The following is a 115,343-nucleotide window of genomic DNA, read 5'->3' as shown; positions in this document are numbered from 1 at the left end:
CGACTAAACGCTGCTCTGGCCCACCGGTAGTATGTGCAACGCCGTGATAAATCAGACGTGCTTCTTCTTCACCACTGATGACCTGAATCGGGCAACCGAGGATTTCGGTCGCAGTTTGCAGGAATTCTTCGGCATTTGAAGCCAGACGCAGGGTTGCAGTTGCCACCACGCGGATCTGATCCAAAGGAATGTCCTGCAAACGCTCTGAAAAAAGTTTCAGACATTGCCAACCACGCTCCATCGCTTCTTGCGATAGATGATTTTGGGTATCCAGACCCGCAGCCAGGCGGACTTTCCGCTTGATCCGGGCCAGCGTTTGGATACTGCCAGCCACCTCACGTACTACCAACATATGAAAACTGTTGGAGCCAAGATCGATGGCAGCATAAAGTGAGGTGGAACTTAGCATCATTTATCAGCTCGGTCGCTTACGGTTATTCCGTGGTGCACCACTGCGACGTGGGGCAGAGTTACGGCGTGGGCCATTCCCGGTGCGGGTACGAGCCAGACGTTTTGGCGCCGGCAAATCAGTTAATAGCGCATCGCTATTATATTTGCTTACCGGAATGCTATGACCGGTATAGGTCTCAATAGCCGGTAAGTTTAATGCGTATTCTTCACAGGCCAGGCTGATGGAATGACCACTTTCGCCAGCACGACCGGTACGGCCAATGCGGTGAACATAGTCTTCGCAATCATCAGGCAGGTCATAGTTGAAGACGTGGGTTACCAGTGGAATATGCAAACCACGAGCAGCAACATCAGTTGCAACCAGGATATCCAAATCACCTTTGGTAAAATCTTCTAAAATCCGCAGGCGTTTTTTCTGTGCGACATCACCGGTCAACAGACCGACACGATGACCATCGGCAGCCAGGTGGCCCCAGATTTCTTCACAACGGTGCTTGGTATTGGCAAAAATAATGCAGCGATCTGGCCACTCTTCTTCAATTAATGTCTGAAGCAGGCGCATTTTTTCTTCATTTGAAGGGTAGAACAGTTCTTCCTGAATGCGGTGGCCGGTTTTTTGTAACGGTTCCACTTCAACATATTCGGCGTTGTTCATTTGTTCGAAGGCCAATTCACGTACGCGGTACGAAAGTGTGGCAGAGAACAGCATGTTCAAACGCTTATCAACGGAAGGCATACGGCGGAACAGCCAGCGGATATCTTTAATAAAGCCTAAATCGTACATCCGATCAGCTTCATCCAATACCACAACCTGAATCGCACCGAGGTTAATATAATTTTGTTTTGCGTAATCGATTAAACGGCCAGTTGTCCCGATAAGAATATCTACGCCACTTTCCAGCACTTTAAGCTGTTTGTCGTAGCCGTCACCACCATAAGCCAAGCCCAATTTCAGACCCGTTATCTGGGAAAGTGACTCTGCATCGGAGTGAATTTGCACAGCTAATTCACGCGTTGGTGCCATAATCAATGCGCGCGGTTGATTAGTCTGACGACCCTCTTCTGCGGGGTGAGAAAGCAAATAATGGAAAGTAGACGCTAAGAATGCCAGCGTCTTGCCGGTTCCTGTTTGCGCCTGACCCGCTACATCACGCCCAGAGAGGGTGAGTGGCAATGCTAACGCCTGGATCGGCGTACAATACTGAAATCCTTTGTTTTCAAGGGCTTCAATAACTAGCGGGTGCAGGGCGAAGTCGGAAAACTTCTGTTCGGTCAAGTGTGTTTTGCTCATAGTGTGGTAGAATATCAGCTAACTATTGCTTTACGAAAGCGTATCCGGTGAAATAAAGTCATCCTATTGTTGGTTAATGCTACACCAACGAGGTAGACACAATCCTTTGGAGTAGAACATGAGCGATAAAATTATTCACCTGAGTGACGACAGCTTCGACACTGACGTGCTGAAAGCCAGCGGCCTGGTTCTGGTCGATTTCTGGGCTGAATGGTGTGGTCCGTGCAAGATGATTGCTCCGATTTTGGATGAAATTGCTGAAGAGTATGAAGGCAGACTGACTATCACTAAATTGAATATTGATGACAACCAGGGCACGGCACCTAAATACGGTATCCGTGGCATCCCTACGCTGTTGTTGTTCCGTGATGGTGAAGTTGTGGCAACCAAGGTTGGTGCCTTGTCTAAGGGTCAGCTTAAAGAATTCTTGGATGCGAATCTGTAAGCGGCGTTAGCCGTCACAATACCCAAAGTCATTGAAGTTGCAGCAAGGCAGCAAACGAGCGAATCCCGATGAGCTGACTCAGGTCAGTGATTCGGGTGAGTAAGAGTTGCTAACACAGCAGTGGCTTCAAGGCTGTAGGGTATGTTTAGCGGCAGTTGTGATTTCTCACACTGACCGCTAGACGCCTGCAAAGAAGCGTGTTAAGTTTACTCCACTGCATATAGAACATTCCTGTGTATTGAGACCGGGTTTGTAGCATCTAGCTTAATTCTTTAGTACCTAATAAATAGTCTGTAGCATCTAAATAGTTTGAATCTAAAGTTTTACTCTATGTCGAAATAATTTGTGTTGAGAATATGTATGAACTCAATCGGTTTTTGACAGTCTAGTGTTTTACTAAATCAGTCTAAGGCACCTTCAATCTTTACACCGTTGTGTCGCGCAATCTCGCGTAAGTCATTACTTGCGTAGTTTGGCCAAGGCCGGTGATTGAATGTCCCATTAAACAGGCACGGATGACGCTGCCATACCATTCACGACCATAGTTCGAGACATACCCCGAGTTTAAGAACCCACCATTATGAATCTTACCGAATTAAAGAACACGCCGGTTTCTGATCTGATAACACTTGGCGAAAATATGGGGCTGGAAAACCTGGCCCGGATGCGTAAACAAGATATTATTTTCTCTATCCTTAAGCAGCACGCGAAAAGTGGAGAAGATATCTTCGGTGACGGTGTGTTGGAGATATTGCAGGATGGATTTGGTTTCCTCCGTTCTGCAGACAGCTCCTACCTCGCCGGTCCCGACGACATCTACGTATCCCCAAGCCAAATTCGCCGTTTCAACCTCCGCACCGGTGACACCGTTGCCGGTAAGATTCGCCCACCTAAAGAAGGTGAGCGTTACTTTGCATTGTTGAAAGTTAACGAAGTTAACTATGACAAACCGGAAAATGCCCGTAACAAAATCCTCTTCGAAAACTTAACCCCATTACATGCCAATTCTCGTCTGCGCATGGAACGTGGTAACGGTTCGACTGAAGATTTAACTGCCCGTGTCCTTGATTTGGCATCGCCAATCGGTCGTGGTCAGCGTGGGCTGATTGTGGCTCCGCCAAAAGCGGGTAAAACTATGCTATTGCAGAATATCGCTACCAGCATTGCTTACAATCACCCTGATTGCGTATTGATGGTACTGCTGATTGACGAGCGCCCGGAAGAAGTGACCGAGATGCAACGTCTGGTTAAAGGTGAAGTCATTGCTTCCACCTTCGACGAACCAGCATCCCGTCACGTACAGGTCGCTGAAATGGTTATCGAGAAAGCGAAACGTCTGGTTGAGCATAAAAAAGACGTTATCATCTTACTTGATTCGATTACTCGTTTGGCCCGCGCATACAACACCGTAGTACCCGCTTCAGGCAAGGTACTGACTGGTGGTGTGGATGCTAATGCCTTGCATCGTCCTAAGCGTTTCTTTGGTGCCGCTCGTAATGTTGAAGAGGGCGGTAGCCTGACCATCATTGCGACCGCATTGGTTGATACCGGTTCTAAAATGGATGAAGTTATCTATGAAGAATTTAAAGGAACCGGCAACATGGAACTGCATCTGTCGCGCAAAATTGCAGAGAAGCGCGTGTTCCCTGCCATTGATTTCAACCGCTCTGGTACGCGTAAAGAAGAGTTGCTGACAACCACTGAAGAGCTGCAAAAAATGTGGATCTTACGTCGTATTCTTCATCCAATGGGTGAAATCGATGCAATGGAGTTCCTCATCAGCAAACTGGCAACAGCGAAAACTAACGATCAGTTCTTCGATAACATGAGACGTTCGTAAGTTTGACCCAAAGAATTTGGTGTCGCAGTTAACTCACTGTAGCTTCATATTTGAAAGGGTAGCAAAATCAATCAAAACGCCACGCACAGTCGTGGCGTTTTTTGTATTTGGAATATACGATAGGCGAGATTGTTATCTATAAATGGATGATGCAATCAAACCAACCTATATTTTTAGTACTTATTCATCATTACTGATGAAAAAATACTAAAAATAGAGTTGGGAATAGCAAGTAAGGCTGTCATCATATTCAGAAATAACTGAAAGCGTGGGGAAGGTATAGTTTATGCCATGCCGCATGCTAAGCTGTTGTATCTTTTTGCAGAGAGCGGTTAAACGTGAACTTACTCACCATGAGTACTGAAATATTTGTTATTTTCCTGTTTTCTCTGGCATTTTTATTTGTTGCTCGCAAAGTTGCCAAGAAAATTGGATTAGTTGATAAACCTAACTATCGCAAACGGCACCAAGGGTTGATCCCATTAGTGGGCGGAATATCCGTGTTTGCAGGTATTTGTTTTACTTTTCTGATTACCAATCAGCAAATCCCCCATTTTCGTTTATACCTCGGTTGTGCTGGTTTATTGGTGTTCGTTGGTGCTTTAGATGATCGTTTCGATATCAGTGTAAAAATTCGAGCCTTTGTACAAGCATTGGTCGGTATTGCCATGATGACAGTGGCAGGGCTTTATTTACGCAGCCTGGGGCACGCTTTTGGCCCATGGGAAATGATATTAGGGCCGTTCGGTTATGTCGTCACATTGTTTGCAGTATGGGCGGCGATAAATGCTTTCAATATGGTGGATGGTATTGATGGTTTACTCGGCGGACTGTCCTGCGTCTCTTTCGGTGCTATGGGGATTTTGCTGTATCAAAGTGGGCAAATGGCATTAGCACTGTGGTGTTTTGCGATGATCGCCGCCATCTTGCCTTATATTTTGCTAAACCTTGGGTTATTAGGCCGCCGCTATAAAGTTTTTATGGGGGACGCGGGCAGTACGCTCATTGGTTTCACCGCAATTTGGATACTGCTACAAACCACTCAAGGCAATACTCACCCGATTAACCCTGTTACCGCGTTGTGGATTATTGCCATTCCTTTGATGGATATGATTGCCATCATGTATCGGCGCTTACGCAAAGGGATGAGCCCTTTCTCACCCGACCGCCAGCACATCCATCATTTGATCATGCGTGCCGGTTTTACCTCACGGCAGGCTTTTGTCCTGATTACTCTGGCTGCGGCGTTGTTAGCCGCAGTGGGTGTTATCGGCGAACGACTGACATTTATCCCTGAATGGGTCATGTTGGCACTATTTTTGCTTGCATTTATATTGTATGGCTATTGCATTAAACGAGCATGGCGAGTGGCGCGTTTTATCAAGCGTACTAAGCGCCGGATGCGCCGTGCATCGCAAAATAAGCATGAATCTTAACCAGAGGCTTTTAGGCAGTGATGAAACCAGAATCTATGTCGACTGATAAAACAGGGTCTACCCATAATGAGCCTTCTGTGGATAACGAGTTAGATATCCGCAGTCTGTGCCGTACTCTTTGGCGCGGTAAAGTGTGGATTATCGGTATGGCAATTCTTTTTGCTGCTATTGCGCTGGGTGTTTCCTATCTGGTGAAACAACAGTGGAGCGCAACAGCCATTACAGACAAGCCAACCGTCAATAATTTGGGCGGCTATTATTCCCAGCAGCAATTCTTACGCAACCTGGATACTCGAATTAATAGCACTGCCATCAGTGAACAGCCTGGAATCTCGGACGAAGCGTACAGTGAGTTTATTACTCAGTTAGCCGCTTACGATACCCGCCGTGATTTTTGGCTACAAACTGATTATTACAAACAACGGCTGGAAGGTGATGCTAAAGCCGACGCAGCATTATTGGATGAACTGGTGAACAATATTGTGTTCACGCCACGTGATGACAAAAAAGTGCTGAATGACAGCATCAAATTGACGGCAGAAACCGCCTCAGATTCAAATAAGTTGCTGCGCAGTTACATTGATTTTGCCAGCCAACGTGCAGCGAGTCATTTGAATGATGAAATTCAAGGTGCTTGGGCTGCCAGAACTCAATCAATGAAAGCGCAAGTCAAGCGGCAGGAAGCAGTGGCAAAAGCCGTATTCGACCGTGAAGTCGCCGCCGCGACTCAAGCATTGAAAGTGGCCAGCCAGCAAGGGATTACCCGTAATCAAACGGATACCCCAGCTGAACAATTACCTGATTCAAAAATGTTTATGTTGGGTAAGCCGATGCTTGAAGCTCGGCTGGAAACATTACAGGCTACTGGGCCTAGTTTTGATATTGATTACGATCAGAACCGTGCAATGCTGGCAACATTGAACGTTGGTCCGACACTGGATAAAACATTCCAGACTTACCGCTACTTACGTACGCCAGAAGATCCGGTTACCCGTGATAGTCCACGTCGTGTATTCCTGCTGATTATGTGGGGTGCGATAGGGGCATTGGTGGGGGCTGGCGTGGTGTTGGTTCGTCGCACCAGTCGCACTGAGTAGTAGATTAAAGTAATGGGCGCATTGTGCGTCCAACTTGCAGGCGTTGTCTGCGGCTAACTGACCTTAAAGAGATTCACTGTGAAAGTGTTAACTGTTTTTGGCACCCGGCCTGAAGCCATTAAAATGGCTCCTCTGGTGCATGCCTTGGCTCAGGATGAAGCCTTTGAATCAAGAGTCTGTGTCACTGCTCAACATCGTGAAATGTTGGATCAAGTGCTGCGTTTATTTGAGATTCAACCGGATTATGATTTGAACATCATGAAGCCGGGACAGGGATTAACGGAAATAACCTGCCGTATTCTGGAAGGGCTAAAGCCTGTGCTGGCTGAGTTTAAGCCGGACGTTATTTTGGTACATGGTGACACCACGACGACGTTATCGACCAGCCTTGCTGCATTCTATCATCGTATTCCTGTCGGTCATGTCGAAGCGGGTTTACGAACTGGGAACCTCTATTCTCCGTGGCCAGAAGAAGCTAACCGTCAACTGACAGGCCATCTGGCCATGTATCACTTTGCACCGACGGAAAACTCGCGACAAAATTTGTTACGTGAAATGGTGCCGGATAATCGCATCTTTGTGACGGGTAATACCGTGATTGATGCGCTGTTCTGGGTGCGGGATCGGGTGATGAATAATCCGGAATTACGCGCCAGTCTCGCAGATCGCTATCCATTCATCGATACCAATAAAAAAATGATTCTGGTTACTGGCCATCGTCGTGAGAGTTTTGGTGGTGGTTTTGAGCGGATTTGCAGTGCATTAGCTGAAATTGCGCGTAAACATCCTGAAGTGCAGGTGGTTTATCCGGTGCATCTCAACCCGAATGTCAGCGAACCGGTCAACCGTATTTTGAAAGGGATTGATAATATCATCCTGATCGACCCGCAAGATTATCTGCCGTTTGTTTATCTCATGAACCATGCTTATCTGATCCTGACAGACTCCGGCGGTATTCAGGAAGAAGCGCCTTCATTAGGTAAACCGGTATTAGTCATGCGGGATACCACTGAGCGCCCGGAAGCAGTCGATTCTGGTACGGTTTTGTTGGTTGGCACTAATATTAATAAAATTGTCGATGCAGTGACCCGCTTGCTGACTGATGAAACTGCCTATCATCAAATGACACGGGCGCATAATCCTTACGGTGACGGGCATGCCTGTCAACGCATCCTTGAAGCCTTAAAGAATCATCAGGTGACGCTATGAGTTTTGAAACTATTTCTGTTATCGGTCTTGGGTATATTGGCCTGCCAACTGCTGCTGCTTTCGCGTCGCGTAAAAAGAAAGTAATTGGTGTGGACGTCAATGCCCATGCGGTTGAAACCATTAATCGCGGTGCTATCCATATCGTGGAGCCGGATTTAGATAAAGTGGTCAAGATTGCTGTCGAAGGCGGTTACCTGCAAGCCGTAACCAAACCACTGGCAGCAGATGCGTTTCTTATTGCCGTACCGACACCGTTTAAAGGCGATCATGAGCCGGATATGGTTTATGTCGAGTCAGCCGCTAAATCTATCGCACCGGTATTGAAAAAAGGCGACCTGGTCATTTTAGAGTCCACCTCTCCTGTCGGTGCCACTGAACAAATGGCACAATGGTTGGCTGAAGCTCGCCCTGATTTAAGTTTCCCCCAGAATGCTGGCGAAGAGGCCGACATTAACATTGCTTATTGCCCTGAGCGCGTATTGCCGGGTCAAGTGATGGTAGAACTGATTCAAAACGACCGCGTTATTGGCGGTATGACACCGAAGTGCTCTGCCCGCGCCAGTGAATTGTACAAAATCTTCCTGGAAGGCGAATGTGTGGTGACTAATTCCCGCACCGCAGAAATGTGCAAGCTGACCGAAAATAGCTTCCGCGACGTTAACATTGCTTTTGCCAATGAGCTGTCGCTGATTTGTGATGAGCAGGGAATTAATGTATGGGAGCTGATTCGCCTGGCGAACCGTCATCCACGCGTTAATATTTTGCAGCCAGGCCCAGGTGTCGGCGGCCACTGTATCGCGGTTGATCCTTGGTTTATCGTTTCGCAAAATCCACAACTGGCCCGGCTGATTCACACCGCCCGTCTGGTGAATGATGGCAAACCGCTATGGGTTGTTGATCGTGTTAAAGCGGCAGTTGCTGATTGTTTGGCGGCAACAGATAAACGCGCTTCTGAAGTGAAGATCGCCTGTTTCGGTCTGGCATTTAAGCCCAATATTGATGACCTGCGTGAAAGCCCGGCGGTTGAAGTCGCCCATCTGATCGCACAATGGCACACTGGTGAAACGTTAGTGGTTGAACCTAATGTTGAACAATTGCCGAAGTCGCTGACAGGCCATGTCACCTTGAAAGACACTGCAACTGCCTTGCAGCAAGCAGACGTGCTGGTGATGCTGGTAGACCATAGCCAATTCAAAGCAATCAAACCTGAAGATGTGAAGCAATCCTGGATTGTTGACACCAAAGGAGTATGGCGTTGAGACGTATTCTGGTCACAGGCGGAGCCGGTTTTATCGGTTCCGCAGTGGTAAGACATATTATCGATGGCACCTCAGATAGCGTGGTGGTGGTGGATAAACTCACCTATGCCGGCAATTTGGAGTCATTGGCGGTTGTTGCTCACAGTGAGCGCTACGCTTTTGAACAGGTTGATATCTGCGATCGTGTTGAGCTGGATCGTGTTTTTGCGCAATATCAGCCAGATGTGGTAATGCATCTGGCAGCAGAAAGTCATGTTGACCGTTCTATAGATGGCCCCGCTGCTTTTATCGAAACCAACGTAGTGGGCACTTACCAGATGTTGGAGGCCGCGCGCCACTATTGGCAAGTGCTGGATGCTGAGAAAAAGTTGGCGTTTCGCTTCCATCATATCTCAACTGATGAAGTGTATGGCGACCTGCACGGAACCGATGATTTATTCACCGAAACAACACCTTATGCACCCAGTAGCCCATATTCCGCATCCAAGGCATCCAGCGATCATTTAGTTCGCGCCTGGTTGCGGACCTACGGCTTACCGACTTTGGTGACCAATTGCTCTAATAACTACGGCCCGTATCATTTCCCTGAGAAATTGATCCCGCTGGTTATTTTGAATGCGCTGGCGGGCAAACCGCTGCCAGTCTATGGCAATGGTGCGCAGGTTCGCGATTGGCTGTTTGTTGAAGATCACGCCCGCGCCTTGTATCAAGTGGTTACCGAAGGTGTGGTGGGCGAAACCTACAATATTGGCGGCCATAACGAGCGCAAGAATATTGAAGTGGTGGAAACCATCTGCGCGTTATTGGATGAACTGGTTCCGGAAAAACCGGCAGGCATTGCTCACTACCGTGACTTGATTACCTTTGTCAAAGACCGGCCAGGCCACGATATGCGTTATGCCATTGATGCCAGCAAAATTGAGCGAGAATTGGGCTGGCGGCCACAGGAAACCTTCGAAAGTGGCATCCGCAAGACCGTATTATGGTATTTGAATAATAAATCTTGGTGGCAGCGTGTTCAGAATGGTTCTTACGCCGGTGAGCGTCTGGGCTTGAGTGACTAATACTCTTCATCTTTCAAGTTGCAGATGTGTTGGCTGCGCTCGGTCACCCGAATCACTGACTTATGTCAGCTCATCGGGATTTCCTTGCTTGCCGCCTTCCTGCACCTTGAAATCTATAGAGTATTTCGCTGAGTGATTGACGATCGGTTCGAAGTTTATTAATCATTGGGATGGCATCATTCAATATTTTGCATGATGTTTTCAAGACATTGTATGTCTTAGGAGATCGAATGAAAGGCATAATTCTGGCAGGTGGCTCCGGTACGAGGCTGCACCCCATCACCCGTGGCGTCTCTAAGCAACTGCTTCCCGTGTATGATAAACCGATGATTTACTATCCGCTGTCAGTACTGATGCTGGCCGGAATCCGTGACATTCTGATTATCTCTACCCCTGAAGATTTGCCGTCTTTCCAACGCTTGCTGGGTAATGGTGATGAGTTTGGTATCAATCTGAGCTATGCCGCGCAACCAAGTCCAGATGGGCTGGCACAAGCATTTATTATTGGTGAAGAATTTATCGGCAATGAGCCTTGCTGTCTGGTGCTGGGCGATAATATTTACTTTGGTCAGGGCTTTAGCCCGAAATTGAAAGCCGTCGCAGCGCGTGAGCACGGTGCGACTGTCTTCGGTTATCAAGTCATGGACCCAGAGCGCTTTGGTGTGGTGGAGTTCGATGACAACTTCCGCGCGTTATCTATCGAAGAAAAACCGACTCAGCCAAAGTCTAATTGGGCGGTGACTGGGCTTTATTTTTACGACAGTCAAGTTGTTGATTTTGCTAAACAAGTCAAGCCATCTTCCCGTGGTGAGCTGGAAATAACCAGCATCAATCAGATGTATTTAGAGCGCGGTGAACTGACGGTTGAATTATTGGGCCGTGGTTTTGCCTGGCTGGATACCGGCACCCATGACAGCTTGATTGAAGCCAGTACTTTTGTGCAAACCGTTGAAAAACGGCAAGGTTTCAAAATTGCCTGTCTGGAGGAGATCTCCTGGCGCAATGGTTGGTTGGACGACGACGGTGTAAGACGTGCAGCAACGGCATTGGCGAAAACCGGTTATGGCAAATATCTGTTGGACTTGCTCCATGCCCGTCCACGCCAATATTGAGCCGCTGGTCTGGGAAAGTGAATTTTTCCAGCGCCAAAGTGCAAAACTTAACTTCTCCGACTCAGCCCCGCAACTTAACCCGGCTGAGTTGGATGCTTTTACCCTGACCCAAGCTAAAGTCCCTACCCATCGTCTTGATCTTATTGATTCCCTCGGTCAGCTTGGTTTCAAGTTAGTTGAAGGTGAGGTTGATCTGGCCCTGTTAGTTGAGGGAAAAGATGAGGTTGGCACGGAAAATGCTTCATCTGCGCTAGATACTGGAACCTATCAACAGCGGCTGGCAACAACCGACGATATCCCGCTATTGCGCAGTGTCGCTGCCCGAGCCTTTGCATTGAGCCGTTTTCGCGCTCCGTGGTATGACCCACAGGACAGCGGGCGATTTTATGCATTATGGGCTGAAAAGGCCGTGCTTGGCACTTTTGACCATCAATGTTTATTGGTGATAGATACACTTGGTCAGCCTGTGGGGTTCGTGACATTACGCGATTTGCAAGATGGCAGCGCGCGTATTGGCCTGTTAGCGGTATTTCCCGATGCGCAGGGTAAAGGTATAGGTTCATTATTAATGTCGGCGGCAAAGCAGTGGTGCCAGAGTCATGGGTTACACCGGTTACGGGTAGCCACGCAGATGAGCAATGTTGCTGCTTTACGTCTTTATATTCGCAGTGGTGCCTCGATTGAGAGCACCGCGTATTGGTTATGCAGGGGATGAAATGATTCCATTTAACGCTCCACCGGTAGTCGGCACTGAACTGGGTTATATGCAGGCAGCAATCACCAGCGGCAAATTATGTGGCGATGGTGGCTTTACCCGTCGCTGCCAGCAGTGGATGGAGAAACGCTTCGATTGCCCGAAAGTCTTGCTAACACCTTCTTGTACCGCCTCACTGGAAATGGCCGCGTTGCTGTTGGATATCAAGCCCGGCGATGAAGTTATCATGCCAAGTTTCACTTTCGTGTCTACCGCCAATGCCTTTGTGCTGCGCGGCGCAAAAATGGTGTTTGTCGATATTCGTCCAGATACCATGAATATCGATGAAACTAAGATTGAAGCCGCCATTACTGACAAAACCAAGGTTATCGTGCCGGTTCATTATGCAGGCGTAGCTTGTGAGATGGACACCATCATGGCACTGGCGAAAAAGCATAATTTGTTTGTGGTTGAAGATGCTGCGCAGGGCGTGATGTCGACTTACAAAGGTAAAGCTCTGGGCACTATCGGCCATATTGGTTGCTTTAGCTTCCATGAAACCAAAAACTACACCGCGGGTGGTGAAGGTGGTGCGACGCTTATCAATGACCCGTCACTGATTGATCGTGCAGAAATTATCCGCGAGAAAGGCACTAACCGCAGCCAGTTCTTCCGTGGTCAGGTCGACAAATATACTTGGCGTGATATTGGTTCCAGCTATTTGATGTCTGATTTACAAGCCGCCTATCTCTGGGGGCAGTTGGAAGCAGCAGAGCAAATCAACCAACGTCGTTTGGCGCTGTGGCACACCTACTATGATGCTTTCAAACCATTGGCAGAAGCCGGGCGTATAGATTTGCCGGTTATTCCTGACAATCTGGCACAAAACGCACATATGTTTTATATCAAACTGCGTGATATCGAAGAGCGTTCAGCTTTCATCAGTTACTTAAAAGAAGCTGAGATCATGGCGGTATTCCACTACATTCCATTGCATGCCTGCCCGGCAGGTGAAGAGTTTGGTCGTATGGACGGTGAAGACCGCTTCACCACCAAAGAAAGTGAACGCCTGGTGCGCTTGCCTATCTTCTATAACCTGACTGATGTGAATCAGAGTACGGTCATTAATACTGTTCTGAGTTTCTTCGCCTGATATGTCTCTGGCAAAAGCATCGATTTGGACTGCTGGCTCTACGCTGATTAAGATCGGCGTAGGGTTGTTAGTGGTTAAACTGCTGGCGGTGACCTTTGGCCCTAGCGGTGTTGGGCAGGCGGGTAACTTCCGCCAGCTAATTACGGTATTAGGCGTGTTGTCTGGCGCGGGTATCTTTAACGGCATTACTAAATATGTTGCTGAATACCATCAGCAACCTGAACGTTTGCGTGCCGTGCTGGGGACTTCATCAGCGATTGTGCTGGGTTTCTCAACCCTGCTGGCACTGATCTTCCTGCTGGCGGCCAAGCCGGTCAGCATCGCATTATTTGGCCATGCTGATTACCAGAATGTGGTGCGGGCGGTAGCGTTTATCCAAATGGGGATAGCCTACGCCAATCTATTCCTGGCTATTCTCAAAGGTTATCGCGATGCGATGGGGAATGCGCTGGCGGTGATTGGTGGCAGCCTGATTGGGGTGGTCGCGTACTATATTTGTTTCCGCATCGGGGGTTATCCCGGCGCGCTGGTGGGCCTGGCATTAGTTCCTGCGCTGGTGGTTATCCCTGCGGCAGCGATGCTAATTCGGCGCAAAACCATTCCGTTAAGCTACCTTAAACTAAGCTGGGACAAAGCATTAGCGAGCCATTTGGGTAAATTTACCATCATGGCGTTGATTACCTCGGTGACCTTACCGGTTGCTTATGTGATGATGCGTAACTTGCTTGCTGACCGCTATGGTTGGGATGCCGTCGGAATTTGGCAAGGGGTAAGCAGTATTTCAGATGCTTATCTACAATTTATCACAGCATCATTTACGGTTTATTTACTGCCGACACTCTCAAGGCTCAAAGCGAAAGCAGATATTTCCCGTGAAATTCTGCGCTCCCTGAAATTTGTATTACCGGCAGTGGCAACCGCCAGTTTGATAGTCTGGTTATTACGTGATTTTGCTATCTGGCTGCTATTTTCTCACCAGTTCACGGCAATGCGCGACCTGTTTGCCTGGCAGTTAGTTGGCGATGTATTGAAGGTCGGTTCTTACGTATTCGGCTATCTGGTCATTGCCAAAGCCTCTTTACGCTTTTACATTTTGACGGAAGTCAGCCAGTTCTTACTGTTGACCGGGTTTGCCCATTGGTTAATCCCAATGAATGGCTCTTTGGGTGCGGCACAGGCTTATATGGCAACTTATATCGTCTATTTTGCACTCTGTAGCTGCGTGTTCCTTATGTATCGTAGACATTCATCACCGTAAACACTCTTTACAGTAGAAAAAAATGACAACCCTGATTCATGTACTGGGATCTGATATCCCGCACCATAATCTGACTGTATTGCGCTTCTTTAATGATGTGCTGAGCACTCGTGTACCTGCTGAGCAGGCTCGGCACTTTATGGTTGCGGCAAAAGAGACCGCCCCGTTCTCATCATTCCCTCAATTAGAAATCGAGACGCACAGCAATAAGAAAGCCTTGGCTGAATCGGTAATTGCTCGCGCGCAGGCCTCCCGCGAGACCCGTTTTTTCTGGCATGGGCAGTTTAATGCCACTTTGTGGCTGGCGTTGCTGAGTGGGAAAATCAAACCGCACCAGGTCTATTGGCATATTTGGGGCGCAGATTTATACGAAGATGCCAAAAGCTGGAAGTTTCGCCTATTTTATCTGCTGCGCCGCATTGCGCAGGGGCGGGTGGGGCACGTTTTTGCCACTCGGGGGGATTTAATTCATTTCCAACAGCGCCACCCGCGCGTACCAGCGTCACTGCTCTATTTTCCGACCCGAATGGACCCGGCGTTAACTGGTGTCAATATTGACAAGCCATTGGCGGGGCCAATGACTATTCTGGTAGGGAATTCAGGTGATACCACGAATCGTCATATTGAGGCGCTAAAGGCTATTCATCAGCAATTTGGCCCTGATGCCAGAGTGATTCTACCGATGGGATATCCGGCCAATAATGAGCTGTATATTGAGCAGGTTAGGCAGGCGGGTCTGGCGTTGTTTGCGCAAGATAATCTGCGCATTCTGACGGAACAGATCCCGTTTGACGATTATCTGAATATCCTACGTGAATGCGATTTAGGCTATTTTATTTTTAATCGTCAACAAGGTATTGGCACTCTGTGTTTATTGACTCAGTTTGGCGTGCCCTTTGTTTTGAGCCGTAAGAATCCGTTCTGGCAAGATTTAGCAGAGCAGCATATTCCGGTGCTTTTCTACGGTGATTCGTTGGATGAGCCATTGATCCGCGAGGCGCAGCGCCAGTTAGCTGGGCTGGATAAGCACGCTATTGCATTCTTTAACCCTAATTATATTGAAGGTTGGCAACAGGCGCTGGCGCTTGCCGCGGGAGAACACCCATGACGCTGGGGCAATTTGGCGGTCTTTTCAGCGTCTATCTGATAGCTGTTATTTTTATCCTGATATTGACGTATCAGGAGTTCAGACGGGTACGCTTCAATTTCAACGTTCTGTTTTCAATGCTTTATTTGCTAACGTTCTATTTTGGTTTCCCACTGACATGCATGCTGGTGTTCCAGTTTGATGTCGCGGTGGTGCCGGTTGAGTACTTACTGTATGCCATGCTGTCGGCTACGGCCTTTTATGGCATTTACTATGTGAGCTATAAAACGCGCCTCCGCAAGCCGCGCAGCCAGCCTAGGGCACCGGTATTTACGATGAATCGGGTAGAAACCAATCTGACCTGGATCCTGCTGGCGCTGGTGGCTATCGGCACGGTTGGGATCTTCTTTATGCAGAATGGGTTCCTGCTATTTAAACTCGACTCTTACAGTAAGATCTTCTCCAGCGATGTCTCTGGCGTGGCATTGAAGCGATTTTTCTACTTCTTCATCCCGGCGATGTTGGTGGTCTATTTCCTCAAGCAGGATATGCGCGCCTGGTTCTTCTTCCTGGCAAGCACGGTGGCATTTGGCATCCTGACCTATGTTATTGTCGGCGGCACCCGTGCGAATATCATCATCGCATTCTCATTATTCCTGTTTATTGGCATTGTTCGCGGCTGGATAACGCTGTGGATGCTGGCAGCAGCGGGCATTTTTGGCATTATCGGCATGTTCTGGTTAGCCCTGAAGCGCTACGGTTTAGATGTGAATGGCGCAGAGGCGTTTTATACATTCCTTTATCTGACACGCGATACTTTCTCTCCATGGGAAAATCTTGGGTTGCTACTTCAGAATTACGACAAAATCGATTTTCAGGGATTGGCACCGATTATCCGTGATTTCTACGTATTTATTCCCAGTTCCTTATGGCCGGCTCGCCCAGACTTAGTATTGAATACCGCGAATTACTTTACCTGGGACGTGCTTGATAACCACTCTGGGCTGGCTATTTCCCCAACCCTGATTGGATCTCTGGTGGTGATGGGCGGAGTGCTGTTTATTCCGCTGGGGGCCATTGTGGTGGGGCTAATTATTAAATGGTTCGACTGGTTGTATGAACAAGGTAAGGCTGAGAAGAATCGTTACAAAGCCGCCATTTTGCAGAGTTTCTGTTTTGGGGCAGTATTTAACATCATCGTGTTAGCGCGAGAAGGGTTAGATTCCTTTGTTTCACGAGTGGTGTTTTTCTGTGTGATTTTTGGTGCCTGTTTGATACTGGCGAAATTGTTGTATTGGCTGTTCGATACGGCGGGTTTAATCAAACAACGGGTGCAGCGCCATATTGGTAAGCCGAAGCCGTTATCCGTGTCGCACGAGAACAGCCAACTGTAAGGGTTATGATGGAACAGAATACTGAGATTCCAAAATCTATTGATATTCCAAAATACCGTATCCGCGGTTTCGACATTTGGGGTTTTCGTGACATGACTCAGACACTGGATCATCTGTTGAGCAGTGGCCCGGTGAAAACGGGCACGTTGGTGGCCATGAATGCAGAGAAACTACTGAAAGCAGAAGATGATGCGCCATTGCGTGAGTTGATCACTGAGGCTGAGTACTTGTACGCCGATGGTATCAGTATGGTGCGCGCTATCCGCCGTAAATATCCACAGGCGAAATTGTCACGAGTGGCTGGGGCTGACTTGTGGGAAGCATTGATGCAGCGCGCGGGTCAGCAAGGGATACCGGTATTTTTAGTCGGTGGTAAACCTGATGTGCTGGCAGAAACTGAAGCTAAATTGCGTGCGCAATGGAATGTGAATCTGGTCGGGAGTCAGGACGGTTATTTCACACCAGAACAACGCGAAGCACTGTTTGCCCGGATTGCTGCCAGTGGTGCGGCAATTGTCACTGTTGCCATGGGATCGCCTAAACAGGAAATGTTTATGCGTGATTGCCGTAAAGTCTACCCTGACGCGCTTTATATGGGGGTTGGCGGGACTTACGACGTCTTTACCGGCCATGTTAAACGTGCGCCTAAGATATGGCAGAACATGGGATTGGAGTGGCTCTATCGCCTTCTGGCTCAACCCAGCCGTATTCGCCGTCAATTCAAATTGCTGAAATTTGTTGGTTATTATTATAGCGGCCGCTTGTAATAACCCTCTTAGGATCGGGGTCGATAAGGCCCTGATGCTATGAAATCTTTCCTATATATTCCTCTGATTAATACCTCTATTTCTTAATTCCATTTTGGAATCAATTTAATTTCATTTATTCCATAAAGTTTTAGTTTCTTGTTTGCTTATCTGGCTCAGATACGGAACGATACCGGCCGGTTACGGTTCTGTGGTGAGCACCGCGTTTTTCTATGGGCCGTTTTCCTATTCTTTAATCTGTATTAATAATTAAGCTAAATATTTCATTTGGTCGTTAATCTTATATTGAATAACAACAACAACCGGGACATCCGGAGCAGACACACCAGTCGGTTTATAGAGGATATATGGCAGACAACGAAGAGAAGAAAGGATTACACCGTGGGCTGGAAGCCCGGCATATCGAACTGATAGCGTTGGGCGGTACTATTGGAGTTGGGTTATTTATGGGCTCCGCCAGTACATTAAAATGGGCTGGGCCGTCGGTATTACTGGCTTATATCATTGCCGGTTTGTTTGTATTTTTCATTATGCGATCCATGGGCGAAATGCTCTATCTGGAGCCAGTTGCAGGCTCTTTTGCCGTTTATGCACATAAATATCTTAGCCCCTATTTTGGCTACCTGACGGCTTGGGGTTATTGGTTTATGTGGATAGCGGTGGGAATATCTGAAATTACCGCAATTGGTGTATATGTCCAGTTTTGGTTCCCGGAAATCCCCCAATGGTTACCGGCTATTGCTGGGGTGGCGATAGTCGCACTTGCTAACCTCGCGGCGGTCAGGTTGTATGGCGAGCTGGAGTTTTGGTTTGCGATGATCAAAGTGACCACCATCATTGTGATGATTTTGGTGGGGTTAGGGGTTATTTTCTTCGGTTTTGGTAATCATGGCCAACCTATCGGATTTGATAACCTGACGGCCCACGGAGGTTTCTTCGCCGGGGGATGGAAAGGCTTCATGTTTGCGCTGTGTATTGTGGTGGCATCTTACCAGGGGGTTGAATTAGTCGGAATTACGGCTGGCGAAGCCAGAAATCCTCAGGTCACACTAAAGCGTGCTATCAATAATATCCTCTGGCGCATCCTGATATTCTATGTCGGGGCGATTTTCGTGATTGTCACTATCTTCCCGTGGGACGGTATTGGTACTGGGGGCAGCCCGTTTGTACTGACCTTTGCCAAAATAGGGATAGTTTCAGCTGCGGGGATTATCAACTTTGTGGTGCTCACAGCGGCGCTGTCGGGTTGTAATAGTGGCATGTATAGCGGCGGGCGTATGCTATATGCCTTGGCGAAGAACCGTCAGTTACCTGCTTGCTTGACCAAGCTGTCTGCCAGCGGTGTTCCGGTTTATTGCATTGCCGTCACTATCTTATGTTTGATGGTGGGTTCTAGCCTTAACTACATCATTCCCAATCCACAGCAGGTGTTTGTGTATGTTTACAGTGCCAGTGTGTTGCCGGGCATGGTGCCGTGGTTCGTGGTGTTGGTGAGTCAACTACGTTTTCGTCAGGCGCATGTTGAGGCACTAAAACAGCATCCGTTTAAATCCATCATGTTCCCCTATGTAAACTATCTCACCATTGCTTTCCTGATTTGTGTGCTGGTAGGAATGGGGCTTAATCCGGATACCCGGCTATCTTTGTTGGTTGGGGTGATTTTCCTTGGCTTGGTGACAGCCTGCTATTTTTGCCTGGGAATGCATAAAAAGGTAGCAGCCGAAATTTAACGGCTATAAAACCAGTGAATAAGGCGGGGTGAGGGCTATCAATGGCTGACTTTTGCGGCAGAGTGTGCAAAGCGTAAGCAAACACACCATTTCTTCTAAAAAAGCACTAGACAGCCAAGTATTAAAACCGTAGTATCCTCACCCGCAACGGCGCTAAGCGCCCGTAGCTCAGCTGGATAGAGCGCTGCCCTCCGGAGGCAGAGGTCTCAGGTTCGAATCCTGTCGGGCGCACCATTAATTTTGTGTGCAAGAGCTGCGGTGGTAAGATTGCCGCGTACGACGAAGTCGAAGTAGGCTGTAAGTAGTAGGAAGTTATGGTGGCTATAGCTCAGTTGGTAGAGCCCTGGATTGTGATTCCAGTTGTCGTGGGTTCGAGCCCCATTAGCCACCCCAAATTTTGTGGAACATGCGATGGTGGCGGAATTGGTAGACGCGCTAGCTTCAGGTGTTAGTGTCCTTACGGACGTGAGGGTTCAAGTCCCTCCCTTCGCACCACACAAAACATGTAGATTTTATTAAGATTTACATGGACATAGGTCGAAAGACCATGTAGAGTGAGCAGTACGAAATCGGCGAGTAGCGCAGCTTGGTAGCGCAACTGGTTTGGGACCAGTGGGTCGGAGGTTCGAATCCTCTCTCGCCGACCAATTTCAGAAGAAACCCCGCAATGCGGGGTTTTTTTTCGTCTGTATTTTGTCTCCGACTTGCTCGTATCAAATCGATTTCCATATTATCCCCTCTCCTGTTTTTCATTCTGCTATCCATCGTTGTATCGGTTCCACTTGCATAAGAAAGCGTTGTTGGCGCTCTTTGATCAAATTTGCCTGATGGCAGGAGCCGATCTTCTTTTTATGAGATGAAGTGCAGGGTGTTGGTTTTTTGCGACAAAAGACAAATGCTTTGTCTCTAAATGGAGACGTATAAAATATTGATAAATATAAAGAAAAAAATTGATAGCTTATACCGTCGTTTTGTAGCGACAGATCACGTTGGTAGGATTAAACCCAGGATAGTGGAAGTGAGATTTTGTTCTATGAGTGAGCAAGAAAATAAAATTATTAATTATCAGTTAATTATAAGTCTACTTCAGGGTGAATGAGTAAAAAATTGACCTGTTGTAAAACTTGGCACGCTAACTGCATTATCTACTCTGTAGATGCTCATCCCACTTATTATGATAGCTGGTTTTTATAGCCAATTTAGCTTCATAAACCCAGGGATGACGCAGAGCCGATTTTAGGGTGCCTATTGTCCATGTAAACGATGTTGAATATCTTCATCACATACCGGGCATAACGTTGAGTGAGGCACCGACATTGTTGTCTGTAGACCTGAAAATTTCAGACGCTTGCCCTTATCGGCAAGCGTTTTTTTTTGCATACCCTTCGTCCTTGAAGCTGCAGGGTTGTTAGCTGCGCGCACTTACCCGAATCACTTACTTGAGTAAGCTCAGCGGGATGCGTTTGCTGGCTGCCTACCTGCAACTCCAATGACTTTGGGTACTGTTTGCTACTTGAAGCCGTAGGGTTGTTAGCTGCGCGCACTTACCAGAATCGCTTACTTAAGTAAGCTCAGCGGGGTGCGTTTACTGGCTGCCTACCTGCAACTCCAATGACTTTGGGTACTGTTTGCTACTTGAAGCTGCAGGGGTGTTAGCTGCGCGCACTTACCCGAATCAGGGGTAAAGAAAAGGCCCCCGAAGGAGCCTCTGACTGCTGACAAACCTCGACACCTCATCTTACAAGGTGAAGATAGGTAGAAGAGTAAAGCGTCCGCGCTAGGGAAGGGCTTGTTTTAACAAAAGAAATGTGGCGTCTTTACGATCTGCCTGTTTTCACCGATACGAGCACTTTGTTATAAACCTCAGGCTCCCACAGGAGCCTTCAGATGACGAATAAAGCTGAACCAAGGGGAAACGGCCGTAGGGGTCACTTTTAGTTTTAAACACAAGTAAGTCGCCTAAGCGCCCCTAGGTGCGGTAAACCCTTCACTCACTGAGCTACTCGCGTACCATCAAAGTGACTCGCCATTCTGCCGCAGTGTGAGCAATAACCCCTCGCGGCGAGCCTGAGCAGCATCCTCAGGGCGGTGTAGCTTATCCAGAGCATCAGCCAGCCATGCATAATCATAGCCGTCTGGGCGCTGCACAAGTGCGGCTTTAAAGGCCTCACTGGCTTTCTCCCATTCGCCGTGTTTCAGCATCAACTGACCCAACGTGCTATTGAGCAACGGTGTGGCTCCGTGCTGTTTGATGTGCTGGCGTAATGATTTCTCTATGGGTTCTGGGTTGCCCGACTTCAAGCGCGGGATCAACAACACCAGCCGTTCATCATACTGGCGTTTCAGACCATCCAAAATGATCTGCTGGGCCACATCACTATCATCACATTCAATCAAATGCTCCGCCAAGGCGACTTGCAGTGGGATCTCATTGCGTACTTTGCGGCTTTGATCTTTCCACCAGCGCTTCAGGCCATCACTTCCTTCTTCTGCCATACACTGATTCATCATGCCAATGTATGCCTGCTGTTCCAGCGCAGCGATTTCCTCGGCGGTATGCACCTGTACTTTGCTCATCGCGGGTAAAATTTCCAACAACGAACTGTACGCACCGGAACGCAGGTAAGCCTGCTCAGCCAGACGTAATACCTCCGGATGGCGTGGTGCTTGATCGAGGAGCCGATCAACACCATGGCGTGCGGCATGAACATGCCCTTGTGCCAATTGAATTCGCACCCGGGTAATATCGACCGGTAATTGGTCGGTATCAGCCACTTCAGCCGCCCGTTCCAGATACTGATTGGTACGGAATTCATCACCGCGTTGTTGAGCGGCTTCTGCTGCCAGTAGGTAGTTCACCATGGGTTGTTCGGCGTGATCGGCATTGCGAGTCAATAACTTCTCAACTTGCTTGAAATCACCTTCCGCCAATTTGATCAGCGCCGCTTTGGTTTGCTTACGGGCACGGGTGCGTTTACGGCCGAGGAACCAGCCACGGGTACGTGCGCCAGTACGGAAAATCCGGCGCAATATCCATTCCACTATCAGGAATGCCACCAACACCAAGACCAACATAATGACTAAACCGGTCACACTGGTTTCGACGTTATAGTTGTCAGTTTGGATCAATACATAACCCTGATGACCGGCCAGCATGGGGCCAAGGACGATCCCAGCGGTCAGAATGAGGAATAACAGTAATACTCGCAGCATACTTATTCCTCCTGAGCGGCAACGGGTGCTTGTGCCAATAAGTTACGAACCCGAGTTTGCATCAATTTTTCCAGCATCGGCTGGCTCTTCAATTGATCAGGCACGTCCATTGAAATTGACTGCTGACTCAGGCTCTCCAATTCATCCAGAAATGCCTTGGTATTCGGGTCATTAACATCAAAATAGGCGCGAACCCAGGTAGAAATCGTTTCTAGCGACTGTTTATACACTTCATCCTGATGGCGAGGCACTGCCTGAGCAGCAACCAGCAAGCGGGATCGGATATTTTCACGTAAATAAACGTCCTGATTGGGTGCTAACAGTGGCTCCGCACTGCTATCGCGGCGGCGGATAGTGATAAAATCTGACATAAAGCTGTGCCAGCTTTTGGTGAGATTCTGACGCCATTCGGCTAATGAACTGGACAGCTCATCGCTATTGGCATCCATCGGGGAATCATCAATATTGTTATCGGCGAGACGCAGGTTATCGACCTGATTCGACAATTGATTCAATTTGAGAATAATACCGTCGAAATCGACCTGCGTGACTGCCGAAAGGGTACTGATATCTTCGGTTAAGGCCCGACGCACGTCGATAAGGCTTGGGTCATTCATATCGGCCAGGCTGGCATCGGCGCTTTTCAGTAATGTGGCGGCAGTGGTGACGTCCTGATCGCTCCAGAGTTTACGCCCTGCCATTTTCACCAGAAAATCAGCTTGTGCCAGTAACCAGGTTTTGGCATCACTTCCTGAAATAGTCGCGACTTTTTCTTGTAACTCGTTTAGTTGGCGCGTCAGCGAGGTTTGTTGGCGGTCAGCCGCTTCCAACGCTTTACCTTGTTGTTGCAATAGAGACTCAAGCTGCTGTTTTTCCTGCAACTGACTCTGTTTCAATGCGGCTAACTGATCTTGCAGCGCACTATTTGCTGCTGCTTGTAATTGAGCCTGCTGGTATCCGTGATAATAAAGCCCGGCACCAAGCGCGATGGCCAATGCAATAGCAATGGCACCCAGAATAGGGCCGGTTTTTTTCTCCCGGCGGATTTCTGGTTCTGGCTGTTGGTGCCTCTCCGCCGCGGTGGTTGTCTCTTCCACTGGTGCGGATGGGGTATTTTGTTCCGTCATATTGGGCATCCCATAGTCAGGTTTCAGGTTTATTGAAAATCGTGCAGTGCGCGGATCAGCGCATCATTATCAGCATTCTCGGCGACCCGGATCTTGCTCCAGCCCATTTGGGCTGCTAAGGCCGCCAAACGATCGCTCACGACCACTAACCGGCAGCGGAGCAACCAGGAAGAACGATAATAATCAGGAACTAAAGTATAGATCTGTTGCAGCATTTCACCGCTGGTAACGACCAGAATATTGACCCCGGAACGCTGCCAGTGTGCACTTTGTTCACTGCCATCATAAAAAATAGGACTGCGTTGATAACACTCGCAAAAAGTCACTGTTGCTCCCCGCTCGGTCAGGCTTTCACCAAGCAGCTCACGCCCGCCATTACCGCGCAATAACAATGCCTTCTTACCTGTCAGTTGTTGCAGGTCGGGCAATGATAATAGCATCTCGCTAGTTTCTCCCGTTGGGGGGAAGGTGACGTGCAAGCGGCTGGCAGTATGTAGTGCTAATGCAGTGTTACGACCAATAGCATAATAAGATAACTGCGTAGGCCATGACAGGTTATTTCTTTTTAACAGCGGGTTAGCGTAGCGAATTGCGTTTTGTGATAAAGCAAAAACCAAATCACCCGCCTGCATATCTTGCAGTAATGCAGGCAGTTTGGGCAGGTCATCGCCGGGTGAGAAATCAATCAAGGGTGCATGATAGGCAACCCGGCCCAGCGCACGCAGGCGGCTGACTAACTGCTCCCCGGCAGGAGATGGACGGGTGACCAGAATCGTCATAGCGGTGGATTATCCTGATAAACCTCAGCCAGTATCTCTCTGGCACCCCGTGATAGCAGCTCATCGGCCAGTTCAACACCCATTTGCTCTGCATTTTCAGCCGGCCCTCGGCGTTCACCGCGAATAATTTCACTGCCATCAGGGGCACCGACCAACGCGCGAAGCCACAGTGTATCGCCGTCCAATTCAGCATAACTGCCGATAGGCACCTGGCAGCCTCCTTCAAGGCGGGTATTCATGGCGCGCTCTGCGCACACGCGCAATTCAGTCTCGCGATGATTCAAGGGAGCCAGTAGTTGACGGGTAAAATCATCATCGAGACGGCATTCAATACCGACAGCACCTTGACCGACCGCAGGCAATGATTCCTCAGCAGGCATGGCATAACGAATTCGTGTTTCCAGCCCGAGGCGCTTGAGGCCAGCCACGGCTAAAATAATGGCGTGGTATTCACCTTTATCTAACTTGGCAAGACGTGTGCCGACGTTACCGCGCAGGTCACGGATAATCAGATCAGGGCGGCGTTCGCGTAACTGGCATTGGCGGCGCAAACTTGAAGTACCGACAATACTGCCTGCGGGCAGATCATCCAGATGGGCATAATTTATTGATACGAAAGCATCGCGAGGGTCATCACGTTCACAAATGGTGACCAGACCCAACCCTTCAGGGAAGGCAATCGGGACATCTTTCATAGAATGAACAGCAATATCTGCCCGACCTTCCAATAGTGCTAGCTCTAATTCTTTAACGAACAAACCTTTACCACCGACCTTTGCCAGTGGCGTGTCCAGAATGATGTCCCCACGAGTCACCATTGGCACCAATTCGACTTGCAGGCCTGGGTGGTTGGCTTGCAGTAAATGTTGAACATAATGTGCTTGCCATAAGGCGAGCGGGCTTTGTCGCGTGGCAATTCGAATAATTTTGTCTAACATTGCTTGTTACCGTTTTTATATTTTACGGCCCATCCTACCATTGACCGGCGAAGACTGTCAGTGCGATAGCTACAGGCCTTAAAGGTTTTTTGCCTGATATCGGGCCATTGCGGTCATGACTTTGGTAAAAGATAGGCGTTATAATTGTGGGGATAGCTTTACTTTCTTTACGGTCAATCGGCAAGGTGTTAGATTGATCACGTTTCCAGCAATAATTCGTTAACTGTTATTCAAACAATATGTCTTCAAACAAAATGTTTTTTGGTCAGTTCAACAAAAACCACATTTTCGCTGAAAGTCAAAAAAAGCCATAAGCGAATCTGGAACACGGTTTTTTTTCTAAGCACCGGAACAATTCTAAGCACCGGAACAACCAGGCGAGACGTCTTGTACCTCTACATCGAGACACTAAAACAGCGACTGGATGCGATCAACCAATTACGAGTCGATCGCGCCTTGGCGGCCATGGGGCCAGCCTTCCAAAAGGTCTACAGTCTGCTACCGACCCTATTACATTGTCATCATCCACTGATGCCGGGCTACCTTGATGGTAACGTTCCCCATGGCATCTGTCTTTTCACGCCCAATGAAACGCAACAGGATTATCTCTCTGAGGTTGAAGCCAAATGGGGCCAACCTTTGCAGCAGAGTGTGGGCGGTGAACTGCCGATTACCGGCGTCTACTCAATGGGCAGCACTTCATCTATTGGTCAGTGCCATACATCTGATCTGGATATCTGGGTGTGTCACCAAGCCTGGCTTGATGCTGAAGAGCGCAACCGCCTGCAAAAGAAATGTAGTCTGCTGGAAAAATGGGCTGCATCAATGGGTGTTGAAGTTAGCTTCTTCCTGATAGATGAAAACCGTTTCCGCCATAACGCCAGTGGTAGTCTGGGGGGCGAGGATTGCGGCTCAACCCAACATATTTTATTGCTGGATGAATTTTACCGCAGTGCGGTTCGTCTGGCTGGGAAACGTATTCTGTGGAATATGGTTCCGGTTGAAGAAGAAAATAATTACGATGATTACGTGCTGTCGCTGTACGCGCAGGGCGTATTAACGCCGAATGAATGGCTGGATCTGGGCGGTTTGAGCACCCTGTCAGCGGAAGAGTATTTCGGGGCCAGTTTGTGGCAATTGTACAAAAGTATCGATTCGCCTTATAAAGCGGTGCTGAAAACGGTTCTGCTCGAAGCCTATTCTTGGGAATACCCTAATTCCCAACTGTTGGCGATGGAAATCAAACAGCGCTTGCATGCCGGTGAGATTGTGGCATTTGGCCTCGATGCTTACTGCATGATGCTCGATCGTGTCACCCGCTACCTGACCCAAATTAATGACACCACCCGTTTGAACCTGGTGCGTCGTTGTTTCTATCTGAAAGTGTGTGAGAAATTATCCCGAACCCCCGCAAGTGTGGGCTGGCGGCGTGAAATTCTCAGCCAATTGGTCAGTGAATGGGGCTGGAGTGATGAGAGTCTGGCGGTGTTGGATAACCGTGCGAACTGGAAGATTGAACGGGTGCGTGAAGCACATAACGAGCTGTTAGATGCCATGATGCAAAGCTATCGTAATTTGATTCGCTTTGCTCGGCGCAACAACTTGAGCGTTAGCGCCAGCCCGCAGGATATCGGCGTTCTGACCCGTAAACTGTATGCGGCATTTGAAGCCCTGCCGGGTAAAGTGACTCTGGTTAACCCGCAAATTTCACCGGATCTTTCCGAAGAACACCTGACCTTTATTCATGTGCCTGCGGGCCGTGCTAATCGTCCGGGCTGGTATCTGTATAACCAAGCGCCGTCGATGGAGACGATTGTCAGTCATCAGCCGCTGGAATATAACCGTTATCTGAATAAATTGGTGTCATGGGCCTATTTCAACGGCTTATTGACCAGCAAAACGCGCTTGCATATTAAAAGTGCCAATCTGTGCGATACCGTCAAACTGCAAGAGTTGGTGACGGATATCTCTCACCACTTCCCATTGCGTCTGCCAGCGCCGACACCGAAAGCGCTATATAGCCCGTGCGAGATTCGCCATTTAGCGATTATCGTCAATCTGGAACATGACCCAACTGCCGCTTTCCGTAATCAAGTAGTGCATTTTGATTTCCGTAAACTGGATGTTTTCAGTTTTGGCGAGCAGCAGCAGTGCTTGGTTGGCAGTATTGATTTGTTGTACCGCAATTCATGGAATGAAGTGCGGACGCTGCATTTCAGCGGTGAACAGGCGGTATTGGAAGCACTGAAAACTATTTTAGGCAAAATGCATCAGGATGCGGCTCCGCCAGAATCCGTGGATGTGTTCTGCTATAGCCAACACTTACGTGGCTTGATTCGTACCCGTATCCAGCAATTGGTTTCTGAATGTATTGAACTGCGCTTGTCCAGTACCCGCCAGGAACCAGGCCGTTTCAAAGCGGTGCGAGTTTCCGGTCAAACATGGGGCTTGTTCTTTGAGCGCCTGAGTGTCTCGGTGCAGAAATTGGAAAATGCTGTCGAATTCTATGGCGCGATATCCAATAACAAGTTGCATGGGTTATCGATTCAGGTCGAAACCGATCAAATTCATCTGCCACCGGTTGTGGACGGTTTTGCCAGCGAAGGGATTATTCAGTTCTTCTTCGAAGGCACCGCAGATGAGAAAGGATTTAATATTTATATCCTGGATGAGACAAACCGCGTTGAGGTTTATCATCATTGTGAGGGCAGTAAAGAGGAGTTAGTGCGGGATGTTAGCCGTTTCTATTCATCTTCCCACGACCGCTTTACTTACGGCTCCAGCTTTATCAACTTCAACTTGCCGCAGTTCTACCAAATTGTGCAGTTAGATGGTCGAACTCAGGTGATTCCTTTCCGCAGCAATGCGTTGTCTCATCTGCATATTGCTGATAAAGAAACCTCCGCGCCAGCACAGCAATTTCAGCTACATTAATTTCCCCTGTGGCCTTGACGCCGCAGGGGTGTTAGCTGCGCGCTTCTATCCGAATCACTGACTGTGACTAGCTAAAACTCACGACTTCGCCAGCTTGCGCGGTCGCTGCTTCGGATAGCTTGGTAAAGAACTCTTCGCCGCTGCGCGAGCAATACCAGTGCCCTTCGCGGTAATCAAAATGATAACCGCCCGCTTTAGTTGCCAACCATACCTGATGTAATGGCTCCTGGCGGTTGATAACAATCTTGCTGCCATTCTCAAAAGTCAGGGTCATCACCCCGCCATTGGTTTCATAATCGATATCGCTATCGCCACTAAAACCATCCAGTGTTTCTTCAATGCAAAGCATCAATTGATCGGCTAACTGATGAAACTCGCTGTCGTTCATATTCAATTCCTATTGCTTTTCATGATCCACCTGCGATTATAGAGGCCTTGGACGCCTGAATCACAGGCAATAACACATTTACCGGCGTCAAAACAATTTACAGGCGTTAAAAAATGAAAAAGAAACTATGTTGGCCACTGACTGCGATGATGGTGTTCGCGCTGAGCGGTTGTGGTCTGAAAGGCCCGTTATATTTCCCACCGGCAGATAAACCAAAAGTCGAAACAACCAAACAAGACAGTGGCCAGGTCGATAAAAATCAGCAAGGTTTACCGGATGAACAGAAGCCGACCCAAAGTATCGCAGGGCCACAGTGAAAATCCTTTACGCCGCCAGATTGAGTCAGTACCGAATGTAGCCAGTACCGAAAATTTAGCCGGTCAATAAAAGTCAGCGGAGTATGAAATGCAGTTCTCCAAAATGCACGGTCTTGGCAACGACTTTATGGTTGTCGATGCAGTTACCCAAAATGTTTACTTTTCGCCGGAGTTGATCCGCCGATTAGCAGACCGGCACACTGGCGTGGGCTTTGATCAAATGTTGGTGGTTGAACCACCTTATGATCCTGAGCTGGATTTTCACTACCGTATTTTTAATGCCGATGGCAGCGAAGTCTCTCAGTGTGGCAATGGCGCGCGCTGTTTTGCCCGTTTTGTCCGACTGAAAGGGCTGACCAATAAACGCGACATCAGTGTCAGCACCCAAACTGGTCGCATGATATTGAGTGTGACTGAAGACGAACTGGTGTGCGTCAATATGGGCGAACCCAATTTCGAGCCGCAGAGTGTTCCTTTCCGTGCGGCTAAAGCTGAAAAAACCTACATTTTGCGAGCCGCCGAGCACACCGTGTTATGTGGTGTCGTTTCGATGGGCAATCCTCATTGTGTGATGCAGGTTGATGATGTTTCGGTTGCCAATGTTGCCTTGCTAGGCCCAGTATTAGAAAGCCATGAGCGCTTTCCCGAACGGGCTAATATCGGCTTTATGCAGGTTGTGAGCCGTGAACATATCCGCTTGCGAGTGTATGAGCGCGGAGCCGGTGAAACTCAGGCTTGTGGTAGCGGGGCTTGTGCCGCCGTGGCGATTGGCATTCAGCAAGAGTTGTTGGATGAAGATGTGCATGTTGAATTGCCGGGTGGCAGTTTGCATATCAGTTGGAAAGGGCCGGGTCATCCGCTGTATATGACCGGGCCAGCCACTCATGTGTATGATGGCTTCATTCATTTATAATATCCTTCGTACTTGAAACTGCAGGGTTGTTAGCTGCGCGCACTCACCCGAATCACTTACTTAAGTAAGCTCATCGGGATTCGCTTGCTGGCTGCCTACCTGCAATTCCAATTACTTTGGCTATAGGAACGGGTGTGACATGAAAAGTTCTGAGGAGCAGGCGCTGGCGGGTATCGAGTTAGACGACGATGCCGTTATGCAGTATTTATTGCAAAATCCCGACTTCTTTATCCGCAATGCTCGTTTAGTTGAACAGATGCATATTCCCCATCCGGTGAGAGGCACTGTCTCGCTGGTGGAGTGGCAGCTGGGGCGTCAGCGTAACCAGATAGGTCAGTTGGAAGAAGAGATTACGTTACTGATGGAGCAGGCGGGCTTGAATGAAGTGTTATTCAACCGGTTACTGCAACTGCAAGGCAATCTTGCCGCCGCCAGTAGCTTGCTAGATATGCTCAATCGTTTGCAGCGCTGGGCCAGAGATTTCGGGCTGGCCGGTGCAAATGTCAGATTGTTTACTGACCGTTGGCAAATCGGCGCGCCATCTGATTTCACCCATTTGGGTTTGTCTCGCCACGCTTTTGAGCCAATGCGCATTCAGCGGTTGGGGAATGATCGCCATTATCTCGGTAGCCTGAATGGGCCGGAGCTGTTGCTGTTATTGCCGCAAGCCAAGCAAGTCGGGTCTGTGGCATTGTCGTTGCTGGGCAAAGAGGGTGATCTGGGGGTTATCATTTTCAGCAGTCGTGATATCCAGCATTATCAGCAAGGCATGGGCACCGTGATGCTGAATCAATTATCCATGTTATTGCCGAGCCTGTTGGAGCGCTGGATAGAGCCGGTATGACTGAGTTCAGTACTTCGCTTGCCCCGCAGGTAGAGGCTTTTCTGCGTTACCTCAAAGTTGAGCGCCAACTTAGCCCGCTGACTGTCACCAGCTATCGACGTCAGTTGCAAGCGCTGATGGAAATGGGCGAGCAGATGGGGTTGGCACACTGGCAAACACTGGATGCCGCGCAAGTGCGCTCGTTGGTTTCGCGTAGCAAACGCGCCGGTTTGCACTCATCCAGCCTGGCTTTGCGGCTCTCGGCTTTGCGCAGTTTCCTCAACTGGCTGGTCAGTCAGGGCGTACTGCAAGCCAATCCGGCTAAAGGGGTCAGTACCCCGCGTTCTGGCCGCCATCTGCCGAAAAATATTGATGTCGATGAGGTCGATAAACTGCTGGATATCGACCTGAATGACCCACTGGCAGTGCGTGACCGGGCGATGCTGGAAGTCATGTATGGCGCGGGCTTGCGTTTATCTGAACTGGTCGGAATGAACTGCAAACATGTCGATCTGGCGAGCGGCGAAGTGTGGGTGATGGGTAAGGGTAGCAAAGAGCGCAAAGTCCCTATCGGCAAGACGGCAGTCAAGTGGCTGGAGCATTGGCTGGAACTACGTGAATTGTTTGAACCGCAGGATGACGCCATCTTTTTAGCCAATACCGGGAAGCGGATTTCAGCGCGAAATGTGCAAAAACGCTTTGCCGAATGGGGTGTCAAGCAAGGGGTCAGTAGCCATATTCACCCGCATAAACTACGCCACTCTTTCGCCACCCACATGCTGGAATCCAGCGGCGACCTGCGTGCAGTGCAGGAGTTACTCGGCCACGCCAATCTGACCACCACACAAATTTATACTCATCTAGACTTTCAACATCTGGCAACAGTGTATGATGCTGCTCATCCACGGGCCAAACGAGGCAAATCCTGATGCATTTTTATCGTCCACTTGAACGTATTTCCGCCATTACCTTCGATTTGGATGACACCTTGTATGACAATCGGCCGGTGATATCCCGTACAGAACAAGAGTCTGTCGCATTTTTACAGCAGTACCACCCCAATTTGACGCAGTTACAAGCCGCAGATTTACACCGCTTTCGTCGTGAATTACTGGAGCAAGATCCGGACATTTACCACGATGTCACTCAGTGGCGCTGGCATGCTATTGAGCTGGGGTTGATGCGTCATGGTTTGAGTAAGTCAGAAGCGCAATGTGGGGCTGATGCTGCAATGGAAAACTTTGCCCTATGGCGAAGCCGTATTTATGTGCCGCCGGCGACACACGATACCTTAAGCGCGCTGGCTGAGCATTATCCGCTGGTGGCTATCACCAATGGCAATGCGGATCCTAAAGCCTGTGGTCTGGATAATTATTTTCAGTTTGTCTTGCGCTCCGGCCCGCATGGCCGCGCCAAGCCCTTCCGCGATATGTACCATAAAGCGGCGAATCATCTGGATATTCCGCTGAAAAATATTTTACATGTCGGTGATGACCTGACCACTGATGTAGCCGGCTCGCTACGTTGTGGCATGCAAGCATGCTGGATTAACGACCGCCAACAGAGCCTGATGACGGCCAGTGACAGCCGGTTATTGCCACATATTGAGATTTCGCAGTTGGCTTCCCTGACAGCATTGCTATAATCCTCTGCAATAACTCTGTATAAATTCACAGTGAAATGATGTTAAAATCGCCGGATAGCTGGCGATTTAGCTATTTTCCCTTACCCGATAAACGGTGCCTATGGACGTTTCTGATCTGCTCGACAGCCTGAATGAAAAACAACGTGAAGCCGTGGCCGCGCCACGTTGCAACCTGTTGGTACTGGCCGGTGCGGGCAGTGGCAAAACACGGGTGCTGGTTCATCGTATTGCCTGGCTGCTGTCGGTAGAAAATGCCTCCCCGTATTCGATTATCGCGGTGACCTTTACCAATAAAGCGGCGGCCGAAATGCGCCACCGTATTGAGCATTTGATTGGTACCAGTCAGGGCGGCATGTGGATTGGCACTTTCCACGGGTTGGCGCACCGGTTGCTGCGTGCTCACCATATGGATGCCAATCTGCCGCAAGATTTCCAAATCCTCGACAGCGACGACCAACTGCGATTATTGAAACGCTTGGTTAAGGCATTGAATTTAGATGAAAAACAATGGCCACCGCGTCAGGCAATGTGGTACATCAACGGCAAAAAAGACGAAGGGCTACGTCCGCAGCATATTGAGAGCTACGGTAACCCGGTTGAAGCCACTTGGTTGCGTATCTATCAGGCCTATCAGGAAGCCTGTGACCGCGCGGGCCTGGTGGATTTTGCCGAGCTATTATTGCGCGCGCATGAGTTGTGGCTGAATAAGCCCCACATTCTGAATCACTATCGCGAGCGCTTTACCAACATTCTGGTGGATGAGTTCCAGGATACCAACAACATTCAATATGCCTGGATTCGCCTGCTGGCGGGGGATCGCTCCAATGTGATGATTGTCGGCGATGATGACCAGTCAATTTATGGCTGGCGCGGGGCGCAGGTGGAGAATATCCAGCGCTTCCTGAAAGATTTTCCCGGCGCTGAAACTATCCGATTGGAGCAGAATTATCGTTCGACCAGCAATATTCTGACGGCGGCAAACACCCTGATTGCTAATAATGACGGCCGCATGGGTAAGAACTTGTGGACTGATGGGGCGCAAGGCGAGCCTATCTCACTCTATTGTGCCTTTAACGAGTTGGATGAAGCCCGGTTTGTGGTGAATCGCATCAAAGCCTGGCAAGACAACGGCGGTGCACTGAATGATTGCGCCATCTTGTATCGTAGTAATGCCCAATCGCGTGTTTTGGAAGAGGCCTTGTTACAAACGGCGATGCCGTACCGTATTTATGGTGGTCAGCGCTTCTTCGAACGTCAGGAAATCAAAGACGCACTGGCTTATCTGCGCCTGATTTCCAATCGTAACGATGATGCTGCTTTTGAGCGGGTGGTGAATACGCCGACCCGTGGGATTGGTGATCGCACATTAGATGTGATTCGCCAAACCGCGCGTGACCGTCAGTTAACCTTGTGGCAGTCAACCCGTGCCATGTTGCAGGAAAAAGTGCTGGCAGGCCGTGCGGCTTCTGCACTGCAACGTTTTGTCGAACTGGTAGATTCACTGGCGCATGAAACAGCTGATATGCCGCTGCATGTCCAAACTGATCGAGTCATTCGCGATTCTGGCTTGTGGTCGATGTACGAGCAGGAAAAGGGCGAAAAAGGTCAGGCGCGTGTTGAAAACCTTGAAGAACTGGTCAATGCGACCCGCCAATACAGCTATCAGGATGAAGATCAGGATCTGATGCCATTACAGGCATTTCTTTCTCATGCGGCGCTGGAAGCCGGTGAGGGGCAAGCAGATGCCTATCAGGATGCAGTGCAATTGATGACTCTCCATTCAGCAAAAGGGCTGGAGTTCCCGCAGGTATTTATCGTGGGTATGGAAGAGGGCATGTTCCCAAGTCAGATGTCACTGGATGAAGGTGGGCGTCTGGAAGAAGAACGGCGGCTGGCCTATGTTGGGGTCACGCGCGCGATGCAGAAACTGACACTCTGTTATGCCGAGAGCCGCCGTTTGTACGGCAAAGAAGTGAATCATCGGCCATCACGTTTTATCGGCGAATTGCCGCAAGAGTGCGTCGAAGAAGTGCGGCTACGCGCGACGGTCTCTCGCCCGGTAAACCACCGTAGAATGGGGACGCCGATGAACGAAAATGACAGCGGCTTCTCACTGGGCCAGCGGGTGCGACATCCTAAGTTTGGTGAAGGCACTATCGTCAATTTAGAAGGCAGCGGTGAGCACAGTCGATTGCAAGTAGCTTTCCCCGGTGAAGGGATTAAGTGGCTGGTGGCGGCTTACGCACGGCTGGAAGCCGTCTAAATTTACCCTGTGACCTTGACGCCGCAGCGGTGTTAGCGGCATTCACTCACCCGAATCACTGACTCATGTCAGCTCATCGGGATGTGTTCATTTGCTGCCTTGCCGCAACGCCAATGACTTTGGGTAAACCCTGCGGCCTTGACGCCGCAGCGGTGTTAGCGGCATTCACTCACCTGAATCACTTATCCATGCAGCTCTCATCCTGAGCCGTCTGCATTGCATCGGTTTCCGCTTGTAGCAGAATGGCTTTGCCCATCCACTGGGTAACATCCTGAATTCCGGCGTCATCCAAATGCCAAATATCTTTCAGCACCATAAACACTTCTGACCCATAAATTAACGAGAAAGCATGGATCACTCGTTGCAGTGCTTCTGGCGGTAACTTTCCTTCCAATGGCTCGACTGCCAGTTTTAACAACCGCTTACGGTTACCACGAATCAACTTTTCTTCATTATTTGGATTACTACGGTTGTCGGCCCATTGTTGTAACGATAAATGCAACGCGGCTCGCAGCACACCTTCGTGTTGCAACATCCGTGGATAAGCAAAAGACAATAATTCAGCAATTCGCTGGCGAGCATCAGGTTGAGTCGGTTGCCACGCCAATATCGGCCCGAGGCTCTCATCAACCATGGCAGAAACCAAGGCACTTTGCGTTGGGAAATAGCGATAAGCCGTTGCACGAGAAAGCTGGGCGGCGTTTGCCACTTCGGTTATTGATGGAAATGCGCCTTGTTCATACATCGACATCGCTGTATCGATAAGTAACCGCCGGGTTCTGGCCCTGATGGTGGTTAGTGATGGAGAGGCCTGCTCTGGTTTATCTTGATGGCTCACGGTCACTCCATAGTCTTGAGATCGTATTTGCGCCCACTATAACAAACCGCCCGCACAAATCGCCATGAATGCCCTTCACATTCAGATTGTTTTTGAGACGACAGTCTCACATTTAAATAATGCCCTTTGCGATAATGATACTGCAGTCTCAATATGATTCTATCTTAACCAACGCGCTTCATTTTTTGTGACATTCCGCATTCACAGAAGGATGTTCAGATGCCCCGTCATATTTTTATCGCGACTACGACAGATACCAAAGGCGACGAGCTGGCCTATGTCAGTGAATTGATTAAAGCAACCGGCCTGAAGACAGTTACGGTTGATTTGTCGACTAAAGAAGGCCAGCGCGCGGGTGGCGCTGATATCACGGCTGAAACGGTGGCAAGCCACCATCCCGATGGGCGTCAGGCCGTCTTCTGTGGTGACAGAGGGCGGGCGATAAGTGCGATGGCGGTGGCTTTTGAACGTTTTATTGCCAGCCGTGATGATGTGGCTGCATTGTTAGGTTTGGGAGGCTCCGGTGGTACGGCGCTGATAACACCTGCTATGCAAGGTTTACCTATCGGCATTCCTAAGCTAATGGTATCAACCATGGCTTCTGGTGATGTTTCCGGTTACATCGGAGCTAGTGATATCGCCATGATGTATTCGGTCACGGATATTGCAGGGCTTAATCGTATTTCCCGCCGTGTGTTGAGTAATGCGGCCCATCAAATTGCCGGTGCAGTTTATTTTGCCAAAGAAGCATTTGCCAAAGAAAAGTTAGCCACCGATGACAAACCTGCGCTGGGTTTGACCATGTTTGGTGTGACAACCCCGTGTATTCAGGCTGTCAGTGCTGCGTTATCGGCAGAATATGATTGCCTGGTGTTCCACGCGACCGGCAGTGGCGGCAAAGCCATGGAAAAATTAGCGGAAAGTGGCTTACTGGCAGGGGCGTTGGATTTGACCACCACTGAAGTCTGCGACCTGTTATTTGATGGTGTCTTAGCCTGCGGGCCAGAAAGGTTCGATGCCATTGCTCACAGCCAAATCCCTTATGTCGGTTCTTGTGGTGCATTAGATATGGTCAATTTCGGTAGCCCAGCTACTATTCCGACGAAATATGCGGGCCGCTTGTTCTATGAGCACAATGCGCAAGTCACACTGATGCGCACCACCGAGCAAGAGAATATTGAGATGGCGCGCTGGATTGGCGAGAAGCTCAATCGCTGTGAAGGTGAAGTGCGTTTCTTGATTCCAGAGGGCGGATTTTCAGCGCTGGATGCTCCGGGTCAACCCTTCTGGGACGAAAAAGCACTGAAAGCCTTTATCCGTACGTTGGAAGAAACGGTGATTCAAACTGACAAACGCCGTCTGGTGCATTATCCGTTTAATATTAATGATCCACAATTAGCCCAGGCAGCAGTCGAAAACTTTAAAGAAATAGCAAAGAGCCCATCCCATTAAACCCTAAATAATTCAAGTTGCAGGAAGGCGGCAACTGAGTAAATCCCCAGGAGCTTACACGAGGAAGTAACTGGGGTGAGCGAAGGCAGCCAACGCACATGCAGTTTGAAGTATGACGGGTTTAGGGCCATTTTATTCGTGGAGAAGTGACATGCCAAAATTTCAACGCCAGGCCATATTAGCTAAATTTCGGGAAATGATTGCCCGCCGTGAGCCGATTATCGGTGGCGGTGCGGGTACGGGGCTATCGGCCAAATGTGAAGAGGCGGGTGGTATTGATTTAATCGTCATCTATAATTCTGGCCGCTACCGCATGGCTGGTCGTGGTTCGCTGGCAGGTCTGTTGGCCTACGGCAATGCCAATGAGATTGTGGTCGATATGGCAAAAGAAGTGCTGCCAGTAGTCAAGAGTACACCGGTGCTGGCGGGGGTGAATGGTACAGATCCATTCTGCCAGTTCGACCAATTCCTGGATCAACTGAAAGCATTAGGCTTTTCTGGCGTGCAGAATTTCCCAACAGTTGGGTTAATCGACGGGAACTTCCGCGCCAACCTTGAAGAGACCGGCATGGGTTATGGTTTGGAAGTAGACATGATCCGCCTTGCTCACGAGAAAGATTTACTCACCACACCTTATGTTTTCAGTGCCGAAGATGCTGTCGCCATGACCCAAGCGGGGGCCGATATTATTGTTCCTCACATGGGATTAACCACCGGCGGTAATATTGGTGCTGACACTGCATTGAAGCTGGCAGATTGCGTTCCTTTGATTAATGAATGGGCTGCTGCCGCAAAAGAAGTACGTGAAGATGTGATTGTATTGTGTCATGGCGGGCCGATTTCTACCCCGCAAGATGCGCAATACATCATGGATAATTGCCCGCAATGCGATGGTTTCTACGGTGCCAGCTCAATGGAAAGGCTGCCGACAGAAATTGCACTGACGGACACGACTAAGCAGTTTAAAAATATAAAGCGTTGATTATTCTTGCCAATACCAAGGGAAAGCCTGTTTGTAAGTTTTGCTGAGTTATCGGCTTAATAAACATTCAGGATACACAAAACCGAAGTCGAAGCTGGCTTCGGTTTTTTACTTTTTGCCGCTATTAACCCTGCGTGTTCTTATCAGCTTCTGCTATTGATGAGTTTATCGGCAAAAACTGAAATTTGTGCTCATGAATTAACATCTTTTAACCGGTTGACAGACTTTTTCTTCTCGGCGTAACATGCGCGCACTATTCTTGATGAGGACATTCGCCTTGGACACACCCAGTAGATACTGGCTCAATAACCTGTTCATATGGTGCAACTTCTAAGGCTATCCTCATAATTGCTGATAGCCTTCGTGGTTGTCAGCGGCCCCGCTAAACCGTCGCTGTGAGTCAGATCTCCTAAAGGTCTGAAACAAACGGTACTTCAATACCCATCTGTTTCTGTGCTTCAATGCGTTTTCCCTATCCATCACCGCAAGGGAGTTTTGGCACATGCTGAGCGCATTTAAATTAAGTAATAATCGCTTATCCCGTTTGGAGCTGGATGAATCAGATGACCTGACAACCTCACTTTGGGTCGATTTAGTCGAGCCAGAAGAGGGAGAGCGGGAACGCGTCCAGAATGAGTTAGGGCAAAGCCTGGCGACCCGGCCAGAGTTGGATGATATCGAGGCTTCCGCACGATTCTTTGAAGATGAGGATGGTCTGCATATCCACTCCTTCTTCTATTATGAAGATGCTGAAGACCACGCCGGTAACTCAACGGTGGCATTCACTATTCGGGATGGTCGCCTGTATACCCTGCGCGAACGTGAATTACCGGCATTCCGTTTATATCGCATGCGTGCGCGTAACCAGACACTGGTTGATGGTAATGCCTATGAGTTGCTGCTGGACTTGTTTGAAACCAAAATCGAACAGCTGGCAGATGAAATCGAGAATATTTACAGCGATTTAGAAGCATTGAGCCGAGTTATCATGGAAGGCCAGCAGGGCGATGAATATGATGCTGCGCTTTCCACATTGGCGGAACAGGAAGATATCGGCTGGAAAGTGCGGCTATGTCTGATGGATACCCAGCGGGCGCTGAATTTCCTGGTACGTAAAGCACGTTTGCCAAGTGGCCAACTGGAACAAGCTCGTGAGGTGCTGCGCGATATCGAATCCCTGTTGCCACACAATGAATCCTTGTTCCAGAAAGTTAACTTCCTGATGCAAGCGGCGATGGGTTTTATCAACATCGAACAGAACCGTATCATCAAGATCTTCTCGGTGGTATCGGTTGTCTTCCTGCCGCCTACGCTGGTGGCATCCAGTTACGGGATGAACTTTGAGTTTATGCCGGAGCTACGTTGGTCATTTGGTTATCCGGCGGCGATTGGTTTAATGATTATTGCCGGCTTGGCACCATATCTCTATTTCAAACGCAAAAACTGGCTCTAAAGCCTTCGCCCCTGAAGTTGCAGGGGTGTTAGCTGCGTTCACGCACCCGAATAACTTACTTATGTCAGCTCATCGGGATGAGTTCGCTTGCTGCTTACCTGCAACTTCAAGTTCTTTGGTTATCAATTCATAACTCAATGAGTTTTAGCATTTTAACTGTTAGCCGCGCAACTTGCGTTGGGTATAGAGCGCATCCAGTGTGAACAACAACAGTGCTGCCCAGATAAAGATGAAAGTGACCATCTTATCGTTGCCGATAGTCTCACCATAGAAAGTGACCGCCAGAATAAACATCAGCGTTGGCCCCAGATACTGGAAGAAGCCCAGCGTCGACAGCCGTAAACGTGTGGCAGCAGCGGTGAAGAACAGCAGTGGAATAGTAGTAATCACCCCTGCGGCGGCTAATAGCACATTTAGCGACCAGGCATTGGCCCCCATGTGGCTGGTTGGGCTATCGGCAATAAAGAACAGATAAACTGCCGCAATCGGTAATAGCCACATTGTTTCAACCAACATGCCGGTCTGGGCATCAATCCCCAGTTTTTTGCGAATCAAGCCATATAACGCAAAGGTAATCGCCAGACCCAAACCAATCACCGGCAGCGAACCAAATTGCCACAGCTGAATGAGCACACCGCCGAACGCCAGTGCCACCGCAACCCATTGCATGCGGCGAAAACGCTCGCCGAGAAATAGCATGCCAAATAACACGTTGACCAGTGGGTTAATAAAGTACCCCAAACTGGCTTCCAGCATGTGGTTGTGGTTGACCGCCCAAATAAATAATAGCCAGTTGCTGGCAATTAACACCGCAGTTACCGCCAGTAATAGCAGGCGCTTACGGTTTTTAATGGCGCTGCGGACTTGTGGCCAATTACGGCTAACAGTCAGCAGAATCAGCATAAAGAAAAATGACCAGATAATCCGATGAGTCAAAATTTCATCAGCCGGCACCTGTTGGATGAGCTTGAAATAAGCAGGGGCGATACCCCAAATAAAATAAGCAGCCAGAGCAAAGAAAATGCCCTGACGGGTTCGTTGTTTATCCATGGTGTGGCTCAGAACAAGAAAGGAGATGCGGTGAGTGTACTTAACTTCACGTTATTATTCATCACCGCAATAGGCCGCATCAGCCAACCAGATAGGTCGCAGTCGCGCTGGCGATATGCATTTGGCTTTCATTATGCAACTCAACTCTGGCAACAGACACCTTGTTACCACTGCGTAAAATGCGGCTGCTGGCAATAAAATGTTCGCCGCGGCCAGGGCGCAAATAATCGACACGCAGGTCGATGGTCCCCATTTTGGCCAGCTTCATTTGCAGTTGTTCCTGAATCAGCGGTTCATGACGAACCAGACTGTTCCCAACACACACCAGACCCGCCGCAACATCCAGCACCGCGGCAATAACACCACCGTGTAAAATTCGCTGTGCAATATTACCGACCAGTTTGTCATTGTTATCAAAAGTAATTTCGGCGAAATCTTGCTCAAATCGGGTTAATTTTAATCCTAATTCGCGATTAAAAGGCATGTGATAAACGAAGATTTCACCGATGAGGTTGCGGGCACTCTCCAGGGTTAACGGTGTTACAGGCATTAGTTTTCTCTTAAAAGATAATTTCTCATGTTATTAATTTGTGTATTTTATGCTCCTGTTTTGTTGTTTTCCAGTCGTTAAATCATAAATATAAACAACACTAATATCAGATAACATTTGTGTGTAGAATGAGCTGTTTTCATTACAAATAGAAATAATTCGTAAGGTGATGGGGGAATGATGGGTAGACTTTGGCAGATTTTAATCGCTTTATTACTGGTGCCAACTTTGGCACAGGCAGAAGAAGCAACGGTTGAGAAGATTCATGACGCACCGACAGTGCGTGGCAGTATTATTGCGGCAATGTTGCAAGATCACGATAATCCGTTCTTGCTTTATCCGTATGAAACCAACTACTTACTCTATACCTATACCAGCGATATCAATAAAGATGCGATAAGCTCTTATGATTGGGCTGAGAATGCCAAGAAAGACGAAGTTAAGTTCCAACTGAGTTTGGGCTTCCCTATCTGGCGCGGTATTGCCGGTGATAACTCGTTGCTGGGCGCATCCTATACTCAGCGTTCCTGGTGGCAAGCATCAAACAGCGATGAGTCCTCACCCTTCCGTGAAACCAACTATGAACCGCAGATATTCCTGGCCTGGGCAACGGATTATGAGTTGGCTGGTTGGACATTCCGCGAAGTAGAATTTGGTTATAATCACCAGTCTAACGGTAAAGCTGATCCTACCTCACGTAGCTGGGATCGTGTTTATACCCGCCTGATGGCCCAACGTGGCAACTTGGAAATCGACCTGAAGCCTTGGTATCGTATCCCTGAAAGCGACAGCAAAGATGACAACCCGGATATCAATAAATACATGGGTTATTATCGGTTGAAAGTGGGCTATGCCCTGGGGGACAGTGTGTTCAGTCTGGATGGGCGCTATAACTGGAATACCGGTTATGGTGGTGCTGAAATGGGCTGGAGCTACCCAATCACCAAGCATGTTCGTTTCTATACCCAAGTGTTCAGTGGCTATGGCGAGTCAATGATTGACTATAACTTTAGGCAAACACGGGTGGGTGTGGGTATCATGTTGAATGATGTCCTTTAACGTCATCCGGCGTTAGAAAAGTTTCAGACACAGGCCGGTTAACCGGCCTGTGCAGATCTCATAGTTGGGGAAAAGTGTGTCAACCGCAGCAGTGATAAATAGGGAGTTACTGGCAGAGCAGGTATTGCGAGATACTTTCGGCTACCAGCAATTCCGGCCCGGACAACAAGAAATTATCAACGCCACCCTATCAGGGCAAGATTGTCTGGTAGTGATGCCAACGGGCGGCGGTAAATCCTTGTGTTATCAGATCCCGGCACTGGTGACGGATGGCTTAACGCTGGTGGTCTCCCCCTTAATTTCCCTGATGAAAGACCAGGTTGACCAACTGCTGGCCTATGGCGTGGGTGCGGGGTGCTTAAACTCATCACAAACACGCGAGCAGCAATTGGCAGTGATGGACGGCTGCCGCAGCGGTCAGATTAAGCTGCTGTATATCGCGCCTGAACGGTTGGTGATGGAGAGTTTCCTTGATCAATTACACCAGTGGCGTCCTGCGCTGTTGGCGGTGGATGAAGCACACTGTATCTCTCAATGGGGTCATGATTTCCGCCCGGAATACCGTGCCCTTGGTCAGTTAAAGCAGCGTTTCCCTAATTTACCGGTGATAGCACTGACCGCGACGGCTGATGAAGCGACGCGCGGCGATATCGTGCGGTTACTTAATCTGGATCAGCCATTAATTCAGGTCAGCAGCTTTGATCGCCCCAATATTCGTTACACCCTGGTTGAGAAGTTCAAACCGCTTGATCAACTGTGGCGTTTTGTTCAAGACCAGCGTGGCAAAAGTGGCATTATTTACTGCAATAGCCGGGCTAAGGTAGAAGACACCACCGCGCGCCTACAAAGCCGTGGGTTAAGTGTGGCGGCTTATCATGCCGGGCTGGACAATGAACGCCGTGCACAGGTGCAGGAAGCGTTTCAGCGTGATGATTTGCAAGTAGTGGTCGCCACCGTGGCTTTCGGCATGGGGATTAACAAGCCTAACGTTCGTTTTGTGGTGCATTTTGATATTCCGCGCACTATTGAATCTTACTATCAGGAAACTGGCCGTGCTGGTCGTGATGGTTTGCCCGCCGAGGCGATGTTGCTGTATGACCCGGCTGACATGGCGTGGTTGCGCCGTTGTCTGGAAGAGAAACCCGCTGGTGCGCAACAAGATATTGAGCGGCATAAACTCAATGCGATGGGGGCTTTTGCTGAAGCGCAAACCTGCCGCCGATTAGTCTTGCTGAACTATTTTGGTGAAGGCAAACAGCAGTCATGCGGTAACTGTGATATCTGCCTCGACCCACCTAAGCGCTACGATGGACTGGCCGATGCGCAAAAAGCGCTGTCATGTGTGTATCGCGTCGGGCAGCGGTTTGGCTTGGGGTATATTGTCGAGGTGCTGCGCGGGGCCAATAACCAGCGTATTCGTGAATTTGGTCATGACAAACTATCAGTGTACGGCATTGGTCGTGAACAGAGTCATGAGCATTGGGTCAGCGTTTTACGTCAATTGATTCACCTCGGATTACTGAGCCAGAATATTGCCATGTTCTCCGCCTTGCAGTTGACCGAGGCGGCACGCCCGATATTACGTGCTGAATTGCCATTGCAACTGGCAGTGCCGCGAATCCAAAGTTTGAAAGTGCGCAGCAGCGCCAATCAAAAATCCTATGGTGGCAATTACGATCGCAAGTTGTTCGCCAAATTGCGAAAATTGCGCAAATCTATCGCCGACGAAGGCAATATTCCGCCTTATGTCGTGTTTAACGATGCCACCTTGCTGGAGATGGCGGAGCAGATGCCAATTACTGCCAGTGAACTGTTGAGTGTCAATGGCGTCGGGCAACGTAAGCTGGAGCGCTTTGGCGCACCGTTTATGGCGATGATCCGCGACCATGTGGATAACAACGATGATTAACTCGCCGCTTATTTGTTAACGACTTATTTATTAAAGACTTATTTATTAAAGAGAAACGCCCCATGCTAATGCTATTTCTGACCGTCGCGCTGGTGCACTTGGTTGCTCTGATGAGCCCAGGGCCTGATTTCTTTTTTGTTTCGCAAACCGCGGCCAGCCGCTCACGCCGCGAAGCGATGATGGGAGTGACTGGTATTTCTTTGGGGATCGTAGTTTGGGCTGGCGTCGCTCTGATGGGGCTAAATCTTATCTTGCAGAAAATGGCGTGGTTGCATCAGATTATTATGGTCGGTGGTGGGCTATACCTGTGCTGGATGGGGTGGCAATTGCTGAAATCGGCCCGTTCCAAACGGGACACTTCAGAAGCTGAAGTGCAAGTCGCACTTCCTGCACGTGGCCGGACTTTCTTGCGTGGCTTTCTAACGAATTTATCGAACCCCAAAGCGGTTATCTATTTCGGCAGCGTATTTTCATTGTTTGTTGGTGATAATGTGACTGCTGGCGCGCGCTGGGGGTTATTTGTGCTGATAGTGGCGGAAACTTTTGTATGGTTTAGCATTGTGGCCTGTGTCTTTGCTTTGCCGGTAATGCGCCGTGGTTATCAACGATTATCCAAATGGATTGATGGGCTGGCTGGGGTACTCTTCGCTGGTTTTGGTATCCATCTGATATTGTCTCGCTAGCGAGTTCCCCAACCGGTGAGTTACCCGGTCGGGGCATATCAATGTGTTTTATACTTTGCGCGCGGTGGCTAATAATGCGCCTACCAGCATGAATAAACCGCCAAATATCCGATTCAATAATTTCATTTGCTGTGGTGATTTAATCCAGCTAGCAATTCGTGTGGCAAGTGTCGCGTAACCAATCATCACGATAATATCGACTATCACACTGGTGCTGCCGAGAATCAGATATTGCGCCACCTGTGGTTGGTGCGGCAGAACAAATTGTGGGAACAATGCGGCCAGGAAAACAATGCTTTTCGGGTTGGTCAGATTAACAAACACCGCGCGTTTAAACAGTTTTCGCCGTGGCATGCTGTTGGCCAATGCATGCAGATCCAGCGCACCGGCTGCGCGCCACTGTTGAATACCAAGCCAGATTAAGTAAGCCGCCCCGAGCCATTTTAGTATTTCAAATGCCAGAAGCGATTGTGAAATCAGTGCGCCCAGGCCGACACCGACCAGTACAATGTGCACGGCCAGCCCTAATTGTAATCCGCAAATGGAGGCAATCACTCCGCGCGTACCGTGGCTGATGGCGGTGCTCATAGTATTAATAGCACCCGAACCGGGGGACAAACTGAGGATTAGTGTCGTCAGTAGATAAGTTAACCACCAGTCTAAGGTCATCGGCAAAGTTCCCTGAATGTGTAATTTTATGCCACAATACTCCATTGCTAATAGTTGTGCTATGGCTCACAGAATACCGAGCAATTCAGGCCAGAAGCTGTAATCAGCTCTGTTTTATAACACCATGATTTACAACGTCATGATTTATAAACTCATGATTTACAACTCACGTTATATCGAGCTACGCGATGCCGTTAGATAATCATATGAATAACTGGTTGACCCGCGAAGAGCAGTTTGCTGCTTTTGTTAACGGCCCATTGTTAGATTTCTGGCAGCAGCGGGATGAAGATGAGTTTATGGGGGTTGATAATATTCCCATTCGCTATGTCCGTTTTTGTTCACCGCAACATACCCGCGTGGTGGTGGTGGTGCCTGGCCGCATTGAAAGTTACGTTAAATATCCCGAAGTGGCTTATGATCTATTCCAGCAAGGCTATGATGTTATCGTGTTGGATCATCGTGGGCAGGGTCGATCCGGGCGAATACTTGATGATCGTAACCGCGGGCATGTGATCAAATTTGATGATTACATTGAAGATTTTGCGCAGCTGGTGCAGCGTGAGATAACCGGAAGCCATTATCAGCAGTGTTTTGCATTGGCCCACTCTATGGGGGGGGCGATTCTGACCCGTTATCTGGCGAGAGAACCGACAGTGTTTAATGCTGTAGCGCTCTGCGCACCCATGTTTGGTATCCATTTGCCGATGCCGGGCTGGCTGGCTCATCGGATTGTCGATTGGGCTGAGAAACATCAAAAGCTGCGGGATTACTATGCAATAGGCACCGGGCAGTGGCGGCCATTGCCCTATGTGGTCAATATGCTGACTCACAGCCGCGAGCGCTATCGCCGTTATTTGCGCCAATATGCTGATACCCCAGAAATCCGTGTCGGCGGGCCAACCTATCATTGGATCCGTGAAAGTCTGTTGGTAGGCGAGCAAATTATCGCTCAGGCAGACAAAATTACTACACCGGTTCTGTTGCTACAGGCCAGTGAGGATCGGGTGGTACATAACCCGGCCCACAATGCATTTTCTCAGGCAATGACTCTGGCGGGGCACCCCTGCGAAGGGGGGCAGCCTAAGTTAATTAAAGGCGCACGCCATGAGATCCTGTTCGAACGGGACACCCTGCGTGCCGAGGCGTTAAGCGCCATATTGCGCTTCTTTGCGCAACATCAATCATCAGTCGGCTCTCAAGACCCCGACACCACCAGAGGTTAGAACATACCGCTATGTATCATGTTGTTGCTTCCGATTTAGATGGCACGCTGCTATCACCTGACCACATACTGACGCCTTATACCAAAGAGACACTTAAGTTGCTGACGCAGCGTGATGTGCACTTTGTGTTTGCGACCGGCCGCCACCATATTGATGTGGCGCAAATCCGCGACAATCTGGAGATCAGTGCTTTTATGATAACCTCCAATGGCGCGCGCGTGCACAACACGGCAGGGGAGCTGATTTTCAGCCATAACCTCGATGCGGATATCGCCCGTGACTTGTACAATATCGAGCATCACAATCCAGATATTCTGACCAACGTCTATTTGAATGACGAATGGTACATGAACCGCGAAAGCCCGGCGCAGGAAGAGTTCTTCCGCGAGTCGGTGTTCAAATATCAAGTGTTCGAACCGGCTTTACTGCCGACCGACGGGGTATGTAAGGTCTACTTTACCTGCGACGATCACGATAAGTTATTGATTTTGGAAGAGGCCATCAACGCACGTTGGGGCGATCGAGTGAATGTCAGTTTCTCTTTCCCAACTTGTCTGGAAGTGATGGGCGGTGGTGTTTCCAAGGGCCACGCACTTGAGCAAGTCGCTAAAATCATTGGTTATTCATTGAAAGAATGTATCGCGTTTGGCGATGGCATGAATGATTTGGAAATGCTCTCAATGTCGGGCAAGGGCTGCATTATGCGCGATGCTCATCAGCGCCTAAAAGATATGTTGCCGAATCTGGAAGTGATTGGTTCTAATGCTGATGACGCTGTGCCGCATTATTTGCGCAAAATGTTCTTAGGTACTGATAAATAATGGGAAATTATTGGTAAAGGGTTGATAGATCAGTGAGTGAAGGGGTTACCGCACCTAGGGGCACTTCGGTGGCTTACGCGCTTATATTTGAAACAAAGAGAGACCCCAACGGCACGATTCCCCTTCATTTAACTTTGTAATCAGTCTGAGGGGGGACGATAACCCTTATCGTTCCCCCTTTTGATTTCAGTTTTTAACTTCTGATTTTTAACTGACGGTAGCTAACTTACTGGTGCTGTCCCTGTTTTTGCAGGAATTGCACACCTTTATCTGGGAAATCGGTAAATACCCCGTCAACCCCGGCCTGATTGTAGATAATATCAAACAGTTGGTTCACGTCAGTGGCGTATTTAGGCAACTTGTCAGCACGGATGGTGAAAGGGTGAACCATCATATTGTTGGCATGCGCTTCTTTGACCATATTGGTCAGCTTGATATTATTTGGCGTAGAAGTTTCAACCACCAACATGTGATAGTCAGGGCCGATACCGTCGGCATATTGCGCGACTTGCTTCATTGCTCCCGGCTTGAACATCCAGTCATAGCTGTAATTAACCCACTTGCCATCAGGTTTCTGTTCGTAGGTCTCATTCCAGTCAGTATAAGCCACCAGTTGAACCAGTTTCAGGTCCATGCCCATCTTCGGTTCCAGCTCATTCTTGATACGTTTTAATTCATTGGCATCAAAGCATTGCAGATAGACTTTATCGGCTTTGGTGGTGTAACCATACTGCTTCAATACTTCCAACACCTTGGTGGAAATGTCTTTCCCTTCCTGTTTATGGAACCACGGCGCTTTGATTTCAGGATAGATACCGATGTTCTTGCCGGTCGAATGATTCAGCCCCTGAACAAATTCAATCTCTTCCTGGAAGGTATGTACACGGAAGTCAGATTTGCCCATCGGGAAGCGTCCCGGATAGCTCTGTACTTTTTTGCCCTCTTTATCAATATCAAAGCCTTCGGTAAATTTCAGTGACTTAATTTCCGGTAAAGTGAAGTCAATGGCGTAATAGCGACCATCTTTGCGGGCGCGGTCTGGGAAGCGCTCAGCGACATCGGTCACGCGATCCAGATAATGATCGTGCAGAACTACCAACTCATTATCTTTGGTCATCACCAAATCTTGTTCAAGATAATCAGCGCCTTGTGCATACGCCATGGCTTTGGCTGGCAGTGAGTGCTCAGGCAAGTAGCCACTGGCTCCACGATGCGCGATAACCACTTTATCGGCTGATTTATCTTTGGCTACGGGTTCTGCCGCATGCGCCATGCCGGCGACTGAGGATGCCAGAATCATACTTGCTACCAGTGACTTCAGATGGGTTTTCATTGATATTGCTCCATTTATCAATTTCAGGGTATAAAAAAGGCTGTGTCGCTATTAATCCATAGATAACGGCACAGCCTGTAAGCTACTTAATCATTAGGATAAAAATTTATCGATCCTATTTTTTATCCATCTCGGCCTGTCTTGCCAGCTCTTCGTGATGTCTTTTCTCGCTGAACATCACCACAATCAATAACAGAACCGCCAGGATGCTACCGCCAATCATGACCATAAAGCCGCCATCCCAACCGAAGTAGTCAACGGTGTAACCGACGATGGCACTGGCCGCGACTGAACCGCCCAGATAGCCGAACAAGCCGGTGAAGCCTGCTGCAGTACCTGCTGCTTTTTTCGGTGCTAATTCAAGGGCATGTAAGCCAATTAACATCACCGGGCCGTAAATCAGGAAGCCGATGGTGATCATACAGGCCATATCGATACCAGGGTTACCCACTGGGTTTAGCCAGTAAATGATGGTTGCAATAGTTACCAGAGTCATAAAGAACACGCCGGTAGCACCACGGTTACCTTTAAACACTTTGTCGGACATCCAACCACACAGCAGCGTCCCTGGAATACCAGCGTATTCATACAGGAAATAAGCCCATGAGGATTTATCCAGCGCGAAATGTTTCACTTCTTTCAGGTAGGTAGGTGACCAGTCGAGGATGCCGTAACGCAGCAAATAAACAAAAACGTTAGCGATCGCGATATACCATAACAGCTTGTTTGGCAAAATGTATTGCATGAAGATTTGCTTCGCCGTCAGCTCTTCTTCCGCTTCTTCGCTATAGTCATCCGGATAGTCGTTTTTGTACTCTTCAATCGGAGGTAAGCCCACAGATTGTGGGGTGTCACGCATTAAACCAAAGACAATCAATGCCACCAAAATGGCACCGAACGCTGGCATATAGAGCGCCGCTTTCCAGTCGTTAAACCATGCCATGCCCAACAAGAACAGTAATGGTGGCAAGCCACCACCCACGTTATGGGCGCAGTTCCAGATAGAAACAATTCCACCACGTTCTTTCTTCGACCACCAGTGCACCATGGTACGGCCACATGGCGGCCACCCCATGCCCTGGAACCAGCCGCATAAGAACAACAGCACGAACATAACTGCGATACTGGATGTCGCCCAAGGCACAAAGCCCATAAACAGCATTACGGCAGCGGCGAGAATCAAACCGGCGGAGAGGAACACCCGTGGGTTAGACCGGTCAGAAACCGAACCCATGATGAATTTTGAGAAGCCGTAAGCAATAGAAATACCGGATAGCGCGAAGCCCAGATCTCCACGAGAGAACCCTTGTTCGATCAAATACGGCATGGCCAGAGTAAAGTTTTTACGCACCAAATAGTAGGCAGCGTAACCGAAAAAGATGCCCATGAAGATTTGCCAGCGTAAGCGGCGGTAAGTGGGGTCGACCTGGTCTGCGGGAAGCCGTGCCACATGTGGCGCGGGCTTAAAAATACTCAACATAAGTGCCTCCGATGGCTTTTTGTTGTTTTTGACTCCGGTATAGCCTGATATCTATCCGTTTGTTAAGGGCTGCCGGTAGTTAAACGGTGAAGCTACAGTCGTTTATGTTCCATAACGAGCGCCATGCTAGATAAATTCGCCAAACTTATCTGTGAGTAATGGCGCATTTGTTACAGTTATATGAAAGCGGCGGCAATTTTGAGCGATTGGTTAACATTTTGAAACCGGCAATGACAAATTACCTGTGACTTTGATCACAATCATGGTTTTTAAACACCATATTGCTTTCGTTTTTCGTTCGTTTTTGTTCCTTATCAAACAATAACCATAAAGACTGTGGCTCAATAGACTCATAATTAGCCGCCAGGCGGCTGTCTGATAATGTGGGGTCTTTCATGACGAACAGTTCTCCTTACACAGAAACGGATGTCATCATCATTGGTGGTGGTGCGACCGGTGCCGGGATTGCCCGAGACTGCGCCCGACGGGGTTTGGCTTGTACGCTCTTGGAGCGGCACGACATTGCCACCGGCGCTACCGGTCGCAATCATGGCTTATTACACAGTGGTGCGCGTTATGCTGTGACTGACGGTGAGTCTGCGCGTGAATGTATTGAAGAAAACCGGATTCTCAAACGCATTGCCCGCCATTGTATTGAGCAAACCGATGGCTTGTTTATCACCTTGCCGGAAGACTCCCTCGACTATCAGGAACAATTTATTGCTCGCTGCCAGGAGGCGGGAATCGAGGCTGAAGCCATTGATCCTAAACAAGCATTACGGCTCGAACCTGCCGCAAACCCCGCGCTGATTGCTGCTGTGCGCGTACCTGATGGCACTGTTGACCCCTTCCGCTTAACCGCCGCCAATATGTTGGATGCCCGTGAGCACGGAGCCAATGTACTGACTTATCACGAAGTTATCGGCTTATTGCGCCATGGTGACCGGGTCAGTGGCGTGTGCGTTTTCGATCATAAAAATCAGCGGCAATATGATATTCATGCGCAAATCGTCGTGAATGCGGCGGGGATCTGGGGGCAGCACATTGCTGAATACGCCGATCTTCGTATTCGCATGTTCCCCGCTAAAGGCGCGCTGTTGATTCTGGGGCATCGGATCAACAACATGGTGATCAACCGCTGCCGTAAACCCGCAGATGCCGATATTCTGGTGCCGGGCGATACCATTTCACTGATTGGCACCACCTCCACCCATATTGAATACGACCAGATAGACAATATGGTCGTAACGGCACAAGAGGTGGATACCTTAATTCGCGAAGGCTCCAAATTGTCGCCGCAACTGGCGCAAACGCGCATTTTGCGTGCTTACGCCGGGGTTCGACCGCTGGTTGCCAGTGATGATGATCCTTCAGGGCGCAATGTGAGTCGCGGCATTGTATTGCTCGATCACGCCAGCCGCGATGGGCTGGAAGGCTTTATCACTATCACCGGTGGCAAGTTGATGACCTACCGGCTGATGGCAGAATGGGCAACGGATAAAGTGTGTGAAAAGCTGGGCGTGACAGCAGCTTGCACTACAGCCCAAGAGCCACTTCCCGGCTCACAACAATCAGCGGAGCAAACGCTCAGCAAAGTGATTTCTTTACCTGCCAGCATTCGCGGCTCGGCGGTTTATCGTCATGGTGACCGTGCGACACAGTTATTGGCAGGAAACCGTCTGGACAACAGTTTGGTGTGTGAATGTGAAGCGGTGACTGCTGGCGAAGTGCGCTATGCCATTGAATCATTGTCGGTTAATAACCTGCTGGATTTACGTCGCCGCACCCGGGTTGGCATGGGGACTTGTCAGGGTGAGCTTTGTGCTTGCCGGGCTGCGGGTTTACTCAGCCGCTTTAAAGTAACCACACCGCAGCAATCTCGTGAACAGCTTAGGCAGTTTTTGAATGAGCGCTGGAAAGGTGTGCGCCCGATAGCATGGGGTGACGCCTTGCGGGAAAGCGAGTTTACCCATTGGGTTTATCAAGGGCTTTGTGGCTTGGATGACAGCCCGAATACGGCCAATGTTCAGGAGAAACCAGATGAAATTTGATGTGATTATCATCGGTGGTGGATTAGCTGGGCTGGTGTGCGGTATCCGCCTCGCCGAACAAGGTAAATATTGCGCGATTGTCAGCGCCGGTCAAAATGCATTGCATTTCTCCTCTGGCTCTTTGGATCTATTGGCGAAATTACCTAATGGGCAGGCGGTCAGCCAGCCACTCTCAGCACTTGAAACGTTGGCGGAGTTAGCGCCGGAGCACCCTTACAGCAAAATGGGGCAAACAGGTCAGGTGGGTGAGTTGGCCCAACAAGCCGAGTCTCTGCTAAGCCGCTGCGGCCTGAATCTGGTTGGCAGTGCGGTCAAAAATCACTTGCGCCTGACACCGCTGGGCAACTGTCGACCTACATGGCTCAGCCCTGCGGATATTCCGGTTGCGCCATTAGAAGGCCCGTTACCCTGGCAAAAAGTGGCAGTGATTGGTATTGAAGGATTCCTCGATTTTCAGCCGCAGATGGTCGCCAGTGCCTTGCAGGAACAGGGGGTTGAAGTCACTGCGGACTATCTGCATTTGCCGGCGCTGGACCGTTTACGCGATAACCCTAGCGAATTCCGCGCGGTGAATATTGCGCGTGTATTGGACTTACCCGAAAACTTGCAACCGCTGGCCGATGAGCTGGCTCGTTTGTCATCTACCGCAGAAATGATTTTACTGCCAGCGTGCATCGGGCTGGATGAATCCGCGCCATTGGACGCACTACGCGCAGCGGTAGGTAAACCGATTCAATTGTTGCCCACACTGCCGCCGTCATTACTCGGCATGCGCTTACATCAAGCTCTACGCCACCGTTTCCAGCAATTAGGCGGCATTGTCATGCCGGGTGATGCGGTATTGCGTGCCGAACTGGTGGGGAACCGAATTACCGGACTGTATAGCCGTAATCATGGTGATATTCCACTGCGTGCGGCTCAGATGGTGCTGGCGAGTGGCAGTTTCTTCAGTAATGGGCTGGTAGCAACCTTTGAGCATGTCTATGAGCCAATACTGGATCTGGATATTTTATCGCTACCCAACCGGGCAGATTGGAGCAACAGCAATATGTTTGCGCCGCAACCTTATCTGCAATTTGGCGTCAACACCGATAACCGGCTACGGGCGCTGCGCGGGGGAGTAGCACTGGATAACCTGCATGTTATTGGCGCGGTGCTCGGAGGATACGATCCGCTGCAACAGGGCTGTGGCGCAGGCGTTTCTCTCACCAGTGCCTTGTTTGTGGCAGAGCAGATTGTCAGCGCTATGGAGGTGACATTATGACGTGGTTACCACAGCACGAAGACACTCAGGATACACATTTGGCACGGGATAAGAGTTTTGAAAGTTGTATCAAATGCACGGTATGCACCACTTATTGCCCGGTGGCGAAAGTTAACCCACTTTATCCGGGGCCAAAACAGGCTGGCCCTGATGGCGAGCGGCTGCGCCTAAAAGATCCGGCATTATATGATGACGCACTGAAGTATTGTACTAACTGTAAACGTTGCGAAGTGGCCTGCCCGTCAGATGTCAAAATTGGCGACATCATCCAGCGTGCGAAAGCCAGTTACAGCAGCAATAAGCCTAAGCTGCGCGATGCTATCCTCAGTCATACCGATCTCATGGGAACCCTCTCAACACCATTTGCTCCGGTCATCAATGCGGTCACGGGTTTAAAGCCGGTGCGGGTCTTGCTGGATAAAGCGCTGAAAATTGACCATCGACGCGAGTTACCCAAATACTCGTTTGGCACATTCCGCCGCTGGTATCACAAGCAAGCTGAGAAACAGCAGCAATATGCCGAGCAGGTGGCGTTTTTCCATGGTTGTTTTGTTAACTACAACCATCCGCAATTGGGCAAAGATTTAGTCAGTGTATTCAATGCGATGAATATCGGCGTTCAATTACTTAAACGCGAGAAATGCTGCGGTGTACCGCTGATTGCGAATGGATTTATCGAACAGGCGAAAAAACAGGCGCAGGTGAATCTGGAGTCCCTGACTGATGCTGTGATTGATCGGGATATTCCGGTGGTCGCCACCTCATCAAGCTGTACTTTTACCTTGCGCGATGAATATCCACACTTGCTGGATGTCGATACCGCACCGGTGCGCGATAGAGTGGAACTGGCGACTCGCTACCTTTACCGATTATTGGATCAAGGGCGCGAATTGCCGTTAAAACCGTTGCTCTCAAATCAAAATAAACCGCTGCGCATTGCCTATCACACACCTTGCCATATGGAAAAAATGGGCTGGACGGCTTATACCCTGGCGTTATTACAGCGCATTCCGGGTATTGAGCTGGTGGTATTGGACTCCCAATGTTGTGGGATTGCCGGTACATATGGTTTTAAATCAGAGAACTACGCAACATCACAAGGGATTGGCGCATCGTTATTCCAACAAATCGAAGAAAGTGGTGTTGATTTGGTGATTACCGACTGCGAAACCTGTAAATGGCAGATAGAAATGTCGACCAGCAAGAAGTGCGAGCATCCGATTACCTTATTGGCACAAGCACTAAATCCCCTTCGTCCTTGAAGCCACAGGGGTGTTAGCTGCGCGCACTCACCCGAATCACTGACTGATGTCAGCTCATCGGGATTAATGAGCCTCATCCTTGAGGCTCACCCTACGGGCTAGCATAAATGCTGTTCAAATCGGTTCCCGACCGATTTGTTGTTTGCTGGCTGCCTACCTGTGGTTCCAATGACTTTGTGGATTTTCTTTGGTCCTTGAAGGGGTTACCAATAACCTCCTTCAAGGAATTCTATTTCAGCTTCAAGGTACTGATAATAGATTCAGCTTCTGTTTGTGCTTGCTGCTGATTGTCGGCTGGCAGAGTAATTTGTATTGTCATCAAATGGTTATCAACTTGACCCATCAACACGGATGAATAGGCTTTTTGACCACCGCTGGTAATAATGCTATCCAATTGCTGGAAAGGATGCCCATCGATCTTAATCGCTTTATTTGTCACGACTTGTAGATTGGCATCGCGGGCACGCTGCTGCTCGGCCAGGCGATCAGTCAACACATTCAAAGCCTCGTTGGTATCATCACCTAAAATCACAATAACCGCTTTATCGCCAGTTTTGTTGGCATAAACGTGCATGTTGTTAGCCTGACTACCCATTTTCCCGCTTTGGTCAGATAAATCTGCTGGCAAACTAAATGCGACTTTACCTTCCAACAAGCTGACTGGCTGGCCCACATTGTTATCGCTGCCGCTATCGCAGGCACTTAATCCTACAACCAGCAGGCCAACAGCAAGAAACTTGGTTATTTTATGCATGGGAATCCCTTATCAATGATGAATAGCATTATCGCACCTTATTCAGACGCCAAAAGCAATCTATTGTTCAGCGGTGTTCACCTGTATTAGCGTTTGTTGCTCGGTCTTCCGGGCGAAGTATTTCAGTAATACATTGAGCATTACACCATAAGCAGGTAAGAAGAATAACATGCAAATCAGTAGCTTGAAGCTATAATCTACCAGGGCGATTTCCACCCAGTTTGCCGCCATAAAAGGATCTGTACTGCGATAGAAAGCAATAAAGAAGAACGCCATAGTGTCGCTGATATTGCCAAAGAACATGGCGGCGGTTGGGGCAACCCACCATGCACTGCGCTGACGAAGGCGGTTAAATACTTGAACATCAAGAATTTGACCCAGTACATAGGCCATAAAGCTGGCAGCGGCGATGCGCGCAACAAATAGGTTAAAACTGGTTAATGCCGGGAACCCTTGCCAGCTTCCCTGATAGAACAGGGCTGAAATCAGATACGAAATAAGTAAAGCAGGCACCATGACGGACAGAATAATCCGGCGCGCCAAGGGAGCACCAAAAATCCGCACGGTCAGGTCGGTAGCTAAAAAGATAAACGGAAAGGTAAACGCCCCCCACGTAGTGTGAAAACCGAAGATAGATATCGGTAATTGCACCAGATAGTTGCTGGAGGTGATGATGACAATATGGAATAGCGACAGCCATACCAAAGCGGTCATCCGCTGTTGGGCAGTAAACGAAAACATAAATGTGACCTTTTTGGTTATTGGGGTGAGGGAACCCAAACATAATGTGCCGCAATTTCTGCGACGCGCGGCATAATACGCGTTTGCGCAACGAATGCAATGGTTAATTTTAGCGCAAACGATGGCCTTTTCACGCAAGCGATCGTGCTACTTGCACCTAAAAACCGGCGGAGTAAACTATCTCGCTTCGTAAGCCTGCTTACATTTTTGCTATTAGCCTGTTGACTGACATACAAGAGAACCGCAATGACCGATATTTTTGCCAATCCGGATAAAACACTTGATGCACTAGGTTTGCGCTGCCCCGAGCCAGTGATGATGGTGCGTAAAACCGTCCGGCATATGGAGGACGGTCAAACTCTGCTTATTATTGCTGACGATCCCGCCACAACCCGTGACATTCCCGGTTTTTGCCGCTTTATGGACCATCAGTTGCTGGCACAAGATACCGGGCAGACGCCTTACCGCTATCTGGTCAAAAAAGGGACAAAAGCGGAGTAGAAAGCCGCTTTGCCCTTGTCGTCAAATATCCCGCTTGCGCAATAACCTCAGCGCGTTTGCTGTCACCAAGGCGGTTGCGCCAGAGTCGGCTAATACGGCTAGCCATAAACCGGTCAAACCCAGCAATGTGGTCACCAGGAAAATACCTTTTAGCCCTAATGCGATAGTAATGTTCTGGCGAATATTGGCGTTGGCAGCTCGTGATAACAAAATGATTTCTGCCAGCCCGGTCAACCGATTATGAGTCAATGCCGCATCGGCTGTTTCCAGGGCCACATCAGTACCGCTGCCCATCGCAATGCCGATGCTAGCTGCTTTCATGGCGGGAGCATCATTAATGCCATCGCCAACCATCACTGTCGGGTGTGTGGCATTCAGTGCCATAACGGCCTGCACTTTATCAGCCGGTAACAACCCAGCGCGGTAATCAATTCCCAGTTCACCGGCTATGGCCGCCGCTGCACGAGGGTTATCACCCGTTAACATCACACCTTGAATCCCCAGCTTTTTCAGGGCATCAATGGCTTGTTTGGCATCGGTACGCAAAGTGTCTCGCAGCGCCACGACACCAATGAATTTCTCATTTTCCAGTACGGCGACAGCCGTTTTACCACTGCTTTCCAGTTCATCGAACTGCGCGAGCCACTCGGCGGTTAATAACTCTGGCGATATTTTACTGGGAGCACTGACACGAACTACTAACCCGTTAACTATGCCTTCAACGCCAATGCCAGCCAGCGCACGCCGTTCTTCGGCGAGTGGCAGCATCGGGGTATTTTGCTGCGCTCGCTGCATGATCGCGACAGCCAGAGGATGGTGTGAACCTGCTTCGACCGCTGCGGCCAATGACAACAGGCGGGTTTCACTCACACCGGAAACGGGCAAAATATCAGTGACTTGTGGCTTACCCTCAGTCAGCGTGCCAGTTTTATCAAAAGCGACAGTTTGAATGCGGCCAAGCTGCTCAAGTGCGGCACCACCTTTAATCAACGCTCCGCGCCGTGTTGCTGCAGCCAGTGCTGAGGTGATGGCTGCCGGAGTGGAAATGACCAATGCGCATGGGCAGCCGATCAACAGTAATGTCAAGCCACGGTATATCCAGGTTTCCCAAGACTCGGCGAAAGCCAAAGGCGGAACCAGTATCACCAGTGCTGAGAGAAACATAATGGCAGGGGTATAAATGCGGCTGAAACGGTCAATAAAGCGCTCAATAGGCGCACGGCGTTCTTCTGCTAACTCAATGAGTTGTAGGATGCGATCAATAGCATTATTACCCGGCTCAGAGATAACCCGCATCTCAGTCGCGCGATCAACCGACAAGCTCCCCGCTGCGACTTTTTCACCTTGCATGCGTTCAACAGGAACAGATTCGCCAGTGAGAGCACTTTCATCGAAACTGGCAAATGGAGTCATTAATTCAGCATCCGCGGGCAAGCGCCCCCCCGGTGAGACTTCAATGATATCGCCAGGGCGCAAGCTGGCAACGGAAACCTGTCGCCGCTCACCATCCTTGAGTAGTAAGGCTTCTTCAGGAACTAACGCCATTAGTGCTGTCACGCCACGACGTGCGCGGTTTGCTGCATAGGATTCGAGTAACTCGCCGACCATAAACAGCAGCAATACCATTGCTGCTTCAGCGGTTGCGCCAATAAACATCGCGCCAATAGCCGCGACGCTCATCAAGGTTTCAATCGCAAATGGTGTGCCGGAGCGAATAAGTTTCCAGGCTTTAGTGACAATCGGAATCAAGCCGACAATTGTGGTCACGGTAAAGGCTAATTCGCTCAGCTCTACACTGAATAAAGAGATTCCCCAACTAAGGAGCATCAGCGTGGTTAATAATGCAATTGGTAGATATTCGCGAAAGCGTGTTTCTGACTCACTATTTTTGCCCGCGATAGGGGATTGAGTATCGACCAGACTGAACCCTGCCTGTATGACGGCCTGATGAACTTGGGGACGAATGTCTGAACGGGCATCGACTACCAGCTTTTCTGTAGCAAACAGCACTTTTACATTTTCAATTCCGACCAGGTTACTGACTGCATTTTCAATTTTATGCGCGCAGCTTGGGCAATCCATCCCTTTCACTTGCCAACTAAAACGCTGGCTACCCGCCGGTGTTGCGTTAGCTAGCCTGTCGCTTTCCTCATCGCCGTCATCGGTATGGCTGCTCTGACTACAGCATCCCCCTTCCTGGTGTGAATGCTCACTCACTGAATTCGAGCTGTCATAGCTAATATTGGCTGCGGGCTGGCTGCTGCAACCTGTTTGTTTTTTCGCATGATCATGACCACAGCCACAGTGATTGTGTGTATCTGTTGAGTGTCGATGTTCGGAATGTGAATGCATGTTACCTCCTGGACAGAATGTAAAAGATATACAGGATTTAGCCGGTATGGTTGCACTCTACACCTTAGAGTTAACTCCAGAGTCAAGGGGGTGAATGAGAGTAATTGCTAAAAAGAACTGATGCCAAGAGAAAGGTATATCGGAAAGGAGTACATGCCGCGTTTAATGTTCAGGTTCCATCCTTGGAATCCTATAGTCGCATTACTATCGTAAAATGAGACTTCGAAAAATGATGTTGCGCAGTAATAGGTTAGTTACAAATATAGTGACCTGACAATCAGGAAATGCCCGACAAAATAACATCCAGCGACGATGGCATCTGAAGCCCGGAAAGAGAAACGGTAGCGATTCAGTAGCCAGATGCTGTGGGATATCAACAACAGCACCGTCCCGGTCAACAATGAGAAGCTCATGTCCGTGCTACGCGCAAAGTATTGTTCGCCTGCCATCCATACCATAAGCAATGTCATTCCGACGAAAGCAACGACAGGCCAGCGCATTTCATCCAGCCGGGTCCAAATAGTGGCTAACAGCAACACACCCACAATAATGAGTACCAAGGGAAGCGGCCAGAATAGGGTGAATGTCATCTGGCTGGCAAAACTGATGGTATACAGTAAATGAGAGAGGAAGAATGCACCCAGAGCATAAAGTAAGCGCTCACTGGGTAGCAGCAATAAGGCGTCAGCAACCAGCGTTGCCAATAGGCCTAAAACAATCAGATAGCCCGCAGGGCCAAGAATAGGTGCTTGCCATGCAAGTAACAACAACAGTAACAGAGTGACGGGTTTGAATACCCAGCGTTGCCAGCGTGGGCCTCGGTAAGTTGCATCGACAAACAACCAACCAGAAAAGAATACGGCAAGGAATGGCCAGCTCATTATTTATCCTTTTTTCTATACAGGTTTCAGTGAAAATACCTGTGTTGTAATGATAATCCGTAATGCCAACAACTCTGATAATACATTAACTAAGTGTAAGGGATGGAGCACAAGAGTGATAGCAACACTACAGCGAATTGCATGATTTGTACCACTTAATGCGTAGCAGTGCGCATAATCAGATTTAGCGCAGGGATCCGTTGGTTGAAGCCTTGGTCTTGTTTGACCCACATGTTATGTTAACGCCGGTTTCCGTTCGCTAAATTAAGGGATAGAGGCAATAGCATATGGCCAATGAACAATTGCTTTATCGCATTCAGTTTATAAATAACGGTAAGAATTATCAGCTTTATGTTCGTGAGGTTGGCCCAAGTACTTTATTTGGGTTTATTGAAATTGCTGATTTTGTCTTTGATAGCCAATCAACCTTGTTGGTTGACCCTTCAACCGAGAAATTGAAGACCGAATTTTCCGGTGTTAACCGTAGCTATATTCCTCTTCATTCAGTGATTCGCATTGATGCGGTAACTGAAAAGGGCAGCGCCCGAATTTCCGAGTTGGGCAGTAACGTGATGAGTTTCCCTTATCTACCAGGTAATAAACCTTAAATCTTTCTTTTGAGTAAGATTTAGCGGGTAAGATTTTATGAATAAACCTCCATTATTATTTATTGCTGTGGTGGTACTGATTGTGGTGCTGGCAACACGTCAGTACTGGCAGAAGAAACGGCAAGACGCGGAAAATGACCGCTCACCTGTGCGCAGTTTACAAGTTGAAGTCATCAATAAACGTGAAGTCTTAGCCCCGAATCGTCGTTCACGGCAGCGTGAAGAGATTGTAGCGGAAGAAAAACGCTATGAAGTTTATTTTCAACCGTTGCTGAACGGGATAGAAGTAAAAAAAAGCAACGAAATCAAAATAGTACTTCCACAGCAGGAATATAATCGCATCGAACAAGGCGCAAAGGGCACTCTACGCCTTCAGGGGACTCGCTATATTGGCTTTACCCCAAATTCAGTTGCTAAATAAATAACCTATTTTCATGGGAAAATAATATATATCGATAACGATTATTATTTTTTAGGCAATGGCGGTTGTTTCTTTTGCCAGGCCAACAGTTCGAAAACCCCGAACACAAAAATTTTAAATTGTTGTAATCCACTGATTGGCTGGTCTTTGGGCTGTGTAGACTTAAGTAATATCAGTTGTAAACCATGCATTAAAACCATGAAGATCATTGCGACATCAATAAAGTATCTCAAAGGCTTAGGGAACGGCTGGAATAGATTCAGCAGTAGGAAAAACCATACCCCCAACATCAACAACCGGCCGATATTAATCCACATGATGTTGCTCCTGTTCTTCAATTGATACCCGGTCTTGGGGAATATCTTTGTTACGAATATAGAGGCGGTAGGCAACCTGCCCGGCAATTTTCTCTCGATGTAACTGCCAACTGGCAGGGACATCTGCGGCGGTACTTTCGGCTTCAGCTTCAACATAAATCCAGGCATCAGCTGTCAACCAATTGAATTGCTCTAATAAATTGACGGTTTCCGCTAGCAAACCTTGACGAAAAGGGGGATCAAGGAAAACCAGATCAAAAGGCTGCCCTGGCTGGGCTAACCATTGTAAAGAGTTGGTATTGACCACTTGGCCATTGTCGGCACTCAATAACGTCAGGTTGCTGCTCAATTGCTTAGCCACATGCCTGTCAGCTTCTAACAGAACGGCAAAACCGGCATAGCGGGATAGAGCCTCCAGCCCTAAGGCACCGCTGCCCGCAAAGCAATCCAGGCATCGGGCACCTTGAATCATGGGGGCGAGCCAGTTGAATAGAGTTTCTCTGACACGGTCGGTGGTAGGGCGTAGCCCAGGGCTAACTGGCACCGGTAATTTGCGCCCACGCCATTTACCGCCGATGATGCGGATTTGGCCTGCCGACTGTTGTGGCGCTTGTTTTGCCGTTGTTATTGATCGCTCGGTTGTAGATCGCTTTGCTAAAGGTCGCTTTGCCATAGATTGCTTTACTTGAAAGTTGCCCAGTATTGCAGCACTGAATAAAAAAGTTAGCCCTCATTCTACCTATGTGTGCAGTGTGGGGGAAACGTTAAACCTTTGTTGATTGAATTCACAATAGAAAGCAGTATCGTGTGCGTGTTGCTGTTCAGGGGAAAGTGATAGACTTGCGAACTATTATCTTATTTATGCAAACCCAAAGTAATTAGAGTCCAAAAATGGCAAAAGAAAAAAAACGTGGATTTTTTTCCTGGCTGGGCTTAGGCCGTCAGAATGAAGAACACACCGCAGAGCCATTGGCTACTGAGAAAGAAGAAACATCTGAGCAAGTTGTTGAAAATCAATCTATTGAAGAGCATGTTCTCAGCGAAAAACAGGCTGAAATAGCGCCTGAGAACACCTCTGTCGAGGCAGAAAAGCGCGAGCCTGTGGCTGAGCACTCGACACTGGCTCCAGGTGAATGGGATAGCGCCGCGATCAGTGAAGCAGCGGCTGAAACCCTGCCAGAAGTGGGAGTTGAACCAGCTGCACAGGTTATTGACGAACCTATAGACTTCGCTGAAGACCCCCAGTATTTACAGCATCATTTCTCACAAAATCAGAATGATAAAGACAATGTTGACTCATGGGATGAAGGCACCGTCAGTGCACCAGAATTACCGTTGACGGAACACAATGTCGTTATTGATACACCAGCACCGCAAACTATTGTGGAAGAGTCTCCGGCTGAGGTTATTGAAGAACCGGTTGTTCTTGAAGAAGAAATTGAAGCTGAAGAGGAAGTCGTAGCGGTTGTGGCTCAAGAACAAGAGCGGCCAACCAAAGAAGGCTTTTTTGCCCGTTTAAAACGCAGCCTAATCAAAACCAAGCAGAATCTTGGCTCCGGTTTTATGGGGCTGTTCAGCGGTAAGAAAATCGACGACGATCTGTTTGAAGAACTGGAAGAACAGCTCCTGATCGCCGACGTTGGCGTCGAAACAACCCGCAAAATTATTACCTCTCTGACAGAACATGCCAGCCGTAAGCAGCTAAAAGATGCCGAAGCTCTGTATGGCAAGCTCAAAGAGGAAATGTCTGAAATTTTGTCCAAAGTAGATAAGCCATTGGATGTCAGTGGTAAAAATCCGTTTGTCATCTTAATGGTTGGCGTCAATGGGGTGGGTAAAACAACCACCATCGGTAAGTTGGCACGCCAATTCCAGGCTGAAGGGAAATCCGTCATGCTGGCTGCGGGGGATACTTTCCGTGCAGCGGCAGTAGAGCAGCTACAAGTCTGGGGTGATCGCAACAAGATTGCTGTCGTCGCACAGCATACTGGTGCAGACTCAGCGTCAGTTATTTTCGATGCTATTCAGGCTGCTAAAGCGCGTGGTATCGACGTGCTGTTGGCTGATACTGCCGGGCGTTTGCAAAATAAAGCCCACTTGATGGAAGAGCTGAAGAAGATTGTCCGCGTGATGAAAAAGCTGGACGGCGATGCCCCTCATGAGGTTATGCTGACGTTGGATGCCAGTACCGGACAAAATGCGGTTAGTCAGGCAAAACTGTTTAATGAAGCAGTGGGTCTGACCGGAATCACCCTGACTAAACTTGATGGTACTGCCAAGGGCGGGGTGATTTTTGCCATCGCAGATCAGTTCGGTATCCCAATCCGTTATATCGGTGTTGGGGAAGGTATAGAGGATTTACGGCCATTTAAGGCTGACGATTTTATTGAGGCTCTTTTTGCCCGAGAGGATTAATACGGATGATTCGCTTTGAACAGGTCAGTAAAGCTTATCTGGGCGGACGACAGGCGCTGCAAGGAGTAGATTTTCATCTGCGTCCGGCGGAAATGGCGTTTTTGACCGGTCATTCCGGCGCAGGGAAAAGTACTCTGCTGAAACTGATTTGTGGCATTGAGCGCCCCAGTGCCGGCCATATCTGGTTTGGTGGTCACGACATCAGCCGCCTGAAAAACCGCGAAGTGCCTTTTTTGCGCCGCCAGATCGGGATGATCTTCCAAGATCACCATTTGCTGTTGGATAGAACGGTATATGACAATGTCGCTATGCCATTGATTATTGCTGGTGCCAGTACCGAAGATATTCGCCGCAGGGTGTCAGCCGCTCTGGATAAAGTCGGATTATTGGATAAGGCAAAGAATTTCCCAATTCAGCTTTCTGGTGGTGAGCAACAGCGTGTCGGTATTGCTCGCGCGGTGGTAAACAAGCCTGCGGTATTACTGGCAGATGAACCGACTGGTAACCTGGATGATGCGTTATCCGAAGGTATTTTGCGTTTGTTTGAAGAATTTAACCGTGTGGGCGTTACTGTATTAATGGCAACTCACGACACGTCGTTAATTGCCCGGCGTCGCTACCCGATTCTGACATTAAGTCAGGGGCGGATGTCAGGAGCGCATCATGGCGAATAATAGTGCGCAGAAAGCAAAAACCAAGGCACTGAAAGGCGGCTGGCGTGAGCAGTGGCGCTATTCGTGGGTCAATGCTATTGCCGATATGATGCGCCAACCATTGGCGACATTGTTAACCGTGATGGTGATTGCCATCTCACTGACCTTGCCAAGCGTGTGTTATATCGTGTGGAAAAACGTCAGTCAGGCGGCGGATCAATGGTATCCAACCCCGCAATTGACGGTCTATCTGGATAAAGCGCTGGATGATAACGCGGCTGAAAATGTCGTGACTACGCTGAAAGCAGAAGCCGGTGTGGAGAAAGTTAATTATCTGTCGCGGGAAGAAGCGATGGGTGAGTTCCGCAATTGGTCTGGTTTTGGCGGTGCTCTGGATATGTTGGAAGAAAACCCGTTGCCCGCAGTGGCCATCATCACGCCTAAGCTGGATTTCCAAAGCTCTGGCACTCTCGATACTCTGCGCGACCGGGTGAGTAAGGTTGAAGGGGTCGCGGAAGTTCGTATGGATGACAGCTGGTTTGCTCGTTTAGCGGCATTAACCGGCTTGGTTGGACAAGTTGCGGCCATGATTGGTGTATTGATGGTGGTTGCCGTATTCCTTGTCATTGGTAACAGTGTGCGTCTAAGCATCTTTAGCCGCCGCGATACAATCAATGTCATGAAGCTGATCGGTGCAACCGATGGGTTTATTCTGCGCCCATTCTTGAATGGTGGCGCGATGCTGGGCTTTGGTGGGGCAGTACTATCACTGATTCTTTCAGAAGCGCTGGTATGGAAACTCGGCTCCGTTGTGACGCAGGTAGCGACCGTGTTTGGCACCAGCTTTACCCTACATGGTTTGAGCTGGGATGAATGCCTGTTGTTGGTGTTAATCTCGGCGATGATCGGCTGGATCGCCGCCTGGCTGGCAACGGTTCAACATTTACGCCGATTTACACCGCAGTAAAAAATGTTTGTTATACTCTTTCCCTGCGGTGTTCATTTAAGGCAGGGAAAGAGTCGTTGTTATCGGTTAATCCCATGAGTTCTCCCTGACACGCACAGCGATTTATCTGCTAAGATCATCAGTTGAAATTGTGATCCAGTTTGAACTTTTACGGCAATAATCGGTCGAACAACACAGTGAAATGATAAGGTGCCCAGCGCTTGAATCTGCTTAAGCAGGTGATAAAATATCGGCGCTGAGAGAAATCTGCACTAAACATGCAATGAGAGGGTTTCGAATGACCAAAGAAATGCAAACTTTAGCCTTAGTACCCCAAGGTAGTCTGGAAGCCTATATTCGGGCTGCCAATGCCTATCCAATGCTGACAGCAGAGGAAGAGCGGGAACTGGCTGAACGGCTGCATTACCAGGGCGATCTGGAGGCGGCTAAACAGCTAATCCTGTCTCACCTGCGCTTTGTTGCTCATGTTGCCCGTAACTATTCTGGGTATGGTTTGCCACAGGCTGACCTTATTCAGGAAGGTAATATTGGCTTGATGAAAGCTGTTCGCCGTTTTAACCCGGAAGTCGGGGTACGTCTGGTGTCTTTCGCGGTACACTGGATCAAAGCAGAAATTCATGAATATGTTCTGCGTAACTGGCGGATTGTTAAAGTCGCAACCACTAAAGCTCAGCGTAAATTGTTCTTTAACCTGCGGAAAACCAAGCAGCGTCTGGGCTGGTTCAATCAGGATGAAGTCGAGCTGGTTGCCAAAGAACTGGGTGTGACCAGTAAAGATGTTCGCGAGATGGAGTCACGCATGTCTGCGCAAGACATGACTTTTGATCCAACTCCAGATGATGAAGTACGTGATGGTCAATCTATGGCTCCTGTTCTGTATTTGCAGGATAAAACCTCAGACTTTGCCGATGGCATCGAAGAGGATAACTGGGATAACCATGCGGCAGACAAATTGACATATGCCCTGGAAGGGCTGGACGAGCGGAGTCAGCATATTATTCGTGCTCGTTGGCTGGACGATGACAACAAGTCTACTCTGCAGGAGTTGGCTGATCAGTACGGTGTGTCTGCTGAACGTGTTCGTCAGCTTGAAAAGAATGCGATGAAAAAATTACGTATGGCGATTGAAGCCTAATACAGCGACATAACGCTGTGTGATACGAAAAGAGGGCGATATTTTATATCGCCCTTTTGCTTTTGTGGCATTTGCCGCCAAAAATTTACCGCTGCCAGCCTTGCGTATTACGGCTAAAACCACAGGCAAGCATAAAGCCATCCATTGCCTCGCGGTTTGCGGCCACCACGTGCTTATCACTCAGATACCACTGTTGAATAGTGGGTAACTGCCGCAACGTTTCTTCAATAAGATAAAGTCCTACCCCGCGCCGGCGCGTCACTTCCCTAACACATAAATCCTCAAGCTCGGCCTGGTGGCCATCCCTCCTGACTTTCACTGCGCCGAGCAAGCGCTCATTAAATCGTGCCGCAAAGAGTGGATTACCGTCATTAACCCATTGCAGCCAAGTGGTTTGTTGCTGTTCGGGCCAAATTTTAGCTAAATCGATAAGATCCTGATGAGTAAGGTTTGTTAAACGTTCAATAGTCAGTTTCATCGTCAATAGACCGCAAAGATGTAAGGGTTATAGGGCTGTGGTTTATTGTACTAGATCACTGGTCAGAGAGTTGTGTAAGTTTTTCTGTACGTTCACGGGGGAAAATGTTTTTTCACTACTGCATTTTCCGAGTTTTAACAGAGTAAATGATCACATAACCAGCACAACTCACTAGCATTTGTGCAAAACCCATTCAATTTAATCCTAATTTTATGCTGTTTACACCGCTTGTTTCTGCTTGTCTCAGTTGATTTACAGCATAAAACTCCTGTTTAATGGTATGAAAAATAAAGTCTTATTATAAAAAAGTGTTATTTTTAAGACTAAATCATTATTACTTATGAATAAAACGTTACGGCGCTATAAAACGTTAAGACCAACACAACAAGCACGTTCACAATGACAGATGGGGAATTCGCGGATGAAATTAACAAAAGGTAAAGTGTTGCTGGCTGGGTGTATAGCAATGGCGATGAGCCATTCTGTGTTGGCGAAAGACATTAAAGTTGCCATTGTTGGCGCGATGTCTGGCCCGGTTGCCCAATATGGTGACATGGAGTTTACCGGTGCACGTCAGGCTATTGCTGATATCAATGCCAAAGGCGGAATTAAAGGCGATAAACTGGTCGGCGTGGAATACGATGATGCCTGCGACCCGAAACAAGCTGTAGCTGTGGCTAACAAAGTCATTAACGATGGTATTCGTTACGTTATCGGCCACTTGTGCTCCTCTTCAACTCAGCCTGCTTCAGATATTTATGAAGATGAAGGCGTGATTATGATCACCCCTGCTGCGACCAATGCTGATCTAACCACTCGTGGTTACAAAATGATTATGCGAACCACTGGTCTGGACTCGGATCAAGGCCCAACTGCGGCTAAATATATTCTTGAAACCATCAAACCGAAACGCATTGCTGTGGTACACGATAAGCAGCAATACGGTGAAGGTTTGGCGCGCTCTGTGCGCGATAGTTTGAAAAAACAAGGTACAGAACCTGTGTTGTTTGAAGGTGTGACCGCAGGTGATAAAGATTTCTCTACCTTGGTGGCTCGCCTGAAGAAAGAGAACGTCGATTTTGTTTATTTCGGCGGTTACTACCCAGAGATGGGGCAAATCCTACGTCAGGCTAAGCAGGCTGGTCTGACAGCTCGCTTTATGGGTCCAGAGGGCGTAGGTAACTCCTCACTGTCAAATATCGCAGGTGATGCTTCTGAAGGCATGCTGGTAACTTTGCCAAAACGCTATGATCAGGTTCCTGCTAACCAACCTATCGTTGATGCGTTGAAAGCGAAGAAACTGGACCCAACCGGCCCGTTCGTTTGGACAACTTATGCCGCATTACAATCGCTGACCACCGCGATGGAACGTAGTGGTAGCCAGGAACCTGCTGATTTGGTCAAAGACCTGAAAACCGGTAAGCCGGTGGAAACAGTGATGGGGCCATTGAGCTGGGATGAAAAAGGCGATTTGAAAGGGTTTGAATTCGGTATTTTTGAATGGCACGCGGATGGTTCATCAACCGCAGTCAAATAATATTAGAATCAATAAGTTGTAGGGTTGCTGTTGCAGCAACCCGGCCCCTTTTACCAACTGCATCCCCCCACGTTCCGGGGGGATTTTTCCTCTACACAGTAGATTAGGTGCAGTTGGCTAGGGCAGCCAGGCAAGTGAATCAAAGGGTTAGGGTATGTCAGAGCAGTTTCTTTATTTCCTGCAACAGATGTTCAACGGAGTGACGTTGGGCAGTACTTATGCGCTGATCGCCATCGGTTACACCATGGTGTACGGCATTATCGGCATGATCAACTTCGCTCACGGCGAAGTGTATATGATCAGTAGCTACGTCTCTTTTATTGTGATCGCCGCATTGATGATGGTGGGGATTGACGCCAGTTGGTTATTGATAGGCTCTGCTTTCCTCGTCTCAATTGTTATTGCCAGCACTTATGGTTGGAGTATTGAGCGAGTTGCGTATAAACCGGTTCGCAGCTCTAAACGCTTGATCGCACTGATCTCGGCGATCGGGATGTCTATTTTCCTGCAAAACTACGTCAGTCTTAACCAAGGTTCACGGGATCTGGCTTTACCGAGTTTGGTGACCGGTCAGTGGACACTGGCAGAAACCAATGGCTTTGCAGCGACTATTAGCACCATGCAGTTGACCATTTGGATTGTGACCTTCCTGGCAATGTTGGCGCTGACACTCTTTATTCGTTATTCCCGTATGGGCCGCGCTTGTCGTGCCTGTGCCGAAGATTTAAAAATGGCCAGTTTGCTGGGCATTAATACTGACCGGGTTATCTCGCTGACTTTCGTTATCGGTGCGCTGATGGCAGCAGTCGCTGGGGTCTTGCTGGGGCAGTTTTATGGTGTCATTAACCCATACATCGGCTTTATGGCTGGCATGAAAGCGTTCACCGCCGCTGTACTTGGTGGTATCGGAAGTATTCCAGGCGCGATGATCGGTGGCTTGATTTTGGGGATCGCGGAAGCATTAACTTCTGCTTATCTCAGCACAGAATACAAAGATGCAGTTTCATTTGCACTGCTGATTGTTGTGCTGTTAGTGATGCCTACCGGGATTTTAGGCCGTCCGGAGGTTGAAAAAGTATGAAACAACTCAATTTCCTTAACGCCATTATTTCCAGTTTTGTTTTGCTCGTCCTCGCTTCGTTTGTAATGGGATTACAGTTGCAGTTAGACGGCACCAAACTCATTGTACAAGGGGCGTCAGAAGTGCGCTGGCTGTGGATTGGCGCGGCTTGTATCGTGGTGTTTTTCTTCCAATTGGTGCGACCATTCATCCAACAAGGGATAAAAAAAGTCTCTGGCCCGGCATGGGTATTGCCCAGCTTTGATGGCACTACCCCACGCCAGAAACTACTGGCGGCCGCGATTATTATCGCCGCAATAGCCTGGCCATTTTTGGTCTCCCGAGGTTCCGTTGATATCGCGACTCTGACACTGATTTACGTCATGTTGGGTCTGGGATTAAACGTCGTGGTTGGGCTATCAGGCTTGCTCGTCCTGGGCTACGGTGGCTTTTATGCTATCGGTGCTTATACCTATGCTTTGCTGAATCACTATTACGGTTTGGGTTTCTGGGAGAGTTTACCGCTGGCGGGGATTGTCGCTGCACTGTCGGGCTTCCTGTTGGGCTTCCCGGTTTTACGTCTGCGTGGGGATTATTTAGCGATCGTGACATTGGGCTTCGGTGAGATTGTGCGTATTTTGCTGCTCAATAATACGGAAATTACCGGTGGGCCGAATGGAATTAGCCAAATTCCTAAACCGACACTATTTGGCCTGGAGTTTAGCCGCACGGCAAAAGACGGGGGTTGGGATACTTTCCATAATTTCTTTGGCCTGACTTATGATCCAAGTGACCGCATCATTTTCCTGTATATGGTGGCGCTGTTACTGGTGATCCTGACCTTGTTTGTGATTAATCGGTTATTGCGTATGCCGCTGGGACGGGCCTGGGAAGCACTGCGTGAAGACGAAATTGCCTGCCGTTCATTGGGGTTAAGCCCAACCAAAATCAAGCTGACTGCGTTTACCATTAGTGCTGCTTTTGCCGGTTTTGCGGGCACGCTATTTGCTGCGCGACAAGGGTTTGTCAGCCCTGAGTCCTTCACCTTTGTGGAGTCAGCTTTTGTATTGGCGATTGTGGTCTTAGGCGGGATGGGGTCGCAGTTCGCCGTTATCCTGGCAGCTATATTGCTGGTGGTATCACGTGAATTAATGCGTGATCTCAATGCGTACAGCATGCTGTTGCTGGGGGCATTGATGGTATTGATGATGATTTGGCGTCCACAGGGGTTACTGCCGATGAAACGACCACAATTGAAGCTGAAAGTCGCTGATATCAAAGCTAAACAGGGGGAACAAGCATGAGTGCGCAACCTTTGTTAGCGGTTGAAGGACTGTCGATGCGCTTTGGTGGGTTATTGGCGGTGAACAATGTTGGCTTGAATCTCAATCAGGGGGAGATTGTCTCGCTGATTGGCCCCAATGGTGCGGGTAAAACCACAATCTTTAACTGCCTGACTGGTTTCTATCGGCCGACGGGCGGCACAATTAAATTACGTGATCGCCATATCGAAGGGTTACCTGGACAAGTTATTGCGCGTATGGGGGTGATTCGTACTTTCCAGCATGTACGCTTGTTCCGCGAGATGACGGTGGTAGAGAACCTACTGGTGGCACAACATCAGCACCTTAAAAGTGGTGTGTTTGCCGGTTTGTTGAAAACGCCAGGCTTTCGGCGGGCAGAGGCTGACGCATTGGAACGAGCAGCAACCTGGCTAGAGCGTGTCGGATTATTGGAGCTGGCCAACCGCCAGGCGGGGAATTTGGCTTATGGTCAGCAACGTCGCTTGGAAATTGCCCGCTGTATGGTGACGCGCCCTGAGCTATTGATGCTGGATGAACCCGCTGCTGGCTTGAACCCGAAAGAAACTGATGAACTGAATCAGTTGATTATGGAATTACGCGACCAACACCAAGTCTCGGTCTTGTTAATTGAACATGATATGAAACTGGTGATGGGGATTTCTGATCGCATTTATGTGGTGAATCAGGGAACGCCGTTGGCACAAGGCTCACCAGTAGAAATTCGTAATAATCCGGATGTGATCCGGGCCTATTTGGGCGAATAAAAGTGGGCGAGGCATAAAGATAACATGTTGTCATTTAATCAAGTTTCAGCCCATTACGGCAAAATTCAGGCATTGCATCAGGTTAGCTTGCACATCCAACAGGGCGAAATTGTTACGTTGATAGGTGCTAATGGTGCGGGTAAAACCACCCTGTTGGGCACATTGTGTGGCGAACCGCGTGCCACCGAAGGCAGTATTATTTTCGGCGAGCAGGATATTACCGGCTGGCAGACGGCACGTATTATGCGTGAGGCGATTGCCATTGTGCCGGAAGGGCGCAGGGTGTTTTCTCGCATGACGGTGGAAGAGAACCTGGCAATGGGTGGTTTCTTTGCTGATCGCCAGCAATATCAACAGCGTATCGAGCGTGTTTACGACTTATTCCCTCGGTTGTTCGAACGCCGAGTTCAGCGCGCTGGAACCATGTCAGGCGGCGAACAACAAATGTTGGCGATTGGTCGTGCTCTGATGAGTCAGCCTAAACTATTGCTACTCGATGAGCCGTCTCTGGGGCTAGCCCCGATTATTATTCTGCAAATATTCGATACTATTCAACAACTAAGAGAAGAGGGGATGACCATTTTTCTGGTTGAACAAAACGCAAATCAGGCGCTGAAGTTGGCCGATCGTGGTTATGTGTTGGAGAATGGGCGTATCGTTTTGGAGGATACGGGAGCTGCCTTGTTAGCAAATGAAGCGGTGCGTTCAGCTTATTTGGGCGGTTAAATATTTAACTCTTTTGTATTATTATTTTTTAAGGCCCAAGTCTGGGCCTTATTAATTTCTTTATGCCAGAGGTGTGATAGTAAAATTCAATATATCGCTATAACTGCCTTTACCTGTGGTATCCGTACTGAATAGCTCTATTTTTGGTGTCCAGCACATATCTGACATCACTTGATTATTATCACTCTTTAACTGAATATATTTTGTGTCTTTGGGAAGCTCAAAATCTGCTCCAGTATTCTCATTACTGCTTAGCTTTACTTTGTAGTTAATAAAACTACTCCCTTCTTGTTCTTTTAACTGAAAATATTTATTTTTTGACGCTAATCCATTGATATTGGTGGCGCTAATCATATATTGAGTGTTTCGTGTGGCAATTGAACGATAATTGATACAAAAGCGATTATTTCCTGCATCGATAATTTGAGTGAGCAAACCACGATTATTGGTGGTTTTATCGAGTAGTTCATCCAGATCGAGTGTTTTTAATTGCCAGACGGCTGAGCCCATCCGGAATTTAGGATCAATTTTCAGCGCTTCTGGTGCAACATCTGCCTGAGGATCGAAGTCTCTGCATTGTTTGCCATCAGGGCTAAAAGAAACGCCCTGTGAGGAAAGCACTGAGTAAGATTGCCCTTTGTAACTAAATTCCCCCCCCACAGTTGCTGCGATACTGATATTATTCAGTTTATTAGCGGCAATTTTGAAAGATACATTATAATAATCGCTCGGTAATAGTGATCTACGATTAAACTGTATTCCTTGAGTATTTTCATTAGAACCTGAAGGAGAAATTCCATTAAGTGAAATATCGCTGATGTTACTTAGCTGAATGGTTAAATCTCTCGTACCATCTGCGTGATAAAAATAAAGCGAGAGCAGTGCGCGATGAAGATTAAATTTAATATCCTTAGTATCGTTCGATGAAATATTTAGTTCTTCACCCAGGCCACGCAAAGCCAGATCCAGGTTACCCCGGTCGTCATCCTGATGAGCCAGGCTAGGGTCTGTTGCTATTACCCATAGAGTATTGGTCGGAGATAGACTCGCATTAAAAGAAACTTCTACGCTATTGTCATCTAATAGCTTTACCGAGCACTGCTGATAATCTCCCACGTAATTAGGAGTGTAAAGTATATTTTCACCATCTGCGTTGGCGGCTGGGAATTGCACTAATAGCAATAATCCTATTAGTAATTGCTTATAGTTAACCTTCACTTGATTGTCTCTCCATGACTGTCAGTTATTAATCTCAGCTATTTGTTTCAAACAATAATGTTAGCTGGCCATGATATTTCCCGACTGTATCTGGCCCCTTGGGTGCCAGAGCGGTAATCTGTAATAGATAATCCGTACTGGTCTGGTTTGATGTATTTTTACTAATGCTGAAAATTTCTGGTTTATGCGATAGCGGACGCATATTGGCATGATCCGTTCCCCAACTTATTTCAGCAGGTGAAAACTTCTGAGCCGGGGTGTACATCACTCCGGAGTGGCGGGCGAGTATCAGCGGTTGCTTCACTGAAACACGGTAGCTTTCTTGTCGGCGTAGTTTTATTGTTACCGGAATTTCTGCCTGATAAATCGAAGGATTCTCTGGGTTATTTCTTAGTTTGATGCTGCTGTACCAGCCGCCCTGCGGTTTTTCGACCTCAATTCTGGGTTGTGCGGTTACCTCCAGTGTGATGTCAATATCCCCCAATGGGATCACATCTGCTTTGGCCAGCAAGGGGAGTAGGAATAATATCAGTGCAATTTTCAATGTGTTCATCGTGTTCCTTATTTCTAGTCATTAGGGCAACGCAAGCTGACAGCCTTATCCTCGACGATTCCCTTTAGGTTACTGACGACCAACTGCCGCTGTTGACCGGGATACAGATTAAAATCATTGATAACTCGGCCCTGAGTTTCTAATTGATACCATTGCAGGCGAGTATTACCGGTATTGTGTAATACCAGCGTGTCGTTGAGACAGCGGTGTGTCCATTGGAGCTGTTGTGATGCAGGCAAGTGCCTGATCAACCCCATATAACTGAGCTGCACACCCAGAACTGCACCATTTCCTCTCACTTTTCGATTATTTAAAGGTCTGACCGCTAATCGATAAACTTGCTCTTTATCAGGCGTACTAAGCGCTTTAAGTAATATCTTCCCACTCTGTTTCGGCCCAAGAGTCATTTTTGCTGGAGCAGCAAACAATTCGGGTTGTACTTGTTCACCGACCGGGGTTAATAACTCCTGCTCAGGTAATTCACCGGGGTTATTGAGTTTATACAGTTGTACGGTGATGTATTCAGATTCAGTACCATGATTAGTGACTGTGACTACTGCACTTTCCAGCTGCACTTTCTGTACATGTGGCTGAATATCTATGACTGCAAAAGCAGCAAGAGGTATGAAACTAGTCACAACGAATAGTAAAGGTTTCATTATCTGCCTCACCAATAAGTTGTTTAACTGACAGGGTGGCGGGGGTGCCGGGGTAGAGATTCAAGCTATCTGTTAGTGTTGGGTTATCACTGGATTTCAACTGATTGAATTTACTGTGAACGGTGCCGATAGAATTGAGTGTAATTGTGCCATCAGGTGAACATTGATGTTGCCAGTGACGAGTTTGTACGGCCAGAGAAGGAACATGATGAATAAGTATCCCATAGCCAATACTGATGGTTACGGGGGCATGAATTTTCTTATCATCCTCTTTATTGTTGACCGCTTTGATATCGACTACTGGATTGATATTCAAGCGATAAAGTGTTTCCTGAGTAGGTGCCTTCAGCGGTAATAGCTTAATGTCGCGCTTTTGCTTTGGCCCTAAGGTGATGCGGTTGGGATTAAAAATCATTTCAGGTTGAGCGATATCGCTGATCAGTGTTTTCTGCTCAGGGCTGACTCCTGGGTTATTGATGTGCTGTAACGTGATATCCAGATAAAGTGGCTTATCTCCGCTGTTATAAACCTGCACAGTGCGCTGCTGATCCAAAGCCTCTACTGTGGTTCGAGTCGGTATGGCCACTAACTGCGCAAAAGTGGTTGTAATAGGTGTAACCAATAAAGCAATTATGGAGAATAAGTAAGCGTATTTCATAACCATTCCTGTGGTATTAATCCATATGACAAAGATAAATGTGATTGTGTTGCTGGCGCATATCACAGCGGTAACGGGCAGAAGTGCTTTGAACCGTGATATTTTTTAGTATCACGCCCGACTGAATGGAAAACAGCCCATTAGGGTGAACGCTATCACCGGTTCCCTGAATAACCCCACTCACAGGCTGCCCCTGTGAGTCTTTAAGAAAACCGTTGTAAAGCAGATCTAAAGTGATGTTTGCTTTGCTGGAAAAGACCTGACCCGGATGAGCGCGCACGATATTGACTGGTAACCGAATGTTCATATCCAGATCACTACGGTTGCTGTGGGTGCGGATGAATAAACTGTCCTGATAGCGGGGAATAGGTATTGCGTAAGTACCGCTGCCAGTTATTGGGTGGCCTTCTACATTGAAGCTATAAGGAGTATCCGCCAGGTCCGGTGTTTCTATCAGCAATGCAGTTCCGCTATAACTGCTGCGCCCAAGTGCAATACCCTGGGGACCGACGGCCAGCATGCCGTTATAGCTAAGGCCACCATTGGCTATCTTATTATCAATACCAAAGCGGGCTGCGATATCTCCACGGCTACCAGCGCGATGAACAAAGCTACCAATGCTATTGTGATTCCCGCTGGTGCTACCATCGACTCCCAAAATGCTGGTGCCGTAGTTATCACTAAACTCGTTCTGATAGCTGGCACTGGTTGTCAACTGCTGCCTGACGTAGGCACTGTTGATACTGGTGCTACTTTTGAGGAACGATAGGGTGGTATTGAGAAATACGCCGTAATTATTTTGGCTGTTCCATTGGCCACCCTTTTGCACGCCGAGTGATAGAGCAATACCATATTGAGGCCGCCGCCAGTTCCAGCGACTTTGAATACGGTGTTGCCTGCTATTTTTGTATTGATTGAATTGATAACTAAGCTGAGTAGGCCCAAAGCGACGACTATAAGAAGCCGAGGTGCTACCGGCGTTAGGTGCATATATTGAGATGTCCGGCGTCTGATAACGAGCGATCGAGGCATACCCCAAACTAGAGTTTCCTCCCGTTAAGCGTAAATACCCGCCACTGCGTTTTTCACCTGACATTAGCCCCAATGTTGGGGTGATATCCAGATTGGGAATTCCTAAAGGATGTGAGGCATTACCTTCGGCAGCCCAGTGATGGGCTGTGTCTTTGAGTAGTGTGATATTGGTTTGTAGGCTTTTTAGATTTATGCTGCGGCCAAATTGCATCAAATGAGGGTGACTATCGTTACGTACAGCACCTTTGCCCAGGGTCAAGAACCAGCCATTATTGGTTTGTGTACCAATATTACTGATGGTTTGGCTTTCCTGATTAATGATTTTTCCGGTGCGATCCACTAAATGAATCTCAATGGTGTAATAGCCGCCGGGGAGTTGGCTGTAATCAATTTCGTTACGACCCAGTTGGGCTGGTATGCGGCGGATCAGTTGACCATCACGGTAAATTTCAAAATCACCCTCGCTGATAGCATATAACACTAAACTGCCTGCTGAGGGCTTATCAATCGCTAAGTAGCTTTGGCTACCCAGTGTGACGAATTGGTCCAGAGACGGATTGATTAGGGTATGAATACTCCCCGCGCTGTTATCGAGATTGTTTTGCCGACCAGCGCGCAAATAGTGCGCCTGAAAGTTTTTTTGCAGATACCAGCTGCCAATGCCCATCTGGGTTTGTTGTCGGTATTGTGATTGATCTGCGAATACGTAATTATTTTTGGTTCGAGTGGTGTTATAAAACCAATGGGCAAAGCCAAATGATTGAAAAGGCAAACCAATATATCCTTGCCCACGTGCAGAAACAGCGCGGTAATTCTTTGCTGTCATGCGCAGATCAAAGGATTGGTTATGCACCAACCCCCAAGTGGTAACCGGTATAAGGTAGCGGTTCTTGCTATGGGTTATGGTGATAACATGATTGATTTTATCTACGGTGACGTGATGTTCCGATAAGATATAGTCACAACCATTTTGGCATTGCAAATAAGGAATTTTCGGTAAGATATCGGCCAATAATGTAATGGATGACTCATCAATATGGTTATCGCGATACTGTTGTTGGTTAAATATTAGTTGTTGTTTCTCTTCTGAGAAGAACAACGGACTTGGCAAGGTTTTCCCGTCTAATATGCCCAATAACTGTCGTGTATTATGTTCTTCGACGGCAGAAAAACCAGCAGGAACTAAATGTTCAATAGTTATATCTTCGTTACTGGATGAATTAAATGAAACAAGCGATAACGCAAGTACGGCAGCCTTATTAATGATTAGCGATTTTTCCATGGGATTCCATTCCATAACTTGCTGTGTATAACAATATTCTTTTCCAATAAATGGGTTTTTATATTAGTGTTTCTGGCAACGCCATTTTATATATGTATTTAGTTGAAAGTAGCATGCAGCCAGGAGTGCACCCCTGACTGTATGTATTAAAAATAAGGAAATTTTATTATCTTATTGATTACGCTTCAGCTTCTATAGCAAACTTAAGAACACCGTTATATACCTCACCATCTGCAGCATTTTTAGGTTGTTTAGCTTGGATATTTAAATCGCCAGAGTACTCCTTATTCACTAGATCGAAAAATTGTTCACCACTAGCATGTTTTAACTCTTGACCATCTATATCTATTTTGTAATCTGTAAATTTCTTAGTGTTGCTAGTGTCATTCATTTCAAAAGCCTCTCTTAATGAGACTTTAATTTTAGTTCCACCGACAGAAACAAATTTAATCTTTTCGCTATGGCTAAAATGACCATCATTTTTTATAGTGTCATATGCCATTTTTATAGAATCAAGTGTGCGACCATTGTCTTTACTGACTTTTATAGCTGTAACAATCTTTGCTTCAACAGCAATGTCTTTTTCTACAGGTTCTGCATTAGCACTACCGCTAACCAAAATAGCCATAGTTATAACTGAAAGTAGTGTTTTTTTCATCGTAAATACCCGATAGTCCGTTATATAAAATCCTTATCCATTAATGGAAAGGCATTAATAGTACGAGTGGCTTATATGTGTATGTGGCAATGATAACGAGGGCGTTAAATAGTTGCGTTAATACACCATTCTGTAAGCCGGAAAGAACACTATCATTTTAAATAGCACTATTTCAAGTAAGAGTTAGTCCTATTCTATTTGGTTTCGGTTATTCTATTATCTAATATTATAAATAATCTATCATTATACTTAATTAATGTTATTAATGATTGAGTAGTGTTTAAGTTAAATTAATTTTTCGATTATCTTCATTGTGGGTTGTTTTTTAAGGGGATAAACAGTCATTGCTGACTAATAAGTGTTATTTAAAAGATTAACTCGTTTGACACATATCTGACCCGACACTTTCATTGTTTTGTCACTTTTCTGTCATGTGGGAGTTATATTTCTGTCATCAAAAGGTGTCATGTTTGCTTCCGAACAAAAACTGATTTATTTCGCTCATCCATAGAAATTCATTGAGATGGGCCATACAGATTTATTCAGGGGCCAGATATGTTTAACAATGCTATTCGTAAAACGTCGATTGGTGTCGCACTGACCTTGGCATTTAGTGCCAATGCGATGGCGGTAACTGAAATTCCTTTCTGGCATTCAATGGAAGGAGAGTTAGGCGTAGAAGTTAACTCGTTAGCTGATCGCTTTAACCAGTCGCATAGCGATTATAAAATTGTGCCGGTCTATAAAGGCAACTACGAACAAAGTCTGGCGGCGGGCATTGCTGCTTTCCGTTCAGGGAAAGCGCCGGCTATTTTGCAGGTTTATGAAGTTGGCACCGCCACCATGATGGCGAGTAAGGCGATTAAGCCGGTATTCCAGGTATTTAAAGACGCCAATATTAATTTTGATGAATCCGTTTTCGTCCCGACGGTTGCGGGTTATTACACTGATGCTAAAACTGGCCACTTATTATCTCAGCCATTTAACAGCTCCACGCCGGTGTTGTATTACAACAAAGATGCTTTCAAAAAAGCGGGTTTGAATCCAGATCAACCGCCTAAAACCTGGCAAGAATTGGCCGAAGATACTGCTAAATTACGTGCCGCAGGATCAAGTTGTGGTTATGCCAGCGGCTGGCAGGGGTGGATTCAAATTGAAAACTTCAGTGCCTGGCATGGTCAGCCAATTGCCAGCCGTAATAATGGTTTTGATGGCACCGATGCGGTATTGGAATTCAATAAGCCTTTGCAAGTTAAGCATATTCAATTGCTGTCTGATATGAACAAGAAAGGTGATTTCACCTATTTTGGTCGTAAAGATGAATCGACTGCCAAGTTCTATAACGGTGATTGTGCTATTACCACGGCCTCTTCCGGATCTCTTGCGGATATTCGTCATTACGCCAAATTTAATTACGGTGTGGGCATGATGCCTTATGATGCTGATGCCAAGGATGCACCACAAAATGCCATTATTGGCGGTGCCAGCCTGTGGGTGATGGATGGGAAAGACAAAGATACTTATAAGGGCGTAGCTGAATTCCTACAATTCCTGACCCAGCCGGAAATTGCTGCTGAATGGCACCAGAAAACAGGCTACTTGCCTATCACCACCGCCGCTTATGAGCTGACCAAGCAACAGGGTTTCTATGACAAGAATCCAGGTGCTGATGTCGCCACTCGCCAGATGCTGAACAAGCCGCCATTGCCGTATACCAAAGGCTTGCGTCTGGGCAATATGCCACAGATTCGCACGGTGGTAGATGAAGAGCTGGAAGGTGTTTGGACTGGCAAGAAAACGCCACAGCAAGCATTAGATACCGCTGTGTCACGAGGTGATGTGTTGCTGCGTCGTTTCGAGCAAACCAACAAGTAATATTATTTGGCTACTTTACTTGCCAGTTTGAGCTAGCGATTTTCGCACTCAAACTGGCCGTATTCATCAGGCCAATGACTCTGTGTTGCCATTAGCATCTTGTTCGATAAACGGTTAATTTTATGTCATCTTCCCGTCCCGGTTTTTCCTGTAGTTGGTTACCTTACCTGCTGGTATTACCGCAACTGGCTATCACCGCCGTTTTCTTCCTGTGGCCTGCCGGTGAAGCACTGTGGTATTCGGTACAAATGCTCGATCCATTCGGCCTTTCCAGCGAATTTGTTGGGCTGAGTAACTTTATTGCGCTGTTTCACGATGAATACTATTTAGCCTCGTTTTACACCACACTGATTTTCAGCTCACTGGTGGCGGGAATTGGCTTAGTGGTGTCGCTATTTCTGGCGGCGATGGTGGATTATGTGCTGCGCGGCAGCCGTATCTATCAAACTTTAATGATTTTGCCTTATGCCGTAGCTCCTGCCGTGGCGGCAGTGCTGTGGATCTTTTTGTTCAATCCCGGTCTGGGGTTGATCACTCATTTTCTGGCCTCACTCGGCTACAACTGGAATCACGCCCAAAATAGTGGGCAGGCGATGTTTCTGGTGGTGTTGGCGTCGGTGTGGAAGCAAATCAGTTATAACTTCTTGTTTTTCCTTGCTGCGCTGCAATCCATCCCGCGCTCATTAGTTGAAGCCGCAGCCATTGACGGAGCCGGGCCGGTGCGCCGCTTCTTCAATCTGGTGTTGCCGTTGATTTCACCGGTGAGCTTCTTCCTGCTGGTGGTGAATCTGGTCTATGCCTTCTTCGATACTTTCCCGGTCATTGATGCTGCAACAGGTGGAGGCCCGATGCAGGCAACCACCACCCTGATTTATAAAATTTACCGCGAAGGTTTTGCCGGGTTGGATTTATCCAGTTCCGCCGCTCAGTCGGTTGTGCTGATGTTGCTGGTGATTGGCCTGACGGTTATCCAGTTCCGCTTTGTTGAGCGTAAGGTGCGTTACCAATGATTGAGAATCGCCGAGGGCTGGATATCTTTTGCCACGTCATGCTGATTATCGGCGTGCTGTTGATTCTGTTCCCGCTGTATGTGGCTTTTGTCGCGGCATCTCTGGACGACACCCAGGTGTTCCAGGTGCCAATGACGCTGATTCCTGGGCCGCATTTATGGCAGAACATCAGCCATATTTGGCATGCTGGTGTGGGTAATAACAGCGCACCTTTTGGGTTGATGCTGTTTAATAGCTTTGTGATGGCATTGGCGATTACCGTCGGCAAAATCACGGTATCGATGCTGTCCGCTTATGCCATCGTCTATTTCCGCTTCCCGCTACGTAATCTATTTTTCTGGCTAATTTTCCTCACTCTGATGTTGCCGGTGGAAGTACGAATTTTCCCGACGATTCAGGTGATTGCCAACCTAAATATGTTGGATAGCTACACCGGTCTGACTCTGCCGCTGATGGCATCCGCTACCGCCACTTTCTTATTCCGCCAGTTCTTTATGACCTTGCCAGATGAGCTATTGGAAGCGGCGCGCATTGATGGGGCAGGGGCTATGCGTTTTTTCTGGGATATCGTTTTGCCTCTGTCTAAAACCAATTTGGCAGCGTTGTTTGTTATCACTTTTATCTATGGTTGGAATCAATATCTCTGGCCAATCCTAATTACCAGCGATGCTTCGATGGGCACGGCGGTGGCGGGGATAAGAAGCATGATTTCTACATCGGGCGCTCCAACCCAGTGGAATCAGGTGATGGCTGCGATGATTTTGACTTTAATTCCACCGGTTGCGGTGGTCCTTTTGATGCAGCGTTGGTTTGTACGCGGTCTGGTAGACAGTGAGAAGTAATCTGATATGGCATGTTTAAAACTTCAGGCAGTAACCAAATCTTATGATGGCGTCACGCCAGTGATAAAGCAGATTGATTTAGATGTCGCTGATGGCGAATTCATCGTGATGGTCGGCCCGTCCGGTTGTGGTAAATCGACACTGCTGCGTATGGTCGCAGGGCTGGAACGCACCACCAGCGGAGATATCTATATCGATAATCTGCGGGTGACGGATATGGAACCCAAAGATCGTGGTATCGCCATGGTGTTTCAGAACTATGCGCTATATCCCCATATGAGCGTGTTTGACAATATGGCTTATGGCCTGAAAATCCGTGGTTTTGGCAAAGAGCAAATTCGCCAGCGCGTAGATGAAGCGGCTCGAATACTGGAGCTGCAACCGTTGCTCAAACGCAAACCGCGCGAGTTATCCGGCGGTCAGCGCCAGCGGGTTGCGATGGGCCGCGCGATTGTGCGCGAACCGGCGGTGTTCCTATTCGACGAACCCTTGTCTAATCTCGATGCCAAGCTGCGGGTACAGATGCGCCTTGAGCTGCAACAGTTACATCGGCGATTAAAAACCACCAGTTTGTATGTCACTCATGATCAGGTTGAAGCCATGACGCTGGCCCAGCGGGTGATTGTTATGAATAAAGGCGTGGCGGAGCAAATTGGCACGCCAAGTGAAGTGTATCAACGACCTGCGACTCTATTTGTTGCCAGCTTTATCGGTTCACCGGCGATGAACCTGTTAGCCGGCACCGTCAGCCCGGATGGGCGAGCCTTTATTTTAGCGGATGGCATGACTTTGCCGCTGGAGGTTCCACGGCCACAATGGGCAGATCGGCGCTTGACCCTGGGTATCCGTCCGGAGCATATTCAGCAAACGGTATCTCAGCCAACGGTATCTCAGCAAAAAAACTCAGCGCAGGGGGTGCCTATGACTTTATTAACGCTCGAATTGTTGGGCGCGGATAATTTAGCGCACGGGCAGTGGGGTGGGCAGAGTGTGATCGCCCGTTTATCCCATGAAGAGATGCCCGCGGCGGGCAGTATATTGCATTTGTATCTGCCACCTGCGGCGCTGCACTTTTTTGATTCAGAAAGCGGACTACGGATGGAATCATGAGTAAAAACTGGCCTTATCCAACTATTGTTGCTCATCGAGGTGGCGGTTCATTAGCGCCAGAAAATACTCTGGCGGCGATTGATGTCGGCGCGCATCACGGCCACAAGATGATTGAGTTTGATGCCAAGTTATCGCAAGACGGCCAGATATTTTTGCTGCATGACGACACTCTGGAGCGCACCAGCAATGGTTGGGGCGTGGCCGGAGAGTTACCCTGGGAAAAGCTGATTCAGCTGGATGCCGGTGATTGGTATAGCACAGCATTTCGTGGTGAGCGCCTGCCATTGCTCTCTGAGGTGGCGGTCCGTTGTGCCCAGTATGGTATGGCGGTAAATATTGAAATTAAACCGACCACCGGGACTGAAACCCCGACCGGCCGTGCTATTGCTTTGGCTGCTCGCTTATTATGGCAAGGCCAGGCGATTCCACCGTTATTATCCTCTTTTTCATATGAGGCATTAGTGGCGGCGCAGCAGGCAGCACCTGAGTTGCCGCGTGGCTTATTGCTGGATAAATGGGATGACAACTGGCAGGCGATGACGCGCGATTTGGATTGCGTTTCTTTGCATATTAACCACAAACAACTGACAGCCGAGCGGGTGGCGTTACTCAAAGCCGCCGGGCTGCGTATTTTGGTTTATACCGTCAACCAACCCGCGCGGGCGCAGGAATTGTTAAATTGGGGCGTTGACTGTGTCTGTACTGACCGTATAGATTTGATATATCCTCGTCCTTGAAGCTACAGGGGCGTTAGCTGCGCTCACTCACCCGAATCACATACTTGTGTATGCTCATCGGGATGTACTCGTTTGCTGCCTACCTGTAACGCCAATGAATTTGATATAGTATCCTCGTCCTTGAAGCTACAGGGGCGTTAGCTTGCTGCCTACCTGTAACTCCAATGACTTTGATATAAACAGAAAAGGAAACAGAGCGGTCAGTCATTCTTACATTTACGGGCTGACCTGGCCCGGCTTGACAGGAAGTGAACCATGCCCGCCTTTGTTATTTCGCTCTGGCACCAGATTGTTTTGTCTTCTCCGCTGTTTGTTCTACTCGCACTGGGCTACGGTTTGGTTCGATTTGGTAAATGGCCATCCACCATCACTGATGGCCTGACCCGCTTTGTCTTCTCCCTCGCGTTACCTGCCATGCTGTTTCGTATGATGTGCGATTTCTCTGAACGCCCTGCGGTGGATGCTCGCTTGCTGATTGCCTTTTTTGGCAGTTGTCTGGTGGTATTTGTTATCGGGCGAATCATCGCCAGCCGGGTATTTCATCTGGATGGTGTATCCGGCTCGGTCTTTGCCCTCGGGGGGATTTTTTCCAATAACGTGATGCTGGGGCTACCTATCGCCACCCTGATGTTGGGGGAAAAATCTATTCCGGCAGTGGCGTTGGTTTTGGTATTTAACGGATTGATCTTGTGGACATTAGTCACTATCTCCGTGGAGTGGGCGCGCAATGGTTCGCCAACATTAGCCGGGTTTGCGAAAACCGCCCGTAGTGTACTGACTAACCCACTGATTATTGGGATTATATCCGGTACTTTATTTAGTCTGACCGGTTTGCAATTGCCGCAATTTATCGACCAACCAGTCACTATGCTGGGGCAGGTTGCTCCGCCGTTGTCATTGATCGTGCTGGGCATGGGGTTGGCGGAATATCGTGTGAGTGAGGGCTGGCAAATCAGCAGTGCTATCTGCTTTCTGAAATTGATAGTGCAGCCGATGGTGATATGGGCACTGGCGTGGGCAATGAATTTACCCGTGCTGGAAACGCAAGTGGTGGTATTGCTCGGGTCAATGGCAACGGGTGTAAACGTTTATCTGATGTCGCGCCAATTTAATGTGTTGACCGGCCCTGCTGCTGCCAGTCTGGTTATGTCCACGGTACTTGCAGCTGTCACGACCCCACTGATTCTGACCATTATTGGCGTCGGGATGTCTTAACCGCAGAAAATGAGTTTTCTCCAACGAATGGTATTTCTGACAGCGGATATCATTCGTTTGGCTTATTATTGATCAAATGTAAACCTAGTTCGCTAATAATTAGTGTCCAACATCCGTTACAATTGCGCTTTATCACCTCAAAGAGCCAACTATTGTGTTGTTACTGGTTATTACCACTATCTTGTGGGCGTTCTCTTTTAGCCTGATTGGCGAATATCTGGCAGGCCAGGTAGATAGCTGGTTCTCTGTGCTGATGCGTGTCGGGCTGGCGGCACTGGTCTTCCTGCCTTTCCTGCGTTGGCGCAATATCAATTGGCGGGTGATTCTGCTGTACATGACGGTGGGCGCAATTCAACTGGGTATCATGTATTTGTTCAGCTTCCGCGCGTATCTCTATTTGACTGTGCCGGAGTTTCTGTTGTTCACCGTTATGACGCCGCTGTATGTCACCTTAATCTATGATTTGCTGCGCCGTCAGCGGTTGCGGTGGGGCTATGCCCTCAGTGCTTTGCTGGCTGTAGCTGGGGCGGCAATCATCCGTTATGACCATCTCAGTGAACACTTTTGGTGGGGATTGGTTCTGGTTCAGGCGGCAAATATCTGTTTTGCCATTGGGCAGGTGGGCTACAAACGTCTGATGGAGGTTCATCCTATCCCGCAGCATGTGGCATTTTCATGGTTCTACGTCGGCGCTTTGATTGTTGCTGTCATTGCCTGGTTTGTTTTCGGCAATCCACAAAAACTGCCCACCACGCCGTTGCAGTGGGGCGTGCTGGTTTGGCTGGGTGTTGGGGCTTCGGCCTTGGGCTACTTCATGTGGAACTATGGTGCGACACAAGTTGATGCTGGCACCTTGGGTATCATGAATAACGTGCATGTTCCGGCTGGGTTACTGGTGAATCTGGCTATTTGGCAAGAAAAACCCCATTGGCCCAGCTTTATCATTGGGGCAATTGTGATAATGGCCTCGCTATGGGTACACCGGCGTTGGGTCGCTCCGCATTCTTTACAAACGGCAGACTCTCGCAAGCGTGTTGCCGGGCCGAACGAATAAAGGCTTCAGTGACCGGTTGACGCTGTTCTCCATCTCGGACGGCAGCGTATAACCGGCTCCACAAACCATTTCCCAGTGTTTTCGTCACCACCAGCCCCTGACGTTCGAAGCTCTCTACCACCCAGTGTGGCAGGGCGGCGATCCCCATTCGTGCTGAGACCATTTGAATCAGCAGCAAGGTGTTATCAACATTTTTCAATGCGGGATTGATCCCCGCCGGTTGCAGAAAATGCCGCCAGATATCCAACCGTTGGCGCTGCACCGGATAAATCATTAACACTTCTTGTGCCAAATCTTCCGGCTCGATACGAGCTTTATTAGCTAATGGATGGTCAGGTGCCAATACTAAACGCACCTCAAAATCAAACATCGGCGAATAGTGCAGGCCACTGCGCGGCAAAATATCTGATGTCAGCACCAGATCCAACTCCCCTTGCTGCAAGGCTGGTTGTGGATCGAAAGTCACGCCTGATTTGAAGTCCATCGCCACTTGCGGCCAGCTTTTGTGGAAATTATCCAGCGCGGGTGTCAGCCATTGAATACAGCTATGGCATTCGATGGCGATACGCAGCGCAGTTTGGTGTGGTTCGTTGCAGGTTTGCAGCGCTTGCTTGATTTGCGGCAGCACTTGTTCCGCCAACTGCAACAGGATCTCACCTTGCGTTGTGAAACGTAACGGCTGGCTTTTACGCACAAACAGACGAAAACCCAGGCGCTGCTCCAGATCACTGAATTGATGGGACAACGCCGATTGGGTCTGATGAAGTTGTGTTGCCGCCGCAGCCAGTGAGCCGGTATTACGCAGAGCTTGCAGGGTGCGTAAGTGTTTCAGTTCGATCATGAGAGTCCTTCACAGTGACAGTGAGCAAATTGCGCTTGTGATTAATACAGTACCTGCTGATTATGGATGTGTAAACATCTGGATGGCTAAATGGGAAATAAGACGATGACAATTTTAAATCACACACTGGGTTTTCCGCGTGTAGGTCTGAAACGTGAACTGAAAAAAGCACAAGAAAGTTACTGGGCAGGCAACTCCACGCAAGAAGAATTGCTCAATGTGGGTCGTGAATTGCGCGCCCGCCATTGGCAACAGCAACAGCAAGCTGGCGTTGATTTAGTGCCAGTTGGTGATTTCGCCTGGTATGACCATGTCCTGACCACCAGCTTGCTGCTGGGTAACGTCCCGGAGCGCCATCAGAATGCCGATGGTTCGATTGATTTAGATACCTTATTCCGCATTGGCCGTGGCCGGGCACCAACCGGTACACCGGCCGCTGCGGCAGAAATGACCAAATGGTTTAACACCAATTATCACTACATGGTGCCAGAGTTCCAACAAGGCCAGCAGTTCAAACTGGGCTGGACTCAGTTGTTAGATGAAGTGGATGAAGCACTGGCATTAGGTCACAAAATCAAGCCGGTATTGCTTGGCCCGGTAACCTATCTGTGGCTGGGTAAAGTGAAAGGTGAGCAGTTTGATCGCTTGTCATTATTGCAAGACATTCTGCCGGTGTACCAGCAAGTGCTGGGCGAATTGGCCAAACGCGGCATCGAGTGGGTGCAAATTGACGAACCGGCATTGGTGCTGGAATTGCCACAAGAGTGGTTGGATGCTTACCAACCGGCTTATCAGGTGCTGCAAGGCCAGGTTAAATTGTTGCTGACCACCTATTTCGACAGTATTGGTCATAACCTCGACACTATCCGCGCTCTGCCAGTGCAAGGGCTGCATGTTGATGTGGTTGCCGGTCAGGATGATATTGCTGAGCTGAATGCAACATTGCCGCAAGAGTGGTTGCTATCACTGGGCGTTATCAATGGTCGTAACGTATGGCGTGCCGATCTGAGTCACTGGTTTGAGCGCTTGCAACCGCTGGTGAATAGCCGCCCGCTGTGGCTGGGGAGTTCTTGTTCCTTATTGCATAGCCCAATTGATTTAAGTGAAGAAACGCGTCTTGATGCCGAAGTGAAGAGCTGGTTTGCCTTTGCCCTGCAAAAATGTGCTGAACTGGCGTTGTTGACTCAAGCATTGAATGCACCAAGTGAAGCCAAACTGGCTGAACTAGCGGCTTACAGTGCACCAATTCGTGCTCGTCGCGCTTCCAGCCGTGTGCATAATCCGCAAGTAGAACAGCGTTTGGCGGCGATCACTGCGCAAGATATTGAACGCCAACTGCCTTATGAGGCGCGTGCAACTGCCCAACGTAAGCGCTTTAACTTGCCAGCCTGGCCGACCACCACCATCGGTTCATTCCCACAAACCACCGAGATCCGTGGCTTGCGTTTGGACTTCAAGCAAGGCCGCCTGGATGGTAAAAACTACCGCACCGGTATTAGCGAACACATCAAACAAGCTATTGCTGAGCAGGAACGTTTGGGGCTGGATGTGTTGGTTCATGGTGAAGCTGAACGTAATGACATGGTGGAATATTTCGGCGAGCATCTGGACGGCTTTGTCTTTACGCAAAATGGTTGGGTTCAGAGCTACGGTTCACGTTGCGTTAAGCCACCAGTGATTATTGGTGATATCAGCCGCCCTGAAGCCATCACCGTTGAATGGGCGAAATATGCTCAATCATTGACCGATAAACCGGTAAAAGGCATGTTGACTGGGCCGGTGACTATTCTGTGTTGGTCATTCCCACGCGAAGATGTCAGCCGCGAAACCATCGCTAAGCAAATTGCGTTGGCACTGCGTGATGAAGTGGAGGATCTGGAAAAAGCTGGTATTGGTATTATTCAGATTGATGAGCCAGCGCTGCGCGAGGGCCTACCTCTACGCCGCGCTGACTGGCAGGCTTACCTACAGTGGGCCGTCGATGCTTTTAAATTGAATGCTGCAGTCGCGCAAAACGATACTCAGATTCACACCCATATGTGTTATTGCGAATTCAATGACATCATGGATTCTATTGCTGCGCTGGATGCTGATGTTATTACTATCGAAACCTCTCGTTCAGATATGGAGTTGTTGGAATCATTTGAAGATTTCTCTTATCCGAATGAGATTGGCCCCGGCGTTTATGATATTCACTCGCCGAATGTGCCAAGTGTGGAATGGATTGAGGCTTTACTGCGCAAAGCGGCTCAGCGTATCCCGGCGGAACGTCTGTGGGTCAATCCGGATTGTGGCCTGAAAACTCGTGGTTGGCCGGAAACCCGCCAGGCTCTGGCAAACATGGTGTTGGCTGCACAACGTCTGCGCGAAGAACAGGTCTGATTAATAACGGTTTACTCTGTGTTGTGGGACTTTGGGCGCATATATTGCGCCCTTTTTTGTGACTGCTATTTATCATCTTCGTTAACAGGATTGGCTGCGACTCCGTGCTGCGCAAACCAGTCAAGCATGCGCTGCCAGCCATCGAGAGCCGATTCTTCATGGTAGCTTGGGCGGTAATCAGCGTTAAAGGCATGCCCTGCATCTGGATAAACAATGATTTCAGCATCGGCATTAGCTGCTCGCAATGCCTGACGCATGGTATCGATATGCTCTTGCGTGATACTTCCGTCTTTACCGCCATACAGCCCCAGCACGGGGGCGCTGAGATCGACGGCAACATCAACCGGATATCTTGGTAACAGTAAAGTTTTTTCTCCTACCAGTTTGCCATACCAGGCCACTGCGGCTTTTAATTGTGGATTATGGGCGGCATATAGCCATGCAATACGCCCACCCCAGCAAAAACCAGTAATGGCTAATTTGCTGGTATCGCCGCCATGGCGCGATGCCCAGTGGGCGGTATGGTCAAGATCCACCATCACCTGTCGATCGGGTACTTTACTGACCAGATTTTTAACTAGCGCGTTGATATCATCATATTCTTTGGCATCCCCTTGGCGGAAAAACAGCTCAGGAGCAATGGCCAGATAACCCTGCTTTGCCAATCTGCGGCAGATATCTTGAATGTGCTCATGCACACCAAAGATTTCCTGCACAACAATCACCACAGGATATGGCCCCGAGTGTTGGGCCGGTTTAGCAATATAAGCTGGCAACTCATCGCCTTGAGATGGAATGGTCGTTTCTGTGCAGTGAATCCCTTGTTGATCGGTATGGCGGATCGTTGGAGCCAGAGGGTCTACTGCGGGTGTGAATCCGCTTGTCGCCTGCCTGAGAGTCATAGATTGATCAGTTTTCACGGTGGTCTCCTTATGAAATGAGGAAAGTATGACTCGGTAAAGTCTTATTGGGTTGAGCTATCCATTGCCCTTGGTATTTGCTGTTGACGACTTTAACTATAGGTAATCTTTGGGATTAATGAGATGAGGTTTACAGTAATTAAGCATGTTATCGCGGCATGAGTACGGTAGATAAATAAGCTACTGGTAAGAAGATATTCATCCAACATTGCTCAATGAGTCCTACTATTGTTATTCATATATAAAATCATTACTGCAGTGGACGGTGTTTGTATGAATTTCAGGCTAGATAGTTTTAATTTGTGACTAATATCACAATTTTAATGTATTTGTATTTATCATTTCTTTTGTCAAAGTGACTGCTATCACGAAATTATGCGATGATTTTGAGTAAAGTATTCCTTTGTACCTCCCTATATTCCTAAATAATTCGAGTTGCAGGAAGGCGGCAAGTGAATGACAACTCGGTAAAAACCGATTTGAACAGCATTTATGCTAGCCCGCAGGGTGAGCCTTTTTGAGGCTCATTAATCCCGATGATTTTACATAAGTAACTGATTATTTGGATTAAAAATAGCTAACGCACATGCAGCTTGAAGTATGACGGACATAACATCTCTCATGAAAGAGGAGTCTCACACATGGCTAAATCCGACGTTTTTCACTTGGGCCTGACTAAAAATGATTTGCAAGGGGCGACTCTGGCGATCGTTCCGGGTGACCCACAGCGTGTTGAGAAAATCGCTAAATTGATGGATAACCCAGTACATCTGGCTTCACATCGCGAATTTACCTCATGGCGTGCCGAACTCGATGGCAAAGCTGTGATTGTCTGCTCAACGGGTATCGGTGGCCCCTCAACTTCTATTGCGGTTGAAGAATTGGCACAACTTGGTGTGCGGACGTTCCTACGTATTGGTACTACAGGTGCGATTCAGCCACATATTAATGTTGGTGATGTATTGGTCACCACCGCAGCGGTACGTTTAGACGGTGCCAGCTTGCACTTTGCACCAATGGAATTCCCGGCGGTGGCTGATTTTGATTGCACCACGGCATTAGTTAACGCGGCTAAATCAGTCGGTGCGACGACTCATATTGGCGTTACTGCGTCTTCAGATACTTTCTATCCAGGGCAGGAACGTTACGATACTTACTCTGGACGTGTTGTTCGCCGCTTTAAAGGTTCTATGGAAGAATGGCAATCTATGGGTGTGATGAATTATGAAATGGAATCTGCCACCCTGCTGACAATGTGTGCCAGCCAAGGCTTGCGTGCCGGTATGGTCGCAGGGGTGATTGTTAACCGCACCCAGCAAGAGATCCCGAACGAAGAAACCATGAAAGCGACTGAAAGCCACGCAGTAAAAATCGTCGTTGAGGCGGCTCGTCACCTGCTGTAATACAGGCGGCTTATGGGTAAACCCGCAATAAGCGAATCAATGAATACCAAATGAGCGGGTCAGTTTACTGGCCCGTTCTTTTTTTCGGCTGATTATCTGTTAATGTCGTAGCTCTTATAATGGACAGTAAAATAAGAGGAAAACATGACGACACCTGCTCTATCTCATCCTTCCCTATTACCACTGGATGGTGGTATTAACTTCCGCGATCTCGGTGGTAACGTCGTTGCAGATGGCCGGCGTATTAAGCGCGGGTTATTGTTTCGTTCAGGATCACTTGACCGTTTGAGCACCAAAGATTGTGCTGTTCTTAGCAGCAGCTCTGTCGCTCAAATCCTTGATTACCGCGATGCGGATGAAGTCCAGGCTAAGCCCGATATTGTGTGGCAAGGTGCCAGTTATCACAATATTCCAGCCAATCCCCTCAGCAGTGAAGTTAACGCCAATCTGGAAAAACTGACTAACGAGACGTTAGCAACATTTGATGCCAGAGCTTTCATGTTAGAGCTGTACCGTCGCCTGCCATTTAATAATCCAGCTTATAAACAGTTAGTCAGTTTGCTACAAAATAGTGCCTCACCAGAGTATGCAGCTGCTGGTGTGGTACAGCATTGTGCCGTCGGGAAAGACCGTACTGGAGTGGGTTCGGCTTTGGTATTGTTTGCCTTAGGCGCTGATGAATCGACTGTATTGGAAGATTACCTGTTGACTGAAACAACATTGGCACCTTTCCGTGAACACATGCTGGCGGAATTGGCATTAAAACTAAATTCTCAGGCGCTAGGGCAGTTTGCATTTGTATTGTCGGCTCGAGAAGAGTTTATTCAAACTGCACTGCGATGTATTCAAGAGCGTTACGGGAGCCGCGAGCAATGGCTACAGCAGGAATTTGGTCTTGGTAGTATTGAGCGCGAAAAGTTGCAGTCATATTTCCTGGAGTAATGGTTTCCTAAGAGAGTGATATTCTCATTTCTCCTGTATTGAGCCACCATTAAGCCACCATTAAGTGGCTGAGGTTAATGACAAAGTGCCAGTAACGGTGAAAACAGGCAGATCGTAAAGACGCCGTAAACCCCTCCCTGGGGGCTCGAGCCGCGCCATCCCTGGCGCGGACGCTTTACTCTTCTATCTGCCTTCACCTTGCAAGATCGAGTTATCGAAGTTTGTCAGCAGTCTGCGCCACTAAGTGGCTCTTTTTAACCGCTTAATGATGCAAACTACCGCTTAACCAGTTCGCTGATATTTCTCTTGGGGAGCAGGCGTATGTTAACGCCTGACAAATTCCCTGGAGAGAATGCTCATGCAACATGCGATTACCTTTGTTATCGCCTCCGCGTGTGTCCTTGTGATCTGCTACCGTTTATACGGTATCTTTTTTGTTCGCAAGGTTCTGCGCGTCGATGACAGTGAAGTAACACCTTCCCACACCTTTGAAGATGGCAAAGATTACGTTCCAACTAAAAAATGGGTGAACTTTGGTAGCCACTTTGCAGCCATTGCTGCGGCTGGTCCCTTAGTTGGCCCTGTATTGGCGGCCCAGTATGGTTATTTACCCGGCTTCCTATGGTTATTGATTGGTTGTGTTATCGGCGGTGCCGTTCACGATACCGTTGTTCTGTTTGCTTCGATGAAACATCAGGGTAAATCTCTATCTGAAGTGGCTAAATCAGAACTCGGGCCAGTCGCAGGTTGGTGTACCGGTCTGGCAATGCTATTTATCATTACTATTACTATGGCCGGGTTATCAATGGTTGTAGTACATGCGCTGGAACGTAACCCTTGGGGTACTTTCGCGGTGTTCATGACAATCCCTATCGCGATCTGTGTTGGCTTATGGGAACGCATGACCGGCAGCATGAAAGGGGCTTCTTATGTGGGTATTGCCGCCATTATGGTGTGCGTGTTCGTCGGCCCTTATATTGAACATACTTGGCTTGGCGAATGGCTCATGCTGAAAGCAGATACCGTCAGTATCATTCTTCCAATGTATGCTTTCTTCGCGACAGCCCTACCTGTCTGGATGTTATTGACCCCTCGCGGTTATCTCTCCAGCTTTATGAAAATCGGCGTATTCGGTGCACTGATTGTTGGCGTTGTATTTATTAACCCTGAAATTCAATTCCCAGCAGTAACACAGTTTATCCACGGCGGTGGCCCCGTACTGGCTGGCCCAGTCTGGCCATTTATCTCTATTACCATTGCTTGTGGCGCTATTTCTGGTTTCCACGCCTTTATTGGTTCAGGTACTACACCAAAACAAATCGATAAATGGAGTGACATCTTACCTGTTGGTTTTGGTGCGATGTTGGCCGAGTGTATGGTCGGGGTAATGGCCTTGATCGCTGCAACATCTCTGCATCCTGCTGACTACTTTGCTATTAACTCTTCAGCCGAAGCCTGGAGTGTGTTGGGCATGGAAGTGGTTAACCTACCAAAACTGAGTCAGGAAATTGGCTTAGATTTGTATGGCCGTACCGGCGGCGCAGTCACCTTAGCTGTGGGTATGACTGATATCTTCATTCGTGTGCCGTGGTTTAGTAGTTTGGCCGCTTACTTCTTCCAATTTGTTGTGATGTTTGAAGCGGTATTCATTCTGACAGCAGTTGACTCTGGTACTCGTGTTGCTCGTTACCTGCTGCAAGATTTCCTGGGCGATATTTGGGCTCCACTAAAACGTACTGATTGGTTACCGGGCACATTAGCATGCAGTGTTATTGCTTGTGCGCTGTGGGGTTACCTCCTTAACTCCGGTGATATCAACTCGGTCTGGGCGCTGTTCGGTGTATCAAATCAGCTAATGGCTTCTGTTGGTTTGATTATCGGTGCGACTATCATTCTGCGTTTGGCAACCAAACGAATTTACATGCTGACTTGTGTGATTCCATTGGCTTACCTGTTTGTCACCGTAAACTATGCTGGTTACTGGATGATCACCCACGTGTACTTCAATTCAGCAGCGAAAGGTTACAACCTGTTTAATGGCATCATCTCTATTATTATGATGACATTGGGTGTCATTATTCTGATATCAGCACTGAAAAAATGGCGTGAATTGTGGATCCGCAGATCAGCCGAGATGGCTGGCAATAAGGTGGTTACTGCCAACGCCTGATATCCCAAATCGATAGCTTTAGTCTTATTAAACGGTCGGAACCTTCCGGCCGTTTATTTTTTGTTAAGTTAAAATGTCGACACATTGAGTATGCTAACGGCTACTTTATTGATAACAGGAAAATGCCTGTGACCTTAAATGATGTCATTACTGTCGTTATTGATTTTGTTCGTGTACATGAAACATGGGCAATGCCTATCGTGTTTATTCTCGCTTTTGGTGAGTCATTAGCCTTTCTTTCCTTACTGTTACCCGCCACGGTTATCTTGCTTGGATTGGGTGCATTAATCGGTGAAAGTGGAATTTCCTTCTGGCCGATTTGGGCCGCCGCAGTAGCTGGGGCTTTTTTTGGTGACTGGCTCTCCTATTGGATTGGCGATCATTATAAAGATCGCGTCGGTACACTGTGGCCTCTTTCTCGCAACCCTCAACTACTCGTCCGCGGCCATGCTTTCTTTGAGCGCTGGGGGTTCTTTGGTGCTTTTATTGGCCGCTTCTTTGGCCCATTGCGAGCAGTTGTCCCGCTAGTCGCTGGAATATGTGCTATGCCAAAATTCTATTTCCAGTTGGCTAATATCACATCTGCCATCATTTGGGCATTCGGTATTCTTGCCCCTGGTACTTTTGGTATTCAGTGGCTATCTCACTGGATAGATTAACTTTGTATGGGCTCTGAGGCAGCTCCATATTTTGTGGCTGACAGTTTTAACCCATTTCTTTGTCGCAAAGTAAGCGGTTTTTTATCTGCTTATTATTTATGCGCACAGCTTCGCAATATGGGATGTAACGGAAAAACACTCTGGACATCCATACAGTATCCCCTTACCTTGACTGACATTAGGTTAATGGGGAGATAACCGTGGATATCAGTTTATTTTATGGGCTGGGAGGCAGCCTGCTTGGTGGGCTTATAGGTTGGCTAATTGCCAGTTTGTCTCAGCAACGTAATAAGGCACAGCAGGATATTGAGCGGCGGTTACTGGAGCAGTCATTACAGCAGGCTCAGCAAAACACTCTAGAATTACAGACCTTGTTGCAACGTAATGAGCAGCAATTAAGGCAAAGCGAATTAGAACAGCGTAATTTGCACAGCCAACTCGCGGCAAATGCTGAAAAACTGCAACAATTAGCTCATTGGCGCAATGAATGTGAGCAGCTCAATCAAGAATTACGGGCGCAAAGAGAAGTGAATAGCGCGCAAGAAGCTGAACTGCGTGAAGTGACTATTCGTTTGGAAGAAACACGGCTGACCTCAGAAGAAAAGCAACGCCTACTCCTTAATAGTGAGCAACGGCTAACCACTCAGTTTGAAAATCTGGCAAATCGCATCTTTGAACAAACTGGCCGCCGAGCTGATGAACAAAATAAGCAAAGCCTGGATCGCTTATTGTTACCTCTACGGGAACAGCTAGATGGTTTTCGCAAGCAGGTTCAGGACAGTTTTGGGCAAGAGGCTCGAGAACGCCATACTCTGACCCATGAAATCCGTAGCTTACAGCAGCTCAATGCTCAAATGGCGCGCGAAGCTCTAAACCTGACCAAGGCCCTCAAAGGGGATAATAAAACCCAAGGGAACTGGGGTGAAGTGGTTTTAGCGAAAGTACTTGAGGCTTCAGGGTTACGCGAGGGTTATGAATATCAAACCCAGGTTAGCGTAAAAATTGATAGCAACAGTCGCATGCAGCCGGATGTCATTGTGCGCTTGCCGCAGGGTAAAGATGTCGTTATTGACGCTAAAATGTCGCTAGTAGCCTATGAGCGCTATTTTAATAGTGAAGATGAGATTGAACGCGAAGCGGCATTAAGCGAACATTTATCGTCACTACGTGCACATATCAGGATGCTGGGCCGTAAGGATTATCAGCAACTTCCTGGTTTACGTTCGCTTGACTATGTATTGATGTTTATTCCCGTTGAGCCTGCGTTTTTGGTGGCTATCGACCGTCAGCCTGAATTGATCAGTGAAGCGCTACAGCACAATATTATGTTGGTTAGTCCGACAACATTGCTGGTGGCTTTACGAACTATTACCAATTTATGGCGCTACGAGCATCAAAGCCAAAATGCGCAACGTATTGCGGAAAGAGCCGCCAAACTCTATGACAAATTACGTTTATTTGTTGATGATATGGAGACGTTGGGGCAAAGCCTCGATAAAGCACAGTTAAGTTATCGTCAGGCAATGAACAAACTGTCGCAAGGCCGTGGTAACCTGATAGGGCAAGTTGAAGGTTTTCGTACTCTGGGGGTCGAGGTAAAACGGCCTATTAGTCCAACACTGGCAGAGAAAGCCAGTCTGGAAGATCAACCTGAGGGCGATTTAGCGCTATCCGATGATGCAGAATCCGAGATAAGTGATTCTGCACCGCTGAAGTATCAGGGTTAGTTGCATGTTCCTCTTCTGTATGATGTTGAGAAAGCTGCGATTAAGCAGTTGCCTTAATACCAGGTGAGGTGGGGCTTTCATCGGAGTTCTGGTACACTTCCTCGAAAGATTGACTGAAAAGCAGGCACAGAAAATGGTAGATCAGGAGAAGGAAACCACTCATTTTGGTTTTCGCACCGTAGCCAAAGAACAAAAAGAAGGCATGGTGGCAGAAGTTTTTCATTCCGTAGCCGCTAAATACGATCTGATGAATGACCTGATGTCGTTCGGTGTTCACCGTATTTGGAAGCGTTTTACTATTGACTGTAGCGGTGTTCGGCGCGGTCAACGGGTATTGGATCTGGCAGGTGGTACCGGCGATTTAACCGCCAAGTTTTCTCGTTTGGTGGGTGAACAGGGTGAGGTTGTCCTGGCTGATATCAATGAGTCAATGTTGCGTATGGGCCGTGAAAAGCTGCGCGATAAAGGTATTGTTGGTAATGTCAGCTATGTTCAGGCGAATGCTGAGGCGTTACCTTTCCCTGATAATTACTTTGATTGCATTACCATTTCATTCGGCTTGAGAAACGTAACTGAAAAAGAAAAGGCGCTGCGCTCGATGTTTCGGGTATTAAAGCCCGGTGGTCGCTTACTGGTTCTTGAGTTCTCTAAGCCACTTCTGGAGCCTTTGAGTAAAGCCTATGATGCTTACTCCTTCCATATTTTGCCTAAGATTGGTGAACTTGTGGCGCAGGACTCTGAAAGCTACCGTTATTTAGCTGAGTCTATTCGGATGCACCCTGACCAAGAAACACTGAAGGGCATGATGATGGATGCCGGGTTTGAAAACGTAACCTATTCCAATTTAACCGGTGGCATTGTTGCGTTACATCGGGGCTTCAAGTTCTAACAGGAATCTGGTTATGCCGCTAAAATCACTGATATTTAAATCCTTGTCACTGAAACCAGCTTTGCTATCGCCACTAATAACTGCCGCTATAGAAACATCACTAAATAGTGTGTTATTTCGTGATAAAAGTTTGAAAGCTGCACGTTTACGCTTAGCGGGAAAAGTACTGAGTATCGAGTTGCGTGAGGTGAGCTTTCCTCTGCTATTAGTATTTAGCGAGCGGCAGGTTGATGTTTTAAGTCAATGGGATGGTGATGCGGATTGCACAGTGAAAACGAACGTTGCTGTGCTGGCAAAGTTGCGGGACCGTCAACAGCTTTCACCTTTGATGCGTAGTGGTGAATTGATTGTCGAAGGTGATATCCAAGTAGTTCAGCAACTTATCACCTTACTTGATCTTGCTGAATGGGAACCAGCTGAATGGCTGGCTCCCTATATTGGTGATATTGCAGCGGAAACCATTGGGCAGGTCATCCATAAAAGTAACCGTTTTCTCAGTAAGCAGTTTCAACAGCAACAGCATTATGTTGCTGAAGCCATAACTGAAGAATGGAAAATAGCGCCAGCGCCGCTGGAGGTGGTGTGGTTTAACGAAGAGGTTGATGCTACCGCTCGTGCAACCGAGGCTTTGACTGCCAGATTGGCAACCATGGAGACAAAACAATGACGCCAGGAGAACTTCGGCGCCTGTATCTTATCATTCGGGTTTTCTTGAGCTACGGGCTGGATGAGTTAATTCCGAATATACGTTTGACGTTGCCATTACGTGTTGGTCGTCATCTATTTTTCTGGTTGCCTAATCGTCATAAAGATAAACCGCTGGGTGAGCGTTTGCGGCTTGCCTTGCAGGAGCTAGGGCCTGTTTGGATCAAGTTTGGCCAAATGATGTCCACACGGCGTGACCTCTTCCCGCCAGCAATTGCCGATCAACTTGCGTTGTTACAGGATAGAGTCGCTCCATTTGATGGCGCGCTCGCACGCAAACATATAGAAATCGCGATGGGTGGGCCATTAGAAACATGGTTTGACGATTTTGAACAGGAGGCTTTGGCTTCAGCTTCTATCGCGCAAGTACATACGGCACGTTTAAAAGAAAATGGTCAGGAAGTTGTACTCAAAGTTATTCGACCTGATATCTTGCCAATTATTAAAGCTGATGTACGGTTGATGTACCGTCTGGCGGGCTGGGTACCCAAACTTTTACCGGATGGCCGCCGATTGCGTCCACGGGAAGTTGTGCGTGAATATGAAAAAACACTGCTTGATGAGCTAAATTTGCTGCGGGAAGCAGCTAATGCTATTCAACTGCGTCGTAATTTTGAAAACAGTCCAATGCTCTATATTCCCGAGGTCTATTCTGATTATTGCCGGGAAAGCGTATTGGTCATGGAGCGAATTTACGGCATTCCTGTATCTGATATTGCAGCTTTGGAAGATCAAGGCACCAATATGAAGTTGCTGGCTGAGCGCGGGGTTCAAGTCTTCTTTACTCAGGTTTTCCGTGATAGTTTTTTCCATGCAGATATGCACCCTGGGAATATCTTTGTCAGTTATGAGCATCCTCATGACCCGCTTTATATCGGTATTGATTGCGGTATCGTCGGCTCATTAAATAAAGCAGATAAACGCTATCTTGCTGAAAACTTTATTGCTTTCTTTAATCGGGATTATCGGCGGGTTGCAGAGCTGCATGTTGATTCTGGCTGGGTTCCTCGTGATACCAATGTTGAAGATTTTGAATTCGCTATTCGTACCGTCTGCGAACCTATTTTTGAAAAACCGCTAGCCGAAATATCCTTCGGCCATGTGTTATTGAATCTCTTTAACACCGCACGCCGTTTTAATATGGAAGTACAGCCACAGTTGGTTTTACTACAAAAAACCTTATTGTATGTCGAAGGCTTGGGGCGTCAACTTTACCCTCAGCTTGATCTTTGGACGACAGCCAAGCCTTTCCTGGAAAGCTGGTTGCGAGATCAAGTCGGGTTGCCTGCGATTATCCGTGCATTGAAAGAAAAAGCACCATTCTGGGCTGAAAAATTTCCTGAGCTGCCAGAGCTTGTGTATGACAGTTTGCAGCAGCATAAATTATTACAGCAAAGTGTCGATAAACTCACAACTCAAATGCAAGGCCAGCAACAACGTCAGGGCCAATCACGGTATTTGTTCGGTGTTGGCGCTACACTATTAGTCAGTGGTACCATTTTATTCTTGGCCAATGCGGTAGAAATCTCAGTTGGATTCATTGTCGCGGGAGTATTGGCTTGGTTTATTGGTTGGCGGCGAACCAGTTAATGACTTATTGCTGAAAGTATCTATGGATAGTCTATTGTGCGGCTTATGAGTTATATAAAAGTTATTCGATAAGTCGCTTATTTGTTTAAGAAGCTATGCGCTAGTTCAAAATGCGGTAAGTTAGATAGGTATTCACAGAGGTTATATGACGTATAATGCGGCTCTCTGTGGAATAACCCTTGTATATAGAGGTGAATGTAATGGGTGGTATAAGTATTTGGCAGTTATTAATCATTGCCGTGATTGTTGTCTTGCTGTTTGGTACTAACAAACTACGGACATTAGGGTCAGATCTGGGCGCATCCATCAAAGGTTTTAAAAAGGCGATGGGTGATGAGCCACAAACTCCGCCAACTGACGCTAATAAAACCAGTAACGATGCTGACTTTGCAAAATCGATTACTGAAAAACAGCAGCCAGTTGCTAAAGCTGAAGAGTCTAAGAGTCACGACAAAGAGCAGGGATAAGCTGTGTTCGACATCGGGTTTAGTGAACTGCTGCTGGTTCTTGTGATAGGCCTGGTCGTACTCGGGCCAGAACGGCTACCGGTTGCTGTTAGAACAGTTGCGGGTTGGATTCGTACATTGCGTTCACTTGCGGCCACCGTGCAAAACGAATTAGCGCAAGAGCTTAAGATTCAAGAGTTGCAAGACAGCCTGAAAAAAGCGGAAGAAGCCGGTTTGCAGAACCTGACACCAGAGCTGAAAGCCTCAATGGATGAACTCAAAGAGGCCGCTGAGGCACTGAAACGTTCATATCATTCTGACATTGGTTCGGAAGCACCACACACGATCCATAATCCGCTCATTACCGAACCGGAAGCTATTCATGATGGTGTTACGCCCGCCGAGTCTGCAACGAAGGCTCAAGCATCACCTCAAGCACCGAGTACTGATGTTGATAAAGCCGTCACCCCGGAATCGGTTGAAACCGCGCCTACTAATGATGAGAAACCCATTGTTAAAGTTGAGGCCTTTTCTGCGTCTATCTCCTCTGTAGATAGAGAACAGGTTCCCGTTACGAACACTCCCGTAACTAAGGTACAAACTGCTGCAGTTGACACCCATAGCACAGATTCGCTCGGTGCTGACCAACCTAGAACTCACCAACCTGGCGGCGATCGGTAAACATGGCTGTTGATGATACCCAACCCCTTATTACTCATTTAATAGAACTGCGTAAGCGGCTATTGAATTGCATTATCACTATTTTAGTGGTTTTTTTCGTATTGGTTTTTTTTGCTAATGATATCTACCATCTGGTTTCAGCACCGTTGATCAAACAACTGCCTGTTGGTTCCAGTATGATCGCAACGGATGTCGCATCACCGTTCTTTACCCCGATTAAATTGACCATGATGGTTTCGGTGTTTGTTTCAGCACCGATGATCCTCTATCAGGTTTGGGCATTTATAGCCCCTGCGCTGTATAAACATGAGCGCCGCTTGATGGTCCCGCTGCTGATATCTAGTAGCTTCTTATTTTATCTGGGAATGGCATTTGCCTACTTTGTTGTTTTCCCGTTAGCTTTTGGTTTTTTTGCCAAAACCGCGCCGGAAAGTGTGCTTATCGCAACGGATATCACTAAATACCTTGATTTCGTTATGGCACTTTTTATGGCTTTTGGTATTTCTTTCGAAGTCCCGATTGCGATAATTCTTCTGTGTTGGGCAGGGGTGACAACACCTGAAGCATTGAAGAAAAAACGACCTTATGTGTTTGTTGGTGCTTTTGTCGTGGGGATGCTTCTCACCCCGCCAGATGTGTTATCTCAGACATTATTAGCGATTCCGATGTATCTGTTATTCGAAGTGGGGGTGTTCTTTGCCCGCTTCTACACCGGTAAACAACGTCGTACAGATATTGAGGAAGAGGATGAAGAAGTCGATAATCATCCTAAAGAGTCTTAAGTTTCTACTTTGATATTTTAGCCGCCCTCTGGGCGGCTTCTGTTTTGGGACACTTATGTTTGATATCGGTGTGAACTTAACCAGCTCACAATTTACAAAAGACTGTCCTCAAGTCGTGGCTCGGGCAAAAGAGGCTGGTGTTACCGGTATGCTGATTACCGGAACAAATTCTGAAGAAAGCCAGGCCGCCTTTGAGCTTGCCATGGCCTATCCTGGCTATAGCTGGTCAACCGCAGGTGTTCATCCCCATCATGCAAGCAGTTGGCAAGTAGATGTAGAACAGCAAATTAGGGCAATAGCAACCAATGCCAGCGTAGTCGCCATTGGCGAATGTGGCCTGGACTTTAATCGCAACTTCTCTACTCCAACTGAGCAAGAGATTGCCTTTACTGCACAGTTAGCACTGGCTGCTGAACTTTCTTTGCCGGTATTCTTGCATTGCCGAGAGGCGCATGATCGTTTCATCACTCTACTTTCGCCTTGGCTAGATAAAATTCCTGCAGCTGTTGTGCATTGTTTTACCGGCACTGCTGATGAATTGGATTCCTGTCTGGCATTGGGCTTATCTATAGGTATAACCGGTTGGGTATGTGATGAGCGTCGTGGTCTTGAGTTAAGGGCGTTATTGCCGCGTATTCCTACCCAGCAATTACTGCTGGAAACTGATGCCCCATATTTATTGCCACGAGATATACATCCTAAACCTGCATCTCGTCGCAATGAACCCTGCTTTCTGCCTCATATCGTCCAGCAGGTTGCTGTCTGGCGACAAGAAGACCCTCAATGGCTGGGACAGAAAACTGATGAAAACGCCCGCCGGATTTTCCGGTTGGTTTGAGTTAGGAGAACAATATGAGCTATGCATTTCCGGGCACCTTCCCTGGTCGCCGTATGCGTCGTGTGCGTCGTCATGATTTTAGTCGTCGACTGGTTGCTGAAAATCAGCTGACAGTTAATGACTTGATCTATCCGGTGTTTGTTATGGAAGGAAACAACCATCAGCAAGCCGTTTCGTCTATGCCGGGTGTCTCGCGCATGACGATCGATTTATTGGTGAAAGAAGCTGAGGCTATTGCCAGACTTGGTGTTCCGGTCATATCGTTATTCCCGGTTATTGAATCAGATATGAAGTCACTACACGCGGAAGAATCTTATAACCCGAATGGCCTGGTACAACGCACTGTGCGTGCATTAAAAGATGCAGTACCAGAGTTAGGTATTCTTACGGACGTTGCCCTCGATCCATATACAACGCATGGACAAGATGGTGTGATTGATGCTGACGGTTATGTTATCAACGACATAACCAAAGAAATTTTAGTGCGTCAGGCATTATCACATGCAGAAGCTGGTGCAGAGATTGTTGCCCCGAGCGATATGATGGATGGCCGCATTGGCGCGATTCGTGATCAGTTAGAATTACAAGGGTTAGTGAATACGCAAATCATGGCGTATTCCGCCAAGTATGCCTCTTGTTACTATGGCCCATTCCGCGATGCAATTGGCTCCAGTAGCAATTTGAAAGGTGGCAATAAAAAAACCTATCAAATGGATCCGGCTAATAGCGATGAAGCGTTGCAAGAAATCGCTCAGGACTTGCAGGAAGGGGCGGATATGGTGATGGTTAAACCGGGAATGCCATATTTGGATGTGGTGCGTCGGGTGAAAGATACCTTTGGGGTTCCGACCTTTGCCTATCAGGTTTCCGGTGAGTATGCGATGCATATGGCTGCAATACAAAATGGCTGGCTGCAAGAAAAGCCGACGGTGATGGAGTCGCTATTGTGCTTTAAACGCGCGGGTGCGGATGGGGTATTGACCTATTTTGCTAAGCAAGTCGCACAATGGCTGCATGACGATCACATGCAGCGTTAACTGTTCGGTTATCAATAATAAGTGTCAAGGTAGGCACTGAAATACCTACTTTGGCACTGTGAATTAAGTATCTTATTGTTTTTCGAATTGACGATTATCCAGACTTTGTAATATCGGACTATTGAGCATATTCAGTAATAGCATTGAACGTGCCTCACCATCTGGCTCGGTATAAATGGCCTGTAACCCCGCAAAAACACCCTCTGTAATAATCACAGTATCACCAGGCGTAGGTATCTCTGGTGCAATGATTTTATCAGTTGTATGAGATTGCATTTCGTGAATAACCATTGCCGGGATTACCGCAGGTTGTACGCCAAACCTGACAAAGTGGCTTACACCTCGGGTGGCACTTATCGTTGTGGTATGAATATGTTCCGGATCAAACTCCACAAAGAGATAATTCGGGAATAATGCTTCCGTGGTTTCAATTCGTTTTCCGCGTATTATCTTTTCGATAGTGACGATCGGTGTCCAGCAATTCACTTCTTGTCGCTCTAAGTGCTCTTTAGCGCGTAAAAGTTGCCCACGTTTACAATATAATAAATGCCAATGTTTCATAATTTCATATGCCTTTAGGTACTACCTGGCAGCATAGCAAAAGTGGGGGTACATATACAGTGAGCAAAAATAACATCACCTGATATATATTTGTTATGTAAAGAGTTAGCCATATTTTATATCGATAACATTCTATCAGTGCTTGTAAATGTTAATGCCAAATAACAGCATGCTATTTTTTCGAGTTAGCCTGCTTCATTTTTAACAAAAAGACAGCAACTGCTATAAAGACAGCCTATAATGGCGCATCACCTAGCCGCCGAAATGATCAGCATGAAATACCGTGACTTACGTGACTTCCTCTCGTTGCTGGAACAGAGGGGCGAACTTAAACGAATTAGCCAGCCTATTGATCCCTATCTGGAAATGACAGAAATAGCCGATCGTACTTTGCGCGCTGGCGGGCCTGCATTACTTTTTGAGAATCCGAAGGGCTATAACATGCCCGTGTTGTGTAACCTGTTTGGTACAGCCAAGCGGGTTGCGATGGGGATGGGGCAAGAAGATGTTAGTGCTCTGCGAGATGTTGGCAAGTTATTGGCTTTCCTGAAAGAACCTGATCCGCCGAAAGGTTTTCGTGACCTGTTCGATAAACTGCCTAAATTTAAGCAGGTATTGAATATGCCGACGAAATGCTTAAGCTCCGCCCCATGCCAAGAGCAAGTGTGGGAAGGGGATGATGTCGACCTAAGCCGAATCCCGGTGATGCACTGTTGGCCGGAGGATGCCGCCCCATTGGTCTCTTGGGGGCTGACGGTGACTCGCGGGCCGCATAAAGAACGGCAAAATCTGGGTATTTATCGCCAGCAAGTGTTGGGCAAAAACAAATTAATTATGCGCTGGCTTTCCCATCGAGGCGGCGCTTTAGACTATCAAGAATGGTGCGAAGCGCATCCTGGCGAACGTTTCCCGGTTGCTGTCGCGTTGGGAGCTGATCCTGCGACTATTTTGGCTGCGGTAACGCCCGTGCCAGATACTTTATCTGAATATGCTTTTGCCGGCTTATTGCGTGGGCATAAAACCGAAGTCGTAAAGTGTCTTTCCAACTCACTTGAAGTTCCTGCAAGTGCAGAAATTGTATTGGAAGGATATATTGAGCAGGGTGAGATGGCACCGGAAGGCCCTTATGGCGATCATACCGGTTATTACAACGAGATTGATAGTTTCCCTGTCTTTACCGTCACCCATATTACTCAACGCAAAGACGCGATTTATCATTCAACCTATACTGGTCGTCCACCGGATGAACCGGCGGTAATGGGCGTTGCGCTGAACGAAGTATTTGTTCCTATTTTGCAAAAACAATTCCCAGAGATTGTTGATTTTTATCTGCCGCCAGAAGGCTGTTCATACCGTTTGGCCGTGGTGACCATCAAGAAACAGTATGCTGGTCATGCTAAACGCGTGATGATGGGCGTTTGGTCGTTTTTACGCCAGTTTATGTATACGAAATTTGTTATTGTTTGTGACGATGATATTAACGCCCGTGATTGGAATGATGTTATTTGGGCGATTACGACCCGAATGGACCCGTCGCGCGATACGGTGTTAATTGAAAACACACCAATAGATTATTTGGATTTCGCCTCACCGGTTTCCGGTTTGGGATCGAAAATGGGGCTGGATGCCACCAACAAATGGCCAGCTGAGACTCCGCGTGAATGGGGGCGTCCAATTAAAATGGATGAAGAAGTCCGCGCCCGCGTTGATGCTATTTGGGACGAGCTTGCCATTTTCAGTGACAAAGAGACGAAACGCTAACTGGCGTCCATTTTGTCCTTAGTTTTGCATTTGATGACCCGACAGAGGGAAGGCATGACAACTTTAAGCTGTAAAGTAACCTCCGTAGAGGCCATTACCGATACGGTGTACCGGGTGCAATTAGTACCTGCATCTGCATTTTCTTTCCGTGCTGGGCAGTATTTGATGGTCGTGATGGATGAGCGCGATAAACGACCATTCTCTATGGCATCCACACCACTGCAAAAAGACTCAATCGAGCTGCATATCGGGGCTTCGGAGCTGAATTTATACGCCATGGCGGTAATGGACAGAATTCTGCAAGAGAAAACGCTGGATGTGGATATTCCTCATGGTGAGGCGTGGTTCCGCGAGGGTAGTCATCGCCCACTGATATTAATTGCAGGCGGTACTGGTTTCTCCTATGCGCGTTCCATTTTGTTGGCGGCGTTAGCAGAACAACCTGATCGTGAAGTTTCTATCTATTGGGGCGGGCGCGAAGCTGTGCATTTATATGACCTCAGTGAGTTAGAAGCGCTGTCGATTCAGTATCCGCAGTTGAAAGTTATCCCTGTCGTTGAACAGCCAGAAGATGGCTGGCGTGGTCGAACCGGAACTGTGCTAAGTGCCGTGTTGCAAGACTACGGTTCTCTCGCTGAGCAGGATATCTATATCGCAGGTCGTTTTGAAATGGCGAAGATTGCTCGTGAACGTTTCTGTGCCGAGCGCGGCGCACTGGAAGCGCATATCTATGGTGATGCTTTTGCTTTTATTTAAGTGAAACACCAGATAAAAAAGCCCGCCCCTGACAGGCGGGAAAACGGCAACTAAACTCTGGTTATCAGGGCCTGTACTCAGGCCCTAAATATTTTGGTTATACGCGCTCAAAGATGGTAGCAATGCCTTGGCCTAAACCGATACACATGGTTGCCAGACCGAATTGCACGTCACGGCGTTCCATCAGATTGAGTAACGTGGTAGAAATACGCGCTCCTGAACAGCCCAACGGATGACCGAGAGCAATGGCTCCCCCATTCAGGTTTACCTTATCATCCATGCTCTCCAGCAAACCCAAACCTTTCAGGCAAGCCAGTGACTGAGCAGCAAACGCCTCATTTAATTCAAATAACCCAATATCTTCGAGCTTAAGCCCGGCACGTTTTAGTGCCAGTTGGCTGGCGGGTACTGGGCCATATCCCATAATCGACGGATCACAGCCGACGACAGCCATTGAACGAATACGGGCGCGTGGTGTTAAACCTAATGATTTTGCTCGGGATTCACTCATGATAAGCATGGCTGAGGCACCATCGGAAAGTGCTGATGATGTCGCGGCGGTCACAGTGCCATTCACTGGGTCAAAGGCTGGACGCAAAGCCGCTAGCCCAGCCAGATTGGTCTCTGGGCGAATAACTTCATCGAAATCAAAGCGTTTTAATATGCCATCAGCGTCATGCCCATTGGTGGCGACAATCTCTTTAGCAAAATGGCCCGCCTGAGTAGCAGCATAAGCGCGTTGATGGGAGCGGACCGCAAACTCATCTTGTGACTGGCGACTGATATTGTGGATTTTTGCCAGCATTTCAGCCGTTAATCCCATCATACCGGCGGCTTTAGCCACCGTGCGACCCATACCTGGGTGGAAGTCCACGCCATGATTCATCGGCACGTGGCCCATATGTTCTACGCCACCAATCAAACTGACTTGTGCATCACCCACCATGATAGCTCTGGCACCGTCATGCAACGCCTGCATTGAGGAACCACACAGGCGATTAACTGTTACCGCAGGGACGCTATGGGGAATTTCTGCCAGTAAAGATGCATTGCGGGCGATGTTAAAACCCTGCTCTAGCGTTTGTTGCACACAGCCCCAATAGATATCATCGATTTCGGCGGCATTCAGCTCAGGGTTGCGGCTCAGCACTTCGCGCATTAAATGAGCGGAGAGGTCTTCTGCCCGAACCTGACGGAATGCACCGCCTTTGGAGCGGCCCATCGGTGTACGGACGGCATCAATAATGACTACATTTTCCATGTTTTCAGACCTCATGCCGGTTGACTGATAGAAACATCAAGCAGCGCCGCTGCCACAGGATAATAGCTTTCGTTATGCTCAGCTTTGGCTCTCAATCCCGGCGGGACTTGATACAGCGCCCCAAGATAGGTATAGCGTTGAGCCATTTCGACATAATTTGCACTGCCGATGGTATCAAGGTAACGGAAGACACCGCCGTGGAATGGAGGGAATCCAAGGCCATACACCAACGCCATATCACCCTCCGCCGGACTGGCAATAATGCCTTCTTCCAGGCAGCGCACCACCTCATTGATCATTGGGATCATGGTGCGGGCAATAATATCGTCATCGCTAAATTTCTGAGGCGGCTGACTGACTTGCGCCAGTAATGTATCTACCTGTTCATCATTCTCTTTACGCGGTTTGCCTTTAGCATCTTGGGTATAGCGGTAGAAGCCTTGGCCATTCTTCTGACCAAACCGTTGGTTATCAAACATCACGTCAACCGCATCGCGATAATCTTTATTCATGCGCTCAGGGAAACCAACGGCCATCACGGCCTGTGCATGGTGCGCGGTATCAATACCCACCACATCTAATAGATAAGCCGGGCCCATTGGCCAGCCAAATTGCTTTTCCATCACTTTATCAATTTGGCGGAAGTCCGCACCGTCTCGGACTAACATGCCGAATCCCGCCAGGTACGGGAATAAAACGCGGTTAACAAAGAAGCCTGGGCAATCATTCACCACAATCGGGGTTTTCCCCATTTGCGTGGCGTATGCCACAACTACGGCGATAGTTTTATCTGAGGTTTTGGCGCCGCGAATAATTTCAACCAATGGCATCCGGTGCACTGGGTTGAAGAAATGCATGCCGCAGAAGTTTTCTGGGCGTTTAAGGGATTTGGCGAGCTGATCAATCGGAATTGTCGAAGTGTTAGAAGCCAGAACAGTTTCTTCGCCGATAAGTGTTTCAACCTCTGCCAGGACAGCTGCTTTGACTTTTGGATTTTCTACCACCGCTTCCACGATGACTTGGGCGCGTTCAATGCCGGCATAATCTAATGTTGGCTGGATGGTTGCTAAGATATTTGCCATTTTCAGGCCGTCTATCTTGCCGCGCTCCAGTTGCTTATTCAGCAATTTTCCCGCTTCATTCATCCCCAATGTGAGGGACTTGTCATTAATATCTTTCATGATGACCGGCACACCTTTCAGTGCCGATTGATAGGCAATTCCGCCACCCATAATCCCTGCACCCAGCACTGCGGCCTGTTTTGGTGCGCTGACACCTTTGGACAGCTTTTTAGCCTGACCTTTAACATACTGGTCATTCAGGAAAATACCGACTAGTGCACGTGCTTCACTGGAGCCTGCTAAGGGAACAAAACTATTGGTTTCCAGCCTCAATGCTTCGGCGCGGCCAAATTTCGCAGCGGCTTCAATAGTTTTGACGGCAGTCAAGGGAGCCGGATAGTGTTTACCGGCGACTTGCATGACCATACCTTTGGCAATGGTAAAGCACATCGCGGCTTCTGTCGGATTGAGCTTCAGTGGCTCTAATTTCGGGCGACGTGCAGATTGCCAGTCGAGCTTCCCGTCAATTGCTTGTTTTAACATCGCTAATGCGGCATTGACCAACTTTTCGGGGGCGACAACGGCATCTACCAACCCAACTTTTAAGGCATCTTTGGCAATAATGTCTTTGCCAGCCGCAATAATTTCCAGCGCACTGTCTGCGCCTAATAGTCGAGGTAAACGAACTGAACCGCCGAAGCCTGGCATGATACCTAGTTTAGTTTCCGGCAGGCCGATACGTGCTTCTGGCGAGGCCACGCGAAAATCAGTCGCTAAAATACATTCACACCCGCCACCCAGCGCATATCCATTGATTGCTGCAATGGTTGGCACCGGTAAGTCTTCCAAACGATTGAAGATATCGTTGGCGAAAACTAACCATTGATGCAACTTTTCTGGTGGCTCGTTAAACAGGGATAGAAATTCAGTGATATCGGCACCGACAATAAAGGCTGCTTTGGCTGAACGTAATAGCAATCCTTTGAGTTCACTTTGTTTTTCCAGTACAGCCAGGGCTTCGCCCAGATTGGCTACAGTTTGTGTATCCAACTTATTAACTGAACCTGGTGCATCAAACACCAGCTCGGCAATGCCGTCTTCCAGCCAGTGAAGCTGTAGTGTTTCGCTTTGGTAGAGCATATCTATCTCCTGAATAAGCGTATGTGATCTGGTATGACCAGATATTCAGGAAGTGTGGATATTTTGTTAATGAATTGCAAACAAGAGATTGATTTTTTGCAGTGAAGATCACAGTCAATCAGGTGGAATAATTGATTTTTATCACGTTTATTTACGGCCGTTTTGCGCGTAAGGTAGCGTAATTAACTTATAGGTAAGAGGTCGTCGAAACATGGCTTTGGCGACTATGGTAAGATTAAAAAATTAAGTTCTAATAGCGAAGGGTACTGTGATGGAAACGCTGGCTTCTTTATATAACGAACATTTGTCCACCCTACAACAACGCACTCGCGATGTACTGGAACGCCATCAGTTGGATGCTTTATTGATTCATTCCGGTGAATTACAACGTATTTTCCTTGATGACCGCGACTATCCTTTTAAGGTTAATGCCCAATTCAAAGCCTGGGTTCCGGTGACACAAGTTCCCAACTGCTGGCTATGGGTTGATGGCGTTAATACGCCGAAGTTATGGTTTTACTCCCCGGTAGATTATTGGCACAGTGTTGAGCCACTTCCTGACAGCTTCTGGACCAAATCACTTGATATTCAGCCTTTAGCTAATGCCGACGACATTGCACAACAATTGCCAGTGCAGCGCGAGCGAGTTGCTTATATTGGTTATGCTCAACAGCGCGCTCAGGCTCTGGGTTTCAGTACTGAAAACATTAATCCTAAACCGGTGTTGGATTACCTTCATTTCTACCGCTCTTATAAAACAGATTACGAGTTGGCGTGTATGCGTGAAGCGCAAAAGACCGCAGTTGCTGGGCATCGGGCTGCTTATGAAGCATTTCAGTCCGGTATGAGCGAGTTTGATATCAATCTCGCCTATCTGATGGCTACGGGTCACCGTGATACTGATGTTCCATACGATAATATTGTTGCACTGAATGAACATTCGGCGGTATTGCATTACACCACCTTGCAGCATCAGCCACCGGCAGAGATTCGTAGTTTCCTGATTGATGCGGGTGCTGAATACAACGGCTATGCTGCTGATTTGACCCGTACCTATGCCGCAGACAGTGAAAACGATTTTTCTGCATTGATCAAAGACCTTAATTATGAGCAGCTTGAGCTAATCAAAACCATTAAAAGTGGTGAGCGCTACACCGATTATCATGTTCAGATGCATCAACGTATTGCGAAGTTACTGCGCACTCATAATCTGGTCACCGGTATCAGCGAAGAGGCGATGGTTGAACAAGGTATTACTTGTCCATTCCTACCGCACGGATTGGGTCACCCGCTAGGTTTGCAAGTGCACGATACTGCGGGCTTTACGCAGGATGAGAAAGGGACGCATCTCAGCGCGCCATCCAAGTACCCTTACTTACGTTGTACCCGTATTCTGCAACCGCGCATGGTGCTGACTATCGAACCGGGCCTCTACTTTATTGAATCACTCTTGGCACCTTGGCGTTCAGGGGAGTTCAGCCAGCATTTCAATTGGGATCTTATTGAAACGCTGAAGCCTTATGGTGGCATTCGTATAGAAGACAATATTGTTATTCATGATAATCGGGTTGAGAACATGACTCGCGACCTGAAGCTGGACTGATGCAGCCTTATTTGATACCTGCGGCTTCGGTGACTATCAGCGAAGAGATTAAAAAAAGTCGTTTCATCACCTTACTGGCTCATACCTGTGGGGTGAATGAAGCGAAAGATTTTATTCAGCAGGTAAAGCAACAACACCCAACAGCCCGGCATCATTGCTGGGCTTTTGTTGCCGGGACACCCACAGATTCACAGCAACTAGGTTTTTCCGATGATGGCGAGCCTTCGGGCACAGCGGGTAAACCGATTCTGGCTCAATTGATGGGTAGTGGGATAGGTGAAATTACTGCGGTGGTTGTGCGTTATTATGGCGGTATCAAGCTGGGTACTGGCGGGTTAGTCAGAGCTTATGGCAGTGGTGTTCAGCAAGCGTTAAAACAGATTGAAGTAAAATATAAAGTCCCGCAGGTAGAATATACTTTGCAGTGTGACTATGCGCAGCTCGCGATGGTCGAAACACTATTACAGCAGGTTGAAGGCCAGATTTTACAGAGTGAATATGCACAACTCGTGACTCTTCATCTCTCTTTGCCAGCAACTCAAGCCAGTCAGGTCGGGGATAAATTGCGGGATCTCAGTCGTGGTACGTTGCAATTGACGCCCATTTCGCAATAATCCCCATCCAAGTGAATTGCTAAGGAACGTGCCGGAATGCATTTTCGTGCCATAACCCGTATTGTTGGCCTGCTAGTCATCTTATTCTCCGGGACAATGTTTATTCCCGGGCTAGTGGCCTTGATCTATCGTGATGGTGCCGGCCGTGCCTTCAGCGAAACCTTCTTTGTTGCTTTGTCGATAGGCTTGTTGCTGTGGCTACCGAACCGAAAGCAGAAGCATGAGTTGAAACCGCGCGAGGGGTTTCTGATTGTAGTGCTGTTCTGGACAGTGCTGGGCAGTGTCGGGGCATTACCTTTCTTATTTTCTGAGCGCCCGAACCTTTCGCTAACTGATGCATTTTTTGAATCATTCTCTGGGCTGACGACCACCGGAGCCACCACGCTGGTGGGGTTAGATTCACTGCCTAAGGCCATTTTATTCTATCGACAAATGCTGCAGTGGCTGGGTGGCATGGGGATCATCGTATTGGCAGTGGCCATTTTGCCTATTTTGGGTGTCGGGGGGATGCAGCTCTATCGGGCTGAAATGCCAGGGCCATTGAAAGACAATAAAATGCGCCCCCGAATCGCCGAAACTGCGAAAACACTGTGGCTTATCTATGTCTTGCTGACCATTGCCTGTGCGCTTTCTTTATGGGCCGCGGGGATGTCTGTGTTTGATGCTATCTCTCACAGCTTTTCAACTATCGCGATAGGCGGCTTTTCTACCCATGACGCCAGTATCGGTTATTTCAACAGCCCAACGATTAACACCATCATTGGTATTTTCTTGCTGATTTCGGGCTGTAACTTTGGTCTGCATTTCGCTGTACTCAGTGGCCGCAGTTTGAAAGTTTATTGGCGTGATCCTGAATTCCGTATGTTTATCTTTGTACAATTGACGCTAGTTATCGTTTGTACCTTGGTGCTCTGGCAGCACAGTGTATACAAATCGGGGCTGGAAACCTTAAATCAGGCATTTTTCCAAGTGGTTTCAATGGCGACCACGGCGGGCTTCACAACGGACAGTATTTCTAAGTGGCCGTTGTTCCTGCCGATACTTTTATTATGCTCCGCGTTTATCGGGGGGTGTGCCGGGTCAACCGGTGGTGGTTTGAAAGTTATCCGTATCCTGTTGCTCTATCTACAAGGCTCGCGTGAATTAAAACGTTTGGTTCATCCGAATGCGGTTTACACCATCAAGCTGGGGCGGCGAGCATTACCGGAACGAATACTGGAAGCTGTGTGGGGGTTCTTCTCCGCATATGCTTTGGTTTTCATTATCAGCATGTTGGCCATCATCGCGACAGGTGTCGATGAGTTTTCTGCTTTTGCGGCAGTGACTGCAACTTTGAATAACCTTGGGCCAGGCTTAGGTGTTGTCGCTGATAACTTCACTTCTATGAATCCTGCTGCTAAATGGATATTAGTGATAACAATGTTATTTGGCCGGTTGGAAGTTTTCACTTTGCTGGTTCTCTTCACCCCAACATTCTGGCGTGAGTAATTCTGCATAAGGAACATTGCTATGAAAGTATTGATACTTTACTCCAGCCGAGACGGCCAAACGCAAACCATCGCCTCTTATATAGCTAAGGAATTATCAACCGCAGCGACGTGTGAAATACAGGATTTGGCCGAGGTGGGGCAAATAGATCTGAGCCAGTATCAACAAGTGGTGATTGGTGCTTCTGTTCGTTATGGGCATTTCAGTCCGGTGTTGAGTAAATTCGTCAATAAACACGTCGAACAACTTAATCAGATGCCGAGTGCGTTCTTTGCCGTCAATCTGACTGCGCGCAAACCAGAGAAGCGTTCACCACAAACCAATGCCTATGTGCGCAAATTCTTACTTAGCACACCTTGGCAGCCAACATTGTGCGCCGTATTTGCTGGAGCGCTGCGTTATCCACGCTATCGATGGATAGACAGAGTCATGATTCAACTTATTATGCGCATGACCGGGGGAGAAACGGATACCAGTAAAGAAGTTGAGTATACGGATTGGCAACAGGTTAGTAGTTTTGCTCAGGATTTCTCGGCGCTGCAGTACGAAAAATAGCAATAATGGTGGTTATCACCGCAAATTGTTGAAATAAAACACGGTTGAAAAGTTTTTTGAAATTAGGGGTTGCAGGCTGTCAGGAACTCCCTATAATGCGCCTCCACTGACCGGGAACAACGAAACACACTTCGCCGGGTCAGGAAGAGAAATGATTGAGTTTGACTTCGAAAGAAACCAAATAAACTCTTGACTCTTCAGCGGGAAAGCGTATTATCTGCCTCCCGCGTTACCGTAAGATTCGCCGCAAGGCAAACGGGTAACGAACGCTCTTTAACAATTTATCAGACAATCTGTGTGGGCACTCGCAAGACGATATCGAAGCCTGTTTCGGCAGGCAGAAGA

104 protein-coding genes and 4 tRNA genes (1 of these 108 running past the window's edge) are annotated in these 115,343 nt (G+C 48.1%); 76 read left to right on the top strand and 32 right to left on the bottom strand.

All coding sequences use genetic code 11. The features are described 5' to 3' along the window. Together ppx and rhlB are read right to left on the bottom strand one after the other, a co-directional pair. Window positions 1-409, bottom strand: partial view of an exopolyphosphatase gene (gene ppx, locus FTB31_RS01910; protein WP_050076982.1) — the beginning only. The gene continues 1,085 nt to the left of window position 1, outside the view; only the first 409 of its 1,494 coding nucleotides appear in the window; the start codon lies at window positions 407-409; the stop codon falls past the left edge of the window. Window positions 410-415: 6 nt separating this feature from the next. Beyond that, window positions 416-1,702 (bottom strand): ATP-dependent RNA helicase RhlB, encoded by a 1,287-nt coding sequence (gene rhlB, locus FTB31_RS01905; RefSeq protein WP_004393131.1) that lies wholly within the window; start codon window positions 1,700-1,702, stop codon window positions 416-418. 118 nt (window positions 1,703-1,820) lie between these two features. Between rhlB and trxA the strand changes: the two genes are divergently transcribed. The 19 genes from trxA (at window position 1,821) to FTB31_RS01810 (ending at window position 19,894) form a co-directional block, all read left to right on the top strand. Beyond that, window positions 1,821-2,147 (top strand): thioredoxin TrxA, encoded by a 327-nt coding sequence (trxA, locus tag FTB31_RS01900; RefSeq protein ID WP_005162627.1) that lies wholly within the window; start codon window positions 1,821-1,823, stop codon window positions 2,145-2,147. Window positions 2,148-2,727: 580 nt separating this feature from the next. Then, window positions 2,728-3,987 carry a transcription termination factor Rho gene (gene rho, locus FTB31_RS01895; RefSeq protein ID WP_004704159.1) on the top strand — a complete coding sequence of 420 codons (1,260 nt, stop codon included), beginning with the start codon at window positions 2,728-2,730 and terminating at the stop codon, window positions 3,985-3,987. A gap of 338 nt (window positions 3,988-4,325) precedes the next feature. Beyond that, window positions 4,326-5,423 carry a UDP-N-acetylglucosamine--undecaprenyl-phosphate N-acetylglucosaminephosphotransferase gene (wecA, locus tag FTB31_RS01890; RefSeq protein WP_072081770.1) on the top strand — a complete coding sequence of 366 codons (1,098 nt, stop codon included), beginning with the start codon at window positions 4,326-4,328 and terminating at the stop codon, window positions 5,421-5,423. A 20-nt stretch (window positions 5,424-5,443) separates the two neighbouring features. Beyond that, the gene (gene wzzE, locus FTB31_RS01885; protein ID WP_175628124.1) at window positions 5,444-6,520 is read left to right on the top strand and encodes an ECA polysaccharide chain length modulation protein; all 1,077 of its coding nucleotides are present in this window, start codon (window positions 5,444-5,446) and stop codon (window positions 6,518-6,520) included. Between the two features lie 78 nt (window positions 6,521-6,598). After that, window positions 6,599-7,729, top strand: a complete 1,131-nt coding sequence (gene wecB, locus FTB31_RS01880; protein WP_050076825.1) for a non-hydrolyzing UDP-N-acetylglucosamine 2-epimerase — start codon at window positions 6,599-6,601, stop codon at window positions 7,727-7,729. Further along, window positions 7,726-8,988: a UDP-N-acetyl-D-mannosamine dehydrogenase gene (gene wecC / locus FTB31_RS01875; protein WP_227727293.1), complete on the top strand. Its 1,263-nt coding sequence runs from the start codon at window positions 7,726-7,728 to the stop codon at window positions 8,986-8,988. Before wecB ends, wecC begins: the two co-directional genes overlap by 4 nt. Next, entirely contained in the window at window positions 8,979-10,052 is a 1,074-nt protein-coding gene (rffG, locus tag FTB31_RS01870; protein WP_227731051.1) for a dTDP-glucose 4,6-dehydratase, read from the top strand. Before wecC ends, rffG begins: the two co-directional genes overlap by 10 nt. Window positions 10,053-10,282: 230 nt before the next feature. Continuing rightward, the gene (rfbA, locus tag FTB31_RS01865) at window positions 10,283-11,164 is read left to right on the top strand and encodes a glucose-1-phosphate thymidylyltransferase RfbA (protein ID WP_050076827.1); all 882 of its coding nucleotides are present in this window, start codon (window positions 10,283-10,285) and stop codon (window positions 11,162-11,164) included. After that, window positions 11,142-11,879 (top strand): dTDP-4-amino-4,6-dideoxy-D-galactose acyltransferase, encoded by a 738-nt coding sequence (gene rffC / locus FTB31_RS01860; protein ID WP_050076828.1) that lies wholly within the window; start codon window positions 11,142-11,144, stop codon window positions 11,877-11,879. Before rfbA ends, rffC begins: the two co-directional genes overlap by 23 nt. 1 nt (window position 11,880) lies before the next feature. Beyond that, window positions 11,881-13,011 (top strand): dTDP-4-amino-4,6-dideoxygalactose transaminase, encoded by a 1,131-nt coding sequence (gene rffA / locus FTB31_RS01855; protein WP_077175540.1) that lies wholly within the window; start codon window positions 11,881-11,883, stop codon window positions 13,009-13,011. A gap of 1 nt (window position 13,012) precedes the next feature. Next, entirely contained in the window at window positions 13,013-14,269 is a 1,257-nt protein-coding gene (gene wzxE / locus FTB31_RS01850; RefSeq protein ID WP_005176202.1) for a lipid III flippase WzxE, read from the top strand. Window positions 14,270-14,291: 22 nt separating this feature from the next. Then, window positions 14,292-15,377, top strand: a complete 1,086-nt coding sequence (locus FTB31_RS01845) for a TDP-N-acetylfucosamine:lipid II N-acetylfucosaminyltransferase (RefSeq protein WP_050076830.1) — start codon at window positions 14,292-14,294, stop codon at window positions 15,375-15,377. Further along, window positions 15,374-16,750, top strand: coding sequence for an ECA oligosaccharide polymerase (wzyE, locus tag FTB31_RS01840; protein WP_050076831.1), 1,377 nt, complete (start codon window positions 15,374-15,376; stop codon window positions 16,748-16,750). The genes FTB31_RS01845 and wzyE overlap by 4 nt, the downstream gene beginning before the upstream one ends. Before the next feature lie 8 nt (window positions 16,751-16,758). Continuing rightward, complete coding sequence (gene wecG, locus FTB31_RS01835) at window positions 16,759-17,517, top strand: lipopolysaccharide N-acetylmannosaminouronosyltransferase (RefSeq protein WP_227722968.1); 759 nt, start codon at window positions 16,759-16,761, stop codon at window positions 17,515-17,517. A 347-nt stretch (window positions 17,518-17,864) separates the two neighbouring features. Beyond that, window positions 17,865-19,247 carry a bifunctional threonine/serine APC transporter ThrP gene (gene thrP, locus FTB31_RS01830; protein ID WP_050076833.1) on the top strand — a complete coding sequence of 461 codons (1,383 nt, stop codon included), beginning with the start codon at window positions 17,865-17,867 and terminating at the stop codon, window positions 19,245-19,247. Between the two features lie 157 nt (window positions 19,248-19,404). Beyond that, window positions 19,405-19,481: transfer RNA gene (locus FTB31_RS01825), tRNA-Arg, on the top strand. Between the two features lie 83 nt (window positions 19,482-19,564). Then, window positions 19,565-19,640 (top strand) — tRNA-His (locus FTB31_RS01820). Window positions 19,641-19,655: 15 nt separating this feature from the next. Continuing rightward, a tRNA-Leu gene (locus FTB31_RS01815) sits at window positions 19,656-19,742 on the top strand. Window positions 19,743-19,817: 75 nt separating this feature from the next. After that, window positions 19,818-19,894, top strand: a tRNA-Pro gene (locus FTB31_RS01810). Window positions 19,895-21,260: 1,366 nt separating this feature from the next. Here FTB31_RS01810 and hemY read toward each other — a convergent pair. Genes hemY through hemC form a run of 4 tightly spaced genes read right to left on the bottom strand, consistent with a single transcriptional unit; the run spans window position 21,261 to window position 25,304 of the window. Then, complete coding sequence (gene hemY / locus FTB31_RS01805) at window positions 21,261-22,460, bottom strand: protoheme IX biogenesis protein HemY (RefSeq protein WP_227731050.1); 1,200 nt, start codon at window positions 22,458-22,460, stop codon at window positions 21,261-21,263. Window positions 22,461-22,462: 2 nt separating this feature from the next. Continuing rightward, complete coding sequence (gene hemX, locus FTB31_RS01800) at window positions 22,463-23,587, bottom strand: uroporphyrinogen-III C-methyltransferase (protein WP_050076834.1); 1,125 nt, start codon at window positions 23,585-23,587, stop codon at window positions 22,463-22,465. A gap of 29 nt (window positions 23,588-23,616) precedes the next feature. Then, window positions 23,617-24,366, bottom strand: coding sequence for a uroporphyrinogen-III synthase (gene hemD / locus FTB31_RS01795; RefSeq protein ID WP_050076835.1), 750 nt, complete (start codon window positions 24,364-24,366; stop codon window positions 23,617-23,619). After that, a complete protein-coding gene (gene hemC, locus FTB31_RS01790) occupies window positions 24,363-25,304 on the bottom strand; it encodes a hydroxymethylbilane synthase (RefSeq protein ID WP_050076836.1) in 942 nt (313 codons plus the stop codon). The genes hemD and hemC overlap by 4 nt, the downstream gene beginning before the upstream one ends. 387 nt (window positions 25,305-25,691) lie before the next feature. Here hemC and FTB31_RS01785 point away from each other — a divergent pair, with 387 nt between their 5' ends. Next, window positions 25,692-28,238, top strand: a complete 2,547-nt coding sequence (locus tag FTB31_RS01785) for a class I adenylate cyclase (protein WP_019084345.1) — start codon at window positions 25,692-25,694, stop codon at window positions 28,236-28,238. Between the two features lie 67 nt (window positions 28,239-28,305). Here the strand turns inward: FTB31_RS01785 and cyaY are convergent, their stop codons facing one another. Then, window positions 28,306-28,626, bottom strand: coding sequence for an iron donor protein CyaY (gene cyaY / locus FTB31_RS01780; protein WP_011815340.1), 321 nt, complete (start codon window positions 28,624-28,626; stop codon window positions 28,306-28,308). Between the two features lie 113 nt (window positions 28,627-28,739). Here cyaY and lptM point away from each other — a divergent pair, with 113 nt between their 5' ends. The 6 genes from lptM to uvrD all read left to right on the top strand — a co-directional run bounded on the left by lptM (window position 28,740) and on the right by uvrD (window position 34,587). After that, complete coding sequence (lptM, locus tag FTB31_RS01775; protein ID WP_050076837.1) at window positions 28,740-28,943, top strand: LPS translocon maturation chaperone LptM; 204 nt, start codon at window positions 28,740-28,742, stop codon at window positions 28,941-28,943. A gap of 88 nt (window positions 28,944-29,031) precedes the next feature. Then, entirely contained in the window at window positions 29,032-29,856 is an 825-nt protein-coding gene (gene dapF, locus FTB31_RS01770; RefSeq protein WP_050076838.1) for a diaminopimelate epimerase, read from the top strand. Between the two features lie 139 nt (window positions 29,857-29,995). Continuing rightward, on the top strand, window positions 29,996-30,700 hold the full coding sequence (locus FTB31_RS01765; protein WP_227731049.1) for a DUF484 domain-containing protein: 705 nt from the start codon (window positions 29,996-29,998) through the stop codon (window positions 30,698-30,700). After that, entirely contained in the window at window positions 30,697-31,608 is a 912-nt protein-coding gene (gene xerC / locus FTB31_RS01760; protein ID WP_227720492.1) for a tyrosine recombinase XerC, read from the top strand. Before FTB31_RS01765 ends, xerC begins: the two co-directional genes overlap by 4 nt. Beyond that, complete coding sequence (yigB, locus tag FTB31_RS01755) at window positions 31,608-32,324, top strand: 5-amino-6-(5-phospho-D-ribitylamino)uracil phosphatase YigB (protein WP_077175534.1); 717 nt, start codon at window positions 31,608-31,610, stop codon at window positions 32,322-32,324. Before xerC ends, yigB begins: the two co-directional genes overlap by 1 nt. 100 nt (window positions 32,325-32,424) lie before the next feature. Continuing rightward, window positions 32,425-34,587 (top strand): DNA helicase II, encoded by a 2,163-nt coding sequence (uvrD, locus tag FTB31_RS01750; RefSeq protein WP_005166120.1) that lies wholly within the window; start codon window positions 32,425-32,427, stop codon window positions 34,585-34,587. A 178-nt stretch (window positions 34,588-34,765) separates the two neighbouring features. Here the strand turns inward: uvrD and FTB31_RS01745 are convergent, their stop codons facing one another. Then, the gene (locus FTB31_RS01745; RefSeq protein WP_227731048.1) at window positions 34,766-35,425 is read right to left on the bottom strand and encodes a TetR/AcrR family transcriptional regulator; all 660 of its coding nucleotides are present in this window, start codon (window positions 35,423-35,425) and stop codon (window positions 34,766-34,768) included. A gap of 219 nt (window positions 35,426-35,644) precedes the next feature. Here FTB31_RS01745 and FTB31_RS01740 point away from each other — a divergent pair, with 219 nt between their 5' ends. From FTB31_RS01740 to corA, 3 genes are all read left to right on the top strand, one after another. Beyond that, the gene (locus FTB31_RS01740) at window positions 35,645-36,877 is read left to right on the top strand and encodes a Tm-1-like ATP-binding domain-containing protein (protein WP_050076843.1); all 1,233 of its coding nucleotides are present in this window, start codon (window positions 35,645-35,647) and stop codon (window positions 36,875-36,877) included. A gap of 151 nt (window positions 36,878-37,028) precedes the next feature. Continuing rightward, window positions 37,029-37,859 (top strand): phosphoenolpyruvate hydrolase family protein, encoded by an 831-nt coding sequence (locus FTB31_RS01735; RefSeq protein ID WP_077175533.1) that lies wholly within the window; start codon window positions 37,029-37,031, stop codon window positions 37,857-37,859. Window positions 37,860-38,361: 502 nt separating this feature from the next. Then, a complete protein-coding gene (corA, locus tag FTB31_RS01730) occupies window positions 38,362-39,312 on the top strand; it encodes a magnesium/cobalt transporter CorA (protein ID WP_005166238.1) in 951 nt (316 codons plus the stop codon). 159 nt (window positions 39,313-39,471) lie between these two features. Here the strand turns inward: corA and rarD are convergent, their stop codons facing one another. Next, on the bottom strand, window positions 39,472-40,362 hold the full coding sequence (gene rarD, locus FTB31_RS01725) for an EamA family transporter RarD (protein ID WP_174848131.1): 891 nt from the start codon (window positions 40,360-40,362) through the stop codon (window positions 39,472-39,474). A 79-nt stretch (window positions 40,363-40,441) separates the two neighbouring features. Continuing rightward, on the bottom strand, window positions 40,442-40,912 hold the full coding sequence (locus tag FTB31_RS01720; protein WP_050076846.1) for a thioesterase family protein: 471 nt from the start codon (window positions 40,910-40,912) through the stop codon (window positions 40,442-40,444). A gap of 180 nt (window positions 40,913-41,092) precedes the next feature. Here FTB31_RS01720 and pldA point away from each other — a divergent pair, with 180 nt between their 5' ends. The 3 genes from pldA to rhtC all read left to right on the top strand — a co-directional run bounded on the left by pldA (window position 41,093) and on the right by rhtC (window position 44,563). Further along, window positions 41,093-41,971, top strand: coding sequence for a phospholipase A (gene pldA, locus FTB31_RS01715; RefSeq protein WP_050076847.1), 879 nt, complete (start codon window positions 41,093-41,095; stop codon window positions 41,969-41,971). A gap of 76 nt (window positions 41,972-42,047) precedes the next feature. Beyond that, window positions 42,048-43,880, top strand: coding sequence for an ATP-dependent DNA helicase RecQ (gene recQ / locus FTB31_RS01710; RefSeq protein WP_077295557.1), 1,833 nt, complete (start codon window positions 42,048-42,050; stop codon window positions 43,878-43,880). Between the two features lie 62 nt (window positions 43,881-43,942). Next, window positions 43,943-44,563, top strand: a complete 621-nt coding sequence (gene rhtC, locus FTB31_RS01705; RefSeq protein WP_077295559.1) for a threonine export protein RhtC — start codon at window positions 43,943-43,945, stop codon at window positions 44,561-44,563. Between the two features lie 48 nt (window positions 44,564-44,611). Here the strand turns inward: rhtC and rhtB are convergent, their stop codons facing one another. After that, window positions 44,612-45,232, bottom strand: a complete 621-nt coding sequence (rhtB, locus tag FTB31_RS01700) for a homoserine/homoserine lactone efflux protein (RefSeq protein ID WP_050076850.1) — start codon at window positions 45,230-45,232, stop codon at window positions 44,612-44,614. 188 nt (window positions 45,233-45,420) lie between these two features. Between rhtB and pldB the strand changes: the two genes are divergently transcribed. Then, window positions 45,421-46,458: a lysophospholipase L2 gene (gene pldB, locus FTB31_RS01695; RefSeq protein ID WP_050076851.1), complete on the top strand. Its 1,038-nt coding sequence runs from the start codon at window positions 45,421-45,423 to the stop codon at window positions 46,456-46,458. Between the two features lie 11 nt (window positions 46,459-46,469). Next, on the top strand, window positions 46,470-47,279 hold the full coding sequence (gene yigL / locus FTB31_RS01690; RefSeq protein ID WP_019084340.1) for a sugar/pyridoxal phosphate phosphatase YigL: 810 nt from the start codon (window positions 46,470-46,472) through the stop codon (window positions 47,277-47,279). Between the two features lie 226 nt (window positions 47,280-47,505). Here the strand turns inward: yigL and glpQ are convergent, their stop codons facing one another. The 3 genes from glpQ to FTB31_RS01675 form a co-directional block, all read right to left on the bottom strand. Beyond that, a complete protein-coding gene (glpQ, locus tag FTB31_RS01685) occupies window positions 47,506-48,612 on the bottom strand; it encodes a glycerophosphodiester phosphodiesterase (protein WP_050076852.1) in 1,107 nt (368 codons plus the stop codon). 115 nt (window positions 48,613-48,727) lie between these two features. Then, a complete protein-coding gene (gene glpT, locus FTB31_RS01680) occupies window positions 48,728-50,092 on the bottom strand; it encodes a glycerol-3-phosphate transporter (RefSeq protein ID WP_050076853.1) in 1,365 nt (454 codons plus the stop codon). Window positions 50,093-50,330: 238 nt separating this feature from the next. Further along, on the bottom strand, window positions 50,331-50,489 hold the full coding sequence (locus FTB31_RS01675) for a hypothetical protein (protein WP_174848137.1): 159 nt from the start codon (window positions 50,487-50,489) through the stop codon (window positions 50,331-50,333). On the opposite strand from FTB31_RS01675, the gene glpA reads away from it, so the two are divergent. From glpA to glpC, 3 genes are read left to right on the top strand one after another with little or no spacing between them, the layout of a single operon-like run. Further along, window positions 50,488-52,143 carry an anaerobic glycerol-3-phosphate dehydrogenase subunit A gene (glpA, locus tag FTB31_RS01670; RefSeq protein ID WP_077295560.1) on the top strand — a complete coding sequence of 552 codons (1,656 nt, stop codon included), beginning with the start codon at window positions 50,488-50,490 and terminating at the stop codon, window positions 52,141-52,143. The genes FTB31_RS01675 and glpA overlap by 2 nt on opposite strands. Next, on the top strand, window positions 52,133-53,407 hold the full coding sequence (gene glpB / locus FTB31_RS01665; protein WP_050076854.1) for a glycerol-3-phosphate dehydrogenase subunit GlpB: 1,275 nt from the start codon (window positions 52,133-52,135) through the stop codon (window positions 53,405-53,407). Before glpA ends, glpB begins: the two co-directional genes overlap by 11 nt. Further along, entirely contained in the window at window positions 53,404-54,669 is a 1,266-nt protein-coding gene (gene glpC, locus FTB31_RS01660) for an anaerobic glycerol-3-phosphate dehydrogenase subunit GlpC (protein ID WP_227731047.1), read from the top strand. The genes glpB and glpC overlap by 4 nt, the downstream gene beginning before the upstream one ends. A 229-nt stretch (window positions 54,670-54,898) precedes the next feature. Here glpC and FTB31_RS01655 read toward each other — a convergent pair whose 3' ends face one another. Together FTB31_RS01655 and FTB31_RS01650 are read right to left on the bottom strand one after the other, a co-directional pair. After that, window positions 54,899-55,423, bottom strand: a complete 525-nt coding sequence (locus FTB31_RS01655; protein WP_050076856.1) for a DcrB family lipoprotein — start codon at window positions 55,421-55,423, stop codon at window positions 54,899-54,901. Window positions 55,424-55,483: 60 nt separating this feature from the next. After that, complete coding sequence (locus FTB31_RS01650) at window positions 55,484-56,164, bottom strand: 7-cyano-7-deazaguanine/7-aminomethyl-7-deazaguanine transporter (RefSeq protein ID WP_227722956.1); 681 nt, start codon at window positions 56,162-56,164, stop codon at window positions 55,484-55,486. A 246-nt stretch (window positions 56,165-56,410) separates the two neighbouring features. Between FTB31_RS01650 and tusA the strand changes: the two genes are divergently transcribed. Continuing rightward, complete coding sequence (gene tusA / locus FTB31_RS01645) at window positions 56,411-56,665, top strand: sulfurtransferase TusA (protein ID WP_050076858.1); 255 nt, start codon at window positions 56,411-56,413, stop codon at window positions 56,663-56,665. Window positions 56,666-56,686: 21 nt separating this feature from the next. Here tusA and FTB31_RS01640 read toward each other — a convergent pair whose 3' ends face one another. Then, window positions 56,687-59,017, bottom strand: coding sequence for a zinc/cadmium/mercury/lead-transporting ATPase (locus FTB31_RS01640; RefSeq protein WP_227731046.1), 2,331 nt, complete (start codon window positions 59,015-59,017; stop codon window positions 56,687-56,689). 254 nt (window positions 59,018-59,271) lie between these two features. Continuing rightward, on the bottom strand, window positions 59,272-59,898 hold the full coding sequence (locus FTB31_RS01635; RefSeq protein WP_077175520.1) for a lysoplasmalogenase: 627 nt from the start codon (window positions 59,896-59,898) through the stop codon (window positions 59,272-59,274). A gap of 287 nt (window positions 59,899-60,185) precedes the next feature. On the opposite strand from FTB31_RS01635, the gene FTB31_RS01630 reads away from it, so the two are divergent. Then, window positions 60,186-60,506, top strand: coding sequence for a DUF1820 family protein (locus FTB31_RS01630; RefSeq protein WP_004710182.1), 321 nt, complete (start codon window positions 60,186-60,188; stop codon window positions 60,504-60,506). A 37-nt stretch (window positions 60,507-60,543) separates the two neighbouring features. Further along, on the top strand, window positions 60,544-60,927 hold the full coding sequence (locus FTB31_RS01625) for a DUF2500 domain-containing protein (protein ID WP_050076861.1): 384 nt from the start codon (window positions 60,544-60,546) through the stop codon (window positions 60,925-60,927). A gap of 44 nt (window positions 60,928-60,971) precedes the next feature. Here FTB31_RS01625 and FTB31_RS01620 read toward each other — a convergent pair whose 3' ends face one another. Together FTB31_RS01620 and rsmD are read right to left on the bottom strand one after the other, a co-directional pair. Next, window positions 60,972-61,244 carry a DUF1145 family protein gene (locus tag FTB31_RS01620; protein WP_005163952.1) on the bottom strand — a complete coding sequence of 91 codons (273 nt, stop codon included), beginning with the start codon at window positions 61,242-61,244 and terminating at the stop codon, window positions 60,972-60,974. Next, window positions 61,234-61,917 carry a 16S rRNA (guanine(966)-N(2))-methyltransferase gene (gene rsmD / locus FTB31_RS01615; protein ID WP_050076862.1) on the bottom strand — a complete coding sequence of 228 codons (684 nt, stop codon included), beginning with the start codon at window positions 61,915-61,917 and terminating at the stop codon, window positions 61,234-61,236. Before rsmD ends, FTB31_RS01620 begins: the two co-directional genes overlap by 11 nt. A 218-nt stretch (window positions 61,918-62,135) precedes the next feature. Here rsmD and ftsY point away from each other — a divergent pair, with 218 nt between their 5' ends. The 4 genes from ftsY to rpoH all read left to right on the top strand — a co-directional run bounded on the left by ftsY (window position 62,136) and on the right by rpoH (window position 66,414). Further along, window positions 62,136-63,659, top strand: coding sequence for a signal recognition particle-docking protein FtsY (gene ftsY, locus FTB31_RS01610; RefSeq protein WP_227731045.1), 1,524 nt, complete (start codon window positions 62,136-62,138; stop codon window positions 63,657-63,659). 5 nt (window positions 63,660-63,664) lie between these two features. Continuing rightward, window positions 63,665-64,333: a cell division ATP-binding protein FtsE gene (gene ftsE / locus FTB31_RS01605; protein WP_004391337.1), complete on the top strand. Its 669-nt coding sequence runs from the start codon at window positions 63,665-63,667 to the stop codon at window positions 64,331-64,333. Beyond that, window positions 64,323-65,279 carry a permease-like cell division protein FtsX gene (ftsX, locus tag FTB31_RS01600; protein ID WP_077175518.1) on the top strand — a complete coding sequence of 319 codons (957 nt, stop codon included), beginning with the start codon at window positions 64,323-64,325 and terminating at the stop codon, window positions 65,277-65,279. The genes ftsE and ftsX overlap by 11 nt, the downstream gene beginning before the upstream one ends. Window positions 65,280-65,556: 277 nt before the next feature. Beyond that, the gene (gene rpoH, locus FTB31_RS01595; protein ID WP_005163942.1) at window positions 65,557-66,414 is read left to right on the top strand and encodes an RNA polymerase sigma factor RpoH; all 858 of its coding nucleotides are present in this window, start codon (window positions 65,557-65,559) and stop codon (window positions 66,412-66,414) included. A gap of 85 nt (window positions 66,415-66,499) precedes the next feature. Here the strand turns inward: rpoH and panM are convergent, their stop codons facing one another. Beyond that, window positions 66,500-66,892 (bottom strand): aspartate 1-decarboxylase autocleavage activator PanM, encoded by a 393-nt coding sequence (gene panM / locus FTB31_RS01590; RefSeq protein WP_050076865.1) that lies wholly within the window; start codon window positions 66,890-66,892, stop codon window positions 66,500-66,502. Window positions 66,893-67,313: 421 nt separating this feature from the next. Here panM and FTB31_RS01585 point away from each other — a divergent pair, with 421 nt between their 5' ends. The 5 genes from FTB31_RS01585 to livF all read left to right on the top strand — a co-directional run bounded on the left by FTB31_RS01585 (window position 67,314) and on the right by livF (window position 72,283). Then, entirely contained in the window at window positions 67,314-68,429 is a 1,116-nt protein-coding gene (locus FTB31_RS01585; protein WP_005163937.1) for a branched-chain amino acid ABC transporter substrate-binding protein, read from the top strand. A gap of 154 nt (window positions 68,430-68,583) precedes the next feature. Next, window positions 68,584-69,510 (top strand): high-affinity branched-chain amino acid ABC transporter permease LivH, encoded by a 927-nt coding sequence (livH, locus tag FTB31_RS01580; RefSeq protein ID WP_005163935.1) that lies wholly within the window; start codon window positions 68,584-68,586, stop codon window positions 69,508-69,510. After that, on the top strand, window positions 69,507-70,793 hold the full coding sequence (locus FTB31_RS01575) for a high-affinity branched-chain amino acid ABC transporter permease LivM (protein WP_019080169.1): 1,287 nt from the start codon (window positions 69,507-69,509) through the stop codon (window positions 70,791-70,793). Before livH ends, FTB31_RS01575 begins: the two co-directional genes overlap by 4 nt. Then, the gene (livG, locus tag FTB31_RS01570; protein WP_050076867.1) at window positions 70,790-71,557 is read left to right on the top strand and encodes a high-affinity branched-chain amino acid ABC transporter ATP-binding protein LivG; all 768 of its coding nucleotides are present in this window, start codon (window positions 70,790-70,792) and stop codon (window positions 71,555-71,557) included. The genes FTB31_RS01575 and livG overlap by 4 nt, the downstream gene beginning before the upstream one ends. Before the next feature lie 24 nt (window positions 71,558-71,581). Beyond that, on the top strand, window positions 71,582-72,283 hold the full coding sequence (livF, locus tag FTB31_RS01565; protein WP_019080167.1) for a high-affinity branched-chain amino acid ABC transporter ATP-binding protein LivF: 702 nt from the start codon (window positions 71,582-71,584) through the stop codon (window positions 72,281-72,283). A 60-nt stretch (window positions 72,284-72,343) separates the two neighbouring features. On the opposite strand, the gene FTB31_RS01560 is transcribed toward livF, so the two are convergent. The 6 genes from FTB31_RS01560 to FTB31_RS01535 form a co-directional block, all read right to left on the bottom strand. Further along, entirely contained in the window at window positions 72,344-73,501 is a 1,158-nt protein-coding gene (locus FTB31_RS01560; RefSeq protein WP_227720497.1) for a hypothetical protein, read from the bottom strand. 34 nt (window positions 73,502-73,535) lie between these two features. Continuing rightward, window positions 73,536-74,054, bottom strand: coding sequence for a fimbrial protein (locus FTB31_RS01555; RefSeq protein ID WP_227720498.1), 519 nt, complete (start codon window positions 74,052-74,054; stop codon window positions 73,536-73,538). A gap of 14 nt (window positions 74,055-74,068) precedes the next feature. Continuing rightward, window positions 74,069-74,713, bottom strand: a complete 645-nt coding sequence (locus FTB31_RS01550) for a fimbrial biogenesis chaperone (RefSeq protein WP_227720499.1) — start codon at window positions 74,711-74,713, stop codon at window positions 74,069-74,071. Further along, window positions 74,685-75,371 carry a fimbrial biogenesis chaperone gene (locus tag FTB31_RS01545; RefSeq protein WP_050076871.1) on the bottom strand — a complete coding sequence of 229 codons (687 nt, stop codon included), beginning with the start codon at window positions 75,369-75,371 and terminating at the stop codon, window positions 74,685-74,687. Before FTB31_RS01545 ends, FTB31_RS01550 begins: the two co-directional genes overlap by 29 nt. A gap of 16 nt (window positions 75,372-75,387) precedes the next feature. Beyond that, entirely contained in the window at window positions 75,388-77,700 is a 2,313-nt protein-coding gene (locus FTB31_RS01540; RefSeq protein WP_077175514.1) for a TcfC E-set like domain-containing protein, read from the bottom strand. 163 nt (window positions 77,701-77,863) lie between these two features. Then, window positions 77,864-78,343: a CS1 type fimbrial major subunit gene (locus FTB31_RS01535; protein WP_050076873.1), complete on the bottom strand. Its 480-nt coding sequence runs from the start codon at window positions 78,341-78,343 to the stop codon at window positions 77,864-77,866. Between the two features lie 555 nt (window positions 78,344-78,898). Here FTB31_RS01535 and ugpB point away from each other — a divergent pair. The 7 genes from ugpB (at window position 78,899) to FTB31_RS01500 (ending at window position 86,186) form a co-directional block, all read left to right on the top strand. Beyond that, window positions 78,899-80,218, top strand: coding sequence for a sn-glycerol-3-phosphate ABC transporter substrate-binding protein UgpB (ugpB, locus tag FTB31_RS01530; RefSeq protein WP_050076874.1), 1,320 nt, complete (start codon window positions 78,899-78,901; stop codon window positions 80,216-80,218). A gap of 122 nt (window positions 80,219-80,340) precedes the next feature. Then, the gene (gene ugpA, locus FTB31_RS01525; protein ID WP_004703935.1) at window positions 80,341-81,228 is read left to right on the top strand and encodes a sn-glycerol-3-phosphate ABC transporter permease UgpA; all 888 of its coding nucleotides are present in this window, start codon (window positions 80,341-80,343) and stop codon (window positions 81,226-81,228) included. Beyond that, on the top strand, window positions 81,225-82,070 hold the full coding sequence (gene ugpE, locus FTB31_RS01520) for a sn-glycerol-3-phosphate ABC transporter permease UgpE (protein ID WP_050076875.1): 846 nt from the start codon (window positions 81,225-81,227) through the stop codon (window positions 82,068-82,070). The genes ugpA and ugpE overlap by 4 nt, the downstream gene beginning before the upstream one ends. 6 nt (window positions 82,071-82,076) lie before the next feature. Further along, entirely contained in the window at window positions 82,077-83,180 is a 1,104-nt protein-coding gene (locus tag FTB31_RS01515) for a sn-glycerol-3-phosphate import ATP-binding protein UgpC (protein WP_050076876.1), read from the top strand. Next, window positions 83,177-83,917 (top strand): glycerophosphodiester phosphodiesterase, encoded by a 741-nt coding sequence (gene ugpQ / locus FTB31_RS01510; RefSeq protein ID WP_227720076.1) that lies wholly within the window; start codon window positions 83,177-83,179, stop codon window positions 83,915-83,917. The genes FTB31_RS01515 and ugpQ overlap by 4 nt, the downstream gene beginning before the upstream one ends. A 255-nt stretch (window positions 83,918-84,172) precedes the next feature. After that, complete coding sequence (locus FTB31_RS01505; RefSeq protein ID WP_050076878.1) at window positions 84,173-85,132, top strand: AEC family transporter; 960 nt, start codon at window positions 84,173-84,175, stop codon at window positions 85,130-85,132. Between the two features lie 154 nt (window positions 85,133-85,286). Further along, window positions 85,287-86,186 carry a carboxylate/amino acid/amine transporter gene (locus tag FTB31_RS01500; protein WP_077295595.1) on the top strand — a complete coding sequence of 300 codons (900 nt, stop codon included), beginning with the start codon at window positions 85,287-85,289 and terminating at the stop codon, window positions 86,184-86,186. Here the strand turns inward: FTB31_RS01500 and metR are convergent. Continuing rightward, on the bottom strand, window positions 86,074-87,027 hold the full coding sequence (metR, locus tag FTB31_RS01495; protein WP_005163900.1) for an HTH-type transcriptional regulator MetR: 954 nt from the start codon (window positions 87,025-87,027) through the stop codon (window positions 86,074-86,076). The two genes, FTB31_RS01500 and metR, sit on opposite strands and share 113 nt — an antisense overlap. 105 nt (window positions 87,028-87,132) lie before the next feature. On the opposite strand from metR, the gene metE reads away from it, so the two are divergent. Next, entirely contained in the window at window positions 87,133-89,409 is a 2,277-nt protein-coding gene (gene metE, locus FTB31_RS01490; RefSeq protein ID WP_227731044.1) for a 5-methyltetrahydropteroyltriglutamate--homocysteine S-methyltransferase, read from the top strand. A 65-nt stretch (window positions 89,410-89,474) separates the two neighbouring features. Here the strand turns inward: metE and FTB31_RS01485 are convergent, their stop codons facing one another. Then, complete coding sequence (locus FTB31_RS01485; RefSeq protein ID WP_227727305.1) at window positions 89,475-90,329, bottom strand: dienelactone hydrolase family protein; 855 nt, start codon at window positions 90,327-90,329, stop codon at window positions 89,475-89,477. Between the two features lie 641 nt (window positions 90,330-90,970). Between FTB31_RS01485 and udp the strand changes: the two genes are divergently transcribed. The 13 genes from udp (at window position 90,971) to hemB (ending at window position 104,198) form a co-directional block, all read left to right on the top strand. Continuing rightward, complete coding sequence (gene udp, locus FTB31_RS01480; protein WP_019080151.1) at window positions 90,971-91,732, top strand: uridine phosphorylase; 762 nt, start codon at window positions 90,971-90,973, stop codon at window positions 91,730-91,732. A gap of 144 nt (window positions 91,733-91,876) precedes the next feature. Further along, complete coding sequence (locus tag FTB31_RS01475) at window positions 91,877-92,674, top strand: tyrosine-protein phosphatase (RefSeq protein ID WP_050076882.1); 798 nt, start codon at window positions 91,877-91,879, stop codon at window positions 92,672-92,674. Between the two features lie 358 nt (window positions 92,675-93,032). Then, window positions 93,033-94,844 (top strand): carbon starvation CstA family protein, encoded by a 1,812-nt coding sequence (locus FTB31_RS01470; protein ID WP_005165604.1) that lies wholly within the window; start codon window positions 93,033-93,035, stop codon window positions 94,842-94,844. Between the two features lie 128 nt (window positions 94,845-94,972). After that, window positions 94,973-95,503 carry a DedA family protein gene (locus FTB31_RS01465; protein WP_227724927.1) on the top strand — a complete coding sequence of 177 codons (531 nt, stop codon included), beginning with the start codon at window positions 94,973-94,975 and terminating at the stop codon, window positions 95,501-95,503. A gap of 200 nt (window positions 95,504-95,703) precedes the next feature. Beyond that, window positions 95,704-97,230 carry a DNA recombination protein RmuC gene (gene rmuC / locus FTB31_RS01460; RefSeq protein WP_227731043.1) on the top strand — a complete coding sequence of 509 codons (1,527 nt, stop codon included), beginning with the start codon at window positions 95,704-95,706 and terminating at the stop codon, window positions 97,228-97,230. Between the two features lie 133 nt (window positions 97,231-97,363). Continuing rightward, a complete protein-coding gene (ubiE, locus tag FTB31_RS01455; RefSeq protein ID WP_019080147.1) occupies window positions 97,364-98,119 on the top strand; it encodes a bifunctional demethylmenaquinone methyltransferase/2-methoxy-6-polyprenyl-1,4-benzoquinol methylase UbiE in 756 nt (251 codons plus the stop codon). 13 nt (window positions 98,120-98,132) lie between these two features. Next, window positions 98,133-98,786 carry a ubiquinone biosynthesis protein UbiJ gene (gene ubiJ / locus FTB31_RS01450; protein WP_050076884.1) on the top strand — a complete coding sequence of 218 codons (654 nt, stop codon included), beginning with the start codon at window positions 98,133-98,135 and terminating at the stop codon, window positions 98,784-98,786. Next, window positions 98,783-100,414, top strand: coding sequence for a ubiquinone biosynthesis regulatory protein kinase UbiB (gene ubiB / locus FTB31_RS01445; protein WP_077175511.1), 1,632 nt, complete (start codon window positions 98,783-98,785; stop codon window positions 100,412-100,414). Before ubiJ ends, ubiB begins: the two co-directional genes overlap by 4 nt. Before the next feature lie 200 nt (window positions 100,415-100,614). Further along, a complete protein-coding gene (tatA, locus tag FTB31_RS01440) occupies window positions 100,615-100,881 on the top strand; it encodes a Sec-independent protein translocase subunit TatA (RefSeq protein WP_005165598.1) in 267 nt (88 codons plus the stop codon). A 3-nt stretch (window positions 100,882-100,884) separates the two neighbouring features. Continuing rightward, complete coding sequence (gene tatB, locus FTB31_RS01435) at window positions 100,885-101,541, top strand: Sec-independent protein translocase protein TatB (RefSeq protein WP_077175510.1); 657 nt, start codon at window positions 100,885-100,887, stop codon at window positions 101,539-101,541. Between the two features lie 2 nt (window positions 101,542-101,543). After that, window positions 101,544-102,323 (top strand): Sec-independent protein translocase subunit TatC, encoded by a 780-nt coding sequence (gene tatC / locus FTB31_RS01430; protein WP_019080143.1) that lies wholly within the window; start codon window positions 101,544-101,546, stop codon window positions 102,321-102,323. A 55-nt stretch (window positions 102,324-102,378) separates the two neighbouring features. Continuing rightward, window positions 102,379-103,161, top strand: coding sequence for a 3'-5' ssDNA/RNA exonuclease TatD (gene tatD, locus FTB31_RS01425; RefSeq protein ID WP_050076887.1), 783 nt, complete (start codon window positions 102,379-102,381; stop codon window positions 103,159-103,161). Between the two features lie 14 nt (window positions 103,162-103,175). Then, window positions 103,176-104,198 carry a porphobilinogen synthase gene (gene hemB / locus FTB31_RS01420; RefSeq protein WP_050076888.1) on the top strand — a complete coding sequence of 341 codons (1,023 nt, stop codon included), beginning with the start codon at window positions 103,176-103,178 and terminating at the stop codon, window positions 104,196-104,198. A gap of 72 nt (window positions 104,199-104,270) precedes the next feature. On the opposite strand, the gene rfaH is transcribed toward hemB, so the two are convergent. Continuing rightward, entirely contained in the window at window positions 104,271-104,759 is a 489-nt protein-coding gene (gene rfaH, locus FTB31_RS01415; protein WP_050076889.1) for a transcription/translation regulatory transformer protein RfaH, read from the bottom strand. 264 nt (window positions 104,760-105,023) lie between these two features. Here rfaH and ubiD point away from each other — a divergent pair, with 264 nt between their 5' ends. Together ubiD and fre are read left to right on the top strand one after the other, a co-directional pair. Next, the gene (gene ubiD / locus FTB31_RS01410; protein WP_077175550.1) at window positions 105,024-106,520 is read left to right on the top strand and encodes a 4-hydroxy-3-polyprenylbenzoate decarboxylase; all 1,497 of its coding nucleotides are present in this window, start codon (window positions 105,024-105,026) and stop codon (window positions 106,518-106,520) included. Between the two features lie 54 nt (window positions 106,521-106,574). Further along, window positions 106,575-107,276: an NAD(P)H-flavin reductase gene (fre, locus tag FTB31_RS01405; RefSeq protein ID WP_050076890.1), complete on the top strand. Its 702-nt coding sequence runs from the start codon at window positions 106,575-106,577 to the stop codon at window positions 107,274-107,276. 97 nt (window positions 107,277-107,373) lie between these two features. Here the strand turns inward: fre and fadA are convergent, their stop codons facing one another. Beyond that, a complete protein-coding gene (gene fadA, locus FTB31_RS01400) occupies window positions 107,374-108,537 on the bottom strand; it encodes an acetyl-CoA C-acyltransferase FadA (RefSeq protein WP_077295603.1) in 1,164 nt (387 codons plus the stop codon). An 11-nt stretch (window positions 108,538-108,548) separates the two neighbouring features. After that, a complete protein-coding gene (gene fadB, locus FTB31_RS01395) occupies window positions 108,549-110,738 on the bottom strand; it encodes a fatty acid oxidation complex subunit alpha FadB (protein WP_227731042.1) in 2,190 nt (729 codons plus the stop codon). A 271-nt stretch (window positions 110,739-111,009) separates the two neighbouring features. Between fadB and pepQ the strand changes: the two genes are divergently transcribed. The 4 genes from pepQ to hemG are packed head-to-tail and all read left to right on the top strand — an operon-like array spanning window position 111,010 to window position 114,998. Beyond that, window positions 111,010-112,341 carry a Xaa-Pro dipeptidase gene (pepQ, locus tag FTB31_RS01390; protein WP_227731041.1) on the top strand — a complete coding sequence of 444 codons (1,332 nt, stop codon included), beginning with the start codon at window positions 111,010-111,012 and terminating at the stop codon, window positions 112,339-112,341. Further along, window positions 112,341-112,955 carry an IMPACT family protein gene (locus tag FTB31_RS01385; RefSeq protein ID WP_050076894.1) on the top strand — a complete coding sequence of 205 codons (615 nt, stop codon included), beginning with the start codon at window positions 112,341-112,343 and terminating at the stop codon, window positions 112,953-112,955. The genes pepQ and FTB31_RS01385 overlap by 1 nt, the downstream gene beginning before the upstream one ends. A 36-nt stretch (window positions 112,956-112,991) precedes the next feature. Beyond that, window positions 112,992-114,443 (top strand): Trk system potassium transporter TrkH, encoded by a 1,452-nt coding sequence (gene trkH, locus FTB31_RS01380; RefSeq protein WP_005176271.1) that lies wholly within the window; start codon window positions 112,992-112,994, stop codon window positions 114,441-114,443. Between the two features lie 21 nt (window positions 114,444-114,464). Further along, window positions 114,465-114,998 (top strand): menaquinone-dependent protoporphyrinogen IX dehydrogenase, encoded by a 534-nt coding sequence (hemG, locus tag FTB31_RS01375; protein WP_050076895.1) that lies wholly within the window; start codon window positions 114,465-114,467, stop codon window positions 114,996-114,998. Window positions 114,999-115,343: the final 345 nt, after the last annotated feature.

This window comes from Yersinia proxima (genome assembly GCF_902170785.1).
Taxonomy (GTDB): Bacteria; Pseudomonadota; Gammaproteobacteria; order Enterobacterales; family Enterobacteriaceae; genus Yersinia; species Yersinia proxima.
This window is presented reverse-complemented; position numbering and strand designations above follow the sequence as displayed.

Bases quoted from the DNA above. Each gene is read 5' to 3' on its own strand.
- yigB (WP_077175534.1), top strand. From the start codon at position 31,608: ATGCATTTTTATCGTCCACTTGAACGTATTTCCGCCATTACCTTCGAT.
- FTB31_RS01475 (WP_050076882.1), top strand. From the start codon at position 91,877: ATGACGACACCTGCTCTATCTCATCCTTCCCTATTACCACTGGATGGT.
- dapF (WP_050076838.1), top strand. From the start codon at position 29,032: ATGCAGTTCTCCAAAATGCACGGTCTTGGCAACGACTTTATGGTTGTC.
- rffC (WP_050076828.1), top strand. From the start codon at position 11,142: ATGCCCGTCCACGCCAATATTGAGCCGCTGGTCTGGGAAAGTGAATTT.
- FTB31_RS01740 (WP_050076843.1), top strand. From the start codon at position 35,645: ATGCCCCGTCATATTTTTATCGCGACTACGACAGATACCAAAGGCGAC.
- FTB31_RS01845 (WP_050076830.1), top strand. From the start codon at position 14,292: ATGACAACCCTGATTCATGTACTGGGATCTGATATCCCGCACCATAAT.
- wecG (WP_227722968.1), top strand. From the start codon at position 16,759: ATGGAACAGAATACTGAGATTCCAAAATCTATTGATATTCCAAAATAC.
- glpT (WP_050076853.1), bottom strand. From the start codon at position 50,092: ATGTTGAGTATTTTTAAGCCCGCGCCACATGTGGCACGGCTTCCCGCA.
- FTB31_RS01630 (WP_004710182.1), top strand. From the start codon at position 60,186: ATGGCCAATGAACAATTGCTTTATCGCATTCAGTTTATAAATAACGGT.
- FTB31_RS01675 (WP_174848137.1), bottom strand. From the start codon at position 50,489: ATGAAAGACCCCACATTATCAGACAGCCGCCTGGCGGCTAATTATGAG.
- udp (WP_019080151.1), top strand. From the start codon at position 90,971: ATGGCTAAATCCGACGTTTTTCACTTGGGCCTGACTAAAAATGATTTG.
- FTB31_RS01625 (WP_050076861.1), top strand. From the start codon at position 60,544: ATGAATAAACCTCCATTATTATTTATTGCTGTGGTGGTACTGATTGTG.
- ubiB (WP_077175511.1), top strand. From the start codon at position 98,783: ATGACGCCAGGAGAACTTCGGCGCCTGTATCTTATCATTCGGGTTTTC.
- rsmD (WP_050076862.1), bottom strand. From the start codon at position 61,917: ATGGCAAAGCGACCTTTAGCAAAGCGATCTACAACCGAGCGATCAATA.
- wzyE (WP_050076831.1), top strand. From the start codon at position 15,374: ATGACGCTGGGGCAATTTGGCGGTCTTTTCAGCGTCTATCTGATAGCT.
- FTB31_RS01535 (WP_050076873.1), bottom strand. From the start codon at position 78,343: ATGAAAAAAACACTACTTTCAGTTATAACTATGGCTATTTTGGTTAGC.
- trxA (WP_005162627.1), top strand. From the start codon at position 1,821: ATGAGCGATAAAATTATTCACCTGAGTGACGACAGCTTCGACACTGAC.
- tatD (WP_050076887.1), top strand. From the start codon at position 102,379: ATGTTTGATATCGGTGTGAACTTAACCAGCTCACAATTTACAAAAGAC.
- ugpA (WP_004703935.1), top strand. From the start codon at position 80,341: ATGTCATCTTCCCGTCCCGGTTTTTCCTGTAGTTGGTTACCTTACCTG.
- rhtC (WP_077295559.1), top strand. From the start codon at position 43,943: ATGCTAATGCTATTTCTGACCGTCGCGCTGGTGCACTTGGTTGCTCTG.
- glpB (WP_050076854.1), top strand. From the start codon at position 52,133: ATGAAATTTGATGTGATTATCATCGGTGGTGGATTAGCTGGGCTGGTG.
- rffA (WP_077175540.1), top strand. From the start codon at position 11,881: ATGATTCCATTTAACGCTCCACCGGTAGTCGGCACTGAACTGGGTTAT.
- wecC (WP_227727293.1), top strand. From the start codon at position 7,726: ATGAGTTTTGAAACTATTTCTGTTATCGGTCTTGGGTATATTGGCCTG.
- rfbA (WP_050076827.1), top strand. From the start codon at position 10,283: ATGAAAGGCATAATTCTGGCAGGTGGCTCCGGTACGAGGCTGCACCCC.
- hemG (WP_050076895.1), top strand. From the start codon at position 114,465: ATGAAAGTATTGATACTTTACTCCAGCCGAGACGGCCAAACGCAAACC.
- ugpQ (WP_227720076.1), top strand. From the start codon at position 83,177: ATGAGTAAAAACTGGCCTTATCCAACTATTGTTGCTCATCGAGGTGGC.
- rho (WP_004704159.1), top strand. From the start codon at position 2,728: ATGAATCTTACCGAATTAAAGAACACGCCGGTTTCTGATCTGATAACA.
- FTB31_RS01470 (WP_005165604.1), top strand. From the start codon at position 93,033: ATGCAACATGCGATTACCTTTGTTATCGCCTCCGCGTGTGTCCTTGTG.
- cyaY (WP_011815340.1), bottom strand. From the start codon at position 28,626: ATGAACGACAGCGAGTTTCATCAGTTAGCCGATCAATTGATGCTTTGC.
- fadB (WP_227731042.1), bottom strand. From the start codon at position 110,738: ATGCTCTACCAAAGCGAAACACTACAGCTTCACTGGCTGGAAGACGGC.
- FTB31_RS01550 (WP_227720499.1), bottom strand. From the start codon at position 74,713: ATGAAACCTTTACTATTCGTTGTGACTAGTTTCATACCTCTTGCTGCT.
- glpA (WP_077295560.1), top strand. From the start codon at position 50,488: ATGACGAACAGTTCTCCTTACACAGAAACGGATGTCATCATCATTGGT.
- livG (WP_050076867.1), top strand. From the start codon at position 70,790: ATGAGTGCGCAACCTTTGTTAGCGGTTGAAGGACTGTCGATGCGCTTT.
- thrP (WP_050076833.1), top strand. From the start codon at position 17,865: ATGGCAGACAACGAAGAGAAGAAAGGATTACACCGTGGGCTGGAAGCC.
- fre (WP_050076890.1), top strand. From the start codon at position 106,575: ATGACAACTTTAAGCTGTAAAGTAACCTCCGTAGAGGCCATTACCGAT.
- uvrD (WP_005166120.1), top strand. From the start codon at position 32,425: ATGGACGTTTCTGATCTGCTCGACAGCCTGAATGAAAAACAACGTGAA.
- metE (WP_227731044.1), top strand. From the start codon at position 87,133: ATGACAATTTTAAATCACACACTGGGTTTTCCGCGTGTAGGTCTGAAA.
- FTB31_RS01555 (WP_227720498.1), bottom strand. From the start codon at position 74,054: ATGAACACATTGAAAATTGCACTGATATTATTCCTACTCCCCTTGCTG.
- hemC (WP_050076836.1), bottom strand. From the start codon at position 25,304: ATGTTAGACAAAATTATTCGAATTGCCACGCGACAAAGCCCGCTCGCC.
- tatC (WP_019080143.1), top strand. From the start codon at position 101,544: ATGGCTGTTGATGATACCCAACCCCTTATTACTCATTTAATAGAACTG.
- FTB31_RS01635 (WP_077175520.1), bottom strand. From the start codon at position 59,898: ATGAGCTGGCCATTCCTTGCCGTATTCTTTTCTGGTTGGTTGTTTGTC.
- FTB31_RS01540 (WP_077175514.1), bottom strand. From the start codon at position 77,700: ATGGAATGGAATCCCATGGAAAAATCGCTAATCATTAATAAGGCTGCC.
- xerC (WP_227720492.1), top strand. From the start codon at position 30,697: ATGACTGAGTTCAGTACTTCGCTTGCCCCGCAGGTAGAGGCTTTTCTG.
- hemD (WP_050076835.1), bottom strand. From the start codon at position 24,366: ATGACGATTCTGGTCACCCGTCCATCTCCTGCCGGGGAGCAGTTAGTC.
- wzxE (WP_005176202.1), top strand. From the start codon at position 13,013: ATGTCTCTGGCAAAAGCATCGATTTGGACTGCTGGCTCTACGCTGATT.
- rarD (WP_174848131.1), bottom strand. From the start codon at position 40,362: ATGGATAAACAACGAACCCGTCAGGGCATTTTCTTTGCTCTGGCTGCT.
- rhlB (WP_004393131.1), bottom strand. From the start codon at position 1,702: ATGAGCAAAACACACTTGACCGAACAGAAGTTTTCCGACTTCGCCCTG.
- lptM (WP_050076837.1), top strand. From the start codon at position 28,740: ATGAAAAAGAAACTATGTTGGCCACTGACTGCGATGATGGTGTTCGCG.
- pepQ (WP_227731041.1), top strand. From the start codon at position 111,010: ATGGAAACGCTGGCTTCTTTATATAACGAACATTTGTCCACCCTACAA.
- panM (WP_050076865.1), bottom strand. From the start codon at position 66,892: ATGAAACTGACTATTGAACGTTTAACAAACCTTACTCATCAGGATCTT.
- fadA (WP_077295603.1), bottom strand. From the start codon at position 108,537: ATGGAAAATGTAGTCATTATTGATGCCGTCCGTACACCGATGGGCCGC.
- glpC (WP_227731047.1), top strand. From the start codon at position 53,404: ATGACGTGGTTACCACAGCACGAAGACACTCAGGATACACATTTGGCA.
- trkH (WP_005176271.1), top strand. From the start codon at position 112,992: ATGCATTTTCGTGCCATAACCCGTATTGTTGGCCTGCTAGTCATCTTA.
- hemB (WP_050076888.1), top strand. From the start codon at position 103,176: ATGAGCTATGCATTTCCGGGCACCTTCCCTGGTCGCCGTATGCGTCGT.
- pldB (WP_050076851.1), top strand. From the start codon at position 45,421: ATGCCGTTAGATAATCATATGAATAACTGGTTGACCCGCGAAGAGCAG.
- glpQ (WP_050076852.1), bottom strand. From the start codon at position 48,612: ATGAAAACCCATCTGAAGTCACTGGTAGCAAGTATGATTCTGGCATCC.
- tatA (WP_005165598.1), top strand. From the start codon at position 100,615: ATGGGTGGTATAAGTATTTGGCAGTTATTAATCATTGCCGTGATTGTT.
- rhtB (WP_050076850.1), bottom strand. From the start codon at position 45,232: ATGACCTTAGACTGGTGGTTAACTTATCTACTGACGACACTAATCCTC.
- FTB31_RS01545 (WP_050076871.1), bottom strand. From the start codon at position 75,371: ATGAAATACGCTTACTTATTCTCCATAATTGCTTTATTGGTTACACCT.
- yigL (WP_019084340.1), top strand. From the start codon at position 46,470: ATGTATCATGTTGTTGCTTCCGATTTAGATGGCACGCTGCTATCACCT.
- hemX (WP_050076834.1), bottom strand. From the start codon at position 23,587: ATGACGGAACAAAATACCCCATCCGCACCAGTGGAAGAGACAACCACC.
- ftsY (WP_227731045.1), top strand. From the start codon at position 62,136: ATGGCAAAAGAAAAAAAACGTGGATTTTTTTCCTGGCTGGGCTTAGGC.
- FTB31_RS01765 (WP_227731049.1), top strand. From the start codon at position 29,996: ATGAAAAGTTCTGAGGAGCAGGCGCTGGCGGGTATCGAGTTAGACGAC.
- rfaH (WP_050076889.1), bottom strand. From the start codon at position 104,759: ATGAAACATTGGCATTTATTATATTGTAAACGTGGGCAACTTTTACGC.
- rpoH (WP_005163942.1), top strand. From the start codon at position 65,557: ATGACCAAAGAAATGCAAACTTTAGCCTTAGTACCCCAAGGTAGTCTG.
- FTB31_RS01640 (WP_227731046.1), bottom strand. From the start codon at position 59,017: ATGCATTCACATTCCGAACATCGACACTCAACAGATACACACAATCAC.
- ubiD (WP_077175550.1), top strand. From the start codon at position 105,024: ATGATCAGCATGAAATACCGTGACTTACGTGACTTCCTCTCGTTGCTG.
- wzzE (WP_175628124.1), top strand. From the start codon at position 5,444: ATGAAACCAGAATCTATGTCGACTGATAAAACAGGGTCTACCCATAAT.
- metR (WP_005163900.1), bottom strand. From the start codon at position 87,027: ATGATCGAACTGAAACACTTACGCACCCTGCAAGCTCTGCGTAATACC.
- livF (WP_019080167.1), top strand. From the start codon at position 71,582: ATGTTGTCATTTAATCAAGTTTCAGCCCATTACGGCAAAATTCAGGCA.
- livH (WP_005163935.1), top strand. From the start codon at position 68,584: ATGTCAGAGCAGTTTCTTTATTTCCTGCAACAGATGTTCAACGGAGTG.
- ftsE (WP_004391337.1), top strand. From the start codon at position 63,665: ATGATTCGCTTTGAACAGGTCAGTAAAGCTTATCTGGGCGGACGACAG.
- ugpE (WP_050076875.1), top strand. From the start codon at position 81,225: ATGATTGAGAATCGCCGAGGGCTGGATATCTTTTGCCACGTCATGCTG.
- FTB31_RS01575 (WP_019080169.1), top strand. From the start codon at position 69,507: ATGAAACAACTCAATTTCCTTAACGCCATTATTTCCAGTTTTGTTTTG.
- FTB31_RS01585 (WP_005163937.1), top strand. From the start codon at position 67,314: ATGAAATTAACAAAAGGTAAAGTGTTGCTGGCTGGGTGTATAGCAATG.
- FTB31_RS01720 (WP_050076846.1), bottom strand. From the start codon at position 40,912: ATGCCTGTAACACCGTTAACCCTGGAGAGTGCCCGCAACCTCATCGGT.
- FTB31_RS01655 (WP_050076856.1), bottom strand. From the start codon at position 55,423: ATGCATAAAATAACCAAGTTTCTTGCTGTTGGCCTGCTGGTTGTAGGA.
- ftsX (WP_077175518.1), top strand. From the start codon at position 64,323: ATGGCGAATAATAGTGCGCAGAAAGCAAAAACCAAGGCACTGAAAGGC.
- hemY (WP_227731050.1), bottom strand. From the start codon at position 22,460: ATGCTGCGAGTATTACTGTTATTCCTCATTCTGACCGCTGGGATCGTC.
- FTB31_RS01620 (WP_005163952.1), bottom strand. From the start codon at position 61,244: ATGTGGATTAATATCGGCCGGTTGTTGATGTTGGGGGTATGGTTTTTC.
- ubiE (WP_019080147.1), top strand. From the start codon at position 97,364: ATGGTAGATCAGGAGAAGGAAACCACTCATTTTGGTTTTCGCACCGTA.
- FTB31_RS01505 (WP_050076878.1), top strand. From the start codon at position 84,173: ATGCCCGCCTTTGTTATTTCGCTCTGGCACCAGATTGTTTTGTCTTCT.
- rffG (WP_227731051.1), top strand. From the start codon at position 8,979: ATGGCGTTGAGACGTATTCTGGTCACAGGCGGAGCCGGTTTTATCGGT.
- pldA (WP_050076847.1), top strand. From the start codon at position 41,093: ATGGGTAGACTTTGGCAGATTTTAATCGCTTTATTACTGGTGCCAACT.
- corA (WP_005166238.1), top strand. From the start codon at position 38,362: ATGCTGAGCGCATTTAAATTAAGTAATAATCGCTTATCCCGTTTGGAG.
- ugpB (WP_050076874.1), top strand. From the start codon at position 78,899: ATGTTTAACAATGCTATTCGTAAAACGTCGATTGGTGTCGCACTGACC.
- tusA (WP_050076858.1), top strand. From the start codon at position 56,411: ATGACCGATATTTTTGCCAATCCGGATAAAACACTTGATGCACTAGGT.
- ubiJ (WP_050076884.1), top strand. From the start codon at position 98,133: ATGCCGCTAAAATCACTGATATTTAAATCCTTGTCACTGAAACCAGCT.
- FTB31_RS01735 (WP_077175533.1), top strand. From the start codon at position 37,029: ATGCCAAAATTTCAACGCCAGGCCATATTAGCTAAATTTCGGGAAATG.
- FTB31_RS01650 (WP_227722956.1), bottom strand. From the start codon at position 56,164: ATGTTTTCGTTTACTGCCCAACAGCGGATGACCGCTTTGGTATGGCTG.
- FTB31_RS01515 (WP_050076876.1), top strand. From the start codon at position 82,077: ATGGCATGTTTAAAACTTCAGGCAGTAACCAAATCTTATGATGGCGTC.
- FTB31_RS01385 (WP_050076894.1), top strand. From the start codon at position 112,341: ATGCAGCCTTATTTGATACCTGCGGCTTCGGTGACTATCAGCGAAGAG.